The 113956-nt window shown below is 51.1% G+C and carries 119 protein-coding genes, 4 tRNA genes and 1 pseudogene (1 of these 124 only partly in view); 99 read left to right on the top strand and 25 right to left on the bottom strand.

The annotated features are described in order from the left end of the window. The 20 genes from AC0YNV_RS10830 to AC0YNV_RS10735 all read left to right on the top strand — a co-directional run. Window positions 1–439 carry the end of a dihydroorotase gene (locus AC0YNV_RS10830; RefSeq protein WP_475768114.1) on the top strand. 854 nt of this gene lie to the left of the window's left edge, so only the last 439 of its 1293 coding nucleotides appear in the window; its start codon lies beyond the left edge, outside the window; the stop codon is at window positions 437–439. A 135-nt stretch (window positions 440–574) separates the two neighbouring features. Beyond that, window positions 575–1720, top strand: coding sequence for a glutamine-hydrolyzing carbamoyl-phosphate synthase small subunit (carA, locus tag AC0YNV_RS10825; protein ID WP_475768113.1), 1146 nt, complete (start codon window positions 575–577; stop codon window positions 1718–1720). After that, window positions 1707–4922, top strand: coding sequence for a carbamoyl-phosphate synthase large subunit (gene carB / locus AC0YNV_RS10820; protein ID WP_475768112.1), 3216 nt, complete (start codon window positions 1707–1709; stop codon window positions 4920–4922). The genes carA and carB overlap by 14 nt, the downstream gene beginning before the upstream one ends. Before the next feature lie 67 nt (window positions 4923–4989). Then, complete coding sequence (gene pyrF, locus AC0YNV_RS10815; RefSeq protein ID WP_210046546.1) at window positions 4990–5724, top strand: orotidine-5'-phosphate decarboxylase; 735 nt, start codon at window positions 4990–4992, stop codon at window positions 5722–5724. A gap of 7 nt (window positions 5725–5731) precedes the next feature. After that, window positions 5732–6373 carry an orotate phosphoribosyltransferase gene (gene pyrE / locus AC0YNV_RS10810; protein WP_475768416.1) on the top strand — a complete coding sequence of 214 codons (642 nt, stop codon included), beginning with the start codon at window positions 5732–5734 and terminating at the stop codon, window positions 6371–6373. A gap of 264 nt (window positions 6374–6637) precedes the next feature. Then, window positions 6638–6883, top strand: a complete 246-nt coding sequence (locus AC0YNV_RS10805; RefSeq protein ID WP_475768111.1) for a hypothetical protein — start codon at window positions 6638–6640, stop codon at window positions 6881–6883. A gap of 238 nt (window positions 6884–7121) precedes the next feature. Next, entirely contained in the window at window positions 7122–8135 is a 1014-nt protein-coding gene (locus AC0YNV_RS10800; protein ID WP_475768110.1) for an ABC transporter ATP-binding protein, read from the top strand. Continuing rightward, window positions 8135–8953 (top strand): ABC transporter permease, encoded by an 819-nt coding sequence (locus AC0YNV_RS10795; RefSeq protein WP_475768109.1) that lies wholly within the window; start codon window positions 8135–8137, stop codon window positions 8951–8953. Before AC0YNV_RS10800 ends, AC0YNV_RS10795 begins: the two co-directional genes overlap by 1 nt. Next, window positions 8937–9767, top strand: coding sequence for an ABC transporter permease (locus AC0YNV_RS10790; RefSeq protein ID WP_475768108.1), 831 nt, complete (start codon window positions 8937–8939; stop codon window positions 9765–9767). The genes AC0YNV_RS10795 and AC0YNV_RS10790 overlap by 17 nt, the downstream gene beginning before the upstream one ends. Before the next feature lie 458 nt (window positions 9768–10225). Further along, a complete protein-coding gene (locus AC0YNV_RS10785) occupies window positions 10226–10945 on the top strand; it encodes an ABC transporter ATP-binding protein (protein ID WP_475768415.1) in 720 nt (239 codons plus the stop codon). Next, on the top strand, window positions 10911–11993 hold the full coding sequence (locus AC0YNV_RS10780) for an efflux RND transporter periplasmic adaptor subunit (RefSeq protein ID WP_475768107.1): 1083 nt from the start codon (window positions 10911–10913) through the stop codon (window positions 11991–11993). The genes AC0YNV_RS10785 and AC0YNV_RS10780 overlap by 35 nt, the downstream gene beginning before the upstream one ends. A gap of 3 nt (window positions 11994–11996) precedes the next feature. Then, window positions 11997–14915, top strand: a complete 2919-nt coding sequence (locus AC0YNV_RS10775; protein WP_475768106.1) for an ABC transporter permease — start codon at window positions 11997–11999, stop codon at window positions 14913–14915. 7 nt (window positions 14916–14922) lie between these two features. Beyond that, the gene (locus AC0YNV_RS10770) at window positions 14923–15804 is read left to right on the top strand and encodes an ABC transporter ATP-binding protein (RefSeq protein WP_210046539.1); all 882 of its coding nucleotides are present in this window, start codon (window positions 14923–14925) and stop codon (window positions 15802–15804) included. A 5-nt stretch (window positions 15805–15809) separates the two neighbouring features. Further along, window positions 15810–17348, top strand: coding sequence for an ABC transporter substrate-binding protein (locus AC0YNV_RS10765; protein ID WP_475768105.1), 1539 nt, complete (start codon window positions 15810–15812; stop codon window positions 17346–17348). A 193-nt stretch (window positions 17349–17541) separates the two neighbouring features. Next, window positions 17542–17706 (top strand): hypothetical protein, encoded by a 165-nt coding sequence (locus AC0YNV_RS10760; RefSeq protein ID WP_210046537.1) that lies wholly within the window; start codon window positions 17542–17544, stop codon window positions 17704–17706. An 86-nt stretch (window positions 17707–17792) separates the two neighbouring features. Then, window positions 17793–17869, top strand: a tRNA-Met gene (locus AC0YNV_RS10755). A gap of 21 nt (window positions 17870–17890) precedes the next feature. Continuing rightward, window positions 17891–17967 (top strand) — tRNA-Ile (locus tag AC0YNV_RS10750). Window positions 17968–17986: 19 nt separating this feature from the next. Then, window positions 17987–18075, top strand: a tRNA-Leu gene (locus AC0YNV_RS10745). Window positions 18076–18226: 151 nt separating this feature from the next. After that, window positions 18227–18934, top strand: a complete 708-nt coding sequence (locus AC0YNV_RS10740; protein ID WP_475768104.1) for a uracil-DNA glycosylase — start codon at window positions 18227–18229, stop codon at window positions 18932–18934. Between the two features lie 3 nt (window positions 18935–18937). Beyond that, window positions 18938–19756 (top strand): SPL family radical SAM protein, encoded by an 819-nt coding sequence (locus tag AC0YNV_RS10735; protein ID WP_475768103.1) that lies wholly within the window; start codon window positions 18938–18940, stop codon window positions 19754–19756. Window positions 19757–19852: 96 nt separating this feature from the next. On the opposite strand, the gene AC0YNV_RS10730 is transcribed toward AC0YNV_RS10735, so the two are convergent. After that, the gene (locus tag AC0YNV_RS10730; protein WP_475768102.1) at window positions 19853–20875 is read right to left on the bottom strand and encodes an S-layer homology domain-containing protein; all 1023 of its coding nucleotides are present in this window, start codon (window positions 20873–20875) and stop codon (window positions 19853–19855) included. 248 nt (window positions 20876–21123) lie between these two features. On the opposite strand from AC0YNV_RS10730, the gene AC0YNV_RS10725 reads away from it, so the two are divergent. The 3 genes from AC0YNV_RS10725 (at window position 21124) to AC0YNV_RS10715 (ending at window position 22317) form a co-directional block, all read left to right on the top strand. Then, entirely contained in the window at window positions 21124–21438 is a 315-nt protein-coding gene (locus tag AC0YNV_RS10725) for a hypothetical protein (protein ID WP_210042303.1), read from the top strand. Window positions 21439–21694: 256 nt separating this feature from the next. Continuing rightward, window positions 21695–21770, top strand: a tRNA-Val gene (locus tag AC0YNV_RS10720). A 370-nt stretch (window positions 21771–22140) separates the two neighbouring features. Then, window positions 22141–22317 (top strand): hypothetical protein, encoded by a 177-nt coding sequence (locus AC0YNV_RS10715; protein ID WP_210042122.1) that lies wholly within the window; start codon window positions 22141–22143, stop codon window positions 22315–22317. A 750-nt stretch (window positions 22318–23067) separates the two neighbouring features. Here the strand turns inward: AC0YNV_RS10715 and AC0YNV_RS10710 are convergent. The 3 genes from AC0YNV_RS10710 to AC0YNV_RS10700 form a co-directional block, all read right to left on the bottom strand. Next, entirely contained in the window at window positions 23068–23865 is a 798-nt protein-coding gene (locus tag AC0YNV_RS10710; protein WP_475768101.1) for a DUF2935 domain-containing protein, read from the bottom strand. A gap of 212 nt (window positions 23866–24077) precedes the next feature. Beyond that, a complete protein-coding gene (locus AC0YNV_RS10705) occupies window positions 24078–24185 on the bottom strand; it encodes a YjcZ family sporulation protein (protein WP_379114547.1) in 108 nt (35 codons plus the stop codon). 705 nt (window positions 24186–24890) lie between these two features. Beyond that, window positions 24891–26063, bottom strand: a complete 1173-nt coding sequence (locus AC0YNV_RS10700; protein ID WP_475768100.1) for an alpha/beta hydrolase family protein — start codon at window positions 26061–26063, stop codon at window positions 24891–24893. Window positions 26064–26193: 130 nt separating this feature from the next. Here AC0YNV_RS10700 and AC0YNV_RS10695 point away from each other — a divergent pair, with 130 nt between their 5' ends. The 4 genes from AC0YNV_RS10695 to AC0YNV_RS10680 all read left to right on the top strand — a co-directional run bounded on the left by AC0YNV_RS10695 (window position 26194) and on the right by AC0YNV_RS10680 (window position 27773). Then, the gene (locus AC0YNV_RS10695) at window positions 26194–26829 is read left to right on the top strand and encodes an acyltransferase (protein WP_475768099.1); all 636 of its coding nucleotides are present in this window, start codon (window positions 26194–26196) and stop codon (window positions 26827–26829) included. 105 nt (window positions 26830–26934) lie between these two features. Beyond that, a complete protein-coding gene (locus AC0YNV_RS10690) occupies window positions 26935–27102 on the top strand; it encodes a hypothetical protein (RefSeq protein ID WP_210042106.1) in 168 nt (55 codons plus the stop codon). Between the two features lie 96 nt (window positions 27103–27198). Then, window positions 27199–27450, top strand: a complete 252-nt coding sequence (locus AC0YNV_RS10685) for a hypothetical protein (protein ID WP_475768098.1) — start codon at window positions 27199–27201, stop codon at window positions 27448–27450. A gap of 65 nt (window positions 27451–27515) precedes the next feature. Next, on the top strand, window positions 27516–27773 hold the full coding sequence (locus AC0YNV_RS10680; RefSeq protein ID WP_475768097.1) for a DUF3892 domain-containing protein: 258 nt from the start codon (window positions 27516–27518) through the stop codon (window positions 27771–27773). A gap of 114 nt (window positions 27774–27887) precedes the next feature. Here AC0YNV_RS10680 and AC0YNV_RS10675 read toward each other — a convergent pair whose 3' ends face one another. Beyond that, on the bottom strand, window positions 27888–28556 hold the full coding sequence (locus tag AC0YNV_RS10675) for an MBL fold metallo-hydrolase (protein WP_475768096.1): 669 nt from the start codon (window positions 28554–28556) through the stop codon (window positions 27888–27890). 176 nt (window positions 28557–28732) lie between these two features. Here AC0YNV_RS10675 and AC0YNV_RS10670 point away from each other — a divergent pair, with 176 nt between their 5' ends. From AC0YNV_RS10670 to AC0YNV_RS10660, 3 genes are all read left to right on the top strand, one after another. Continuing rightward, window positions 28733–28933, top strand: a complete 201-nt coding sequence (locus AC0YNV_RS10670; protein ID WP_210042092.1) for a hypothetical protein — start codon at window positions 28733–28735, stop codon at window positions 28931–28933. A gap of 160 nt (window positions 28934–29093) precedes the next feature. Beyond that, window positions 29094–29666, top strand: coding sequence for a stalk domain-containing protein (locus AC0YNV_RS10665; RefSeq protein ID WP_210042090.1), 573 nt, complete (start codon window positions 29094–29096; stop codon window positions 29664–29666). A 111-nt stretch (window positions 29667–29777) separates the two neighbouring features. Further along, window positions 29778–30098 (top strand): DUF1292 domain-containing protein, encoded by a 321-nt coding sequence (locus AC0YNV_RS10660; RefSeq protein ID WP_210042088.1) that lies wholly within the window; start codon window positions 29778–29780, stop codon window positions 30096–30098. 106 nt (window positions 30099–30204) lie between these two features. Here the strand turns inward: AC0YNV_RS10660 and AC0YNV_RS10655 are convergent, their stop codons facing one another. Continuing rightward, on the bottom strand, window positions 30205–30624 hold the full coding sequence (locus AC0YNV_RS10655; protein WP_210042079.1) for a DUF1885 family protein: 420 nt from the start codon (window positions 30622–30624) through the stop codon (window positions 30205–30207). Window positions 30625–30740: 116 nt separating this feature from the next. Between AC0YNV_RS10655 and AC0YNV_RS10650 the strand changes: the two genes are divergently transcribed. Then, the gene (locus tag AC0YNV_RS10650) at window positions 30741–31574 is read left to right on the top strand and encodes a dienelactone hydrolase family protein (protein ID WP_475768095.1); all 834 of its coding nucleotides are present in this window, start codon (window positions 30741–30743) and stop codon (window positions 31572–31574) included. A gap of 60 nt (window positions 31575–31634) precedes the next feature. On the opposite strand, the gene AC0YNV_RS10645 is transcribed toward AC0YNV_RS10650, so the two are convergent. After that, window positions 31635–33104: an aminotransferase class I/II-fold pyridoxal phosphate-dependent enzyme gene (locus AC0YNV_RS10645; RefSeq protein WP_475768094.1), complete on the bottom strand. Its 1470-nt coding sequence runs from the start codon at window positions 33102–33104 to the stop codon at window positions 31635–31637. A gap of 135 nt (window positions 33105–33239) precedes the next feature. Here AC0YNV_RS10645 and AC0YNV_RS10640 point away from each other — a divergent pair, with 135 nt between their 5' ends. Both AC0YNV_RS10640 and AC0YNV_RS10635 read left to right on the top strand, forming a co-directional pair. Next, window positions 33240–34505, top strand: coding sequence for an MFS transporter (locus AC0YNV_RS10640; protein WP_475768093.1), 1266 nt, complete (start codon window positions 33240–33242; stop codon window positions 34503–34505). A gap of 21 nt (window positions 34506–34526) precedes the next feature. Further along, window positions 34527–35717 (top strand): MFS transporter, encoded by a 1191-nt coding sequence (locus AC0YNV_RS10635; RefSeq protein WP_475768092.1) that lies wholly within the window; start codon window positions 34527–34529, stop codon window positions 35715–35717. 22 nt (window positions 35718–35739) lie between these two features. Here AC0YNV_RS10635 and AC0YNV_RS10630 read toward each other — a convergent pair whose 3' ends face one another. The 3 genes from AC0YNV_RS10630 to AC0YNV_RS10620 all read right to left on the bottom strand — a co-directional run bounded on the left by AC0YNV_RS10630 (window position 35740) and on the right by AC0YNV_RS10620 (window position 38265). Next, entirely contained in the window at window positions 35740–36405 is a 666-nt protein-coding gene (locus AC0YNV_RS10630; protein ID WP_475768091.1) for a TetR/AcrR family transcriptional regulator, read from the bottom strand. A gap of 88 nt (window positions 36406–36493) precedes the next feature. Then, a complete protein-coding gene (locus AC0YNV_RS10625) occupies window positions 36494–37513 on the bottom strand; it encodes an ABC transporter permease (RefSeq protein WP_475768090.1) in 1020 nt (339 codons plus the stop codon). Next, window positions 37510–38265 (bottom strand): ABC transporter ATP-binding protein, encoded by a 756-nt coding sequence (locus tag AC0YNV_RS10620; protein WP_475768089.1) that lies wholly within the window; start codon window positions 38263–38265, stop codon window positions 37510–37512. The genes AC0YNV_RS10625 and AC0YNV_RS10620 overlap by 4 nt, the downstream gene beginning before the upstream one ends. Window positions 38266–38754: 489 nt before the next feature. Here AC0YNV_RS10620 and AC0YNV_RS10615 point away from each other — a divergent pair, with 489 nt between their 5' ends. Together AC0YNV_RS10615 and AC0YNV_RS10610 are read left to right on the top strand one after the other, a co-directional pair. Then, complete coding sequence (locus tag AC0YNV_RS10615; RefSeq protein WP_475768088.1) at window positions 38755–39120, top strand: efflux RND transporter permease subunit; 366 nt, start codon at window positions 38755–38757, stop codon at window positions 39118–39120. Beyond that, window positions 39071–40501, top strand: coding sequence for an efflux RND transporter permease subunit (locus tag AC0YNV_RS10610; protein ID WP_475768087.1), 1431 nt, complete (start codon window positions 39071–39073; stop codon window positions 40499–40501). Before AC0YNV_RS10615 ends, AC0YNV_RS10610 begins: the two co-directional genes overlap by 50 nt. Before the next feature lie 97 nt (window positions 40502–40598). Here AC0YNV_RS10610 and AC0YNV_RS10605 read toward each other — a convergent pair whose 3' ends face one another. From AC0YNV_RS10605 to AC0YNV_RS10595, 3 genes are all read right to left on the bottom strand, one after another. Further along, the gene (locus tag AC0YNV_RS10605; RefSeq protein WP_475768414.1) at window positions 40599–41222 is read right to left on the bottom strand and encodes a YktB family protein; all 624 of its coding nucleotides are present in this window, start codon (window positions 41220–41222) and stop codon (window positions 40599–40601) included. A gap of 94 nt (window positions 41223–41316) precedes the next feature. Then, window positions 41317–41982: a response regulator transcription factor gene (locus AC0YNV_RS10600; RefSeq protein WP_475768086.1), complete on the bottom strand. Its 666-nt coding sequence runs from the start codon at window positions 41980–41982 to the stop codon at window positions 41317–41319. Continuing rightward, a complete protein-coding gene (locus AC0YNV_RS10595; protein ID WP_475768085.1) occupies window positions 41979–43145 on the bottom strand; it encodes a sensor histidine kinase in 1167 nt (388 codons plus the stop codon). The genes AC0YNV_RS10600 and AC0YNV_RS10595 overlap by 4 nt, the downstream gene beginning before the upstream one ends. Window positions 43146–43325: 180 nt before the next feature. Here AC0YNV_RS10595 and AC0YNV_RS10590 point away from each other — a divergent pair, with 180 nt between their 5' ends. The 5 genes from AC0YNV_RS10590 (at window position 43326) to AC0YNV_RS10570 (ending at window position 49084) form a co-directional block, all read left to right on the top strand. After that, the gene (locus AC0YNV_RS10590; protein WP_475768084.1) at window positions 43326–44270 is read left to right on the top strand and encodes an ABC transporter ATP-binding protein; all 945 of its coding nucleotides are present in this window, start codon (window positions 43326–43328) and stop codon (window positions 44268–44270) included. A gap of 16 nt (window positions 44271–44286) precedes the next feature. Further along, window positions 44287–45456: an ABC transporter permease gene (locus tag AC0YNV_RS10585; protein WP_475768083.1), complete on the top strand. Its 1170-nt coding sequence runs from the start codon at window positions 44287–44289 to the stop codon at window positions 45454–45456. Further along, entirely contained in the window at window positions 45449–46624 is a 1176-nt protein-coding gene (locus tag AC0YNV_RS10580) for an ABC transporter permease (protein WP_475768082.1), read from the top strand. Before AC0YNV_RS10585 ends, AC0YNV_RS10580 begins: the two co-directional genes overlap by 8 nt. 111 nt (window positions 46625–46735) lie before the next feature. Next, the gene (locus tag AC0YNV_RS10575; protein ID WP_475768081.1) at window positions 46736–46954 is read left to right on the top strand and encodes a hypothetical protein; all 219 of its coding nucleotides are present in this window, start codon (window positions 46736–46738) and stop codon (window positions 46952–46954) included. 153 nt (window positions 46955–47107) lie between these two features. Next, window positions 47108–49084 carry a stalk domain-containing protein gene (locus tag AC0YNV_RS10570; protein WP_475768080.1) on the top strand — a complete coding sequence of 659 codons (1977 nt, stop codon included), beginning with the start codon at window positions 47108–47110 and terminating at the stop codon, window positions 49082–49084. A gap of 154 nt (window positions 49085–49238) precedes the next feature. On the opposite strand, the gene AC0YNV_RS10565 is transcribed toward AC0YNV_RS10570, so the two are convergent. From AC0YNV_RS10565 to AC0YNV_RS10555, 3 genes are read right to left on the bottom strand one after another with little or no spacing between them, the layout of a single operon-like run. Next, the gene (locus tag AC0YNV_RS10565; protein WP_210042043.1) at window positions 49239–50321 is read right to left on the bottom strand and encodes a Gfo/Idh/MocA family protein; all 1083 of its coding nucleotides are present in this window, start codon (window positions 50319–50321) and stop codon (window positions 49239–49241) included. Then, window positions 50318–51289 (bottom strand): AraC family transcriptional regulator, encoded by a 972-nt coding sequence (locus tag AC0YNV_RS10560; protein WP_475768079.1) that lies wholly within the window; start codon window positions 51287–51289, stop codon window positions 50318–50320. Before AC0YNV_RS10560 ends, AC0YNV_RS10565 begins: the two co-directional genes overlap by 4 nt. A gap of 41 nt (window positions 51290–51330) precedes the next feature. Then, a complete protein-coding gene (locus AC0YNV_RS10555; RefSeq protein WP_210042033.1) occupies window positions 51331–52323 on the bottom strand; it encodes a Gfo/Idh/MocA family protein in 993 nt (330 codons plus the stop codon). Between the two features lie 261 nt (window positions 52324–52584). On the opposite strand from AC0YNV_RS10555, the gene yidD reads away from it, so the two are divergent. From yidD to AC0YNV_RS10520, 7 genes are all read left to right on the top strand, one after another. Next, window positions 52585–52863 (top strand): membrane protein insertion efficiency factor YidD, encoded by a 279-nt coding sequence (yidD, locus tag AC0YNV_RS10550; RefSeq protein WP_210042031.1) that lies wholly within the window; start codon window positions 52585–52587, stop codon window positions 52861–52863. 109 nt (window positions 52864–52972) lie between these two features. After that, entirely contained in the window at window positions 52973–53227 is a 255-nt protein-coding gene (locus AC0YNV_RS10545; RefSeq protein ID WP_475768078.1) for a hypothetical protein, read from the top strand. Between the two features lie 81 nt (window positions 53228–53308). Continuing rightward, the gene (metG, locus tag AC0YNV_RS10540) at window positions 53309–55342 is read left to right on the top strand and encodes a methionine--tRNA ligase (protein ID WP_475768077.1); all 2034 of its coding nucleotides are present in this window, start codon (window positions 53309–53311) and stop codon (window positions 55340–55342) included. 121 nt (window positions 55343–55463) lie between these two features. Further along, window positions 55464–56432, top strand: coding sequence for a metal ABC transporter substrate-binding protein (locus AC0YNV_RS10535; protein ID WP_475768076.1), 969 nt, complete (start codon window positions 55464–55466; stop codon window positions 56430–56432). A gap of 84 nt (window positions 56433–56516) precedes the next feature. Further along, on the top strand, window positions 56517–57314 hold the full coding sequence (locus tag AC0YNV_RS10530; RefSeq protein WP_475768075.1) for a metal ABC transporter ATP-binding protein: 798 nt from the start codon (window positions 56517–56519) through the stop codon (window positions 57312–57314). A gap of 4 nt (window positions 57315–57318) precedes the next feature. After that, window positions 57319–58125: a metal ABC transporter permease gene (locus AC0YNV_RS10525; protein WP_475768413.1), complete on the top strand. Its 807-nt coding sequence runs from the start codon at window positions 57319–57321 to the stop codon at window positions 58123–58125. 79 nt (window positions 58126–58204) lie between these two features. Further along, on the top strand, window positions 58205–58918 hold the full coding sequence (locus AC0YNV_RS10520; RefSeq protein WP_210042015.1) for a cytochrome c biogenesis CcdA family protein: 714 nt from the start codon (window positions 58205–58207) through the stop codon (window positions 58916–58918). Here the strand turns inward: AC0YNV_RS10520 and splB are convergent. Next, window positions 58915–59976, bottom strand: coding sequence for a spore photoproduct lyase (gene splB / locus AC0YNV_RS10515; protein ID WP_475768074.1), 1062 nt, complete (start codon window positions 59974–59976; stop codon window positions 58915–58917). The two genes, AC0YNV_RS10520 and splB, sit on opposite strands and share 4 nt — an antisense overlap. Window positions 59977–60161: 185 nt before the next feature. Here splB and mntR point away from each other — a divergent pair, with 185 nt between their 5' ends. Continuing rightward, a complete protein-coding gene (gene mntR / locus AC0YNV_RS10510; RefSeq protein ID WP_210041997.1) occupies window positions 60162–60584 on the top strand; it encodes a transcriptional regulator MntR in 423 nt (140 codons plus the stop codon). A 152-nt stretch (window positions 60585–60736) separates the two neighbouring features. Beyond that, window positions 60737–61645, top strand: a complete 909-nt coding sequence (locus AC0YNV_RS10505) for a patatin-like phospholipase family protein (RefSeq protein ID WP_475768072.1) — start codon at window positions 60737–60739, stop codon at window positions 61643–61645. 10 nt (window positions 61646–61655) lie between these two features. Here the strand turns inward: AC0YNV_RS10505 and AC0YNV_RS10500 are convergent, their stop codons facing one another. Further along, window positions 61656–61946 carry a hypothetical protein gene (locus AC0YNV_RS10500; RefSeq protein ID WP_475768070.1) on the bottom strand — a complete coding sequence of 97 codons (291 nt, stop codon included), beginning with the start codon at window positions 61944–61946 and terminating at the stop codon, window positions 61656–61658. A 53-nt stretch (window positions 61947–61999) separates the two neighbouring features. After that, window positions 62000–62965, bottom strand: coding sequence for a DUF1385 domain-containing protein (locus AC0YNV_RS10495; RefSeq protein ID WP_379114559.1), 966 nt, complete (start codon window positions 62963–62965; stop codon window positions 62000–62002). 210 nt (window positions 62966–63175) lie between these two features. On the opposite strand from AC0YNV_RS10495, the gene AC0YNV_RS10490 reads away from it, so the two are divergent. From AC0YNV_RS10490 to AC0YNV_RS10465, 6 genes are all read left to right on the top strand, one after another. Beyond that, the gene (locus AC0YNV_RS10490; RefSeq protein ID WP_475768068.1) at window positions 63176–63766 is read left to right on the top strand and encodes a YqhR family membrane protein; all 591 of its coding nucleotides are present in this window, start codon (window positions 63176–63178) and stop codon (window positions 63764–63766) included. Between the two features lie 92 nt (window positions 63767–63858). Further along, window positions 63859–64302, top strand: coding sequence for a type II 3-dehydroquinate dehydratase (gene aroQ, locus AC0YNV_RS10485; RefSeq protein ID WP_475768066.1), 444 nt, complete (start codon window positions 63859–63861; stop codon window positions 64300–64302). An 81-nt stretch (window positions 64303–64383) separates the two neighbouring features. Further along, on the top strand, window positions 64384–65457 hold the full coding sequence (locus AC0YNV_RS10480; RefSeq protein ID WP_475768064.1) for a M24 family metallopeptidase: 1074 nt from the start codon (window positions 64384–64386) through the stop codon (window positions 65455–65457). Between the two features lie 115 nt (window positions 65458–65572). Further along, window positions 65573–66130 (top strand): elongation factor P, encoded by a 558-nt coding sequence (efp, locus tag AC0YNV_RS10475; protein ID WP_210041977.1) that lies wholly within the window; start codon window positions 65573–65575, stop codon window positions 66128–66130. 196 nt (window positions 66131–66326) lie between these two features. Next, window positions 66327–67580, top strand: coding sequence for an aspartate kinase (locus tag AC0YNV_RS10470; protein ID WP_210041975.1), 1254 nt, complete (start codon window positions 66327–66329; stop codon window positions 67578–67580). Window positions 67581–67993: 413 nt separating this feature from the next. Further along, window positions 67994–68488 (top strand): CcdC protein domain-containing protein, encoded by a 495-nt coding sequence (locus AC0YNV_RS10465; RefSeq protein ID WP_475768061.1) that lies wholly within the window; start codon window positions 67994–67996, stop codon window positions 68486–68488. A gap of 58 nt (window positions 68489–68546) precedes the next feature. On the opposite strand, the gene AC0YNV_RS10460 is transcribed toward AC0YNV_RS10465, so the two are convergent. From AC0YNV_RS10460 to comA, 3 genes are all read right to left on the bottom strand, one after another. Then, a complete protein-coding gene (locus AC0YNV_RS10460; protein ID WP_210041965.1) occupies window positions 68547–69008 on the bottom strand; it encodes a DUF441 domain-containing protein in 462 nt (153 codons plus the stop codon). Between the two features lie 98 nt (window positions 69009–69106). Beyond that, window positions 69107–69817: a 2-phosphosulfolactate phosphatase gene (locus tag AC0YNV_RS10455; RefSeq protein WP_210041963.1), complete on the bottom strand. Its 711-nt coding sequence runs from the start codon at window positions 69815–69817 to the stop codon at window positions 69107–69109. Window positions 69818–69846: 29 nt separating this feature from the next. Further along, complete coding sequence (gene comA / locus AC0YNV_RS10450; protein ID WP_475768058.1) at window positions 69847–70707, bottom strand: phosphosulfolactate synthase; 861 nt, start codon at window positions 70705–70707, stop codon at window positions 69847–69849. A 202-nt stretch (window positions 70708–70909) separates the two neighbouring features. Here comA and AC0YNV_RS10445 point away from each other — a divergent pair, with 202 nt between their 5' ends. From AC0YNV_RS10445 to clpP, 29 genes are all read left to right on the top strand, one after another. Then, the gene (locus AC0YNV_RS10445; protein ID WP_475768412.1) at window positions 70910–71176 is read left to right on the top strand and encodes a YqhV family protein; all 267 of its coding nucleotides are present in this window, start codon (window positions 70910–70912) and stop codon (window positions 71174–71176) included. Window positions 71177–71361: 185 nt separating this feature from the next. Beyond that, window positions 71362–72372: a stage III sporulation protein AA gene (gene spoIIIAA, locus AC0YNV_RS10440; RefSeq protein ID WP_475768056.1), complete on the top strand. Its 1011-nt coding sequence runs from the start codon at window positions 71362–71364 to the stop codon at window positions 72370–72372. Then, window positions 72365–72883, top strand: coding sequence for a stage III sporulation protein SpoIIIAB (spoIIIAB, locus tag AC0YNV_RS10435; protein ID WP_475768054.1), 519 nt, complete (start codon window positions 72365–72367; stop codon window positions 72881–72883). The genes spoIIIAA and spoIIIAB overlap by 8 nt, the downstream gene beginning before the upstream one ends. 16 nt (window positions 72884–72899) lie before the next feature. Beyond that, on the top strand, window positions 72900–73103 hold the full coding sequence (gene spoIIIAC, locus AC0YNV_RS10430; RefSeq protein WP_210041931.1) for a stage III sporulation protein AC: 204 nt from the start codon (window positions 72900–72902) through the stop codon (window positions 73101–73103). Window positions 73104–73134: 31 nt separating this feature from the next. After that, window positions 73135–73530, top strand: coding sequence for a stage III sporulation protein AD (gene spoIIIAD, locus AC0YNV_RS10425; protein ID WP_475768052.1), 396 nt, complete (start codon window positions 73135–73137; stop codon window positions 73528–73530). A 3-nt stretch (window positions 73531–73533) separates the two neighbouring features. Next, complete coding sequence (gene spoIIIAE, locus AC0YNV_RS10420) at window positions 73534–74784, top strand: stage III sporulation protein AE (RefSeq protein WP_475768050.1); 1251 nt, start codon at window positions 73534–73536, stop codon at window positions 74782–74784. 61 nt (window positions 74785–74845) lie between these two features. After that, on the top strand, window positions 74846–75667 hold the full coding sequence (gene spoIIIAF, locus AC0YNV_RS10415; RefSeq protein WP_475768048.1) for a stage III sporulation protein AF: 822 nt from the start codon (window positions 74846–74848) through the stop codon (window positions 75665–75667). Between the two features lie 58 nt (window positions 75668–75725). Further along, the gene (gene spoIIIAG, locus AC0YNV_RS10410) at window positions 75726–76364 is read left to right on the top strand and encodes a stage III sporulation protein AG (RefSeq protein WP_475768046.1); all 639 of its coding nucleotides are present in this window, start codon (window positions 75726–75728) and stop codon (window positions 76362–76364) included. A 39-nt stretch (window positions 76365–76403) separates the two neighbouring features. Then, entirely contained in the window at window positions 76404–77093 is a 690-nt protein-coding gene (locus tag AC0YNV_RS10405) for a SpoIIIAH-like family protein (protein ID WP_475768044.1), read from the top strand. Between the two features lie 340 nt (window positions 77094–77433). Then, complete coding sequence (gene accB / locus AC0YNV_RS10400) at window positions 77434–77925, top strand: acetyl-CoA carboxylase biotin carboxyl carrier protein (RefSeq protein ID WP_475768042.1); 492 nt, start codon at window positions 77434–77436, stop codon at window positions 77923–77925. Window positions 77926–78005: 80 nt separating this feature from the next. Then, window positions 78006–79364 carry an acetyl-CoA carboxylase biotin carboxylase subunit gene (gene accC / locus AC0YNV_RS10395; protein WP_475768040.1) on the top strand — a complete coding sequence of 453 codons (1359 nt, stop codon included), beginning with the start codon at window positions 78006–78008 and terminating at the stop codon, window positions 79362–79364. Between the two features lie 531 nt (window positions 79365–79895). Continuing rightward, window positions 79896–80303 carry an Asp23/Gls24 family envelope stress response protein gene (locus AC0YNV_RS10390; RefSeq protein WP_475768038.1) on the top strand — a complete coding sequence of 136 codons (408 nt, stop codon included), beginning with the start codon at window positions 79896–79898 and terminating at the stop codon, window positions 80301–80303. 105 nt (window positions 80304–80408) lie between these two features. Then, the gene (gene amaP, locus AC0YNV_RS10385; RefSeq protein WP_475768036.1) at window positions 80409–80972 is read left to right on the top strand and encodes an alkaline shock response membrane anchor protein AmaP; all 564 of its coding nucleotides are present in this window, start codon (window positions 80409–80411) and stop codon (window positions 80970–80972) included. A gap of 11 nt (window positions 80973–80983) precedes the next feature. Next, the gene (locus AC0YNV_RS10380) at window positions 80984–81217 is read left to right on the top strand and encodes a DUF2273 domain-containing protein (protein WP_210041865.1); all 234 of its coding nucleotides are present in this window, start codon (window positions 80984–80986) and stop codon (window positions 81215–81217) included. A 150-nt stretch (window positions 81218–81367) separates the two neighbouring features. After that, the gene (gene nusB / locus AC0YNV_RS10375) at window positions 81368–81868 is read left to right on the top strand and encodes a transcription antitermination factor NusB (protein WP_210041857.1); all 501 of its coding nucleotides are present in this window, start codon (window positions 81368–81370) and stop codon (window positions 81866–81868) included. A 474-nt stretch (window positions 81869–82342) separates the two neighbouring features. Then, window positions 82343–83194 (top strand): bifunctional methylenetetrahydrofolate dehydrogenase/methenyltetrahydrofolate cyclohydrolase FolD, encoded by an 852-nt coding sequence (gene folD, locus AC0YNV_RS10370; RefSeq protein WP_475768034.1) that lies wholly within the window; start codon window positions 82343–82345, stop codon window positions 83192–83194. Between the two features lie 21 nt (window positions 83195–83215). After that, on the top strand, window positions 83216–84568 hold the full coding sequence (gene xseA / locus AC0YNV_RS10365) for an exodeoxyribonuclease VII large subunit (RefSeq protein ID WP_475768032.1): 1353 nt from the start codon (window positions 83216–83218) through the stop codon (window positions 84566–84568). A 3-nt stretch (window positions 84569–84571) separates the two neighbouring features. Beyond that, on the top strand, window positions 84572–84823 hold the full coding sequence (gene xseB, locus AC0YNV_RS10360; protein WP_475768030.1) for an exodeoxyribonuclease VII small subunit: 252 nt from the start codon (window positions 84572–84574) through the stop codon (window positions 84821–84823). Window positions 84824–84825: 2 nt separating this feature from the next. Beyond that, on the top strand, window positions 84826–85737 hold the full coding sequence (locus AC0YNV_RS10355) for a polyprenyl synthetase family protein (protein ID WP_475768028.1): 912 nt from the start codon (window positions 84826–84828) through the stop codon (window positions 85735–85737). 109 nt (window positions 85738–85846) lie between these two features. Then, the gene (dxs, locus tag AC0YNV_RS10350) at window positions 85847–87748 is read left to right on the top strand and encodes a 1-deoxy-D-xylulose-5-phosphate synthase (RefSeq protein WP_475768026.1); all 1902 of its coding nucleotides are present in this window, start codon (window positions 85847–85849) and stop codon (window positions 87746–87748) included. A gap of 11 nt (window positions 87749–87759) precedes the next feature. After that, entirely contained in the window at window positions 87760–88602 is an 843-nt protein-coding gene (locus AC0YNV_RS10345; protein ID WP_475768024.1) for a TlyA family RNA methyltransferase, read from the top strand. 222 nt (window positions 88603–88824) lie between these two features. Further along, the gene (locus AC0YNV_RS10340) at window positions 88825–89283 is read left to right on the top strand and encodes a hypothetical protein (RefSeq protein WP_210041833.1); all 459 of its coding nucleotides are present in this window, start codon (window positions 88825–88827) and stop codon (window positions 89281–89283) included. A 37-nt stretch (window positions 89284–89320) separates the two neighbouring features. Continuing rightward, window positions 89321–89770, top strand: coding sequence for a transcriptional regulator AhrC/ArgR (gene ahrC / locus AC0YNV_RS10335; protein WP_210041825.1), 450 nt, complete (start codon window positions 89321–89323; stop codon window positions 89768–89770). A 79-nt stretch (window positions 89771–89849) separates the two neighbouring features. Next, window positions 89850–91550, top strand: a complete 1701-nt coding sequence (gene recN / locus AC0YNV_RS10330; protein WP_475768021.1) for a DNA repair protein RecN — start codon at window positions 89850–89852, stop codon at window positions 91548–91550. 122 nt (window positions 91551–91672) lie between these two features. Next, window positions 91673–92998, top strand: a complete 1326-nt coding sequence (gene spoIVB / locus AC0YNV_RS10325) for a SpoIVB peptidase (protein WP_475768019.1) — start codon at window positions 91673–91675, stop codon at window positions 92996–92998. Window positions 92999–93251: 253 nt separating this feature from the next. Then, window positions 93252–94064: a sporulation transcription factor Spo0A gene (spo0A, locus tag AC0YNV_RS10320; protein ID WP_475768017.1), complete on the top strand. Its 813-nt coding sequence runs from the start codon at window positions 93252–93254 to the stop codon at window positions 94062–94064. Between the two features lie 260 nt (window positions 94065–94324). Beyond that, the gene (locus AC0YNV_RS10315; RefSeq protein ID WP_475768015.1) at window positions 94325–94924 is read left to right on the top strand and encodes a hypothetical protein; all 600 of its coding nucleotides are present in this window, start codon (window positions 94325–94327) and stop codon (window positions 94922–94924) included. A gap of 293 nt (window positions 94925–95217) precedes the next feature. Next, window positions 95218–95964, top strand: a complete 747-nt coding sequence (locus AC0YNV_RS10310) for an RNA polymerase sigma factor (RefSeq protein WP_475768014.1) — start codon at window positions 95218–95220, stop codon at window positions 95962–95964. A gap of 25 nt (window positions 95965–95989) precedes the next feature. Beyond that, the gene (clpP, locus tag AC0YNV_RS10305) at window positions 95990–96586 is read left to right on the top strand and encodes an ATP-dependent Clp endopeptidase proteolytic subunit ClpP (protein ID WP_210041800.1); all 597 of its coding nucleotides are present in this window, start codon (window positions 95990–95992) and stop codon (window positions 96584–96586) included. 193 nt (window positions 96587–96779) lie between these two features. Here clpP and AC0YNV_RS10300 read toward each other — a convergent pair whose 3' ends face one another. Then, complete coding sequence (locus AC0YNV_RS10300; RefSeq protein ID WP_210041798.1) at window positions 96780–97079, bottom strand: DUF2627 domain-containing protein; 300 nt, start codon at window positions 97077–97079, stop codon at window positions 96780–96782. Window positions 97080–97312: 233 nt separating this feature from the next. On the opposite strand from AC0YNV_RS10300, the gene lpdA reads away from it, so the two are divergent. The 6 genes from lpdA to AC0YNV_RS10270 all read left to right on the top strand — a co-directional run bounded on the left by lpdA (window position 97313) and on the right by AC0YNV_RS10270 (window position 104287). Next, a complete protein-coding gene (gene lpdA, locus AC0YNV_RS10295; RefSeq protein WP_475768011.1) occupies window positions 97313–98740 on the top strand; it encodes a dihydrolipoyl dehydrogenase in 1428 nt (475 codons plus the stop codon). 123 nt (window positions 98741–98863) lie between these two features. Then, a complete protein-coding gene (locus tag AC0YNV_RS10290; RefSeq protein ID WP_475768009.1) occupies window positions 98864–99898 on the top strand; it encodes a thiamine pyrophosphate-dependent dehydrogenase E1 component subunit alpha in 1035 nt (344 codons plus the stop codon). A gap of 2 nt (window positions 99899–99900) precedes the next feature. Then, on the top strand, window positions 99901–100884 hold the full coding sequence (locus AC0YNV_RS10285) for an alpha-ketoacid dehydrogenase subunit beta (protein WP_475768007.1): 984 nt from the start codon (window positions 99901–99903) through the stop codon (window positions 100882–100884). A gap of 11 nt (window positions 100885–100895) precedes the next feature. Continuing rightward, window positions 100896–102269, top strand: a complete 1374-nt coding sequence (locus AC0YNV_RS10280) for a dihydrolipoamide acetyltransferase family protein (RefSeq protein ID WP_475768005.1) — start codon at window positions 100896–100898, stop codon at window positions 102267–102269. A gap of 15 nt (window positions 102270–102284) precedes the next feature. After that, window positions 102285–103022, top strand: coding sequence for a lipoyl(octanoyl) transferase LipB (lipB, locus tag AC0YNV_RS10275; protein ID WP_475768003.1), 738 nt, complete (start codon window positions 102285–102287; stop codon window positions 103020–103022). A 134-nt stretch (window positions 103023–103156) separates the two neighbouring features. Beyond that, window positions 103157–104287, top strand: a complete 1131-nt coding sequence (locus tag AC0YNV_RS10270) for a M20/M25/M40 family metallo-hydrolase (protein ID WP_475768001.1) — start codon at window positions 103157–103159, stop codon at window positions 104285–104287. Between the two features lie 184 nt (window positions 104288–104471). On the opposite strand, the pseudogene mciZ reads toward AC0YNV_RS10270, so the two are convergent. After that, window positions 104472–104543, bottom strand: a pseudogene (gene mciZ, locus AC0YNV_RS10265) (Z-ring formation inhibitor MciZ); the annotation flags it as partial. Window positions 104544–104729: 186 nt separating this feature from the next. Between mciZ and AC0YNV_RS10260 the strand changes: the two are divergent. The 4 genes from AC0YNV_RS10260 to fur all read left to right on the top strand — a co-directional run bounded on the left by AC0YNV_RS10260 (window position 104730) and on the right by fur (window position 107817). Continuing rightward, window positions 104730–105293 carry an NUDIX domain-containing protein gene (locus AC0YNV_RS10260; RefSeq protein WP_475767999.1) on the top strand — a complete coding sequence of 188 codons (564 nt, stop codon included), beginning with the start codon at window positions 104730–104732 and terminating at the stop codon, window positions 105291–105293. Next, on the top strand, window positions 105293–106489 hold the full coding sequence (locus tag AC0YNV_RS10255; protein WP_475767997.1) for an endonuclease Q family protein: 1197 nt from the start codon (window positions 105293–105295) through the stop codon (window positions 106487–106489). Before AC0YNV_RS10260 ends, AC0YNV_RS10255 begins: the two co-directional genes overlap by 1 nt. A 133-nt stretch (window positions 106490–106622) precedes the next feature. Beyond that, the gene (gene spoIIM, locus AC0YNV_RS10250) at window positions 106623–107267 is read left to right on the top strand and encodes a stage II sporulation protein M (protein WP_210041759.1); all 645 of its coding nucleotides are present in this window, start codon (window positions 106623–106625) and stop codon (window positions 107265–107267) included. Window positions 107268–107364: 97 nt separating this feature from the next. After that, entirely contained in the window at window positions 107365–107817 is a 453-nt protein-coding gene (fur, locus tag AC0YNV_RS10245) for a ferric iron uptake transcriptional regulator (RefSeq protein ID WP_210041748.1), read from the top strand. Window positions 107818–107877: 60 nt separating this feature from the next. On the opposite strand, the gene AC0YNV_RS10240 is transcribed toward fur, so the two are convergent. Further along, complete coding sequence (locus AC0YNV_RS10240; protein ID WP_475767994.1) at window positions 107878–109146, bottom strand: S8 family peptidase; 1269 nt, start codon at window positions 109144–109146, stop codon at window positions 107878–107880. A gap of 175 nt (window positions 109147–109321) precedes the next feature. Here AC0YNV_RS10240 and ald point away from each other — a divergent pair, with 175 nt between their 5' ends. From ald to AC0YNV_RS10215, 5 genes are all read left to right on the top strand, one after another. Next, window positions 109322–110425, top strand: coding sequence for an alanine dehydrogenase (gene ald / locus AC0YNV_RS10235; RefSeq protein WP_475767992.1), 1104 nt, complete (start codon window positions 109322–109324; stop codon window positions 110423–110425). 143 nt (window positions 110426–110568) lie between these two features. After that, window positions 110569–110799, top strand: a complete 231-nt coding sequence (locus AC0YNV_RS10230; RefSeq protein WP_475767990.1) for a DUF4227 family protein — start codon at window positions 110569–110571, stop codon at window positions 110797–110799. 131 nt (window positions 110800–110930) lie between these two features. Beyond that, window positions 110931–111830 (top strand): site-specific tyrosine recombinase XerD, encoded by a 900-nt coding sequence (xerD, locus tag AC0YNV_RS10225; protein WP_475767988.1) that lies wholly within the window; start codon window positions 110931–110933, stop codon window positions 111828–111830. 50 nt (window positions 111831–111880) lie between these two features. Further along, window positions 111881–113056 (top strand): phosphopentomutase, encoded by a 1176-nt coding sequence (locus tag AC0YNV_RS10220; protein ID WP_210041736.1) that lies wholly within the window; start codon window positions 111881–111883, stop codon window positions 113054–113056. 29 nt (window positions 113057–113085) lie between these two features. After that, window positions 113086–113910 (top strand): purine-nucleoside phosphorylase, encoded by an 825-nt coding sequence (locus AC0YNV_RS10215; protein ID WP_475767985.1) that lies wholly within the window; start codon window positions 113086–113088, stop codon window positions 113908–113910. The last annotated feature ends 46 nt before the right edge of the window (window positions 113911–113956 follow it).

Here is a 113956-nt window from a genome sequence, read left to right as displayed (position 1 = left end):
GCTGCGGACACCCCGCGATGTCGAAGCGGTTATCGAAGGACTCGAGGACGGAACGCTGGACATGATCGTGACCGACCATGCGCCGCATAGTGCAGAGGAGAAGGCGCGCGGCATGCAGCTTGCGCCGTTCGGAATTGTCGGCTTTGAAACAGCTTTTCCGCTCCTGTATACGAAATTTGTGCAGACTGGCAAATGGACGCTGGGCTTCCTGCTCAAGAGAATGACAACTGACCCTGCGCGGGTATTCAGACTCAGCAGCGGCAGGCTTGAAGTCGGAGCGCCAGCGGATGTGACGATTGTGGATTTGGAGAACGAGCGGACGGTTGATCCGGAAAGCTTCGTTTCCAAAAGCAATAATACGCCGTTTGGCGGCTGGAAATTATCCGGGTGGCCCGTGCTGACCATTGTGGACGGATCTGTGGTTTGGTCGGAACTGTAACATAACAGAGAGAGACATACTCAACTTAGATCAGTGTCTCGCGTCTGATGCGAACCTATTCTTCTGTAAAGAGGAGCAGGAAAACGCTGAGGATGCGTTACAAGCAAAACTTTCAAACCTTTAGGAGTGATACGGATGCAAGCAAGATTGTTATTGGAAGACGGCACTTTGTTTACAGGCCTTGGCTTCGGCGCGGATGGCCAGTCGGCCGGCGAAGTCGTGTTCAACACCGGCATTACCGGTTATCAGGAAGTCCTTTCCGATCCGTCCTACTGCGGACAGATTGTCACGATGACGTACCCTCTTATCGGAAACTATGGCATTACGCGCAATGATTTTGAATCCATCAGTCCGTTTATCCATGGATTTGTTGTGCGCCGTCATGAGCCGGTTCCGAGCAATTGGCGCGCTGAATATACGCTTGACCGCTTGCTGAAGGAATATGGCATTATCGGCATCAGCGAAATCGATACCCGCATGCTTACCCGTAAACTTCGTCATTTTGGAACGATGAAAGGCATTCTTACGACCGGCTCCGAGCGGGTGGAAGAGCTGCAGGAGCGTCTTGGCCTGACTCCGCTGATGACCGATCAGGTGGCCCGCACTTCGACCAAAAGCATCTTCTCAAGCCCAGGTGAAGGCGAGCGGATCGTATTGATCGATTACGGCGCAAAAAGCGGAATTCTCCGCGAGCTGACCAAGCGCGGCTGCGACGTCATCGTCGTGCCGCAGGACACGACGGCTGACCAAATCCGCCGTCTGAAGCCTGACGGCATACAGCTGTCCAATGGCCCCGGGGATCCCAAGGATGTCCCGCATGCGGCTGAAACCATCAAGGAGCTGCTGGGCGAATATCCGATGTTCGGCATCTGCCTGGGTCACCAGCTGTTCGCACTGGCCTGCGGCGCGGATACCTCGAAGCTGAAATTCGGGCACCGCGGCGGCAATCACCCGGTCAAGGAGCTGGCAACCAACCGCTGTTACATTACCTCGCAGAACCACGGTTATACCGTGCTTGAAGACTCAGTGAGCGGCACTCAGCTGGAAGTGACGCACATCAACAATAATGACCGTACGATTGAAGGATTGAAGCATACGCAGTTCCCGGCTTTCTCGGTTCAATATCACCCGGAGGCAGCGCCAGGTCCATTCGATTCCAGCTACCTGTTTGATGAATTCCTGCAAATGATCCGCACCTATAAAAAAGACAACCCACAGAGACCGCGTCAGGCACAACTTGCGGAGTCATTGAGAGGAGAGCTGCAGTATGCCCAGAAATAATGAACTCAAAAAAATTCTCGTCATCGGTTCCGGACCCATCGTCATCGGACAAGCGGCGGAGTTTGACTATGCGGGCACGCAGGCCTGCCAGGCGCTGAGAGAAGAAGGCTTCGAGGTTGTGCTGATCAACAGCAATCCGGCAACAATCATGACTGATACGAATATGGCCGACAAAGTATACATCGAGCCGATTACGCTTGAATTTGTTACCCAAATTATCCGCCAGGAGCGTCCGGATGGATTGCTGCCGACGCTTGGCGGACAGACCGGCCTCAATATGGCGGTCGAGCTTGCCCGGGCAGGTGTGCTGGAGCGGGAGAATGTCAAGCTTCTCGGCACTCAGCTGACGGCCATTGAGAAAGCCGAGGACCGCGATCTGTTCCGCAATTTGATGCGTGAGCTGGAGCAGCCGGTACCGGACAGCGTTATTGTGACAACGGTGCAGGAAGCGGTCGATTTCGCCAATGAAATCGGTTATCCGATTATCGTACGTCCGGCCTACACGCTGGGCGGAACAGGCGGCGGCATCTGTCACAGCGAAGAGGAATTGCTAGAAATCGTAGCCTCGGGTATCCGCTACAGCCCGATCAGCCAGTGTCTGGTCGAGAAATCGATCGCCGGCATGAAGGAAGTTGAATATGAGGTTATGCGCGACGCGAACGACAACTGTATCGTCGTGTGCAACATGGAGAACTTCGATCCGGTAGGCGTTCATACGGGTGATTCCATCGTTGTGGCGCCAAGCCAAACCTTGTCCGACCGTGAATATCAAATGCTGCGCTCGGCTTCGCTGAAAATCATCCGCGCCCTGAACATTGAGGGCGGCTGCAACGTACAATTCGCACTTGATCCGCACAGCTATCAATATTATGTCATCGAGGTGAATCCGCGCGTCAGCCGTTCATCGGCTCTGGCATCCAAAGCGACCGGATATCCGATCGCCAAGATGGCAGCCAAAATCGCAATCGGCTATACGCTCGATGAAATCGTCAATCCCGTCACAGGCCAGACCTACGCTTGCTTCGAGCCGACGCTGGATTATATCGTATCGAAGATTCCGCGCTGGCCGTTCGATAAATTCCTGTCCGCGAACCGCAAGCTGGGTACGCAAATGAAAGCGACCGGCGAAGTGATGGCGATCGGCCGCACATTCGAGGAATCGATTCATAAAGCGGTCCGGTCACTTGAAATCGGCGCGCACCGCATTCATCTGAAGGATGCGGCTGGACTGTCCGAGGAGACGCTCCGCACGCGGCTGGAGAAGCCCGATGACGAGCGGATGTTCCTTGTAGCAGAGGCCTTCCGCCGCGGATACGCGCTTCAGGATATTCAGGATTTGACCAAGATCGACTGGTGGTTCCTGGATAAAATCGAAGGCATCGTCCGCTTCGAGGATGAACTGCGCCGCGCTGAAGTACTGACCTATGAGCTGCTGTACCAGGCCAAGCGCAAGGGCTTCTCTGACCGCTCCATTGCGGAAATCCGCATGGAAGGCAATCACAGGGATCTGGCCAATGAGCATGATGTGCGCAAATTCCGCAAGGAACAGGGTCTGAATCCCGTTTACAAAATGGTAGATACCTGCGCGGCGGAATTTGAAGCAACCACGCCTTATTATTACTCGACCTATGAAACAGAGAATGAAGTCATCCAGACCTCCAAGGAGAAAGTGCTTGTGCTTGGTTCCGGTCCGATTCGGATCGGTCAGGGCATCGAGTTCGATTACTCCACCGTACATGCCGTGTGGGCCATTCAAAGCGCCGGCTATGAGGCGGTCATCATCAATAACAACCCGGAGACGGTTTCTACGGACTTCTCGACTTCCGACCGCTTGTACTTCGAGCCGCTGTTCTTCGAGGATGTCATGAACGTCATTGAGCAGGAGAACCCGATCGGCGTCATCGTGCAGTTCGGCGGCCAGACCGCAATCAATCTTGCGGCTCCGCTCACCAAGGCCGGCATCCGCATTCTGGGCTCGGATCTGGAAAGCATTGACGCGGCGGAAGACCGCAAGAAGTTCGAAGCGCTGCTGCGCAAGCTGAATATCGCCCAACCGGAAGGGAAGACAGTCATCTCCGTCGGCGAGGCAGTCGAGACCGCCCAAGGACTCGGTTACCCGGTTCTGGTACGCCCGTCCTACGTGCTTGGCGGACGCGCCATGGAAATCGTCTATTCCGATGAGGAACTGCTCATGTACATGGAGCAGGCAGTAAAAATCAATCCGGAGCATCCGGTCCTGATCGACCGTTATATGCTCGGCAAGGAAGCGGAAGTCGACGCGATCTGCGATGGCGATACCGTGCTGATTCCGGGTATTATGGAGCATGTCGAGCGTGCAGGCGTCCATTCCGGCGACTCCATTGCGGTATATCCTCCACAATCTCTGTCTGACAGGCTGAAGCAGCAGATGGTCGATATTACGATTAAAATCGCCAAGGAGTTCAAAGTCATCGGACTTGTGAACATCCAGTTCGTTATCTACCAGGACGAAGTATACGTTATCGAAGTCAATCCGCGTTCCTCGCGTACGGTGCCGTTCTTGAGCAAAGTGACGAACATTCCAATGGCCAACCTGGCGACCAAAGCCATTTTAGGCGAGAAGCTGATTGATCTGGGTTACAGCGAAGGCTTGTGGCCGGAAGATGACTTTGTTTCGGTAAAGGTGCCGGTGTTCTCGTTTGCGAAGCTCCGCCGCGTTGACCCGACACTGACGCCGGAGATGAAATCGACCGGAGAAGTGATGGGCCGCGATCAGCAGTATGCCAAAGCGCTGTACAAAGGTCTGATCGGCGCCGGTATGCGAATTCCGCCAACTGGCGCGATCATCGCGACGGTGGCTGACAAAGACAAGCCGGAAGCGCTTGAAATCCTGCGCGGCTTCTACGATCTTGGCTACAACATTATTGCCACGGGCGGAACGGCAGCATCGCTCAAAGCCGCAGGGCTTCGCGTGAAAACCGTCAACAAGCTCAGCGAAGGCTCGCCGAACATCCTGGATCTGATCCGCGATGGACAGGCGCATTTCGTGGTCAATACACTGACCAAAGGCAAGACACCGGAGCGTGACGGCTTCCGCATCCGCCGTGAAGCGGTGGAGAACGGCGTTGTCTGTATGACTTCGCTGGATACCGTCCGCGCGCTGCTGAATATGCTCGAGACGATTAACTTCTCATCCCGTCCGATGCCGGTTCTGCAGAAATAAAAGGCCATAAAAGCCTGCCCACAAGCAGGCTTTTGCCATGCGTTCGCAAAATTTCGGAGGTGGGTTCATGATTAAGCTGTCTCGTGAGGAAGCGGCAGGGCGCATTATGGTAGCCCTTGATTATCCCGATGCCGCCGCAGCCGAAGGGCTGCTTCGCAGTCTGGAGGGTATTCCCTGCTACATGAAAGTGGGCATGCAGCTCTTTTACGCCGCCGGCCCGGACTTTGTAGCGGGACTGAAGGAGCGGGGCTACCGGATTTTCCTGGATTTGAAAATGCATGATATCCCCAATACCGTCAAAGGCGGGGCGGGCAGCATCACGAAGCTTGGGGTTGATATTTTCAATGTACATGCAGCCGGGGGCGTCCGGATGATGGAAGCTGCCCTTGAAGGGGTGGATGCGGCATTTGACAGCGCCGGCAGCCAGAAGCGTCCTGCGGTTATTGCGGTCACTCAGCTGACCAGTACAAGCCGGCTTACGCTCAATGAGGAAATCGGCATTGGAGGAAGTGTCGAGGATGCCGTTCTGCGTTATGCCCGGATCGCCAAACAGGCGGGACTCGACGGCGTAGTTGCGTCGCCGCAGGAAGTACAGTCCATCAAAGCCGCTTGCGGCGCGGCTTTTCAAACGATCACACCGGGCATCCGTCCGGCAGGCGCGGACGTCAATGATCAATCACGGATTATGACGCCGCGCGAAGCGCTCGAAGCAGGAACTGATTATATGGTAATTGGCCGTCCCATTACGGCTGCTCCCGATCCGCGGGAAGCGCTTGAATCCATTCTGAGGGAGATGCTATAAGATGACGATACCTTTATTGGAAAAGCTGCCTGTTGAAATTGCCAAAGCTTTGCTGGAAATTAACGCGGTGATGCTGCGCCCCGCAGATCCCTTCACCTGGACGTCGGGATTGAAATCGCCGATCTACTGCGATAACCGCTTGACGATGTCCTATCCGGAAATCCGTGACAGGATTGCGGAAGGGTTCGCAGCCGTTATACGGGAGCGCTACCCGGACTGCGAGGCTGTTGCCGGGATCGCGACAGGCGGAATTCCGCATGCCGCCTGGGTGGCTCAGAAGCTGAACCTCCCGATGCTGTATGTGCGGGACAAAGCCAAGGGACACGGCAAGACGAACCAGATTGAAGGCCATTTCACGCCAGGCCAAAAGGTGGTCCTGATCGAGGATCTGATCTCCACAGGCGGCAGTTCTCTCAAAGCGGCTGTAGCGGTGCGGGCTGCGGGCTGCGAGGTACAGGGGGTTATCGCCATCTTCACCTATCAGTTCCAGCTGGCAATTGATGCTTTTGCCTCTCAACATATTACGCTGGATACGTTATCCAACTATACGGCATTGATCGAAGTGGCCGTGCAGAGCGGCGCGGTGCAGCAGAGCGAAGTGGAGCTGCTGCTCGAATGGCGGGAGAATCCGCAAGCCTTCGGGCAATAAATGACGCTTAAACATAGCAGAGAACATGGGAATCATCCATGTTCTCTTTTTTTTTGAATTATAAGAAAGTATAAAATTTGACCTTTACTTTGCTTATTATATGTTTGAGAAAGAAACTAACGTTGCCGCCAAAAAGACGGCAACGTTAGTTTCTTCTTCATTCAATTGGTTCAAATCCTATAAACCTGTGTAATAAGTAAAAACGCTTCTGCATACAATAGCTTATCCACCCAATAGAAACTGATAATGAGAGGGAAAAACGATATGAACAACACCTATTTTGAACATTTATTTGAAACTACAGGCGACTTGCTTTACCGTGTACGCATCTACGACCGGGAGCTAACGAAGGTTGACGAAATCATCGAAATGGATGAAACCTACAGCATGATCGAGAGAAAGCTGAAAAAAATGGACAATGACGCCTGGAAGGAACGGGCTGCCCATAAGCTCCAGCAAATGAAGTACAGGCTGGTTACGATGATGGAGGATTTATTATTTACCGCCTAATTTATGGATCGTAATAAAATGCTTGCCAAACCGTTTATGGGATAGTAATATGTTACATTAAACGGAAGGGTTTCTAGGGCTCCGCCACCGGGCGAACCGAGCGAAACCAGGCAAAGGACGATAGTCATGCTACACCGTAGGGATAAAAGACCTTCGGCAAGTTCCGCCTCACTTATCGTGGGCGGCGTTTGCGGAAGGTCTTTTTTGCTATTTTATAAAAAGGGGGCGGACGGACAATATGATCGCTTTGCGAACCAATGGATTATGCAAGACGTTCCGGGTGAAACGGAAATCGGCTGGTCTGAGCGGAAGTATCCGATCCTTATTCAGACCGGAGTGGGAGGAAAAGCAGGCAGTGGGCGGCATCGACCTCATCGTTCATGCCGGGGAAACGGTCGCTTTTCTCGGCCCTAACGGGGCAGGCAAATCGACAACCATCAAAATGCTGACTGGCATCCTTCATCCCACCTCGGGAAGCGCGGAAGTGCTCGGCTTCACGCCGTGGCGCGACCGCTCCCGGCTTTCGTACCGGATCGGCGCTGTTTTCGGCCAGAAATCGCAGCTGTGGTACCATCTGCCGCCGATTGATACGTTTGATCTGATCAGCCGGGTTTATGAGTTGAACAGAAGCGACTACCTCGCAAGACGCGCAGATTTGATTGAACGCTTTGAACTGGGGCCGTATCTGTATACGCCGGTCCGCAAGCTGTCGCTTGGCGAGCGAATGCGCTGCGAAATCGCGGTCACCTTCCTTCACCGACCGGAGCTGCTGTTTCTGGATGAGCCGACCATTGGGCTGGATGTTGTGGTTAAGCAGCGCATTCGCGAGCTGATCAGGCAGTGCAACCGCGAGGAAGGCACGACGGTGTTCTTGACCTCCCATGATGCGGGCGACGTTGAGGAGCTTTGCGCCCGGGCGGTAGTCATCCATCATGGCGGCATTCTGCTGGACGCGCCTGTGGAGAAATTGAAGCGCGACGTCATGAACAGCAAGACGATCGTATTAACATTGGCCGCATCCCATACGGGATCTATTCAGCCGGCGGTAGCAGGAGCAAGCCTGGTCTATGCTGAAGGAAGACGGATGAAGCTGGCTGTGGATCTGCGGAAAACCGATATTGAAACCGTGCTTGGCGCTCTGCTTACGCAGGTCAGGCTTGAAGATGTGACGATAGAAGATCCGCCGATGGAAGAGATTATTAAGCATATTTACGGGATGAGTGCGGCTGGGACGGGAGGGGAAGAGGGCTAATGAGCGGACGATTGCTGAAGTGGCAGGCCAAAAGCTTGAAGGCGGGAGCGGTTTCCCGGATAACCGTGCGCCAGCAGCTGGCGTACAAGTCTGATTTTGCGATGCGCGCCATTTTTCTGCTGATCATTCTCTATGTTTTTACCCAGCTGTGGTCGGCAGCTTACGAAGGGGATAGCGAGCGGGTTATCTCCGGCTTTACACTCAAACAGATCGTCTGGTATCTGGTGTTCACCGAGGCGTTGACCATGGCGGTTCCTTCCCTTTGCCTGCGCATCGAGGAAGAGGTGAAGAACGGCGATATTGCGATCCGGCTTATTCGGCCGCTGTCTTATGTGGGCTATCATTATATCTCCTATATAGCGGAATCCGTCTTTCGCTTTGCTGTTCATCTGGTGGTAGGCAGCATGATTGCCTGGACATTCGTCGGCGTGCCGTCATTCGGTCTTGGATGGCTCGGTTTTCTGTCTCTTAGCTTAGGTTCGCTTAGCCTTGCCTTCCTGCTTAATGCTGCGGTAGCTTTAACGGCTTTCTGGGTGGAGGAAACCCGGGGAATGGAGTTTGTCCTGCAAAAGCTGCAGTTTACGGTAGGCGGCATGCTGCTGCCCATCGATTTGATGCCGGAGTGGCTGCAGCGGGTTTGTGCATGGCTGCCCTTCCAGGCAGTCTTGTATTTTCCCGCCCGGACGGCCGTCAATTACGAGCACGCGCCCATACTGCAGCAGTTTGCCATACAAGCAGCCTGGATATCCATCTTGGCGGCTGTTGTGATCTTCATCTATCGGAGAGGGGTGGCGAAGCTTCATGTCAATGGGGGATAGGGCAGATAACCGAAGAGCAGGCGGTTCAATTCTGTCAAACATACGTTTTCTGCTGACCTGCTGGAAAGTGAATTTTGCATCGGCGATGGAATACCGGATCAGCTTTTTCCTCATGGCCGGGATGATGTTTGTGAATAACTTTATGTGGCTGTTTTTTTGGAGCCTGTTCTTTAACCGGTTTCCGGCTGTCAATGGCTGGGATCTTAATGATGTGATGATGCTGTGGGCTGTCGGTGCAGGCGGCTTTGGATGGGCCAGCATGCTGTTCGGCAACTTTCACCGGATTGCGTCAATTGTCGCCGCAGGTCAACTGGATGTCTACCTGTCGCAACCGAAGCCCGTGCTTCTCCATGTCATTGCAAGCCGGATGTCGCTTACTGCGATAGGCGATTTTGCTTTTGGCATCGTGGTGTATCTGCTGGTGGGCGACCATACAATTATCGGGGCGCTGCTGTTTACAGTCGCTATGCTTATCAGCGGTGTTTTATTCATGGCGGTCATGATTATTGCCGGCTGCTGCTCGTTCTTCATGGGAAATTCCGAGGGGATTTCGCAGCAGGTATTCAACGGGTTTCTTGCGCTCACCACCTATCCTTCGGATATTTTTCGGGGATTGGCCAAAATGCTGTTGTTCTCGCTGGTTCCTGCCGGTTTCATCAGCTATTTGCCCATAGGCATGCTGAAGCATTTCGACCCTTTGTTTGCATTCAGCGCCATAGCTATTACTGTTCTGCTGTTTGCTGCAGCGGTTGTGTTTTTTCAAATCGGTCTGCGCCGTTATACATCAGGCAATGCCATCGCCATGCGGGGCTGATCCTTCAACGGGAATGCCATTTCCTTCATCCGGATCGAACAGCGTTCGGGCCGCCGTCAACATGACGGCGGCCTTTGTTCAAATCTAAGCAACGTATAAAACGTTCCCATGATTTGCTTAGATTTCTAATGGAAGAAACTAACTGTGCTTCCAAAAGGAATGCACAGCCGTTTATTCTTGATGTCTGCTATGTTCAAATATCCGCGTATTTAAGCGATAAATCCATAATTCAAGAAATTTATGTGGTAATACTCCCACTTTATTAAAAATTTATCTAATCGTGCCACTTTATTCGTAACTTTTTGTCCTTGAGCTCCGTCTATACGGTATATTGGGATTAAAGAATTCTAATGGGAAAGGGGGTCACGGATACCAGCATGGCATTGTGGAGACGCAAACAAACCGAATCAGTTGCCGTTATCGAGCCTTCGGCAGAGCCGGCACTTGAACCAACAGGGATGGTTAAACAAGAGGTCAGGGCTGAACTGAAGCAATTGGCAGAGAGCGGCAAGCCGCTCTTGTCTGTCGAATCAGTGGAGCGGACGTTCCAGGTCGGCGGACAGCCGCTTCATGTTCTTAAGGGCATTAACATGGAGCTAAAGCCCGGGCAGCTCGTCATGCTTCGCGGGCGATCCGGATCCGGCAAGACGACACTGCTTAACATGATCGGGGGACTTGACCAACCGACGAAGGGACAGATTTTTTTTCATGAGCTGCCTTTTCACAAGATGAATGATGATCAAAGGACGTCTACAAGGCGCAAGCAGATGGGGTTTATTTTTCAGGCTTTCGCGCTTATGCCCCTGTTATCGGCCTATGAGAATGTGGAGCTGTCGCTGCGGATGGCCGGGACGCCCAAGGGCGAATGGAAATCGCGGGTGCATCATTGTCTGGAGCTGGTGGGCCTAACCAAGCGGATGAATCACCGTCCCTTTGAGCTCTCGGGAGGCGAGCAGCAGCGTGTGGCCATTGCCAAGGCGATCGCGCACCGCCCGCTGCTGCTGCTGGCGGATGAGCCGACGGCGGATCTGGATTCGCAGATGTCAGCCCAAATCATGTCGGTTTTTCAAACGATTATCCGCACGGAGCAAGTTACAATTTGTATGACAACGCACGATCCTACGATTTTGGAGGTTGCCGATCATGTTTACGAAATGGTTGACGGAAGGTTCATTTAAGCGGACAGCCGCAGTTATTCTGGGGGCTGTACTCGTGTTCACAAGCGGCTGCTCGCTGCTCCCCAATGAGGACCCGGAGGAAGTGCTGCCTGAGATCACGCCGCCGCAAATTTCGAAGAAGCCGGAATATGAGGTGACGACGACGACGCTTGAATCGAAAACAACGGGAACCGGCAAGATTATCTCGCTGCGGGAAGAGACGATGTATTTTACGCTTGAAGGCAAGCGCCTTAAGGATTTGAACGTAAAAGCAGGGCAAAAGGTAACAGCCGGTCAGGTTATCGCCTCCTTGGACGTCGATGATTTGGTGAAGACTTTGCGGTCCGACAAACTGCAGTTTAAGAAAGACGAAGTGCAAATGAAAGATACGCTGCGCAAGAAGGATGAAATGGATCCTGTCGATTTTGAAATGGCTGTCGTCGATTTTGAGGCCAAGCGCCAGCAGCTGGTGGAAGCCCAGGCTGAGATCGATAAGGCGACGATCAAGGCACCTTTTACCGGGACCGTGGTATCTTTGTCGGTGATGAAAGGCGATTCCATTACGGCCTATGATCCGGTCTGCGTGATTGCCGACACAGCTCAATTAACGGCAGGAGCCAAGATGACCCCGGAAGAACTGACGGGAATCAGCGTCGGCATGCCGGTAACTGTAGACATTAACGGAGCCGGCGAGGTCAAGGGCACGGTGAAGCAGCTGCCTGTTGTTGAACAAGAGGATGAGAATGGAGGCAACGGTGGCGGCGGCGGTAATGGCAATGCCCCGGAAAAGCCTGAGCGTCCTGAGGATTTTCTTATTGTAGAGCTCGAGAAAATGCCGGCGAAGGCCGTGCGTGGAACGCTTCTGTCCATCAGCATCACCACATCGCGCAAGGAAAATGTCATTGTTATTCCTCCTTCGGCTCTTCGCACCATCGGTTCGCGCACGTATGTCCAGGTTGTTGATGATCAGGGCAAACGCGAGGTGGATGTCGAGGTTGGCGAGCAGACAGCCACAGAAATTGAAATTATAAAAGGTTTAACGCCTGGACAGAAAGTCGTAGGTCGATAGACGATGGGGATGCCGTTATTTCGCTTTTTGTTCCGCAAAATGTGGAACACGCGATGGATGACGCTAAGCTCGCTTGCCGGTCTGATTATTGCCGTAGCATTCGCGACTAGCATTCCGATGTATGCGGACGGCGCCCTTAAACGGGTTGTCGCGCAATCGCTGAAGGAAGAAAGCAGCGGATTGCCCGCGGGATCGCTGCTTATGCGCTATCAGGCGACAGGCGGCGGCAGCACGGATGTGAATGCACTGACGGAAGTATCGCGTTATGTCAAAGAAGATGTTCCTCCCGATATCGGATTTCCTTACAATACTTATGTTCAGAATTTGGCAATCCGCAGCGCGGACATCACGCCTGAAGATCCTACCAAGGTGGATGCCAGCCGTTCCAGGCAAATGTCTTTAACCTCCATGTCGGGACTTGAGGACAAAAGCGAGCTGACCCAAGGGCGCTGGTTCGCCGATGCTGTAGGTGACGACGACGTGGTTGAAGCGGTGATCATGGAAGAAGCCATGTACAGAAGTGATATACATATCGGTGATGTGTTCGAGTATCCGATATACAGCGGATTGAATTTGACGCTGCGGGTAAAGATCGTCGGCGCCTATAAACCGCTGAGCGAGACGGACCCCTATTGGTATCAGGGGCTTGAAGGCATGATGAGCACGCTGCAAATTGGCGGGACCGCCTTCGAGAAGGGTCTCCTCCAGGACCGTAAAATCCCTCTTCATACGGCGAATTGGTATTATGCCTTTGATTTGGGAGAAATCCAGACGAGTCAATTGTCTCCTCTGGAGAAAACGCTGGATCGCCTCAATATTGAATTGTACCAGCGTCTTAAGGATACGAAGGTTGAAATTTCCTTCGCCAGTCTGCTGAGTGAATTCCGGACACAAAGTCTCCAGCTGCAGCTGCTGCTCTTTACATTGGCGGCGCCAATGCTGGCGATGGTATTCTACTTTATCGCGATGAATGCAAGGCAATCGCTCGACAAGCAGCGAAGCGACATCGCGGTGCTTCGCAGCCGGGGAGCGGGCACAAGGCAGATTATCTGGATTTATCTGCTCGAGAGCATTGTGCTGGGCATTATTGCTCTGATCATCGGTCCTTCCATCGGATGGTTTATGGCCAAGAGCATCGGTTCAGCCAATGGATTCCTGGAGTTTGTCAACCGCCAATCGATTCCGGTCGGCTTCTCTACGGAAGCGATCATCGCCGGGCTTGCGGCTGTCGTCCTTGCGATGCTGGCAACGGTTATTCCCGCTGTAATCTATGCCAGATCTTCGATCGTCAATTACAAGCAGCAGCTTGCCCGATCGGATCGAAGGCCGGTATGGCAGCGCTGGTACCTGGATGTGCTTCTGCTGGGAGCGGCCGGATACGGCTGGTATTTGTTCAATGAACGGCAGATGATTACCTTCCAAAGCGGGATGACTACGGATCAATTGAATGTCCAGCCGTTCCTGTTCTTTGTTCCGGCGCTGGCGATCTTCGCGATGGGGCTTTTCTTCCTGCGCGTGTTCCCGTGGCTGCTGAAGCTCTTTAATTGGCTTGGCCGGAAGCTGCTGCCGGTGCCGCTTTATTTGACACTTACTCAGCTCTCTCGTTCGTCGAAAGGTTATTATCCGCTTATGATTCTGCTTATATTGACGCTTGGCCTGGGCGTATACAATGCCTCGGCAGCCCGGACAATTGACCTGAACTCTACGGAGCGAACGCTCTACAAGTTTGGAACAGACGTCATTATGCAGACAGTCTGGGAAGGAAAGGCCGAAGTGATCGATACCGGAGGCCAAAATGGCGGCGGCGGCGGCCAAAACGGCGGCAGCGGTCAAGGCGGCGGCCAGGGCAGCGGTGGAGCAGGAGGCGGTGGAGGAGCTGGAGGAGGCGGCGGCCAGGGCGGTGGTTCCACGGTTCCGACGCGAATCAATTATTCGGAGCCGCCTTTCGAAATTTTCCGCAAGCTTGACGGTGTGGAAGCAGCGGCCCGCGTGCTGCAGACCAAAGGTAATGTAGTCATCTCCGGACGCTCCATCGGCCAAGGGACATTGATGGGAATCGATAATGTCGATTTCTCCAAGGTTGCCTGGTTCCGGGATGATTTGTTCCAGACGCATCCTTTCAATTATTTGAACTATCTGGGCATGTATGAGCAGGCAGCAATTATTCCCTCCGGTGTTGCGGAGAAATATCAGCTGAAGCTTGGGGATGTCGTTTCGGTCGGCTTGCAGGAAGGGATGATCGATTTTGTCGTTGTCGGCATTGTGCCTTACTGGCCTGCACAATACCCGGATCAATCGCCTTTTGTCATTGCCAATCTGGATTATATCTATGATCAGGTTCCGATTATTCCTTATGATGTATGGCTGAAGATGAAGCCTGGAGCGCTTACGGGGCCGATTATGAAGAAGCTGGAGAGTCAGGGGATTGAACTCGCGGGCGTTCAGGATGTCCGCATCGAGCTGGCGGCTCAAGCCAAGCATCCGACCAGGGGCGGCGTCTTCGGTATTCTGAGTCTGGGTTTTCTGGTCTCGATCATCGTTTCGCTTACCGGTTATGTACTCTATTGGTTCTTTAATCTATCAGGCAGAATCGTACAGTTTGGCGTTCTTCGAGCTATGGGCTTGTCGCGCAGGCAGTTGACAGGCATGCTCCTGCTGGAGCAGATTTTTACAGCCGGCTTGTCGATCGGCCTCGGCATACTGATTGGAAAGATTGCGAGTTTGCTCTTCCTGCCCTTTCTGCAGACATCGGAAAATGTCACGAATTCGGTTCCGCCGTTCCGGGTGGTTTTCGATTCGAAGGATACGACGCAATTATATATTGTCGTAGGTGCCATGATGCTTCTGGGAGCGGCGCTGCTGCTGGTGCATATCCGCAGATTGCGTGTGCATCAGGCGGTGAAGATGGGAGAGGAGCGTTAATACCAACATGATTACATGCGAAGGCCTTGTCAAAATTTATAAAACCGAAGATCTCGAAGTTGTTGCTCTTCAAGGACTGAATCTGAACGTCCGCGAGGGCGAGATGATGGCGATCATCGGCAACAGCGGCAGCGGGAAATCCACCCTGCTTAACATTCTGGGAGGGCTTGACCGGCCCTCTGCCGGTTCCGTCACAGTCGGTCCCTGGGATTTGCTCAAGATAACCGATGAGCAGCTCGTTTCTTACAAAAGGGATACCGTGGGCTTTATCTGGCAGAACAACGCGCGCAATCTGCTGCCTTATTTAACGGCCCTGGAGAATGTGGAGATGCCGATGATGCTGTCATCCAAGCTGGACCGTCCTTATGCCAAGCAGCTGCTGGAATGGGTGGGTCTGAAGGAGCGGATGCACAATAAGCTCCATCAGCTTTCAGGCGGGGAGCAGCAGCGCGTAGCCATAGCGATCTCATTGTCCAATCATCCGAAGATGCTGCTGGCCGATGAGCCGACCGGCTCGGTCGATTCACGGACCTCGGACATGATTATGGATATCTTTCGAAAATTAAATCGTGAAATCGGGATTACGATCGTGATTGTAACCCATGATCTGTCGCTGGCAGGCAAGGTGGACCGTGTCGTGGCGATTCGCGACGGGCTGACCAGTACGGAATTTATTAAACGCAATCCCAACATAGATGCAGATGGCAATATCAGCCTGTCGCAGCAGGGCATAGGCGAGGTTCATGAGGAGTATGTGGTGGTCGACCGGGTTGGCCGGCTCCAAATACCCAAAAATTATTTAACGGCTTTAAAGATTACCGATAAAGCGTCGATGGAATTCGATGGCGAGCGCATTATTATTTCGCCGCCAAAATCATTGGAGGGATAACCGTAATGGAACTCAAGGTCAAACCTAAAGGAAAATCAGTCATCCGCAGAGCCTCTGCACTTGTATTGTCGCTCGCTCTTGTATCGACCGTGCTTGCTGCCTGCTCGAAGGGAGACAGCGGCAGCGATGCCGAGCGGCATGTTCTGCGAATTGGTTTCATGTACTCCAATTCGGATAATGAGCCTTATCTGCGCCAGCAATTTACGGACTCATATGAGCTGACACATCCCAATGTGGATATCGAAATCGCGGCGGCAATCAATTATGATGATCAGCGCTTTCAGCAGCCGGATGCGAACAACAAACAACCAGATCCGTACGAGAAGCTGAAGGAAATGCTCGTTGGCAGCAATCCGGTCGATGTTGTCGTTCTGGAATCCGCTTATCTGAAGCGTCTGGTACAGGATAATATGCTGAAACAGCTGGACCCGCTTATTCAGGAAAGCAAGTTCGATATCGAGGATTTCGTGCCTGCTGTCATCAATGGAATCAAAGATGCTGGCGATAACAACATCTACGCCTTGACGCCGACATTCAGCGCGTCTGCTCTTTACTTCAACAAGAAAATATTTACCGATGCCGGCGTTACACCGCCTACTGACAATATGCAGTGGCCGGATATAATGGCACTGGCGGAGAGAGTTGCCAAAGGAGAAGGCAAGACACGCACCTTCGGCTTCTCATTCAACCGTTGGAGCGGCGATGGCTTCTCTGATGCGCAGAACTATGCGGCACCGCTGCAGCTCATGATGTTTGACAAAAAAGGCGAGAAGATGACCGTTGATACGCCGCAGTGGAATAAAGTGTGGACCGACGTCGTCAATTTGTATAAGAAGAAAATTGTCCCTTCCCAGTCGGATATGAATTTTGATAATGGGATGGCGACCAGCAGTTCCAAACCAGTCTTTAACCCGTTCCAGGGCGATTTGTTCCTGAGTGGACGCGTAGCGATGACAATCGGCGGCTATGATTATGTGAATGAACTTGCAAAAGCCAAAGACTACTCGGCTACAAACAAAGATATCAAAGCGATCGATTGGGATGTCGTAACCGTTCCTACCTTTGCCGAAGCGCCAGGCGTTGGTGGAAGTATTTATCTGAGCAATCTGATGGCCATCAATGCGAAAGCGCAAAACAGCGAGGATGCCTGGGAATTCATTCAATTCAATAACAGCAAGGAATGGGCAAAGCTGAAATCCCGCAGCACGTATGAGATGGTGGCCCGCAAATCGTTCCTCAAGCCCAAGGATGGCATGAGCTATAATATCGGCGCTTTCTACGCGCTCAAGCCAGTACCGCCGCAGGACATTGAGCTGGATAAATTATACCGGGATAAACAGGGCCTTTATCAAGTGAACCAATTGGGCCAGCCTCTCTTCCAGGAGGTTGTCGACGGCAAGAAGTCGGTGGATGCCGCGCTCAAGGAATGGCAGACTAAAGGCGATTCATTTCTGCAAAAGCTTAAAACAGATCCAAATGCCATGCTTGACCCTGCTGCTGGCGGCGGGGGCGGCGGAAAAGTCATATATAACTCCGGAGGCTAACATCCCGTCACTGCCGCACAATCGTGCGGCAGTATTTTTTTGAAGTGTAAGAACGGTTATTTTTTTCTAAGGGAGGAAACTTAGCTTAGCCTCAACCGGACGGCGACTGCCGTTTCTTTTTGTCTGCTGAGGAAGACTTATTTTTTCCTTAAATGGACAACCTATTGGAAAAATGGTAATGGAGGTTGTCTTCATGCGATGGGTGTATTGGATCCGTTTGTATGAAACGAAGTTTCAGGCAGGATGTCTGGTAAGCCGAATGGAGAGTGACTGGTGGGTTTATGGCTATGAAAGTCCCCGGGAAATCGAGGTATTCCAGTCGCGGAAAGGGCGTTTCGGAGTCCGGTATGTCCCCTGAGAAAAAAATCTTGACTTAATATTGGAATGTGTTGTATATTATATCTTGTCGCCATTCAAATGACGTTGTTGTGAAAATGGTACTTTCGCGGGGTGGAGCAGCCCGGTAGCTCGTCGGGCTCATAACCCGAAGGCCGCAGGTTCAAATCCTGCCCCCGCAACCAACCTTTCGATTATTATCTTAAGGGCCCTTAGCTCAGTTGGTTAGAGCGGTCGGCTCATAACCGATTGGTCGGGGGTTCGAGTCCCTCAGGGCCCACCATCTCATACACGTCACTCATGCCGGGGTGGCGGAACTGGCAGACGCACAGGACTTAAAATCCTGCGGTGGGTGACCACCGTACGGGTTCGATTCCCGTCCTCGGCACCAGCTTTGTACTTATAGGATCCATACATACCGATAACGTTCGAAGGACGAGCAGTCGGAAAAGAAATCAGCATCTCATAGCCGTAATATCCTCGTCAGCAGATGAGTATAGCGGAGGGGTGCTTTTTTTAATTTCATTGAGGAGGAAATGAAGTTGGCTGTCATATTCAAAAATGATTGGGCTTCGATTCTGGATCAGGAGCTGGAGCAGCCCTACTACAAGGAACTCCGCTCTCATCTTGCGGAACAATATCGAAGACAAACCATCTATCCGGGCATGCATGATATTTTTAATGCGCTGCATTACACAGCGTACGAGAAGACAAGTGTGGTCATTCTGGGACAGGACCCCTACCATGGTCCAAACCAGGCACACGGTCTGAGCTTTTCCGTACAGCCGGGCGTCAAGACCCCGCCTTCCTTGCAAAATATTTTCAAAGAGCTGAAGGATGATTTGGGCTGTCCCATTCCTGACCATGGGCATCTCGTTTCATGGGCCAAACAAGGCGTGCTGCTGCTTAATAATGTGCTGACCGTGCAGGCGGGTGCTGCCGCATCGCATCAGGGCCTGGGCTGGGAACGGTTTACCGATGCCATTGTCCAGGCCTTGAACAAGCGGGAGACGCCTGTGGTGTTTATTTTATGGGGCAAGCATGCCCAGGAGAAGGCCTCGGCGATTGATTCGGACACGCACTGCATGATTTCATCGGCACACCCCAGTCCGTTTGCCGCGCACCGGGGCTTTTTTGGCAGCCGGCCCTTCTCGCGCACGAACCATTTCCTTCGCAGCATTGGCCGTTCGGAGATCGATTGGTGCGTGCCGTCGCTCGCCAAGCTGGAATCCGCCGCGGATGAGGAGTAAAATATGGCGTTTGCAGAATCGAAGAAACGGGTGTCGAAGCTGCTTAATCCCGCATCAGGCTATCTGACGGGTTATTCGTATACACTGAACCCGTATGTTGGCTGCTCCTTCGGCTGTTCCTATTGTTATGTCAGGCGTATGCCGGTTGCCATGTTTCGCGATGAGCCATGGGGCGAGTGGGTGGATCCCAAGCCATTTGAAGACGAGGATTTCCGCAAGGAATGGAGCAGATCCTTGAAGAAAGGGCCAGTAACGGTCTTCATGTCCTCGGCAACGGACCCTTATCAACCGGCAGAATATACATCAATGCGGACGAGGCTCGTGCTGGAGGTTATGGCGGAGAAGCCGCCTGAATTTGTACTTGTGCAGACCAGGAGTCCGCTTGTAGTGCGGGATATGGACTTGCTCAAGCGTCTGGGCAGTCATGTCCGCGTCAGTATGACGGTTGAGACGGACCGGGAGGATATCCGCAAGCAGCTGACTCCCAAAGCGCCTCCACTCGCCGCCAGATGGAGCGCAATCCGCGAATTGAGGAATAATGGCATACCGGTTCAAGCCGCCGTGTCACCGCTTCTGCCGTGCTCAGAGCATTTTGCCGCAAAGCTCTCTGAAGCCGTGGAACGAGTTGTCGTCGATGATTTCTTCCGCGGCGACGGCAGCAAGGGCAAACGGTCCGCACAGCTTGGGATGCGGGAGCATTATCGCCTGCTTGGACTGGAACACCTCTATGAGGAGGAAACAGCGGACCGTTTTGTTGGAGAGCTGGGCAAACTGATGAAGCCGGGGGCGGTTTATTTTGGCTATGAAGGATTTAAGCCATAGTGAGGCGTGAGTAGCTTGCGAAAGACCAATAAAAAAAGAAGCTCCCCGATGACTTTACGAAAAGTCTTGGGAAGCTTCTTTTTCTCTGCCGGACGATTACTGCGGGCTGACACTATCGCCTGGGTCCAATTGTGACGAGTCACCGTGCATGATACCGGTCGAGGAACCAACACTGCCGTCTGATCCTCCTGCGGAACCTGGTGAGTCAGCAAGCGTGGGAGTGTAGGCTGACGAGACATAGGTCACCGATTTTACTTCTGTGATTACCTGAGGATAGACCTGATCGCCTTCTGGATAGGTTGCCTCGACTTGAACGACAGCCTTGTCGCCGTCAAAGGAGATGGAGCTGATTTTGAGTCCGTAGCCGGGGTTTGGAGCCATGGCAGAGACCGTGACTTCATTCACTTTGTCATTCACGGCGACCGTGCTGATTATCACATCGCTAAGCGGTGAAGGTGTGGGCTCCTCAACGGGCGGTACCGTGTTGTTTGCCTGTTCTTCTACGAATTGGATGGAGTTATACAGCCAGCCGGCAGCTTCGCCGCGGGTAATCGCTTTTTGCGGATAGAAATTTTGTTTGCTGTCGAGCTGGACAATTTTGGCGATCAGCAGTCTTTGAATATTGCTCATATAGTCTTTATTGATATCCGCCTCGTCATTAATCATCGCGTAAATATCAATAAACGCATAATCGCCTGTTTTCATAATTCCCTGGAACAAATGGTAAGCGAACTGTTCGCGTGTCATGACAGCATTGGGATCGACATCCTTAGGAAGATTAATGCCGTTAAATTGTGCAATGATGAATGCATCTTCATACCATGAGCCGTCTTTTGCTTTGGAATAATAATCACTGGCTTTAGGTGCTTTGACGAAGCGGATCGTGTCGATGTTCAGATCCAGGCCTTTGACAATAAGCGAAACGCCTTCCGCATAGGTCAAATTATTTCCCGGTTTGAATAAACCGTCTTTACCTCCGGAGAGAATGCCTTTGCTTTGCAAATCGGCAATCTTGGACTCATTCGGATCATTTTTCGTGTCGGAGAATGCCCATACGGATTGAGTTGCGGCAAACAGCAGCAGGACGACAACGGACAGCATAACCAGACTTCTTTTCATGGTTTATCACCTCAGGGTTTATTTGGTATTTATCTTGTCTGTATCCCAATAGACGGACTGAAACGGCCGAATGTTGCGCCTGAAATATTCACCAGTTGTTTTATTCATATATTTATCGATGAACCGGACTGTTTTGTGCTATGATTAGAGAGTTGAGTATAAGAGCTTTTCTCTTCAGGAACCCATATGATCAACCAGGATGGCCAGCGACGATAAATAATGGTTCAAAGAAAAGGGGTAAAGTGAACGTGAGAGTAAATTTAAATTTCACTGCAAAAGGTCAGGCCGCAATTGAAAATTTCGATAACGAGGAACTGATTGAGATATTTGCCCGCTACAGCAATACATTAACCAAGAAGTATACGGTTGATGTTGCGGTCCCTGCTGAAGATAATAATAATATTGCCGCAAGCGGTTCGTTGATTGTGCTGCTGAGCAATGTGAATTGTGATGTGGAGACCTTCTTCAAGGAGCTGGGCAGAGATATCAAAATTCCTCTGAAAAAACGCCTGAAGCTGAATGAGAAGCTTGATAATGTATTTAAAACGGTAAAAATTGATTAAATCGGCAATCCGGATAGTTTATAGTTTGCGCATCCTTCTATTGCCTTACCCTTTATTCCGGAGGGGTAACGCGGTGAAGGGTTCATTTTCTATGTAAATAAGACCACTCGAATCCCGGGTGGCCCTTTTGTATCGGGAAGGGTATTCAAATCAAAGCTCCGGAACTTGCTAGTGCAGGAAAATGTTGAAATTAAATGTTGACTTCGTTTTTCGATTTTGATATATTAATATTTGTCACTGAACGACATTATCTTATGATCTGATAGCTCAGCTGGGAGAGCACCATCTTGACAGGGTGGGGGTCACAGGTTCGAACCCTGTTCAGATCACCATAACTTAAACGCTGAAACCCTTGGTAATCAAGGGTTTTTTTAATTTATCGGTTTTCTGCCTACGAATAAACCATTTTCCCGAAAGCGTCCGCGGCTGCTTGTTGCATATGTCCTGTGATATGTGAGTAGCGATCAAGCATTTTTAACACTGGACCATCCCATTCTTGACGCAATCCCCAGCGAAGCAGGTAAATGCCGGATCGTCTGTATTATGCGAAAGGATATCGTGTATCATGATTAATCTGCCTGAAGATGTTCTTCGGGGTTATTTGGAATTAATAACTAGGTAGTGCGTTTTTGCATATACTATGCCATACAAAATTTAAAACCAGCCTAGACAGGCGAAACATATGGGAGATGATGATTAACGATGGGATTTACATCAACTGAAAAGCTACAAGTTAAAGTAGCCTTGGAGGGCCGCGCGAATGATTTGCTCAAATGGATAGAACATTATGAAAAAACTGGCGATGACCTGGGGATGAAACTATACGAGAAGTATCTTGCAGATACACTATCGTCAATCGAAAAAATTTGGTCCGCCTAAGAATCGGAAATGAAAATAGAGCAGGAGGGGATCGCTCCTTACCTGCTCTATTTGCTGTTTACTTCTAAAAGTAATATTAGGAACATTACCCATTTATAGAGAATCGGATAACCACGCACGTAACGCTACTCTCGTGTGTATTAAGAGCATACGAACTTATATCATGATCTGTGGTGTTGTGGAAATCGCCGAGCGCCGAACGGAGGCCTCCCAGCAGATACATTTTTAAGAGAAATAGAAAAAGACCCGCAGAGCGGGTCAATCAGGGTGCTTTGTAATGTAGTTGTTGGGATGCACTCTGAAGCTTAATAATTAATAACCGAATCTACCACAATTACAATCTGCCACAACCGCAAGCGATAATGACCAGCAAGATAAAGAGTACGAGGATAAATCCGATTCCTCTACCAGTGCCGACACCGCCAACTTCGCCTTCACAACCCATTCAAGAGCACCTCCCTTACGTTTGGAGTACTCTGTAAGTTATGCATGCTTGACTCGGCATGCTTGGATTATTGTTACGGAATGGCATTGACCCAAGGACTGTCCGAGGGAGATAAACCACATGGAGGGATAAGCTTGAAAGGACTAGTAATTTATTTGATAACACAGAATTGGCCGAATATGTCTGTCCTTTAAATAGGTGGAGTGAATATTGCTTGAATATTGACGAACATGAGCAGTGACACGGGAGGCGGAGCAGCTTGCTAAATAATGTTGCATTCCAAGGATTATTGTAAAATTGTGACGCTAAGCATGTTTGCTCTTCAGGCTGCTTTCAAACATATCAATTATGACCAGGAAGTGTTCTGCTTCACGGAAAACATGATCGGCTAAAAGTGGATGAATAATGCTCTTAATTCGACAGGCTTCGATTAAATCTCGAGCCGTTTTCTTAAAGTCACGAAGTGCTTTAACGGACACCTTATTCTGATCAAGAAATTGGTCAAGGAGCGGAACTGTTTGTGATTGGGGACGCATATATTCCAAATTCTTTGCTTGAAAAAGCAATTCATCGAATTCTTGACTGAAGTTATTCGCCTGTTCAACTAGCTTCCGTTCAGAAGGATCAAGCAGATGACTGATGAATTTGGCATGTTCAGCCATTATTCTTAGAAAGAATACATTCTCGTCAATTATGGCGTCAGGCAGTGGTTCTAATCTTCCTAAATTTAATTCCGCTAAGCGATTTCTAAAATAATTTGCTTCCCTGCTTACATGATCAACCAACAAGGGGAAATTGTTTGCACCGGGAAGCTGGCAAGTCAGTATTAAACCCAGCACCTTTCTCTTGAAGGCCCATATATAGGTTACTGCTGCATGGACTTCTTCATTAAATCTTTTTATCACACTGGGATCTGTTCCCGCTGTAAATGCATTGGATCTATTCTCGATCGCTTCAAACACGGTATAGAAATGATTGGCTTCATTAATTAACTGAGTATCTTCACATCGGAATCCCAATCTCAAAAATAAGGAGTGCTCTTTCATTATACGTGACCAAAAGCGTACTTCATCTAATGAACGTGCTACAAACTGATCTGACAAAGTAATACCTCCTCTGAAGTTTTATCTTTACTGTATGAGAGGAGGCGGAATCTTTATGTCAATGGATAGAAATGTTCAAATCCAAGCTGACGACTATGATATTCGGTTCGATTGAACAGGAAATACCCTAAAGGCTGGCGGCGCCTTTAGGGTTGAGCAGGGAGGTTTTATGCATTCCGGAATAGCCTATCGGCTACAGTGGTCATATTCGTTTAGTATCTTCCGAAGCCTCCACAGCTACAAGCGATGATCACCAATAAAATGAAAAGTACTAGGATCACTCCAGTGTTTGTGAAAGCACCACCAACAAGACCTGACATTCAAAGCACCTCCTTTTGTAGGGTACTGTAAATTATGCAAGCCAATTATAGTGTGATTGGGTATATGTAACCGAGCAATTTAATCAATTTGAATAGCCCATGAGTTCGGATATTCTTCGCCGATCTGGCAGCACAGCCTTCATACTGAACATACGTGCCTGGAACATCATGCGAACCAATAGGAGAATTCTTCGTATGAACGTCCAAGCATAACAAGTAAATCTACCCGTAAGAACAAGAAAAAGCGGAGCATCTCGCAAAGCAAGATGCTCCTGAATGGGTGAAGCATTAGCAATAATGTTTCTTGTGTTTTTTGTGTTTCTTGCAAATAATAATGGCTTTTTGTCCGGGCTTGAGCACAACTTTAATTACTTTAGGGTGCCAGGTCTTTTTACACATGGGCTACACCTCCTCTTCAGAAGAGATAATCCATTATATGTGAAATAAGAATCATTGCTTGGACAAACTGGCATATTTACGAAGACCAACTCACAGCCTGGCTGCTGCAACAAGAGGGCCGGAGAGTCATGAGCTTAAATACAAGAGGAGGCAAATGAATGGCGTTGACGAACGAGAGGACTGGTGCAAGTGCAGTATAGTGGTGGACTTACAATTTAAAACAACTACAAAGCTTTTGCTGCCCGGAGAAAAAAGGCAAGGCGGTAAAAAATCCTCCCGCCAGGGAGGATTTAGTGCAGGATCCTATCACTTCACAACCAATGTCGTCATCTTATAAATGGTTTTAGATATTGTTTTCGTCCCCTGGGTAATGCTTACCTTCATCAAGCCAGTCAGTGGTTTTACATTATAAGTGCCACTGGACGCGTCGTATGTGATATCAGCCACTTCTTCAGTACCGTCGTCTAACCAGATTGAAAACCGTTTGGTTTTAATATAACCCTGCACCAGAACCTTCCCTTTCTCGGCAATCGTCCACTGCGGGTACTTTTTGGTTAGAATGGCCTGCCCCCATATATCCCGCGATAATCTTACCTGCTGATCCTGGTCAGGACTGGCATGCAGCCAACGGATGGCATCGCCTTTTTTGCTCAGGTTGAACGAGTAATTGCTGTGTTTATGGAGATCCATCTGTTCCTTGACCATTTTGGATTGAACCGGCTGAACATTATTGTCTTCTGCATCGTGGAACATATATAAGAATCCGCCTTGCAGATTTTGCCCAACGCCGTATTGATGCGCGCGTGAATAGTATTTGGCCTTGTTGCTCTGAGGCGTATCGCCTAAATACTGCTTTATACTCGCTTGCCGCGTTTTCGAGGTTGCCCACCAGCTGTTATTCTTGTCATATCCGTAATCAGCCAAGCCAAAATGAGATACCAGCACATTAAAGGTATCGGGAAATTTGGCAGCAAGGCCAAAAGCATTGCCGCCCCCGCCTGAGTAGCCGGACATATTGATATTGGCAGGATCCACATAAGAGGAGAAGTTTTTCTTAACATATTCTACAGCATCTATAATGTCGTACAGCTCTCGTCCATTCACATCCATAGTTCCTTCCGCCTGATCCCGACCACGCATCCCTACGGCAACGGCAAAGAATCCGTAGTTTGCCATGTCCTTCATAATCCAGTCTGTCATGGAAGTTGAATCTTGTGTGTAGCCATGCATGAGGACGACGATGGGGAGATTTTTCTTCGAAGCATCATAAGCGTAATGAGCATAGAGATTGTCGATTTTATCAATTGTGCTAGGGTAACGGAATGAATGAAGTACTATTTGGTCTGAAGCAGCTTTGAACTCCATTATTTTGTTTTCAGCCTGCACGCTTTGGGTTCCCCAACTACCAGGCAGCGAGGCAAAGCAAATGGTCAGGGACGCCAACAACAGAATAATTATTTTTAGTTTATTAGCTTGCATTTATAAGTCATCCTCCACTATGTATCGTTCTCAATCAAGTACTATTCTCATGTTTCCTCTTATTATGTTACCATACGCTCTGCGAATTAAAAATGCCACTGATTTCCATATTGTGGATAATGACAGATCATTGTATAATGTTCGTATTAAAGAACAAAACATTCATTATGAAGAACCCATTCCTCTTGGAAGAGGTGAAATCTCATTGGTAAAGAAAATGATTACCTTCATGAAAGTAAGAACCCGAAAGTACTTTTTGGAGGAAGTTTGGCTGGAGGACTACATCAAATTAGGCATGAGAATTGGAAAGAACTGCAGCATACAACCTGGGGTTACCTTTGACTATTCGCATTGTTGGCTGATCCGTATTGGCAATAATGTTACAATTGCTCCCCAAGCATACATATTAGCACATGATGCAAGTACAAAGCCGCTGATTGGTTATACAAAAGTCGGCAGTGTCAGAATTGAAGACGATGTGTTTATCGGCGCGCGAGCGGTCATCATGCCAGGGATCACAGTCGGTCGGGGTTCTATTATAGCGGCAGGCAGCGTTGTGACGAAATCAATTCCCGAGAGAAGCGTGGCGGCGGGCAACCCGGCCAAGGTCATTTTGACTGTAGCAGAATTTGAAGAAAAGATGCGGCAGCTGCATAAGCAGGCCCGGGTCTATGAGGAAGACTTTACGCTAAGAGGACATATAACGGAAGACAAGAAGGACAAGATGTATCATGAACTGATTAATATGACAGGATTTGTTGACTAATTTCTGAAAAATTATCGCTGCTACCGTCTCCCGCACGACTATTCAACCCGATGAGCGCATATCGTTACTTCATAGGCGTTTGGCTTGGAGAAAGGGGCGGGTTATATGATCAAGGAAGCTGCCGAACTGGTTGTCTGGCTGATCGGTTTATTTGGGATATGCGGTATTGTAATCGTGCTCACGGCAAAAATGGTGATTCATGATACTTTCGACTATGACGAGCCTTTTGTGTGGAGGAGGAAGCTACCCAAGGACGCACGGCCTAAACGATAGATAATACTGCCGCTAAGCGGTCTGTTGTTTGTTTTTTTGGCTATTGGACATACTAGTCCCATAGAAAACAACAGATGCCAAGGGGCTGGTTTTGGTTTGAAAAAATTAATCTGCGCAGCTGCTGCAGCATGCTTATGTCTGTGCACAGGCTGTGTGAAAAGCAATGTAGAGCCGGCCATGACCTACGGGGACGGGCATCTCCAAAGCATATCCACTGATGTATACCCTCTAAGCCGCTCTATATTCGGAGATGTTTACGGCTTGAAACGTGATCCTGAGAACAAGAAGCCAGGCTTGACGGAGGAGAAGCATGTGGGCAAAGGCGGCGGTCGCTTAAGAGATGAATAATATGCTCTTAAGACGGACAAGCTAGACTTGCAGACAATGACATGCATGCATAAGGAGGCAAAACGATGAATGAGAATGAACAAGGATTCGGCCAATCAGGCCGGGAGTCACTGGTAGCGGTACAAAAGAACGGTGATGGAGATCTTCAGGCATTCAAGACTTCCTCAGGTCGTGTACTCGATTACGCACAAGCCTTGCAAGAAGCGCAAACAGGGCAGCTTGCAGGCGTCAATGTCTTTAAAGGAAGAGATGGCGGTCTGTATATTCGTGGAGATGCCGATGGCGATCCGACCAATAATCTCGATAATCTGCCAACGTTCTAAACAAAGCCACTATAAATAAACGAAAAAGCCCGCTATTGGCGGGCTTTTTTTTGCTGCGTTTAGAAGGAATAAAGGTGATGCTGCTCCACAAAGGTCATTGTGCCGGTCTGACCTTCATAGTTGACCCTTTTCGTCGTAATGCATCAGCATGACGCTCTTTTGAATGTATTCGGGCAGCGACTTGAGCTCGTCGAGCGTTGGATGGACCGCACCCGGAGAGGTGAACTGGCAGTCATGAAAAATGGTCGTGCAGCCTTGCTGGACAAGGGTATCAAGCAGCTCCGCATCAAACCTCATATCCGCCGAATAAAAAAATGTCTCATTAATAAGAAAGGAATAGCTGAGCTTGCCTGGAATATGGCTGGTACGGATCTCCTTCACGTTAAAGCCGGGGAGAAGCTGGATACTTCTATTTTCTTTTAGAAGATGCACCTCAAAGTAATCGTCCAGTGACTTGAACTCATCCTGTTTCAATCTGCCCTGAAGAGAGGTTTCCCAAAGTGTGTCTATAAGCGTCTCCATAATAAACAAAGCAGGCTTGCGCTTGAAAATATATTTCATTTGCAACGCAAACTCTTCCATCCCTCTGATATGATCCGCATGAATATGGCTGATCATCAGAGCATCGATATCATTAAAGGTTTTGCCCAGCTGATGTAAGGAGAGCGGGGCTGTAATTCCGCAGTCCAGCATGACGGTGCGGTCTTCACAGTAAATCAGCGCATTTGTGTTGTAATATTTTTTGGCAAATGCGCTGCCCGTTCCAAGCATTTGTACATTCAACCGCCGCTTCCCCCTACCATTCAATACTTACAAATTTATCATCTCTGATTGTAAATGGAAAGAGTGCCATTGTTTAATATTTCCGCCAAACAGGGATAAGAGCCGATACGCGCCTGTCTCGATCTTCATATGATAACGATGAAGGAATCGCTACTGTGAAGGCAGGTGCAGCAGTCATGTCAAAAAGCAAAGTTGCCAAAAAGAAAACACCATCGGCTTCTGACAAAAAACAAACTGCAATGAAGCTTGTTCTTTCTGATACATGCGCAGTATGCAAAACACCATGTGCACGCGGTTTGCGCTATTGGGCGGCCATGAAAACCCCTGGTGCGGTCGGTAAAGGCGTACCCTGCATTTTAACCAGAGCATATGTTTAAGGAATGATTTCCCTGGGTTTTATTTCCCGGGGAATCTTTCATTAGTGTATAACTATAATCTTACCGAAATCTTACCTGAAAAATTTTTGGAATTGGCGCAACTTTGGACGAATTGGTGAGTATAACCATACATCCAGACAAAGTGATGGAGGTTTATGTCATGAAGTTTAGAAAGCTTCTCATCTTGCTGCTGGTGATGTCATTGTGGGGCGGTACCATGCTGTTTGCCGATTCGGCAGCACAGAAGGTACGGGTAATCGTGAACGGTTCTGAGTTGGATGACGCTGGAATGTTTATGGATGGCAAATCATTCATATCCGTTCGCCAGATAGCCAACACGCTTCAAGCTCTCGTTATTTGGGACGAAGGAGCGAAGAAGGTTACCGTGTACAAGCCTAACGTCCACATGTTTCTATTTCAGCAGGATAACACCATTTTCGGCAATGTGGTAAAGGGCAATCGAATTACTTTCAAGGTATTTGCACAGATCGATAATTTGCTCACCACGGGAACCGCTGTGAAGGTATCGATATTTGATCCAGGCGGAACCGAGAAAATCATTCAATCGGAGAACAAATCTATCGACAAAGATAATTTCTGGTATCGGACAGAGGATGTTAATTATTCCTTCGATACAGCAGGCAAATATACGATCAGATTTTTCATGAAAACCGACGGTAATGACGAATGGAATCTCCTGTCAGAAAAGACAATTACTGCCAAAAACCCATAATGGAACAGCGCCTTTGCTTCTCTTGAGCAAGGGCGTTTTTGTTTGACCATAACTTGTCATCCATGTTACGATACGAAGGAAAGGTATCATGAATTGAAATGAGGGTATCCAATGAGCGAGCATGAACATAATAACGGCGAACATGTACATGGAGAAGACTGCGATCACGACCACGAAGAGCATGTCTTTCTTGTGACGGATGAAGAAGGCAAAGAACGTGAAATGGTCATGGTCTATACCTTCGAGTCTGAAGAGCAAGTATATGCTGTGCTTCTGGACCGCAACGATCCTGAAGCTGATGGCGTGATTTTCCGAATTGAAGAAGAGAATGGAGAAGCTTTTCTCGTTGGAATTGAAGATGATGCCGAATGGGATCGCGTGACGCGCATTTATGAGGAAATTGCCGAACGCGAGAATGAGCCTGAGGCTTAAGACATCATAATAGCACCATTAAAACTCCGGTAACCCACCACAGGCTGCCGGAGTTTTAGCTGTACCAGGGGGCTGCACGCCCAGTCTGGCTATGTATGTCTTGAAGCTATTTGCGCGGATTATAATAGATGGTGCGGCCGTTGAACATCATTAATTCCGCTTTCAGATGCTTGGCCAAATATTTGCATAGCTCATTGCCCTTGGCTTTGTCGCCATGTGTAGCACCTTCCGGAAGGACCACCTGGACATAGGGGATTTCGCGTTCACCTTGATTTTGCGATCCGACACCGAATAAAATATAATAATATAACGGATTTGTACCTTTCAAATAGAACCAACGCTGCTCCTCGCCGGGTTTTGTTTCAACCGTGTAAGGGAATGCTGCTTCGGAGTAGTCCCAGCCCAGCTGCTGACCTGTTAGAGCGGTTTGTTCCTGATAACGTGCGAGATGTTCTTTCACTTCATCAAGGCTCAATTGCTGTACAATGGAACCGTCTACAAATTTAATGTAAGCGCTCTGACTCATGGTTTGCCCACCCCCTTCAATATCATAGCATTAGGGTTTGAGAATGACAATATTGCATAGAGGCTGTTTGTGATCATGGGAAGTATCTCTTTCGAATGAAGAGGAGGATTTCAATTATGAGCGTGGAAACGGAATGGATCAGATACGGTGAAAACGGGGAATACAGCGGTTATGTGGCAAGGATGGCGGATGTGCGGGAACCGCTCCCGTCTGTCATTGTGCTGCAGGAGATATGGGGAGTCGACGGGCATATCCAGGATGTGACGCGGCGTATCGCCAAGGCCGGTTATGTGGCATTTGCGCCGGATTTGTTCAGCAAGGACGGGTTCAGACAGGCGGGCTTCGAGCAGGATCGAATCGATGAAGCCAAGCTGTTTCACAACACGATTAAGCCTGCCCAGTGGGCCGACCCGGAGCAGCGTCAAGCTGCGCTGGCCAGTCTGCCGGTACAAAAACGCGATCAGATAGAGAGCACGTTGGGCAAAGTTTTTAACACAGGCGGCATGCTTCCGGATTTCATCCGCCAGGTCGCGGCTACCTCCGCATGGCTGAGGGATACGTATGAGTATTCGTATGGAAGAGGGGTAGCCTCCATGGGGTTCTGCCTGGGAGGCACATTGTCAGGCCGGCTGGCAGCGCTTGATCCGGAGCTTCGGGGAGCAGTTATCTTCTATGGAAGTGCGCCTCCCCCGGAGAGTATTCCTGAAATTCAGTGTCCGGTCACCGGTTTTTACGGTGAACTGGATAATCGGATTACAAGCGCCGTACCGGAATTCGCGGAAGCTGCAGAGAAAGCCGGCGTGGCGTTCGAATATCATATCTATGACGGAGCCCAGCATGCCTTTTTCAATGATACCCGTCCTTCTTATCATGTGGATGCAGCGAGGGACGCTTACGGAAGAACGCTTCAATTTATGCAGCAGGTGCTGACGGATTCCATTCAAGCCTGAATCAATAAAGACCGCTTCCCATCGACGATGACGTCGGGGAAGCGGTCTTTTGAGTCTGGGCTACGAAATCGCGGTTTCCTCGACAATTACCTTCACGAATTCGATGCTGCGATCCTCCGGTCCCTTGACAGGCAGTCCAACCTCGACGTGATCGATAATATAGTCAATATTCGGCTGGGAGATGACCTCTCCCGGGAGCAGAATTGGGATGCCTGGCGGATAAACATAGATAAATTCGGCAATAATACGCCCTGCCGATTCCTTGAACGGGATCACTTCCGTCTGCGCATAGAACGCATCGCGCGGAGTAAGCGAGAGCTGGGGAATCTCAGGTATTTTGACTACCAGCTCCTTGGCTTCGTTCAGCTGATAATGAGATTTAGCCAGATCCCGAAGAGCAGTTATCAGGATATCGATCGATTCCTGTGTATCTCCTGGCGTTACAAGGGCAAGGATGTTATACATATCGCTTAATTCAACTTCAAGGTTATAATGCTCGCGCAGCCAGTTCTCTGTTTCATATCCGGTAATGCCCAGATGCCTGACGTGAATGGTCAGCTTGGTCGGATCGTAGTCGAAGGTCGCTTCTCCGCCAAGAATTTCACTGCCTAAGCAGTACAGCCCATCCATGCGGTTGATCTCTTCGCGCGCGAACTGAGCCAGACCGACCGCCTTCTCGGCAATCTCATGGCCATTGAGCGCCAGATGGCGTCTTGATGTGTCCAGGGAAGCGAGCAGAATATAGGAAGTTGATGTGGTTGTCAGCATACTGATTATGGTCTGAACCCGCTGCGGATTGATCCGGCCCTTGCGCACATTCAGGACGGAGCTCTGAGTCATGGAGCCGCCCAGCTTATGCACGCTTGTCGCCGCCATATCCGCGCCTGCCTGCATCGCCGACATCGGGAGCTTCTCATTAAAATGAATCAGGACGCCATGCGCTTCATCGACCAGCACAGGAATGTCATAGCGGTGGACGAGCTCGACAATTTCCTGAAGATCTGCGCATATGCCGTAATAAGTCGGGTTAATAACGAGTACCGCTTTGGAATCCGGATGGCGCTCAAGCGCCCGTTTGACCGCGCTTGTCGTAATCCCGTGGTCGATCCCGAGGTTCGCATCACGGGCAGGAGAGATAAATACGGGCCGTGCGCCGGCAAATATGATGGCCGACATAATCGACTTGTGCACATTGCGCGGCACGATGATTTTGTCGCCAGGGGCGCAAACGGATAAAATCATCGTCATAATGGCGCCGCTTGTTCCTTGTACCGAAAAAAAGGTATAATCGGCTCCGAAAGCATCGGCAGCGAGAATTTGCGCTTCTTCAATAACTCCGGTCGGCTGATGCAGATCATCGAGCGGCGCAATATTTATAAGATCGATGGATAACGCATTATCGCCAATAAATGCCCGGAATTCGGGGTCGCTTCCAAGGCCCTTTTTATGTCCGGGAATGTGGAATTGAACAGGGTTTTGAGCCGCATGGCTGCGCAGTGCGCTGAACAGCGGTGTCCGAGTATGATTCATGTACTTTCATTCCACCCTTTCGTCAGGTATCGTACAAACAAGGTTGAGTATAGCAAAAACAGAGGGGATTGCAAGCATGTTTTTCGGGAAATCCGAAAGGGTAATGGACTGCTGAAGCCGGGAAGGGGAAACACCATGGAAATCGCGAAATCATGGGCGGGCAAAAAGGTGCTCAAATCGCCGTTTGTCGTTCAGCTGCTTATTATCATGTACCTTGTCGAATTCGTGAAGGGCGCACTGCTGGTGTCGATCCTGCCCGTCTACATGGGTACGGTTCTTGGCTTGTCGGTCTATGCGGTCGGCTGGGCGCTGGCCCTGCAATACATAGGAGACAATGCATTCCGTAGTCCTCTGGGCTGGATCATCGATCGAATCGGCTATCGTTATGTAATGCTGTTTGGCGTATTGCTGACCTTTATCTCTGTCGCTATTATATCTTTGTCCAGCGGTCATGTATTCTGGATTATATTGGCCTGCCTGCTGCTCGGCATCGGAACGTCTCCGCTGTGGCCCTGTGTAATAACCGGAGCAACGGCTGTAGCCGGAAATGAAGCAAGCGGAACGATTATGAGTGTGGTGTACATGGCATGGCTGACTGGTGTTGGCTGCGGACCGATTGTCATCAATTTCTTCATCGCGCATTCGTTTCATCCCGCCTTCAGGCTGCTGATCGGGATGATGAGCGTCGTCGTCGTGGTCGCACTGTTCCTGCCGGGCAGACGCAAATCGCATGAAATTGAAGGAAGGGCCGCTCCAGAGGCAACAGCGGAATTAAAGGAGAAGCAATCGCTGGGTATGGCGGAAAGAACGAGACGTTACCTCGCCAAGGTGCGCAGTTCCCTGCATGCAAGCAAGCTGCTGTATCCCGCCATGTTTATGCAAAATTTTGCGCTGGGGCTGCTCACTCCGATCCTGACGCTGTATGCCCGGACTGTGCTGCATCTGACCCCGCAGCAGTACAGCCTGTACCTCATCGCAGGAGGGGCAGTAACCGTGCTGGGGCTGATTCCGGTCGGCAAATGGGTCGACCGCTTCGGGACCAAATGGTTTCTGCATGTCGGATTTATAACGGCGGCGATCTCGCTGCCAACTCTCGGATATACACGGATGCTCCCTCTTGTTTTGATTATCGTGGCCTTTGTGGGGGCGGGCTATGCCTTTATTATTCCAGCCTGGAATACGCTCATTGCGCAGGCCATACCAAAATCGGAGCGCGGCGCGGTTTGGGGCTTCTTCCTCACCATTGAAGGCCTGGGGATGGTGTTCGGCAGCATTATGTCCGGGAAGCTGTGGGATAAGCTGGGTCCGCATTCTCCATTTTTACTGAGCGGGATCGTGATGCTGCTGCTTTTTGTTCTTCATTTGTTCATAACAAGACGCTCAGAAGTTGTGGTACGATGATGATGTGGAGGGAATTAATGAATGAAGGACAAACGACTCTTAATCGTCATGCTTATGCTTATCACAACGTTCATCGGCTTTGGCATTATTATTCCTGTCCTGCCTGAGCTGGTTAAGGAAACCAGCCCGGATTCGGTCGAGTTCCACACGGGCATGATGCTGTCAGTCTATTCGGCCGTGTCGTTCCTTGTATCTCCTCTTTGGGGAGGCATGTCCGACCGTATCGGCAGACGCCCGGTCATTCTGATTGGCGTATTGGGCTTCGCGGCCAGCTTCCTCGTATTCGGAATCGCGGACGGCAGCCTGCCGCTTATGTATGCTTCCAGGGTGCTCGGGGGAATCTTCTCCGGAGCGGTGACATCCGTTATTGTCGCGTATGTTGCCGATATCACGCCTCCGGATCAACGGACACGCGGCATGGGGCTTGTGGGCATGTCCATCGGCCTTGGATTTACAATTGGACCTGGCGTGGGTGGGCTTCTCAGCCTGGTTTCGGATAATACGCCGTTTTTTGCAGCGGCGGGTCTTTCTCTGGTGACGTTCATGCTAGCGGTGACCAAGCTGCCGGAATCCTTGACGCCCGATCTGCGGCTGCTTGCCGGCGAACATAAGCCATCCCGCTGGAGCGCCTTCACGGGATCGGTGAAATATTTGTATCTGCTCGCCCTGCTCGTTTCTCTGTCGCTTGCGGGACTTGAGGCGACTCTGCAGCTTTTCGGCATGGAACGCTTTAATGTCACGCCGCTGCAGGTCGGCATCATGTTCCTGGTATGCGGTCTGGTCGGGGCGCTCATCCAGGGCGGTGTGGTCCGCAGACGGATCCGCAAAGGGGAAGAGCCCAAATATATCGCCGCGGGTCTGGTGATTTCCGCAGTCGGCTTTCTGCTGCTGATCACGTCGCATTCCCTGGTGTCGGCAACGGTCTATCTGGCCATCTTCGGCATCGGCAACGCGTTGATCCGCCCCTGCGTAACCTCGCTGATTACACAGAAGACAACAGTCGGACAAGGTGTCGCGTCAGGGCTTAGCACCTCCATGGACAGTCTGGGCCGGATTATCGGGCCATTATTCGGCGCTTTCCTGTTCACGGTTGATCTGAAGCTGCCTTATTTGGCAGGAGGGCTTCTGTCTCTCGCGGCACTGCTGCTTCTGCTGCGGTTCCGGATGGCCCAGCCCAAGAATGTTCCAGCAAAAGACGCTCCCCCGGTATAGGCCGGAGAAGCGTCTTTGTTTTTTATTTTATGCTCAGTCCCCGAATGATAAACGAAATGGTTTCTTCGCGCTCAAACTCGTCGTCCCAGCCCGCATCCTCACGGTTTTCATTATAAGCCCTCGTGATGACATACCCGATAATCGCGGACATCGTCAGACGAATCAACGTTAAGTTGGGGATTTCCATCAGTTGTCCCCTGGATTTGAATTTGTCCACGATCAGATTCATCCGCTCAAGCACCTTGCTCAATATATTTTTGCGGAATTGCTCCTGAAGCTCGGGGTGGAATGGGATTTCCTGAATCAATATTTTGAACACATTCATATGGTTACGCAGAAACTCGATCCGGTTGGCGATCACTGCCCGCAGGAATAGCTCATACCGGTCATAATCCACATCGAGCACCTTATTGAAGTCGCGCAGCACAAAAGGGGCGATGAGCTTCGTCATAACCGGAGCGACAATGGACAGAAGCAGATCCTTTTTGGTTTTGTAATGGCGAAAAATCGTACCCTCTGCAACACCGGCACGCTGCGCAATCTCATTCGTGGAAGCCGCCGCGAAGCCTTTCTCCGCAAAAACCTCAATGGCTGCCTGCAGGATTTTGGACTGCTTCTCGGTCATTTTTACCGCTTCAGCTTCGCTTTTCTCCAGCTCCGCAAACCATTGCTCCATCGTCTCTTTCATCGTACGGACAACTCCTCAAAAGCCAGAAATGAAGTCGGAACAGCTGTTCCATGATCAAGTCCGATCATATCACAGCAGGACGGGTTTGTTAAATGGCCCGGTGCTTGCGCAGCGCCTGAACGTTCAGCAGGACAAACAAAATGGAGAAGCCAAGCAGCACGTAGACATCAAGCTGAATATCTGACCAGCCTGCACCGCGGATCATAATTCCGCGCATCGCGTCCGCACCGTAATAGAGCGGCATGATATAACTCAGCTTTTGCAGCCAGGGAGCCATGGCATCCAGATTGAACAAGCCGGAGAAGAACACCTGCGGCACAATAACGAGCGGTATAAACTGAATAATCTGGAACTCGCTCCCGGCAAAAGAGGACAACAGGATGCCGAGTGTCAGGGCCGTCAGCGACAGCAGCAGATTCATCAGCAGCACAAGCCAGATGGAACCATCCATATACAGTCCCAGCACATCGATGGCGAACCAGGCGATCAGGGCTGCTTGGAGCAAAGTGAACAATCCGAATCCGGCCAAATAGCCAGTGACAATTTCGGAACGGCGGATCGGCGTGGCAAGCAGCCTTTCCAAGGTGCCGCTTGTTCTCTCCCGCAGGAAGGATACACCGGCCAGCAGAAAAACAAAGAAGAAGGAGAAGAAGCCGATCAGCACGGGTCCGAAAGAATCGAAGGAGGACATATCAGATCTGCCATGCAGATAGGAAACAGCCGGTTGCAGTGAAGGGTCCGCAGTCTGGACCGCCTGCTGCAGCAGGAAAAGCACCGTCCGGCTCTCGGAAGGGTCGCTTCCCTCCAGGCGCAGGGAAGGCTTGCCTTCCTGCCAATCCAGAATGGCATCGAGCTCGCCATCTTCCAGCGCTGACTCGGCGGACGCCATATCCTCATAAACGGTTATATGGGCATCCGCAGCCGCAAGCTGTGCAGCAAGCTGCTGGGGGATATGCAGCGTTCCGAGCTGGGGCTGGACAGTCTGGCCGTTAAAGACCAGCTTCATCAGCACCAGAATAAGCAGCGGCGCAACGAAAAGCAGGGCCAGCGTGCGTTTATCCCGCAGAAACTGGCGGATAATCCGGATGGCAAGCGCGCGTATCTTCATGACTTCGCACCTCCGCCAAGAGCTATGAACGCCTGCTCTATAGTTTGGCTGCCCGTTCTGCTTTTGATCGCTTCAGGCGTATCGACTGCGGTTAGCTTCCCATCACGGATAAGTGCGAGACGGTCGCATTTCTCGGCTTCATCCATGACATGGGTAGTCAGAATAATCGTGGTCCCGCGCCCCCGCATAGCGGTAAGCTCCTGCCAAATGGACTGCCGCAGCACGGGATCGATACCGACAGTCGGTTCATCGAGAACGAGCAGCTCAGGCTCGTGAAGCAGCGAAATCGCGAGCGACAAACGCCGCTTCATCCCACCGGAATAGGCGGCAACCGGTTTGTTCAAATCATCGAGAAGATTGACGATTGTCATCGCTTCCCGAATGCGGTTGTTCCTGTGAGTGCCGCGAAGGCCATACAGCGACGCGAAGAAGACGAGATTTTCCCTGGCGGTCAGCTCATTATAAAGCGCATCGGACTGCGCCATGTAGCCGAAGCGCTGCAGCATGGACAGCCTGGGCATCGGCTGCCCGAGCATCCTTACGGATCCCTCGTCTGCTTTGTCAATGCCGGTAATGAGCTTCACAAGGGTCGTCTTGCCGGAGCCTGACGGGCCGAGCAGGCCGAACAGCTCGCCGGGTTCAACGGTCATTGTAATTCCGTCAAGCACAGTTTTTTTGCCGAAGCGGCGAATTACATGGCTCAGCTCCACTGCAGGCTCGCCGCCGGAAAGGGAAGAGGATTCAACTGTCATAAGACACTCTCCTTCAATGAAATGAGTGATTACTCACATTCATCATACATCTCGTTTGGCAATTTTGTAAAGTGAGTAATCACTCTTATTGAAAGAAATAAAAAAAGCACTGTCCGTTAGACAATGGCTTCTTTGTCGTCCTTATTTTCTTTCGTTTTCTCCTCGGTCACTTGATCCGGCTCATCGAACGGTACACGATCCTCTTCATAATACATCTATTATTCACCTCCTTGCTTATGACTTTATTTATTGTAGACCGTCAACATCAGCGCTCTATTAAATCTGTGTATGAATCATGTAAATTTTTAGGGGCTATGATCCACCTTGAACCGTAACTTTGAGAGGGGTTTAGGAAAGATGCAGTGGATAACGAAATGGGCGTTTAACAACAAAGCGGCGATGAAGCTTGTCGTGCTTATGGCTCTTGCGATAGGGGTGGTGAGCTATTAACGGCTGCCGATGGAATTTCTGCTGGAGGCGGATAATCCCATGGTATCGATCGCGGCGATCGGACCGGGTTACGACGCCAAATCGATGGAAACGCAGGTTACCGGAAAACTTGAGGATGCCTTGCAGTTCATCAAGGGAAAAAGCGGTATGACCTCCTCATCCGGAAACGAGTATTCAAAAATCGATTTGTCCTTTGATTCCAAGACGGATATGAAGGAAGCCAAAACCGAGGTAGAGCAGGCGGTTGCCGCCGTTCAGCTTCCGGAGCGGGTAGGCAAGCCGTTCGTGGTGCAGTTCAACACCTCGATGATCCCCATATCCTGGGTGACAATCGGCTTCGATGGCGCCATGACTGATGCCCGGCGGGATCAGGGCCATCGATTCCTCGAATGCGGCGAATGTTAATGTAACGCTGGAATATCCAAGCGAAACGCCGCATGATCAAGTCATCACGGCAGGCCGCAAGCTGGAAGCCTATATGAATGACCGCAGAGACATTGACTGGGTGATGATGTCCAACGGGAACAGCGCGGAGAATGCCCAATACGGCGATGTTTCCTCGCCGACGCTGGTCACTTATCTGGTCGACATGAAGGAAGGCGCGGATGCCGGGAAGCTGATTGAGGATCTCAAGAGCTTGCGTCCCGAGTATGAGGGAGTGGAAATGACCGCGGGTGCTTCCGACTTTATGAGCGGCGGCAGCTCCACGCAGATTCTGGTGGACATCACCGGCGAAGATCCGGCATTGCTTGCCGAAGGGGCCGGGCAGGTTATGGCAGCGATTAAACCGGTCAAAGACGTCATTAAAGTCAAGTCCAATGAAGAAGAGAAGAAATCGGTTTATACCTTCAAGCTTGATCCGGCCAAAGCCAAAGGACAGGAGATCGCTTCGCAGCTTCAAGGGCTGCTCAACCCGATACCGCTCGGGACAGTGACGATCGAAAACCGCCAAACCAATGTGATCCTGCAGCCGGCGGTCGATCCAAAATCACAAACGGATTTGAGCAAGCTGACGATCATGACCGCTCAAGGACCTGCTGCGGTATCGTCGGTAGCGGAGCTGACGAAGAGCGAGCAGTCCAGCGTGTTCCACCATAAGGACGGCAAGCTGTACATCCGGGTGACGGCTGATGTTGAACCGGCTCAGCTGTCTGTCGTCGGTAAAACGATCACCGATAAGGTGAATGCGCTGAAAGCGCCGGATAACGTGAAGTTCACGGTCGGCGGCGCATCCGCGGATCAATCCGACGACTTCGTGGATCTGGGCATCATTATGATGACTGCCATCGGAATTGTTTATTTGATCATGGTCATAACGTTCAAAACCCTGCGTGCGCCGCTCGCCATCATGTGCTCGCTGCCTCTGGCTGCAATCGGAGCGGTCGTCGGGCTGCTGGTCGCCAAAGTGACGCCGGATTTCGCAGCCATGTTCGGAGTGCTCATGCTGATCGGCATTGTCGTTACCAATGCCATCGTACTGATTGACCGCGTGAAGCAAAGTGAAGAGCGGATGACCATTCGCGAAGCGCTTATCGAAGCGGCGGCTACGCGGATGCGCCCGATCATCATGACCGCAATCGCAACGATTTCCGCGATGCTGCCGCTCGTATTCGGCTCATCGGAGAGCGGAAGCATCGTCTCCCAGAGTCTCGCAATCGTGGTTATCGGCGGCTTGGCGGCTGCGACGCTGCTGACGCTCATCATTGTTCCGTGCATTTATGAATTGTTTTTCTTCCGCAAATCGAAGCGCCAGCGTGTTGGCGTAGAGGCCCGGCAGGCAGCATAATCAATACGTCTATAAAACGGGCACAAGCACGAACCCCCAAATCACTGCTAAAGGTGATTTGGGGGTTTTGTCATTGTTCTATGGCGACACGTTCAAGTTAAAGCGCCATTTTGTACAGCGGCAGGACGGTCTTGAAGGTCTCAATGGTTTTGTCGATGAAGGCTTCGCCATCCCTCAGCAAAGGATCTTCACGATCGATGATAATGCCGCACAACGCCTCGGATGCTTTAACCGTCCGCAGCCGCTCCAGCAGTTTGATCAGGCCGTCCCGTCCGAGCTCTCCCTGCTTGTCGCCTCCGGGAATCATATGATCGCTCGACCAGACATACTCGGCGGGAATATGCTTCATAATATCGTCGAGCTGCTTGAGCGCATGTTCCGCAAAAACCGATTTATTGTCGGATTCATAAATAATCGCAAACTGCACGAACATATGGGAGTTGAACAGGCCGATTTGAAAATGGGGATGGGCCTTGTAGCCGCGCTTGTTCGCTGCAAATGCGACCCATGTATCAATGGGTGGATTAATGGTTCGTCTGGCATGCTTGGCCACATGAGGGTAGATCGTCTCACCGCACAGCCCGCTTAATACGGGGGAGAGGCGTTCGCCGAGCTGATGGAGCTTGGGCCTGACATGCTCGATTAGCGCCTCCATGCGGGCTTCCAGTCCCGGAATTTCGAATACGTCAAAATCTTCGGCTGTAAAGCCGTCAAAGGTCATAATCTGCTGCTCTGTCACGATTCATCGTCCCTTTCTTTATGCTTCAAGTGTAACCGTAAGACGAGCCACGGTTTAACCTGCTGCCCCTACCACGTTACATCTTCAAGTAAAATATTGCAATCTGCGTGCGATCGCGCAGCTCCAGCTTGCCGAGAATAACGGAAATATAATTTTTGACGGTACCCTCGCTAAAAAACAATACGGCCGCTATTTCCTTGTTGGATTTTCCCTCCGCGACGAGCTGCACGACATGCTGCTCAGCTGGTGTCAGTCCCATGTCTGCGAGCTGCTTCTGGCGGAGAGCCTCCGCTTCTTCCGAAGCTTGCGAGGAGGGCAGCGTTCCGGTGCCGACAAGACCGGCAAGCTTGCGGGCGATGTCGGGATGCACCAGCAGGGAGCCTTCATGAACGGTCTTGATGCTCGAAACGATCCGGCTTGGCGGCACATTTTTCAGCAGATACCCATTGGCGCCGCTTCGCAGCGCCTCAATTATAAATTGATCATCGTCGAAGGTAGTCAGGATAAGCACCGCGGGAGGAAGCGGCAGCGATTTCAGCTTGCGCGTCCCCTCCACGCCGTCGCAGACGGGCATCCGGATGTCCATCAACACAACGTCAACGGGATGTTCGCCTGCATACTGGAAGGCAGTATGGCCATCCGGGCAGGTACCGGCAACAGTGAGCTCGGGATCAAGATCGAGAATGACCTGCAGGCTCTCGCGAATAAACGGATCGTCATCGACGATTAACACTTTTATCAAGGATAATCCCTCCGTGTTGTTAGGGTTTGACGAACGGCGCCTGAGAGAGGGAGTATGGTCGTTATGGCAAAAGCAGGAGCTGTCGAGATGTCGAGGCGGCCGCCAAGCATCACGATACGCTCCTTCATACCCCGAAAACCAAGCCCCTGCGTGATCGGTTCCTCAGGCAGATTGCCGTCATTTGCGACCGTCAATGCGATCTCATGCCGCCTGTAATCCAGATTGACATTCACGGTTCTCGCCGCGCCATGCCGCACAGCATTCGTTATGGCCTCCTGGGCGTTGCGGAACAGTACATATTCGATGCTGGGATACATCGGCTGCGGCTGACCCTCTACTGAAAAGGTCACGGTTATTCCCAGCTCTCTGCCGGCATCGGCGATTAGCTGATCCAGTGCGTATTGCCGTGTATCCCGGGAATCGGCGGGAGACAGGCGGCGGACGGTCCGCCGCATGCGCTCCATGCTGTCTTCCATCTGATCGCGGATTTGCCCAAACAGCGTATACGCCCGTTCCGGCTGCTGTTCATATACTTGCAAGGCCGCCTCCATCATCATTTTCTGGCGGATCAGGCGATGTCCCAGATCATCGTGGATATCCGTAGCGATCCGGCTGCGTTCCTCGGCCTGCGCATATTGTCCGATTTGGGCGCCATATTCCTCCAGGCGTCTGCGCGCCTGCTCCAGCTCTTCGTGACTGCGGTTGAGCTCGTCATACAGCGATTCCACATACTGCCGCTTATCGGCCATCCGGCTGGCGGTATGGAGAACGGCAGCTATTGCAAACCACAATATCAAGGCCGTCCAGATAAGCTCGAGCGGCCGGTGCTGCATGCATATACCGAGCAGCGCCGCGCCAAGCACAACGGCAAAGGACATTGCCTGAGGCGAGCGGAATTTGACAAAAACAGCGATTAAGCTGGAGTACAGAAGCATGAACATAAGACCCTGCGTCTCGTAGGCAAGCAAGCTGAAGCCGATGAGCTCGGCAGCCATCATCCATTTAGCGGCCTCAGGATAGAGCTCCCCGACTCTCAGAATCAAGAGGCCAAGCAGCACATATAGGGTGAACCAGCTCGGGGATTCGACCTGCACGGTCAACAAGGTTACGATTGCGGGAACAAAGAGCAACAAATATCTTAACCATTGCAGCAGCTGCGGCATTCGACAAGCGCCTCCGGCGTATTCAGTTCTTTCATTATAGCATAAGGTTTGTCACAATCAGGCAGGGTGAACGGAAGAAAATGACTTTCGTCATCTTGGTTTCATGACTTTATTGACCTGCGCCTTGAGCCAGCAGCCTTTACAATAAAGCCATGAGGAATAATGGAGAGGGGATACACGATGAGCTTAGTCCATTTTAAGGAAGTCGTAAAGAAATATGATACGACGCTTTCTGTCAACCATTTGTCGCTTGCCATTCATGAAGGTGAAATCTTCGGGCTGCTTGGCCCCAACGGCGCCGGCAAAAGCACGTCGATCCATATGCTGTCGGGACTTCTGTCCGTTGATGGCGGAGATATTACGGTTGAAGGCTACTCTGTCCGGAAGGCCCCGCTGGAAGTCAAACGGCGGATCGGTCTTGTACCGCAGGATCTGGCGATCTACGATTCTCTGACAGCTGCCGAGAATGTAACCTTTTTTGCCAGATTGTACGGTCTGGGAGGCAAGCTGCTGCGGGAGAGGGTAGCCGAAGCACTCGAATTCGTCGGGCTTCAGGATAAGGCCAAAGCCAAGCCGGGCACATTCTCGGGCGGGATGAAGCGAAGACTCAATATCGCCTGCGCCATTATGCACCGTCCGAAGCTGATTATTATGGATGAGCCGACAGTGGGGATCGATCCCCAGTCCCGCAATCATATTCTGGAGTCGGTCCGCACCCTCAATAAACTGGGTTCTACCGTTATTTATACGAGCCATTACATGGAAGAGGTCGAAGCCATCAGCACAAGAGTCGGCATTATGGACCGGGGCCGGCTTATCGTATCGGGAACAAAGGAAGAGCTGCGCAGGCAGATGGGCCAGGACGAACAGCTGATTCTGGAAGTGGACCGGATAACAGAGGAAGCCATGGCTGAAATCGCCCGGCATCCCCGCATCAAATCAGCTGAGGAAACCCAGCCGCGTACACTCCAGGTTGTGCTTGAGGAGTCCGCGACGGCGCTGCAGGATCTGCTGTTTATTTTGCATAAGCATGGAATTGGCCTGAGTAAACTGACCCGGATTGAGCCGGATCTGGAGACGCTGTTTCTGCAGCTCACAGGCCGTTCGCTTCGGGACCGCTCATAAGAAGGGAGGGAAGGAAATGAAAATTTGGTTCCATACCGCATACTACAGTTTCCTGCGTTATATCCGGAACAAATCCGTTGTCGTTATCATGCTTGTTTTGCCCTTGCTGCTTATTTTCCTGCTGGGAAGTGCTTTAAGCGGTGAAATGAAGCCTGTCAAAATTGTTATATACAATGCGGATAAAGGTGAAATGAACGCCGCGCTGCAAACCTTTACCGGGGACCCGGCGCTCTCCGGATACGCCATCTTCGACTCTGCGGATACGGAAGAAGATCTCCTCAATCGGGTCAAGGGTGGCGGGGCCGATTACGGGATCGAAATTCCGGCCAATTTCTCCGAGCTTGTGCAGTCCGGAGGGAACGCGCAGTGGAAGAGCTACCCTGGGCCCGATGATTTGGAGAATCAGGTGGCAGAGTCCATTTTGAACCGTTTTCTGGGTTCGATCCAAACCGCTCAAACCATTGGCATTGTAATGACCGGGTATGGCGGAGCTTCAGAGAATCATGCCGCCGGAGAATCTTTCCGTCACGATCAATCGGTTGTATCGGCCGAGCTGGTCGGAGGCGGGGGCTCTGAATATGGTAAAGTATCAGCGATTCAATATTATGCGGGCACCTATCTGATCATGTTTTTGCTGTACTCCGGCATGTCCGCCGCCCTTTCTCTGCTGGATGAGAAAGAAAGCGGGACGCTTGGCCGCCTGTATTCGATGCCTCAGCGCTGGGGGCTGATCCTTACGGGCAGGTTGACTTCAATTATAATATTTGCGGCCATTCAAGCGGCCATTATTATTTTGTTCTCCTCGCTGGTGTACGGTGTCGACTGGGGGGGCCGGCTCGGTCAATTGGCGGTTGTCTGTCTGCTTACCTCGGCCTGCGCAATCGGACTCAGTCTCATTATCGCTTCCATTGTAAAGACCAAGAGGGCGACCCAATCGATATTTTCAACTCTGGCGATACTGATGACCTTCCTGAGCGGAGGAATGATTGCGGACCTGGGCGAGGGGATTAAGAGAATCGGCAGCTTCACGATTAATCATTGGGCTGTTGTCACCATAGGCCGGTTAATGGACGGCGAAGCGGGGATGCTCGTCTGGAAGGGTGTCGGGATTCTTGCGGCAATTGCCGCAGTTCTGATGACGATTGCCTTATTACGAATGAAGAAAGTGGTGAGCTTGGATGCATAGTCTGATTATTGCCGGTTCAATGATTCGCAGAACGATCGGTCACCGCAAAGGCTTTATTTCTCTTGTATTGCTTCCGGCGGTAGTTCTTTCGGGAATTGTCGGTATCTTCGGGTCTTCTCATCAGGATAGCGAGCATGCAGTTGCGGTTTGGAATGCCGACACCGGTCCGCTTGGCGATGTTCTCGTTCAAGCGGACCGCAGCTCATCTGCAGAAGGTGAACAATCGCTCAACGTGATCTCCGGCGAATGGAAGAGCGAAGATGAGCTTAACAATGCTGTCAAGGAGGGGAAAGCGGACCTGGGCATATACGTTCCCGCTGATTTTTCCTCGAAGCTTCAAGAAGGCGGACGGCCTCAGGTGAGGCTGCTGCGCAAAGAGGTCCAGCCATGGAATGCCGCCATAGAGCAGAAGCTGTCCGCAGAGGCAGCACAACTAGCAGCATTCACGCAAGCGGCCGCATTGGCCGGTGAAGGATCGAAAGCGCCGGTGCTGGAGCGCCTGCTGGGCGAACGGGACAATCATCATATCGGGATAGAACCGTTGAAATCTGCCGAAGGGAAGCACAGCGTGCCCTTCAATGTGCTTATTAATGGCATTATGCTCATGTTTATGATGCTCGCGATCAACCAATCCGTACAGGTCGTCATGGAGGACCGCGAGAAAAGAACGATGGCGCGCATGTTTGCAGCTCCTCTGCGCGGCTACGAAATCGCGCTCGGCAATTTCATCGGCAGCATGCTTGTCGGTACGATTCAGCTTGTTATCGTACTGGCAGCCAGCCGGTTTATAATCGGATACGATTACGGAATCGGATTCTTCCCTCATCTCATCATCCTGGAATGTTTTCTGCTTGCCACTGTAGGACTCGCGACCGCCGTCGCCGGTCTTGTGCGGAACACAGATCAGCTCTCGCAGCTTAATAATCTTGTCGTTACGCCAACCTGCATGCTGGGAGGATGCTTCTGGCCGATCAGTATAATGCCGGACTTCATGCAGAAGCTGGCCAATTTCATACCGCAGAAATGGGCGATGGAGGCGCTTAGCCGTATGGCGTTTGGCAGTACACTTACAGATACGCTGCTTCCGCTTGGCATTATGCTGCTGTTCGCTGCTGTGCTGCTCGCTTTCGGCGCCTATATTCTGCAGCCCAGCCGGAGTGCTGCCTGAAAAGATCCCGAATTCCCGGAATAGCCATTATTTCACGACTCCTCCCGGTTGCTTTCCCGCTGTGAATACGTTACATTCGAAACGTATTGTTGAAAAGGGAGAGATATGCAGATGTGGCAGCAGATTTGGTTTGTGGTCAATATGTTATTTGTGGCTTTTTTGATCCTGCTTTTATTCAGTCACCGTTCCGTTACCCTGGCGCGCCAGGAGAAGGCCGAGCAGCGCATTCGCGGAGCTTTGCGCAATCGTTCCATTTGGGCTGTATTAACGGTGCTGGCGTTTATCGGGATGGCCTTCAGCTTTGTAATGAACATGAAAGTGAATGGCTAGTTTGTGTCCAATTCTTGTCTGTTTACAATTCTCACGCAACTTTTACCTGACACGTAGCGTTAAACATGTCATGAAAGCTTGCTGGTGGCCTTTTGCTTGGGGTGAATCTGGCGAAGGGGCTGACATAATTCAGAGAATTGAAGGAGATAGAGAATGAAATCGTTTAAATCATTAAAATGGCTGCTTATTTTATCTTTCCTGATCATGCCGTTTGCGAACGTTTCCAATTCAACCGTGTCGGCTGCAGGAGAAATGTCTGATCAGCTCATTCTGCAAATGAACAGCAAGGTAATGGTCCATAATGGCGTCACCATGAATTCGGTGCAGCCGGTTACTTTGCAAAATGGTACAACATTCATCGCGCTGAGCTCCATCTCCGCGCTTTATGGTTACAAGGTCTCTTATAACGCCGCTACCAAAGAAGTTACGGCCGCAAACGATTACCATGATCTTATCTTTAAAATCGGCAGCACCATTGTCTATGGTGACGGCCTTCCTGTCAAGATTGCGATTGCTCCCTATATCCTGAACGGTTCCCTGATGGTTCCGGTCCGGACATGGTCGAATCTGGCTGAGAGCACACTAGTCTTAAGCGGCAAGCAAATTACGCTTTCCTGGAATGTGCTCAAGCAGCCTACGGCGGATTTTGCCGTCGAGCCGGGCGAAATCATCGCCGGGGAGACGACAGTGAACTATATCGACAAATCTACCAACCCGAGCGGCCAGCCCTACGTGCAGGACTATTACACCGGAAGAATGGATGTTTTCCCAACTGCCGGTTCCTACACCATTACAAGGCAGGTTCAGGATGTGAACGGCTTGTGGAGTGATCCGTACTCGGTCACGATTGAGGTTAAACCGCAGAATATGCCTCCGGTTGCAAACTTCACAACGGAGAAGCCGGAGTACCGGATCGGCGAGAAGGTTAATTATACGGACCTGAGCACAGATGATAACAATGATATCGTCCGTAGAACCTGGACCGGTAACAGTGAAGTGTTTTTCGAGGCGGGACCAAAGACCGTCACACTGGAAGTGGAAGACTCCAAAGGACTGACCAATTCCATCACGCAAACGATCAACGTCACGAGCGAAGTGCTTTATACGCAGGATGAATATAACAAGCTGTTCAAAAAAGTTGGCGATATGATTCCGATTGACGGCAGCTCGGTGCTGAATTTTCCTGCACTGCCTTACAAAATTCAGGATGAGGGATCCCAGTTTGTAAGAAGCAACAGTCCCGAAATTCTTCTGAATGAAGGTATTGCCTATGTATCGCAATTGACGGGGCAGGTTCGCTTCATGTTCCATAATGTGAACAGTATCGGACATCCAGTTAAGATTTATCTTGTGGCGACCAATAATAACAACTCATCGGTTATTGTAAATACAGGGTCGGTTGGTATTGGCGGGCCGGATCCGCATGTGGATCGGTCCGGGAAGATGGCGGTTCTGCGTTATATGAATTCATTGGTCGCCAACCCGGCGCCGACGACTACCACAATCAAGCCGGGTCAATCCGTTACTCTGCTTCCGGAAATATCCAAGGTTGCCTTGAAGCAAAGCGATGTCTTTACTGCTTACGCGGATTTGTATGCGGACAAAGAGCTGACCTACCGCGTAGTGGTCGTAGCTTCCGGCAAAGACCCGATTCAAGAGATGCCAAACCTGAGTATTATGGCGCGCAACGATGTTCATGTCCGCGGTACCTTCAACAAAGCAAACCGGGCTATTGAAATGTCCGATACATTGGGCGAGGTGCCGGAGCGCATTATGCTCGGCGACCGTACAATGGACTCCTATACGGATGGAATTGACGAGGTTACGGGACAGCTCGAGCTCAATACCGGGAACTTCGGCGTTCTGTACAAAATGAGGCTGCAGCATGTGGCTCCTCATACCCTGATCGCGCTTAACCCCCGGGGCGGCATGTATACCGGCGCCTTCATTGTCAATGGTCAAGTCGTTCAGGCAACGAACACCGGCGCTCTAAGGGGCAGCGGAGACGCAGCTGTGTTGTACCGAACAGGCGATTCCGCCGAATCGGTTGAAATTGTATTTACAATTGCGGCAGGAAGCAATCTGCCTATCGCCATGCTGTTTCTGCCACTGCCTGCCAAGCGCTTTTAGATAATTCGTATTAAATAGCTGTAAAAGAAGGAGGCGCCCCGAGATGGGCGCCTCCTTCTTTATAGTTAACAAGGTCTGCTCCCGCAAGCAGAATGAATCTGCAAGGGGAGCAGGCCTTGTTATTTCATGTATTCACATGTGTCAAGCTCACTGATCAGTAAGGAAGCTCAATGGACACTTCGCGTTTCAACTCGGCAGAGCGGAGCACGCCGTCAATAATAGCCTGTTGAATCAGGATCTGTTCGCCGGGAATCGGGGCGGGCAGACCTTCGCGGACCGCATCGACGAAATCGCGTACTTTCTCGAAGAACAGCTCTTTGGAATGCTCGATCACCGGTACGGGAGTGGATGTCTGCTGACCCATGAAATCATGGAACATCGTCATGCTGCCAACCTTGCCGTCCCATACACCCGACCAGTTGCCGGTTCCGAAGGGCTCGACCTTCAGGCCGGCGTCCGTCCCCAGAAACAGGGTCGAACCCAACGAGTCCATATGCATCGCCCAGGAAATCTTGAACTGCAGCACCAGATCGTTCTCAAAGCGGACCATGGCAACGCCAAAATCCTCAACCTGGAAGCGGTCGGCCTCCTTATGGTACAGAGGATTGGTGCCGAAATGGTTGGATGTATATGCGGATACCGTCAATGGACGCGGATAGCCCATCGCATTCAGAGCCATATCCAGCGAATAACACCCGATATCGGCCATCGCCCCGGCTCCTGCAAGATCCTTGCGGATGAACGTTCCGCCTGGCATTCCTCTGCGGCGTCCGCCGCCGGTTTCCACATAATAGACTTTTCCAAGCTTTCCGGATTGCACAATATCCTGTACCAGCTTCATATTGGGGTCATAGCGCGGCTGGAAGCCGATGGTCAGCATGCTGCCGGATTCCCGCGCAGCCTGGACCATATCCACAGCTTCACTCAAGGTAACCGACATTGGTTTCTCCAGCAGCACCTGCTTGCCGGCGCGCAGGGCGTCCACAGTTGTCAGATGATGCGAGACGTTAGGTGTACAGATGCTGACGCCGTCCAGGTCCAATTCAAGCAGCTTGCGGTGGTCTTCAAAAGGCTGCGCATTCTCGAGGGAAAGCGAATCGATGAATTGCTGCGCTTTGCCTGGCACAACATCTGCAACCGCGACAATTTCCACATCGGGCAGCTTCTTGTATTGACTGACGTGGGCGTGAGCGATGCCGCCGCTGCCGATAATGCCGATTCGAACGGTTTTAATCATAAGTGGTTCCGATCTCCTTTGTTTTCCGGCCTCGACGCATCGACAGCCGCTTGATGGGTCCTGAACTGCTTGGGTGTCATTCCGAATCTTTTCTTGAACACATAGTAGAGATAATTGCCGCTGGCAAAGCCATGCTCCAAGGCAATTTGGTCAATAGGGCTTGCACCCTCCATAATTGCCGAACAGATCTGGTTCAGCCTGTAGTTTTCCAGATAAGCGCTGAACGATTCCGCGCCTTGCTCCCGAAAAATCCGCTGCAGCTGGCGGCCGCTGATGGGGATGCGTTCCGCGACCTCCTGCAGCGTAAGGGGGGAGGCGTAATTGTCATGAATAAACTGTGTGGCGATCTTGAACCGGTGCTCATTCATATTGCGGCTAGGCGGCTCGAAGGTCACCGTAGGTTCTGATGACAGGCGGGAAGCGCGCAGCAGGATCTGGATAACCGCCTGCTTGATGGTGGAGTATGCGCCGGGCTGCCCTTCATGCCAGGCTCTGTAGGCGGTCAGGAACCATGCCATGGCATTGTATTGATCGGTCAGGGGAGCCAGAGGCAGGGCGTCCAGAGCGTGAATGCACATCCGGGCCTCATGCCGCTCCCACCGTTCGCCCCACTGCGCATCTTCTCCGTCTTCAAGAGGCATGATGTCGATATGCAGGCACAGCTCATCCATCGCTTCTCTTTGGTCGGCCTCCTGCTGATGCATCACATTCGGACCTGTGAGATAGAATTGGCCTTCATGTACGGGAAAGGAGCCGTCTTCCAGAACAACCGTCCCTTTTCCGCGGGGGATGAAGTGAAATTCATATTCCGAATGCTTGTGGAACCGGATGATTTTGCCTGCCGGAAAGGAGGTCAAATGACAGCGATGGACGCGAAAGCCGTATCCGCCCCAGCGGAACTGAATATCCAGCCGGTCGATCGCATCCATTTTCTCGGCCATCAGCGCGTAAGCAAACGGCTTTGCCATTCCATCACCAGTCCTTTCCCTGAACTTCAAACGCGGATCAATCAGTTAGCCAGTTCGGAGAGCTTTACTTGGCGCTTCTGGGCTTCCGAGAGGTTGGCAGCTTCCATCAATTTGGTAAGATCGATGGCCAGACCGATGTTTTCCTCGGCGATCGTATCATTCTGAATATGCTCCACCCATTGGTCAAATGCAGCCGTATGTCTTGCTGGCATTTCGATGGTCACCCATTCATCCTTATTAAGCTTGTTGCTGCGGACACGGACAACCTCATCCGGCAATCCATAAAGCAGGGTACCCTCAGTACCGTGAATTTCTACTGAGAAAGGTGAATGGCTGTTGACGAAGCCGGCTTCCACGATGCCGACTGCCCCGTTCTCGTAACGCAGCGTTGCCACTGCATTGTCTTCTACTTCTTTGCCGGAAACATAACCGAACGTTGCGTTTACGCTCTGTGGCAGGCCAAGGAACAGGCGGACAAGGTACATCGGGTGGCAGCCAAGGTCGATCAGAGCGCCGCCGCCGCATTGCTCAAGGTTGTAGAAGTGCTGAGGAAGCCAGTCGGCGATTGCGCCGCTATGGGACAAGCGGACACGGGCCTGGGTCAGTTCGCCGAGCAGCCCTTTGGCAAGAACCTCTTGTGCGGCCAATGTGTATCCGTCATTCAGACGCGGCAGGGAAACGGTCAATTTCACGCCGGCTTCTTTAACCGCTGCGATGATTTCGTTGACTTCCTTCAATGTAGGGGCAATGACCTTCTCGGTGAAAATATGTTTGCCGGCACGGGCCGCTTTCACCATAACGTCACGATGGATGTTCGTCGGTGTATCGACAACAACCGCATCAACATCGGCTCTTGCCAATATTTCATCCAAATCAGCGACAAATGGAACACCGAGCTTGTCGGCGGTTTCCTGGCCGCGGCTTGGAATTTCGTCCCAGACTGCAACGATTTCGGTACCCGGATTTTCTTGCACTTGTTTGGTGTAATCCCAGGCATGTACATGCCAATAGCTGAGCATAGCAACGCGGATCATCGTCTAATTCCTCCTCATATATGCATCTGATTCCAGATGCTGTGTCGTCTATTCTTAGTTTTTCATCCTCTAATTATGCGACACAACGCTACACTAACACAAATGAAAACGGTCTAAAATGTGTTTAGGTGACAATTGAACTGCAAAATTACGACATTTGGTCATAATCATCAGCGGAGGCCTCCGTCTGAATTGACGCAAAGCCCTTTTTCCGTCATTATGGAAGAATAACGTTGGGATAAAATAAGGAGGAGCACGCCTATGCGCAGAGTCATAAAAGCACCGATCGTAGCCTACCGCAAGTTTATTTCTCCGCTAAAGCCGCCCACCTGCCGATTTTACCCGACCTGCTCGGAATATGCTCTTCAGGCGATCGAGAAGCACGGTCCCTTGCGCGGCAGCTGGCTTGCGGCCAAGCGCATTTGCCGCTGTCATCCGTTTCATCCCGGCGGCATTGACCATGTTCCGCCAACGAGAGAAGAGCTTGAAGCCCGGCGAGTACCCGGCGCTATTGACATCCGCAAGCCGGATTCGGTATAGTTTGATTCAAGAGAAACTCCTGTAATAGGAATGAATTCATGGGTCAAAAAATCAACTTGTTCAACAGCCATCAAATCAGATATTCAATGAACGGATAAGTACACAGTGCATGCCCTTTACAGAGAGCCGGAACAGGTGGAAGCCGGCAAGGCGCATCCTGCAGAAAATGGTCCGGGAGAATCTGCTTTCGAACCGTCAGCTTAAAGTCAGCTGCGGCAAGGGGGCGGCGCATCGGCAGCGTTATCGGCCCCATGACGCCTGTCCGCGAATGGACGGCGCTAATGAAGCTTTTCCCGGTCTGCTTCGGGGAAAGGAATTTGGGTGGTACCGCGTGAGCGACAAGCTTTCGTCCCATAGAGGATGAGGCTTTTTTTGTGTTTTTCAGGCTACAGATTCATCGGTAGTGCGGTTAGAGATGAAGCAGATTTACAAGGAGGTCATTCAGATGAGCGAAGCAAACAAAACGTTTTATATCACAACGCCGATTTATTACCCGAGCGACAAGCTCCATATCGGCCATGCCTACACCACAGTAGCAGGCGATGCAATTGCCCGCTACAAAAGGCTGCGCGGGTATGATGTATGGTACTTGACCGGAACGGATGAGCACGGACAGAAGATTGAGCGCAAAGCACAGGAAAAGGGCAAGAGCCCGCAGCAGTTTGTTGACGACATTGTGGTGACGATCAAGGATTTATGGAAGAAGCTCGACATCTCCAATGACGATTTCATCCGGACCACGGATGAGCGGCATAAAGTGGTTGTTGAAGAAGTCTTCGACAAGCTGCTGAAGCAGGGGGATATCTACAAGGGCATGTATGAAGGCTGGTACTGTACCCCATGCGAATCCTTCTTTCTGGAGCGCCAGCTGGTTGACGGCAAATGTCCGGACTGCGGCAGGCCGGTGGAACTGGTCAAGGAAGAGAGCTATTTCTTCAAAATGAGCAATTATGTGGACAGACTGCTTGCGTATTATGAAGCAAATCCGGATTTCATTCAGCCGGAATCGCGCAAGAATGAGATGATCAATAACTTTATCAAGCCGGGTCTTGAGGATCTGGCCGTATCTCGTACAACCTATGATTGGGGCATCAAGGTCAAAGGAAATCCCAAGCATGTCATTTATGTCTGGATTGACGCTTTGCTCAATTATGTTACCGCTCTGGGCTACCTGACACCGGATTCCAGCAAATTCGAGAAGTATTGGCCGGCCGATGTGCATCTGATGAGCAAGGAGATCGTACGCTTCCATACGATCTATTGGCCGATTATTCTGATGGCGCTGGATCTCCCGCTGCCGAAGAAGGTATTTGCCCACGGCTGGCTGCTCATGAAGGATGGAAAAATGTCCAAATCCAAAGGCAACGTCGTGGATCCCGTCACGCTGATCGACCGTTACGGTCTTGATGCGCTTCGTTATTACCTGCTTCGCGAAGTGCCGTTTGGCGCTGATGGGACCTTTACGCCGGAAGGATTTGTGGAGCGGATCAATTTTGATCTGGCCAACGACCTTGGGAATTTGCTGAACCGGACTGTAGCGATGATCGAGAAATATTTTGATGGTGAAATCCCCGGCTATGAAGGGAATGTTACCGCTTTTGACGCTTCATTATCGGACCTGGCGGCTGCGACCGTCGATCAGGTGGAAGCAACCATTGAGCGGATGGAGTTCTCCGTGGCGCTCTCGTCTATCTGGCAGTTTGTCAGCCGGACGAACAAATATATTGATGAAACCCAGCCGTGGGCGCTGGCCAAGAACCCGGATAAACGCAGCGAGCTCGCTTCGGTTATGCATCATCTTGCGGAATCGCTGCGCATCATCTCCATCCTGCTGCAGCCGTTCCTGACGAATGCGCCGATCGAGATTCGCCGCCAACTGGGCATAGAGGACGGAACGCTCACAGAATGGGACAGCACGAGACAGTTTGGACTGCTGCCAGGGGGGACGAGAGTCCGGAAGGCGGGACCGATCTTCCCGCGCCTGGATGCGGCAGAAGAAACAGCGTTCATCGCTGCGGCGATGAACGGCGGGACAGCCCCGGCTGCAGTTGAAGCAGCGCCGCAGGGGCCGGATGCGCCGGCGCCGGCGGGCATTGGCGGTAGCCAATCGTCAGGGGCAGGTGTGCCAGACAAGCCGGAGGCACCTGAGCCCAAGGACGAAATTGCCATTGATGAGTTCGCCAGGGTGGAGCTGCGTGTGGCGGAGGTCATTGCGGCAGAGCCGGTGAAGAATGCCGATAAGCTGCTGAAGCTGCAGCTGGATCTCGGTTATGAGCAGCGGCAGGTCGTTTCGGGCATTGCGAAATTTTATACGCCCGAGCAGATGGTTGGCCGCAAAGTGATTTGCGTCACCAATTTGAAGCCGGTCAAGCTGCGCGGCGAAATGTCGCAGGGCATGATCCTGGCCGCTTCGCACGGCGACGAGCTGACGCTTGCGACTGTGCCGGACAATATGAAGAATGGCTCAATTGTGAAATAACGATGAACAGCAAACCGCCTGGTGCAGCCCGCGCCAGGCGGTTTGTCATTGACAGCCCTGTATCTTCGTCTATATAATCTATCAGTAATGTTTACGAATATTAGGCTTGGGGTGTCTGGAAATGATACGGATAGGATCATACTATAATAGAAGCCATATTTTGCTGTTGACCGCGGCAATCGTCTTCTTATTGACGGGCTGCACCGGATCGGGAAGCAAGCTGGTGGCGGATAAGGTCAATATTGTCACCAGCTTTTATCCGCTTTATTTTCTGGCCAAGGAGATCGGCGGCGAAGAAGCCAATGTCATCAATATGATTCCTGCCGGTGTCGAACCGCATGAGTGGAGCCCGAAGAGCCGGGATCTGGATACGGTATCCAAAGCGCAGCTGTTCTTCTATAACGGAGCGGGACTTGAAGGCTGGGTGGATGATTTTCTCAAAGGGCTGTCCAAGGACAGCAAGCTGGTTACGGTGGCTGCAAGCCGGGACATTAAGCTGATACCGGCTGGGGCAGCGGCGGATGGTCAGCATGCGGGAGAAGAAGAAGCCCATGATGACCATGAAGGCGGATTCGATCCCCATACATGGGTTAGTCCCAAATCGATGATCCTGATGGCGGGAACCGTTCGCGATCAGCTCGTGGAAGCGGACCCGAGCCATGCTCAGAAGTACGAGGGGAATTATGCGTTCCTTACGAATAAGCTTTCTGCGCTTGATCACGAGTATGAAGAGAAGCTGGCTGCCGCGGCAAGCAAGGATATCGTGGTTTCTCATCAGGCATTCGGGTATCTGGCGCGCGATTATGGTCTTAATCAGGTGGCCGTTATGGGCCTGTCGCCGGATGCGGAGCCCAAAGCGCAGGATTTGCTGAGAATTTCGAAATTTGTCAAGGAGCACGGGATCAAATATATCTTCTTTGAAGAGCTTGTTTCCGATGAGCTTGCCCGGACGCTGGCGAGAGAAGCGGACGCCGAAACGATGGTGCTGAACCCGTTGGAGGGCCTTACGCCGGAGCAAGAGAAGAAGGGCGATGACTATTTCTCGCTGATGGAGCTTAATTTGCAAAATCTTCTGCAAGCATTACAATAGTAGAAGGAGCTTACCCCGCAGCGGGATGACTGGATATTTTCCGGATCTGAAGGCGGCATTAGGCGGTATTGGGGAGTGATTAAAATGCAATTGGAACAGGGCAAACCAAGCTTTTGCCATCAGAATGTGATTGAACTGTCGAATATCTCGTTTTCCTATGAGAACAAGCCCGTGCTGGAGGATGTAAGCTTTGGCGTCCAGGAGCGGGATTTTGTAGGCCTGATCGGCTCCAATGGGGCGGGCAAGACAACGCTGCTGCGGATGATCGTCGGCCTGCTGAAGCCGGGCAGCGGCTCTATCAAGCTGTTTGGCCAACCGGTCAAGGAGTTCAAGGACTGGAGCCGTGTAGGCTATGTGCCGCAGAAAAATTCCTTTAACCCGCTTTTTCCGGCGACGGTTCGCGAAGTGGTGTTATCGGGCCTGTACAGCGGCAGCAGATTGTTCCGCAAGGTAAGCAAAGCCGATCAAATCAAATGCGATGAAGCGCTGCACGCCATGAATATAGATGATTTAGCGGCCAAACGGATCGGTCAGCTGTCAGGCGGCCAGCAGCAACGCGCATTTCTGGCAAGAGCGCTGATCAATAATCCGGCGCTGCTCATTCTGGACGAGCCTACGGTGGGCATCGACTCCGAGACGCAGCAGGATTTTTTTCATCTGATCAAGCATATGCATCAGCATCATAACATTACTTTCCTGATGGTTTCACATGATATGGAGATGATACGGTCTTATCTGGGTCAGGAGCCCAAGGGCGAGTGCGGAAAGTTGAAATTCTATGTGAAGCATTCCCATGAGCTGGAAAATTGCGGGGAAACGAATTTGACCCACAGCTTAAAGGGCCTGCGTGATTCGATGGAGAGAGGGAAAGTGGGCGTTTAGGTTGTTGGATATTGTAACAAGCGAGTTTTTTATGCGGGCTTTGGTCGGAGGCGTACTGATTGGAGTCACGGCGCCTCTGATGGGACTGTTCCTTGTGCTTCGCCGGCTGGCCATGATTGGCGATACATTGGCCCATGTATCGATTGCCGGTGTGGCGCTTGGATTTTTGATCGGCGTTTATCCGATTGGCGTTGGCCTTGTCTTCGCGCTGGCTGCAACCTTCGCCATCGAGAAGCTGCGCAAGGCGTATAAAACCTATGCGGAGCTGTCCATAGCGATTATAATGTCGGGCGGCGTGGCGTTGGCATCCTTGCTGTTTACGCTGGGCAAAGGCTTCAATGTCAGTGTCAGCGGATACTTGTTCGGAAGCATTTACACCCTCGATACGATTGATCTGGTGTTAATTGGAGTCGTTACAGTTATCGTACTTGTGGCTGTCCGCATTCATTTCAAGGAGCTGTTTCTGCTAACCTTCGATGAGGATGCCGCAGCGGTCAGCGGTCTGCCAACCCGATATTTTAACTTTATGATCAGCATTCTGACGGCGCTGGTGATCAGCGTTTCGATTAAAATTGTCGGCGCGCTGCTGGTGTCGGCGCTGCTTACCATTCCTGCGGCCTGCAGTCTTGTTATAGCCCGCAGCTTCAGGCAGTCGGTCATCGCTGTTGTGGTAATTGCGGAGCTAGCTGTCATTGGCGGGCTGCTGATCGCGGGAGTCTGGAATTTGGCTCCTGGAGGCACTATCGTGCTGCTGCTGATTGCGGTGCTGCTGCTGCTTTTAACGTTCAAAGGCAGATCTACTGCAGCATAACGACACAATTTAAATAAGAAACTGACACTGCAAAAGCCTTGGGAATACACACATTTTTATTTAAGAGAGGGCTAATTTCATGTCTGAGGTTACCATGTGGGCCGCATTCGGCGCAGGTATTGCATCGTTCATCTCCCCCTGCTGCCTGCCGCTCTATCCTTCCTACTTGTCTTACATAACGGGTGTATCGGTAAGCGATTTGCGCAGCGAGCGTCCCGGCAGGGAAGTGCGCATCCGGACGATGACCCACACGTTGTTTTTTATACTGGGTTTTTCGGTCGTTTACTACACGCTTGGATATGGCACGAATGCGTTTGCCGATTTGTTCTCCGAATACCAGACGCTGATCCGTCAATTATCGGCAGTGCTTATTATACTTATGGGCTTGTTCCTGATTGGCATTATTCAGCCGAAAGTGCTCCTGAAGGAACGGAAGATGAATATGAAGCTGGGCAAATCCAATTATTTGGCCTCTTTTATATTCGGAATCGGTTTTTCGGCAGGCTGGTCGCCCTGCACAGGCCCGATTCTGGCAAGCATTTTGCTGCTTGCCGCGTCCGAGCCCGGCACCTGGTTTGAATTAACGACCGCTTACGCCCTGGGTTTTGCGATTCCCTTCTTCGTTCTGGCTTTTTTCATCGGCTCTACACGCATCATTGTCCGTTATTCCGGTATTATGATGAAGATTGGCGGTTCGGTCATGCTGTTGATGGGACTGCTGCTGTTTACCGACCAGATGACCAAAATTACCATCTATCTGAATGGCATAACGCCGGATTGGCTCAAGTTCTAGGTGAAATAATCAATAGTGGCATCGGGAAAATGTTCAAAAATGCGCTCCGAGATAAACATGCGGAGCGCATTTGCCTGTTCATCGGGGTAAACATATTTGCCTTGACCCCAGCGGCCCCATTTATATTTGCGCTTGTCGATATCCATTTCCAGCTTGGTTTTGGGATAACGCCGCTCAATCACATTTTTGGCTGTCTTGGTGAAACGGTGCTGAATCATCTCAAAGGTCAGTCCCGCGGAAGCATCCTTGGGCAGGGCTGCGGCAAGCGAGCTCAGCAGTTCCGCATATCCTTCCTGCCAGCCTTCATACCAGATAATGGGAGCGATTATGAAGCCCAGCGGATATCCCGCCCGTGCTATCTTGCCTGCGGCCTCTATACGCTGTTCAAAACGCGATGTCGCGGGTTCAAAATGCTTGATGACATATTTGCTGTTCACGCTGAACCGGATCCGTGTATGGCCGTTGTGACGGGCGTCAAGCAGAGAGTCGACATAGTGAAACTTTGTTACGAAGCGCAGCCGGCCGTATTCTTCATCAGCCATGAACTCGATCAGCTCCCGAAGGCTTCCGGTGATCGGTTCAAGCCCTACAGGATCGGATGTGCAGGCAGCCTCGAAGCGGGTGTTCTCCGGGGCGCGCTCATCAATATATCCTTTTGCCGCCTGCATAATTTCATCCATATTCACGTAAACGCGAATATAGGGCTTGGACCCGAGCGTTGTCTGCAAATAACAGTAGTGGCAGTGTCCCATGCAGCCGGTGGCAATCGGTATGGCATACTCGGCCGAAGGCTTGGATTGGTCGAATTTAAGCGTTTTTCGGATGCCGACGACCAAGGTTCTTTTAGCAATTTTATACTGCTCCAGCTCGCTGTCGCCGGGCAGATTGGTTATCCGGTTATGCGAGGGCGTCATGCGGTAGGGAATTCCGGCTGCCGCTACCCACTCCATAATGCGTTTGCCTTTGGGGTAGTCCAGCGCGGAGGGCTCAAAATAAACCAGCTCGGGCACAAATGAAGAATGAAGGCTGTCCGTACGATCAGTCGTTGATATAGGCACAGGATTTATAAACCTCCTTTGGACGGGAATGAACAAGCCTAGTTTGCACATGCTTGACAGACAACAAACATGGAAAGTTCACCGTTACAGGTTGCGGCAGGCAGGCTGAGCAGTGTATGATACTAAGAGTAACGGACAGGCAGCCGTTGTCTGTACGGGACGATGGTGAATGGAGGTTCTTTTTGATGCCGACTCCCAGTATGGAGGATTATTTGGAGCGTATTTACAAGCTTATCGATGAAAAAGGGTATGCCCGTGTCTCGGACATAGCGGAAGGACTGGAAGTGCATCCTTCCTCGGTTACAAAAATGATTCAAAAGCTCGATAAAGATAATTATCTCATATATGAGAAATATCGCGGACTTGTTCTGACCAACAAAGGGAAGAAAATGGGCAAGCGGCTGATGGACCGCCATCAGCTGCTGGAATCTTTTTTGACGATTATCGGAGTACAGGAAGAGAATATTTACAAGGATGTGGAAGGGATCGAGCATCATCTCAGCTGGGATTCCATTACCTGCATTGAAACCCTCGTTGAATATTTCAAGCGCGATGCCAACCGGCTGGAAGAACTTAACGGAATACGCAATGATCTGGACAACGAGTAACCAAGAAACATAAAGCCGCTTCCTGCACAGGGAGCGGCTTTTTGCATGCCGCGCCTTAAGACTTGCCGTTCCCGCATATATATGTTCCAAAAGCCGACAGTTTCGAAAGACTCGTGGGCAAACAGGCATATATAGGAAGGGGCATGCAAGCTATGAAACTCATTAATGCCGTTTTTGAAGGCGGAGGGGTAAAAGGCATTTCGCTGGCCGGCGCGATTTGTGCTGCGGTCGATCAGGGAATCAGCTTCAACCGGCTGGCCGGAACGTCATCGGGTGCGATTATTGCGTCGCTGCTTGCCGCCGGCTATACATGCAGAGAGATTAAGGATTTGCTTGAAGAGACGCCTTTCCGGTCTTTTCTGAAGCGGGGGTTTTTCTATAATATTGGCGTTATCGGCCCAACGCTGCGGCTGCTGATTTATCGCGGATTTTACAGCGGGGCGGGTTTGACCCGATGGATGGAGGAGCTGCTGGCGGATAAGGGAATCCGTACATTCGGAGATTTGCCGCACTGCAAGCTGCGTATTGTCGCTTCAGATATTTCCAATGGCCGCTTGCTGGTACTGCCTGAGGATATTGTATTTTATGGACAGGAGCCGATGAAGCTGAGCATTGCGGATGCAGTACGGATGAGCGCCGGCATCCCTTATTTCTTCGATCCGATCCGGATCAGAACGAGGGAGCGTGAAAACTCTCTGTCGTCATGGGCTTATATCGTCGATGGCGGGCTTCTCAGTAATTTTCCGTTATGGATTTTTGATACGGAGCAGAGGGGGGAGGAGAAGCCGGTTCCGACCGTAGGATTTCAGATGGTAGGTAAAAATGAAACCGAACCCCATAGCATTCGGGGTCCGGTCTCCATGTTTCAAGCCATATTCGAGACGATGCTGCAGGCGCATGACGAGCGTTATATCAAGAAAAGCAATATTGAGCGTACCGTCAAAATTCCGACACTTGGCATTCGGACAACGCAATTTCATTTGTCGAAGCAGCAAAGCGACACCTTGTTTAACTCAGGCTATGATGCGGCTTCTGAATTTTTCAAGCAGGCTGCCTTGTAGGGCAGTCCGCTTAATGATACTTCGGTAAATTATCATCGTCTTTGCCGCCTTCAATAACGCGGAACGGCATGGCTTTTTTCGTTCTGGGCTTGCCTTGCTGCTGATCCCGCCGCGGGATGGTTCTGGACCGCGGCTTCGCTGCTCTTGCTCCGCCCGGGGGGAATTTATAAAGCAGGAAAATTACGCCGAACACAGCTATCGGAATAATCAGCTGGATGGGACTTGTGAATGACTGGGAGACCAATCCGATAACGACTAATGCCAGGATGATGATAAGCATTGGACTCATTTTTCGGGACATGACCTTCACCCTTTCTTTCCTAGAGACTTTTTTACAACCTCTTTAGCGTCCTCTTATAAAGGCTGAGGCTGACTGCCTTGGCGGTCCAGTTCAAGCATCCGGTTGAAGGATGCGATGGAAACCGCTACCTGATCATCGTTGGGTTCTTTGGTCGTCAGCTTTTGCAGCCATAATCCCGGATAACCCAAGTACCGGAGCACCGGAAGCTCACGCATGGAATTGGTGACGCGAAGCGCCTCATAAGAGAAGCCGAGCACAACCGGCAGAAGCAGGACCCTGATATAAATCCGCTCCCACATGGAATCCCAATGAAAGAAGGAATACACGATGACGCCGACCAGGACGGAGAACACCATGAAGCTGCTTCCGCAGCGATAATGAAGACGGGTGAACTTTTGCACATTGGCGACAGTCAATTCGACACCGGCTTCGTAAGCGCTTATCACTTTATGCTCGGCGCCGTGATATTGGAACAAACGCTTGATAAGGGGAGTCAGTGAGATAATATACAGATAACAGAGCAGGAACAGGATCTTGATTCCGCCTTCAATCAGGTTGTGTACTATTATATTCGAGAACGCACGTCCAAAGATCAACTCTTCAACGGCGGCAGGAACGACTGTGAATACAAGTTTTCCCACGATGAAGGAAATAATACCGGCGACGGCTACGCCGACGATCATGCTCAGGCTCCAGCCGCTTTTTTCCTCGGATTTGGCTTCCTTCTGCGCCTTGTCCTCCTCTTTCTCTGCAGGAAGTTCATCCTCGGCATAGGATTCCATGGAGAAATTCAAATGCTGTGAGCCTTTCGCGCTTGATTCCAAAATAGCGACGACGCCTCGCAGCAGGGGGATTTTCTTCAGCTTCTGAATCCATGTTTTTGTGGTCCGCGGCACTTCATAAAAGATAATTTCATTGTTCTTACGGCGCACTGCCGTAACGTTCGCATGTCTGCCGGCAAACATGACCCCTTCAATAACGGCTTGTCCGCCATATATATTGCGCGAATTTTGCGACAAGGGCGAATCACCATCCTTTTTTGTTTCGGCGTTTTAGCCGTTTCTCATGAAGAGCTTTATAGCTCTTATTGTACTTGATTCCGGCTGTGATTGCGAGTGGCACACATCAGCCATAAATCCCATTAATGCCAATCGTTTACCAGAGGTGGAACCGGCGCATACTACCATTTGGAAGCCGCATCGATCAACGAGAGACTGGAGTGATGTACTATGCCGGACCAAAGCTCAAGCAGCGGGGAAAACGAAGTGAAAACAGAGGGTGAACAGAAGAGGAACAAAGACGGCAATCGAACCGGAGACTACAACGGAGAACACCGGACCAATGCCTTTTTGTATTGCATGATGCTTGGTTTTTTCGCCGGACTTTTTTGGGGTCTGACCAGATGGATGTTACACTTGTTTCATTTTACCAAAGTCAATCCTGCTTTTATGGCGGATCCCTTTTTCCTGCAGACTTTTCTCAAAACAGGCTGGGGTCAGCTCGTAGGATTAGGCTGCTTTATCATTTTCTCGATGGCGGCGGCGATGATTTACAAGCTCATTCTTGGCCGTATAAGAGGACCATGGGCCGGATTATGCTACGGCTTGCTGTGGTGGGGCATCTTGTTTGCCTGGGCTGGCCCGTGGCTGCTTGTGACGCCTCCCTTCATGAAGCTGGGCGTTGACAGCATGGTCAGCGAACTGTCGGTTTTCCTGCTCTGGGGCTTGTTCATAGGCTATACAATTGCATTTGAATTCACCGACGAAGCCTCGCGGGAGCCAAGCAACGCAACCGGCAAATTGTCGAAAATGGGTTCCTGACAAGACAATCGTAAAGCAGAGGGGCAGTCTCTTCTCAAAGCAAGGGTCTTTGTGGTAAAATGGCAATTGATCTATGCGCCGGGAGGAACATCATGGCAACTATTCTAGTACTTAACGGACCCAACTTGAATATGCTCGGCATTCGCGAGCCAGCTGTATACGGTACGACGACATTGGCAGAAATCGAATCGATGGTTGCAGGATTGGCTGCGTCGATTGGTGTTGGTGTCTCGTTCTTCCAGTCGAATCATGAGGGTGCGTTGATTGATCGTATTCACGAAGCATACGGCCAAGAGGACGGTATCATTATTAATCCTGGAGCGCTGACACATTACAGCTATGCGCTCAGGGATGCCTTGAGCACCGTTGGACTTCCTGTTGTTGAGGTTCATCTGTCGAATATTCACAAACGCGAGCCGTTCCGCCACGTTTCTGTCACTGCGCCTGTCGCGCTGGGCCAAATTGCCGGATTCGGCTCACAGAGCTATGTTCTGGGCTTTAATGCACTCGTGCATCATTTGACCAAGCAGGCTTAACTGGTTCAGGCACGGTAAGCACCGCGCTAGAAGAAGGCCTGGTTTATATTTTTACATGCGGTATCTGAAAGGGTGGTATGGATGACGAACAATCGATTGGCAGGCATCAGAGGCAAGCTCTCCGCGCTTAAGGCAGACGGTATTCTCATTACCAGCGCAGCTAACCGGCGCTATCTGAGCGGGTTTACCGGCTCTGCGGGCGTTCTCCTGATAACAGAGGCGCACAGCTGGCTGATTACTGATTTTCGTTATATGACGCAGGCACCGCTTCAGGCAGCCGCATTCACAGTTGTTGAGCATGGGCTCAATATGCTGGATACCGTCAAGGAACTTGCCGCATCGGCTGCAATCCGCAAGCTTGCCTTTGAGGAAGATCATGTCGTTTACAAAGAATATGCCTCCTGGAAGCAGCAGCTTGGCAGCATTGAGCTCGTTCCGGCCGAAGGTGCAGTGGAAGCCTTGCGGCTCATCAAGGATGAGGCTGAGCTCACTGTTATGATTGAGGCGGCTGCTTTGGCTGATGATACGTACAAGCATATCCTGAGTTTTATCAAAACCGGTGTAAGCGAGCGCTCCATCGCCCTTGAGATGGAAATGTTCATGAGAAGCAAAGGGGCGACTTCTTCTTCCTTTGACACCATCGTTGCTTCAGGCGAGCGTTCGGCACTTCCGCACGGCGTCGCAAGCGAGCGGATCATTGGACGAGATGAATTTGTCAAGCTTGATTTTGGAGCGTATTATAATGGTTATTGCTCTGATTTGACCAGAACTGTGGTCATCGGTACTCCGACGGATAAGCATAAGGAGATTTATGCGATTGTTCTGGAAGCCCAGTTGACTGCGCTTGCCGGCATCAAACCGGGCATGACCGGCCGGGAAGCCGACTTGCTGGCGCGCGAGGTCATAACCAGATATGGTTATGGGGACTTCTTCGGACATGGAACGGGTCACGGGCTAGGAATGGAAATTCATGAAGCGCCAAGGCTGTCGAAGACGGGAAATGTCGTGCTGCAGCCGGGTATGACGGTTACGGTTGAGCCGGGGATTTATCTTCCGGGATTTGGCGGAGTTCGGATTGAAGATGACATTGTTATCACCGAAACCGGGAATTCGTTATTGACCTCATCTCCGAAGGAGCTTACGATTTTGGAATGAGTGCTTTACATATACGCTATAAACTCAAAAAGTGTATGCTTCCGAAGTGAGTTTTCAGCTCTTTATGAGCGATGATTCCAGAAGTAACGCTAAAAACTCGTAGGAGGAAACAAAAGTGATTTCTGTTAATGATTTTAAGACGGGTCTTACCGTTGAAGTGGAAGGCGATATTTTTACGGTTATTGATTTTCAACACGTTAAGCCAGGCAAAGGCGCTGCCTTTGTCCGCTCCAAATTGAAAAATCTCCGCAACGGCAATACCGTGGAGAGAACCTTCCGTGCAGGCGAAACGATCGGCCGCGCTATAATCGAGAATCGTGCCGTACAATATTTGTATAATTCCGGTAATGAATACTCCTTTATGGATAACGAAACTTACGATCAATTTGAGCTTGAGAAGAAGCAGCTTGAATGGGAAATCAATTTCCTCAAGGAAAACATGACCGTTAACATCACCAGTTATCAAGGTGAGATCCTTGGCATTCAACTGCCGAACAGCGTGGATCTGAAGGTCGTGGAAACCGAGCCAGGCATCAAGGGCAATACGGCACAAGGCGCTACGAAGAACGCTACTGTCGAGACCGGCCTTACGCTTCAGGTTCCCTTGTTCATTAACGAAGGCGATGTGCTGCTGATTGATACGCGCGAAGGAAAGTATGTTTCCCGCGCTTAAGCCTCTTATCACCTGATGTGATGCAAAAAAAAGGCCGTCCCGCTTCGGTTGGGGCGGTTTTTCTGTACCCAAGAAGGCTTCGTTATGATATAATTTTAATTTGTATAATTCTTAGTGCCTGGCGGGATGCGAAACGTTTTTCAAGCCCAGGCATCGCTATTATGCTGATAAGAAAAACGTTGGGAGTGAATAAGCGTTGTCGTTGATAGTTATGAAGTTCGGCGGCAGCTCCGTCGGTTCCACAGAACGGATGCAGCGTGTTGCACGGCGAATTGCCGATTACAAGGAAGCAGGCCATAAGGTGGTCGTCGTGGTCTCCGCCATGGGGGATACGACGGATGATTTGATAGATCAGGCAACAAAACTTAATGAGAGCCCCCCTGCGCGGGAGATGGATATGCTGCTTTCCACCGGAGAGCAGATTTCCGTCGCGCTTTTGTCGATGGCGATTCATAAGCTCGGACATAGCGCAAAGTCTTTTACAGGCTGGCAAGCCGGCTTCCGTACAGAGTCCGTTCATGGCAAAGCCCGTATTACGGATATACAGCCTGACCGGCTGTTCAGGGCATTGGATCAGGGCCATGCGGTTATTGTAGCCGGTTTTCAGGGAATGACCGATGACGGTGAAATTACAACCCTCGGACGCGGCGGCTCTGATACAACAGCTGTAGCATTGGCAGCTGCGATCAATGCCGATGTTTGTGAAATCTTTACCGATGTGGACGGCATTTACTCAACGGACCCGCGGATTGTAAAATGTGCCCGCAAACTGAATGAAATTTCGTATGATGAAATGCTTGAGCTCGCGAATCTGGGCGCAGCTGTCCTGCATCCGCGTGCTGTGGAATATGCCAAAAATTATAATGTGCGCTTGGTTGTTCGTTCAAGCTTTACCCAAAACGAAGGAACGAGTGTGAAAGGGGAAGCGGTCATGGAGCAAGGGATTGTCGTTCGCGGCATCGCATATGACAAAAACGTAGCCAGAATCAGTATTTTAGGCGTTGAGGACACGCCAGGCGTGCTCGCCAAAGTATTCGGCGCGCTCGCTTCAAGCGGCATCGATGTCGATATTATTGTGCAAAGCGGCGTCCAGGATGGAAAAGCCGACTTTTCCTTTACAGTCGGATTGGGCGATAAGGACCGGGCAACCGCTGTAGTAGAGGGCATCCGCGGTGAAGTGCCTTTCCGCGAGCTCGAAACGGAGGAGAATCTGGTTAAAGTCTCGATCGTCGGCGCAGGCATGGTCAGTAATCCCGGCGTTGCAGCCAAAATGTTCGAGGCGATCTACAAACTTGGCGTCAGCATCAAATTGGTCAGCACCTCGGAAATTCGCTTGTCCTGTATCATTGCAGCCGAGCCGGTACACGATGTTGTGCGGGCGCTGCACACCGCTTATGGACTGGACACAGCGGAACAGGCTTTTGTCGGGGGACCGCAAGACAGGCGCTAATGCTCCCTATATCCCTCCCTAAATCCCTCCTGAGGAGGGACCCCAAGGGCCGCCGGCCCTCTGGACACCCAGATGGGATAACGTTGGCGTTACAGAGAACCGCGTGTTAGTGTCTTTTGTGCGAGGAGCGTTTACGTCCCTTTCGGGACACACTTCCATCCTGCACTCCCGGGGTGCCTGGTGGACTTCGTCCCTGAATAACGTGGCGCTGCAGAACGCGCGGGATGCGGGTATTCATTGGGGAGTTTACTTTAGTTGAACCATCAGGATGTTATCCCTGACGGTTTGTTTGAAACATGAAGAAGGCCGCCTCGGAACGATTGGCGGCCTTCTTCATGTTATGGGGTTAGTTTTTTGTGATGGAATAAGGATGCTTGGCATTTCACACAATAACCACTATCAGGGGGTTGCTCATGAATACGCAAGAATTAACGGGATATGCATTCGCTGCTGTTATCATTTTGCTGGTGATCTGGCTGCGAAGCCGGGGGACGGGCCGCCCAATCCGCAACAGAGGAATCGGCATGCTGTTTCCGGTTCTTCTGCTGCTCATTGTATTCGGCTTCACGATCCAATCCTTGACTCATATACCTGATCATCCCTTCCGGATGCCGGCGCTGTGGGAGCTGCTGCTTGCTGGACTTCTGGGAGTGGGGCTTGGCAGCATTATGCTGTACCACACAGGTTATGAGAAACGCGAGGATGGACTCGTTTATTCCAGGCGCAACAAAAACTTTAAGTATGTGATTATCGCGGTCATAGTCATACGTATCGCTTTGTCTCAATATTTCAAGAGTCTTGATTACACGGAATTTACGATTCTGACGATGGTATTGGCTTATGTGTATGTCTGCGTTTGGCGCATCGGAAGCTTTATCAAATTCCGCCGCATATACTCCGGCAATTGAAGCATGACAGCTTTCATTCATGGATTGCTGTGAAATCAAAGGAATCAGAACGTTTTGTTTAAAAGCGGTTTGCGATCAGTTGGAAGATTTTGAACAAAATTGCTGTTATGCCAGCCGCCATAAGAGGGCCCACAGGTATGCCGCGCATGAAAATAATGCCGATAATGGATCCTACAACAAGACCAACGATAAGCTGGGGATCGAATTTAAGCATCTCCAGCCCTTTTCCATTGACATAAGTAGCGGCGGCGCCGCCAATCAGCGCAAGTATGCCCGGCCAGGATAATAATGCACCCATAATATCTTTCGATTGAATCCGCTCGGAAGCGAAGGGAACCAGGACACTGAAGGTCAGAAACAGCAGCCCCAGCTCCATTCCCCTCCGCTCGATGGTAGGCAGGTAGCGCTCGAAATGTGTGAGCTTTACAATCAGCAGTATGCACGCTGCCGTCGAAATAATTGGAGATCGGCCAATCAATCCGATAATGATCAGGACAACCAGTATAATTTCCCCGCCCATGCCTGCATGCTCTCCTTTAACGTGATAGCATCGCCGCAAGCTTCGGCCGCGGCGTCCATACTCCCATTGTATGGAACAAGCCCCTCCATTATGTTATTTCAACCTCTTACAATCATGTCACCTTGCATCCGGGGGATAATTTCACTGCTGTCCAACTGGGCACAATGCCTTACATCGCGCGACATGCCCAATTTGATCAACCGCTTTCCGGTGGCGCTTGCAGCAAGGGTCTCATAAATTCTTCCGGAAGCATTGTTATAGAGACTCAGCATTGCGGCTGCGAAATCGTCCATTTCCAAACCGGATGGACTTCCTGCCTGTAGATTCGCTACGATAGCTCCGGCGCATAACCCGTCCTCAAGCGCGAATTCATCATGGCTCCCGGAGCATAACAGCACAATATCGCGCCGAAGCTCCAGTGCGGCCCGCGAACAGGCTGCTGCATTAAGGAGAGACCCGGCCAATAGATGGTCGGCTCTTGCCGCTTTATGCAGCGCTCTCGTCCCGTTGGTCGTAGTCAGAATAATCCGGCGGCCCATAACCGCTTCAGATGTGAACTCATCCGGTGAATTGCCCAGATCAAATCCGGGTATTTTGCGGCAAAAGCGTTCTCCTGCCAGCAGGTCGGAAGGGCGCTGCAGCGCCCTTGCTTCCAGCACGGTTTCCACGGAATAAATGCCTGAGGCGCCTGCCTGAAGAGCGGCAACAATGGTGCTGGCCGCTCTCAATACGTCGATTACAATGGCCGTTCGATGCGTGAAGCGGTCCGCCTGCGCCTCATTAACGCTTGAAATCACCTGGACATGCATTCTGATACCGGCCTCCTTGCCTTGTCAGGCTAGATCATATAATGAATCGGTAATTCATTTTTCAAGCCGAAGCTGAAAGTGTCCGAGCGAAGTCCCCGGCGCATGGTCTCCAGAGACAATGCATCCTGCGGAGGAATATTGCCCAAATGCGCCTCGGGACCGAAGGTGCGAAGCAGCAGCGCTTGCTGCTGTTTAAGCGGCGTTTCCCACATGATCCGGCTGATGCCTCCGAATGACCGTTCCACAGCCAGCAGCACCTCTTCCTTGCAATCGCCATTCTCGTCAAATAAGCCTACTCCCACACCGGACTCCCGCGCTTCAATCGTTATGAGCTCAGCGCCTGCGTACCAGTCCGCATCGGCTGTTGCCTGCAGCTCCGCTATATCGACCGTAGAGCCATTCAGCTTTTTGCCGTATTCGGTTACAACCTGCAGGCCGTGGTTCAGACCCTCGCGTATCAATTCCGAACGTCTGCTTCGGGAGAGCTCTATCGTTCCATCCGATACTTCCACTCCATTAAAGCCGAGGCGGCATATGGTTTCGAAGAACGCCGGTACCAGCTCCTGGCTGACGGCTGCTTCCAGCAGCGTACCGCCTGGCATAATAAGGATTCCATGCCGTTTGGCCAGCTCGATTTTGCCAAGGAGCAGTTCGGTGGGATAGAGGGGGGCTGTTCCAAAACCGATCTTCACACAGGTAATATAGGCTCCGGCTGTCTCCAATAGATCCGAGAAACCGTTTAGGCCCAGACCTTTATCAATGACCATGGTTTGCCCGCGTCCGACGGTTCGGTCCGCGTCGTGCTTATTTTCCGGCTCAAGGGGTGTGATGCGCTGGCCGCCGGGATTCTGCAGCCTTGCAGGCCATGCTGGACGGGAATTTGATCTCATACCTGAAATCTCCTCACTTATAAATAGGTAATAAAAATAGTCTTAACGCCCATTACCAAAGCAATATATGCAATACGGGAAGGGCGTGTGCCCGCTGAAAGTATCATCCAAAGGAGTTTACATTATCGGTATGAACGGCAGACAAGCCTGCATAAGCTTTACTAGTACAAGCAATAGTCTTCAGGCGGGAGGTGAAGATCCCATTTTCAATAAAATCGTTTTTACTATGGCATCGCTGAGGGTATTGTCCGGAACGCTGGAAATATGCGCAGCCATATGGATGCTTCGTTTGAACCAGATCGACAAGGCATTGGCTGTCAATGCTTCGCTGGCGCTGGTAGGGCCGATTATATTAATTACAACCACGACGGTTGGCCTGGTTGGTATGTCGGATAAGCTCTCGTTTGGCAAAATCGTCTGGATCGTTGCAGGCGTTGCCTGTCTACTGACCGGGATTCTCAAAAAATAGCTGAATTCCCGGCATCAATCGGACAAGCGGGCAGTCATAATACTCGGCTTGTCCGAATAGATTGAAACTAGTACCTTACGCTGATCACGTCAGTTGAACTGACCTCGGTCACTTACGCTGACTACGGCTCTATGAAACTACCGCCGCGGCTAAACGATAATCATTACCAGAGGAGGAATGCCTGCATGCTGGATCGTGTAACACATTTGCTGCCCTTGGAACTGATTGCCGTGCTTGAGCGGATTCCGATTCATGTGAGAACCGTCATAGAAGAATTGCGGATACGGGAAGGCCGACCGCTTGAAATTGGCACAGGGGAAGGGTTTTGGTTTGTCGGCGAAGACGGCCAGCTGCTTGCCAAGCCTGAGATGGCGTACAAGCCATCTCCGGAGCTGTGCCGCAAGCTGCTGGAGCGTGTGACGAATCATTCGCTGTATGCGATGGAGGAGGAGCTCCGCCGGGGCTATATTACAGTCGCCGGCGGCCACCGGATCGGTATTGCCGGCCGGACGATTCTGGAGGGCGGCGCGGTGCGGGGCATCCGGGATGTATCGGCGTTCAATTTCAGAATCGCACGCGAAGTCATTGGGGCAGCCGCGTCGCTGCTGCCCAAGATGCTGGATATAAATCGGCGCACCGTTCACCCGGCGCTTATTATTGCCCCGCCGCAGCAGGGGAAAACAACGGTTGTGCGGGATCTGGCAAGAGCCATAAGCAGCGGTGGCTGGGGACATCCCCTGGCTTCCGGCTGGCCGGCCCGCAAGGTTGGCATTATCGACGAGCGGTCGGAGATTGCCGCTTGCGTCCGGGGAGTACCGACCTTTAACGTCGGTCCCAGAACCGATGTAATGGATGCTTGTCCAAAAGCGGAAGGAATGATGATGATGCTCAGATCCATGTCGCCGGAGGTGATGATCGTGGATGAAATCGGCCGTGAGGAGGATGCGGATGCGATTCTCGATGCCAGCCATGCCGGTGTGATCGTGATTGCTACCGCTCATGCAAAGGATATGGAGGAAGCCCGGGGGCGGCCGGTACTCCGCAGGCTGCTGGAGCAGGGAGCATTTGCGATCGGAGTGGAGCTTCGCCGAGGCGTCAATGCCCCTGTGAGCAGGATTGTACCGGTCAGGGCCGGCGGGAGGGCGCCGGCTGCCCGCGAACCGACCCTCACTCCGGGAGGTGATGCCTTTGGTTAAGCTAATTGGCGCAGCGTTGATCCTGTTCGCAGGAACGATGATCGGGTTCATGCAGGCATCCCGCTATGCAGCCCGCCCGCGCCAAATCCGCCAGCTTATACAGGCGGTACAGCGGCTGGAAACGGAGATTGGATACGGTTATACGCCGCTGCCGGATGCCTTCGACCGCTGTGCGGCCCATTTGCCGGAGCCGGGGGCCTCGATTTTTCGGGGAGTCAAGGAGCGGATCAATCAGCCTGAGGGGCTGACCTTCCGGGAATGCTGGGAGCTCTCGCTCGCCGATCACTGGCCGGGCACAGCAATGAGGATTCCCGAGAAGACGGCATTGATCCGCCTGGGTTCGGCGCTTGGCATCAGCGACCGTGAAGACCAGATCAAGCATATGCGTCTTGCCGTTCAGCAGCTGAAGGCAGAAGAAGATACGGCACGGGATGACCAGGCGCGTTACGAGAAGATGTGGAAGAGCCTTGGCGTCCTCATCGCAGCGCTTGTCGTCATTTTGATCGTTTAGTGGGGTGCCAATAACAATGAACATGGATGTTAGCGCCATATTTCAAATTGCGGGGATCGGCATTATTATCGCCATGATCCATACCGTGCTGAAACAGATGGGGAAGGAAGACATGGCGCATTGGGTGACGCTCATCGGATTTGTGGTTGTGCTTTTTATGGTAGTCCGGATGCTCGACGAGTTGTTTCAGGAAATCAAAACGATCTTTCTTTTTCAATGACGAAGGGGATTTTAGGGCAGGTGAACCGGAAATGGAAATCATCCAGATCGTCGGCCTTGGGCTGATTTCAACCGTGCTGATCTTAGTTGTTCGGGAGCAGAAACCGATGTTTGCTTTTCTGCTTGCCGCCTTCACCGGCTTGTTTATCTTCCTGTATGTCATCGGCAAAATAGAAGCGGTCATCGGAATTCTTGAGCAGCTGGCAGACCGGTCAGGCATCCCTACCATTTACCTGAAAACCATTTTGAAAATTATCGGTATCGCGTATATTGCGGAGTTCGGCGCACAAATCGTGCGGGATGCCGGCCAGGAAAGCGTCGCATCAAAAATCGAATTTGCCGGCAAAATTCTGATACTGGTCATGGCCGTACCCATTATTAGCGTCATCGTTGAGACGGTGCTCGGCTTGCTGCCGGCAGGGAGTTGAAGCATGATGAAGCAGCATTTGATCCGCTGGGCAGCCGCAGCCCTGCTTGTCCTTCTCGTTGTGCTTTTCTTGATCCCGGCAGCAGCTCTCGCCGCAACCGTCCCCGATAATCAGGGTGCGCCCGATCCGGCTATCCAGTCAAATGACGATGCCGCGGGCATCAACGAGAGTCTGGCGGACGAGCAGCTCCAGGGAATCGATGCGTCGGCAGTCGAGAATTACTGGAACCAGCTGATGACCGATTATGGAGGTTTTTTTCCAGACCGCAAAGTCCCAAGCTTCATGGAAATGATCACACCGGGCGGGGAAGGCCTTAAGCTGTCCACCGTGCTTTCGGGGCTGCTGCGTTATATGTTTCATGAAGTTCTTTATAACGGCAAGCTGCTTGTAACCATCGTGATCCTTACCGTATTCAGCATGCTGCTGCAGACGATGCAAACCGCCTTTGAACGCAACACAGTCAGCAAAGTGGCATACAGCATTACTTACATGGTTATGATCGTGCTGGCGGTTAACAGCTTTACGGTGGCGATCGGGTATGCCAAAGACGCAATCGGCGGAATGATTCAGTTCATGATGGCGATGGTGCCCTTGCTGCTAACTCTGCTGGCTACCATGGGAAGTATAGTGACCGTTTCTGTGCTGCATCCGCTCATTATTTTCATGATTCACGCTGTCGGATCTGTCATCTATACCATCGTCTTTCCACTGCTCTTCTTCTCGGCGGTGCTGCAGATCGCAAGTGCCATGACGGAGAAATTCAAGGTCAACCACCTGGCTAATGTACTGCGCAATTTCAGTGTAGGGCTTATGGGCGTCATGCTGACCGTCTTCCTGGGGGTGATCTCCGTACAGGGGGCAACCAGCTCGGTAACGGACGGCGTTACGATGCGTACGGCAAAATTTATTACCGGGAATTTTGTTCCCGTCATTGGCCGGACATTCTCCGATGCGGCGGATACCGTGATGTCGGCTTCGCTTTTGGTCAAAAATGCAATCGGTCTTGCCGGGGTTATCATTCTCATTTTCCTATGTGCTTTCCCGGCAATCAAAATACTGACGCTCGCTCTCATCTATAATGTGTCTGCTGCAGTTATGCAGCCCCTGGGCGACAGTCCGATCGTCGAATGTCTGCAAACCATCGGCAAGACACTGATTTATGTATTCGCGGCGCTTGCCGCCGTGAGTCTGATGTTTTTTCTCGCCGTGACGATCATCCTGACCGCGGGCAATGCGGCCGTAATGATCAGGTAGAGCCTTATTCGGGCACAAGGCGGACAAACACTTCTTTCGCCCGGCAAAGGAGGGCAACACGATGCTGACCTGGCTGGCTTCCTGGCTGCAGCAAATTATAGCGGTCGTGCTGTTGGCGGGGTTCATCGACCTGCTTCTCCCCAACCAGACCATGCAGCGTTATGTCAGGCTTGTTGCCGGATTAATCATACTGCTTACAATTCTGACGCCGATTCTGAACCTGCTTCAGGGCGATTTCAGCACAAGGCTGGATCAGAATATGCAGAACTGGTTCAAAAGTGAGCCGGCCAAAGAGAATCTGCGGATGCCGACGCTTCAGGATATCGAGCGTGACGCAGATGCGCTCAGGATCAAGCAGCAGGCTTCCGTCGCCACATTGACGGAGAAGCAGCTGGCTGAAGCGATGCGCGCCCAAATTACCCGGAGCACGGGCATAACGCCGTCTCAAGTGATGGTGAAGCTGGAAGCCGGCACTGGCAAAAGCAATCAGGATGCCCGGGTTGTATCCGTTGTCGTCACTCTCCCGGATCAAACCAGATCAACCTCGGAGATTCCCGACAGCTCGACGGCTGTGGAGAAGACAGGGGATATCAATGTTGGCGGACCAGACGGCTCTATCGAGCAGAAACCGGACAATCCGGCAGAAACGGGAAAAGGCATGAGACCGGTGGAAGAAATCCCTTCCGTTGATGTGATCGTTCAGCTTGATTCGGACAAGGCAGATTCGCAGGCAGCTCCGGGGCAGCCGGGCGAAGCCGGGTATCAGGCGTTAAGCGGGGGCATTGCCGATGCGATCAAGCAGCTGCTTCAGAATGGATGGGCTGTGGATTCGCAATCCATTCTGGTTCGCCAGAAGCAGGAGCTGCCAAGGGGGAACGAGTAGAGACAGGAACAACGCGGTCAGAAGTGTTCTGGAAGCAGTTTGAAAGGAGAGAGCCGAAGTGGCCAAATGGCTGGAGGGAATCGAGAGTATGGTTGGCGGTGGGCCGGGGGGACCGAAGCGGGTACGGACATTGCGCTGGCTGCTCATTATTGGAGGGATCGGAGCCGCGCTGATGCTGGTAAATTCCTTTCTGTCCTTCCAGCCTAGCGAGCCCTCCACGCAGGTGCCCGATGAGACGGCATCATCCGATCAGGCAGCATTTTCAGGTAAAGGCTCCGGCGATCCGGCAAGCTTCGCATCGATCGAGGAACCGCTGGAGAACCGCCTTAAAGATATATTGGAGAAAATCGTAGGGGTCGGATCGATTAATGTTCTGATTACGATCGATTCGACGGAAGAGATTGTAGTCAAGCAAAATGAGAAGGAAACTCAGCAAATTACCGACGAGAGCGATAAGAATGGAGGCAAGCGGCATATGACCTCCATCACCAAAGACGGACAAGTCGTGCTTTATGAGGCTGAAGGCGGCCAAACGCCATTCGTAGTCAAACGCATCAAGCCGCAAATACGGGGTGTTCTCATTGTCGCCAAAGGAGCGGAGAACGCAACGGTTCGCCGGCTTATCCTGGATGCCGTTGAGAAAGGGTTCAACGTCCCGGTCAGCCGCATTTCGGTTGTGCCGAGTAAATATCAATAATGGAATTCCAACCAATCGATTAAGGGAGGCTGTTCGTAAATGAACACGAAAAGACAAACGGTATGGCTTGTGTCAATGCTGAGCTTGATGGTGATTTTATCCGCTTATTACTTGTTTACCGAGGACGTAGACACTTCATCAGACATGCTTACAGACGGCACACAGCAGGAACAGCAGGTTCAGTCGGACGCAACGGAAGCCTCAACAGCGGATACGACACTGGATAATGGCATTACTGTGACAGAGGTTACGGGCGCTGCCAACAGTGATAATGCGGCTTCTGCGGCAGACGATCAAGCTGCCGGAGAGACAGCCGATGCCGTGAAAACGGATGAAGAGGTCATCAATGAAATAGAAGCGTCCGGAGGAGCAGTCAGCACGGTCTTCAATGATATGCAGGAGAAGCGCGATGAGAAATTCTACAGCGAAATCAATCAGCTTTACGGACAAATCTCGGACACGAAACAAAAACCGGAAGAAGCGAGCGCGGCAGTGGAGCAGATCAATCTGCTGGAGGATAAGAATACCCGCATTACCGGTATCGAAGAAGAGCTGACCAAGGAATTCAGCAATGCCTTCGTATCAGAGGAAAATAACAAGTACAAGGTTGTCGTACAGAGCGACAAACTGGAGAAAAGCCAAGCCGACAGCATCATGATGCTGGTTATGAATGAACTGGAAGTCGGCGGCGACCAGGTGTCCGTTCAATACATTCCGAGCAATAAATAACGCTGTAGGCCCCGCTGCCGGGAAAGCAGTGGGGCTTTTTTCCATTAAGGCTATGTAAAAAATGGGTTCGTCTTCACGGGCATTTGTGCTATAATAGGTCTGTTATGAGCAAGTATTTGGTATTTCCTGCTGCGGCACATATGTATTTTCACGCGAAAAGGCAGAAGAGCAATTGCAGTAAGCAGAAAACTAAGCGTATGCTTTCGAAGCAAGTTTTCAGCTGCAGGGAAGCATATTCGAGAAGTATTCAGAAAACTAAGCGTATGCTTTCGAAGCAAGTTTTCAGCTGGCAGGGAAGCATATTCGAGAAGTAAGCAGAAAACTTTTAGGAGTGAAACTATTGTTCAAGCTGAGCGAGATTAAGGAACTGATCAAGCTGGTTGATCAAACTTCCGTACATGAATTAGAAATTGAAAACGAAGGCGCACGTCTGCTTATCCGCAAACCGGGTAAGACGGAAGTCGTGAACGTCCAAGCCGCGTCGCTCGTTCCTACATATACGCAGGCCGTACAAGCCCCGACGAGCCAATCTGTGGCTATGGCATCCACCCAGGTGGATTCTGTTCAGCCTTCCGCGCAAGCCGCGGACAACCTCTACACAATTGTTTCTCCGATGGTCGGCACCTTTTATCGTGCTGCTTCGCCTGAGAACGGACCTTTTGTCAATGTTGGCGACCGTGTGAACGAGAAATCGGTTGTATGTATTCTTGAAGCCATGAAGCTGATGAATGAACTGGAAGCGGAAGTAAAAGGTGAAATCGTCGAAGTTCTTGTTGAGAACGGACAGCTCGTTGAGTTCGGACAGCCTTTGTTCCTGGTCAAGCCGGAGTGAATCTGTCAGGTGTTCATGGATCTGCCTGAAGAGGGATTACTCCCACCTAGAACATTTGTGAACGAGAGGAGCTTATGAGCGTGAAATTCAATAAAATATTGATTGCTAACCGGGGTGAAATTGCTGTCCGGATCATTCGTGCGTGCCGTGAACTCGGTATCCAGACCGTGGCCGTATACTCCGAAGCAGACCGGGAGTCCCTACATGTCCGGCTGGCTGATGAAGCCTACTGCATCGGCCCCGTAGCTTCAAAAGACAGCTATTTGAATTTAACGAATATCATGAGCCTGGCGACGCTCACTGAATGTGACGCGATCCACCCCGGCTATGGATTTTTGGCGGAAAACGCGGATTTTGCCGAGATTTGTGAATCCTGCAATGTGGTGTTTATCGGTCCTTCCCCTGAGGCCATCAGCAAGATGGGCGATAAAGCGGTTGCCAAGCAGACAATGAAAGATGCCGATGTTCCTGTTATTCCAGGCTCGGACGGACTTGTCGAGGATGCGGAAGAGGCGCTGAGAATCGCCCGTGAGATCGGTTATCCACTCATTATCAAGGCAACAGCAGGCGGAGGCGGTAAAGGCATCCGTATTGCTGAAGATGAGGAAGCGCTGATTTCACAAATCACCGCTGCCCAGCAGGAAGCCCAGAAGGCGTTTGGCAATGCCGGCGTTTATCTGGAGAAATATCTGACGGGCATGAAGCATGTTGAAATTCAAATCATGGCTGATAAGCATGGCAATGCCGTCCACTTATTTGAACGCGACTGTTCTGTTCAGCGCCGCCGCCAGAAGCTGGTTGAAGAAGCTCCTTGTCCTGTGCTGAGTGAACCGCTCCGTCAGCGAATGGGCAAAGCCGCTGTTCGGGCTGCGCTCGCCGTAAACTATTCAGGGGCGGGAACGCTTGAATTCCTTTTAGGTCCGGACGACAATTTTTATTTTATGGAGATGAACACGCGTATTCAAGTCGAACATCCCGTTACAGAAATGATTACCGGCGTCGATCTGATCAAAGAGATGATCTCCGTAGCCGAGGGTAATCCGCTATCGATCTCTCAGGATAACCTGAAGATTAACGGATGGTCGATGGAATGCCGCATCAACGCGGAAGATCCGGAGCGTAATTTCATGCCTTCGCCGGGTCAGATCCAGTTTTATTTACCGCCCGGCGGTCTTGGCGTTCGCGTTGACAGCGCCGCTTATCCGGGGTACACAATATCCCCGCACTATGATTCCATGATTGCCAAGCTGATTGTATGGGGAGAGACCCGTGAGGATGCGATCGCCAGAATGAAGCGGGCGCTGGCCGAGTTTGCAATTGACGGCATCCGTACAACGATCCCTTTTCATATGAAGCTGCTCAATCATCCCAAGTTTATTAAAGGCGATTTCGATATCAAGTTTCTTGAAGAATATGATGTAAACGATATTGAGATTTAACTCGTTTATACAACGGGGCTGTATTGAAAACGGGTCAGTTGATGGATATACGAGATGTCCGATATCGTCTTGGTCAATCAAACATTACCGGTTGCTCTGGACAGATAACCAGGCCGAGAAAAATATGCGTCTATCGGTTGCTGTGTGACTATAACCGAGCTGCCGCACAAACAAGCGTCTACCGGTTACTGTGAGACAGCTAACCGAGCCGCAAAAACAAGCGTCTATCAGTTTACTGTGAGACAGCTAACCGAGCCGCAAAAATAAGCGTCTATCGGTTACTGTGAGACAGCTAACCGAGCCGCAAAAATAAGCGTCTATCGGTTACTGTGAGACAGCTAACCGAGCCGCAAAAATAAGCGTCTATCGGTTACTGTGTGACAGCTAACCGAGCCGCAAAAATAAGCGTCTATCGGTTACTGTGTGTTTGTCATATTTCCCTTCGAATGCTATAGTATAGAAAGTAAGAAGCGGATGAGCTATCGGCGAGAGGCTGATGCTACAACATATTGCGGGAGGTGTATGAAAACCATGAGCACGCTGGCAGCGGACTATGAAAAAACCGACATGGGCACTATTCAGATCGCACCCGAGGTTATTGAAGTAATCGCGGGACTTGCAACAGTTGAGATTGAAGGTGTCGCAGGAATGAGCGGCGGATTTGCCGGTGGAATCGCAGAACTGTTGGGCCGCAAGAACTTGTCTAAAGGGGTTAAAGTGGATGTCGGGCAGCGCGAAGCTGCTGTGGATGTTTCCATTATTGTTGAATATGGCAACAGAATTCCGGAAATCGCTTCCGAAATTCAACGTAATGTGAAGCGTTCCATCGAGACCATGACGGGCTTGAATGTCGTTGAAGTCAATGTCCATATTCATGATGTACACTTCAAGACCACAGAGCGGGTTGAAGAAGAAGAGACACCATTTCGCGTAAAGTAATGCGGTTCAAGCTGATAATGAAATGATAGCGTACCCCCTTGTGTATGGGCTTGTCGCTCGGCGCTTGGGGGTTTTATCTAGTGCGCCCCGAGGAGGAGTTTCTCGTTGATTAGAGTGTTGGACAAGCTTCTGCTGTTCCTGTATAGTCTGGCAATTGGTGCACTGTCGGTTTTTGCTTTCTGTACCGGTTTCAATTGGGTACCTGAAAAAGGGTTCAGAGATTTCATAAGCACCTTGTATAATGGCGAAATGGAATGGCTGCAAGTGACCGTTATCATCGTCTCTGTGGTCATTTTCCTGATTAGTCTGAGATTCTTCTATGTATCCTTGCGCCGCAGCAATGCATCGATGCCGTCTATCGATCAACGAACAGAGTATGGCGATATTCGTATCTCGCTCGAGACCGTTGAGAATCTTGCGTTGAAGGCTGCAGGACGGCAGCGGGGAGTAAAGGATCTTCGGGCGCGTATTCGGATTAGTGAAGCTGGCATCGAGATTACGCTGCGTGCAATTGCCGATGGCGAAAGTCCGATTCCCACGTTGACAGAGGATATCCAGCGTACCGTCAAGTCTCATGTGGAAGAGATTACAGGGATACCGGTTGCGACGGTTTCGGTCTATGTGGCGAACATCATCCAGACGGCCAACTATAAAAGTCGCGTGGAATAGGGGGGCTGCCGATGTTATGGAGGGAAATTTGGATAAGCTACGGAGGCCGCATTGCGGGTCTGACCGTGGCCATCGTGCTGGGTCTCCTGTATTTTATTGTGGGGTTTTGGGATATGCTGTTTTTTGGCTTGCTGCTATGGATAGGCTATACCGTAGGCAAAATGAAAGACGAGCAGAGCGGACCCATCATTCCATGGAGCCGTCTGACCGAGTGGCTCATGCAGCGATGGCGTCCATTCAAATAGTACTGTGATCTCCTCCGTACTCCGGACACGGCATTTGGCTGTTCGGAGCAGGGAGGAGATCATATTTTTTCCGGACATGAGAAAAGCGAAGGATCAGCCAAAGAAGTACAGGATAGGAAAAACAGTTTATATTGATTTTCGGGAGGCCCTATGAAACGAAGGCTTGCAAGGGAGATAGCGGTACAAAGTTTGTACCAGATGGAAATGAACGAAGTATCGGCGGAAGAAGCGGTCGATATGCTGATGAATGAAGTGAAGGAAGAGAATGAAATAGAGGCGGATGTATCGGACGTCTCGCGAATAGACGAGCATGTCAGGGATTTGGTCAATGGGGTAAGTGGGAGCAAAGCGGCTATTGACGATATGCTCCAGCACTATCTGACGGGCTGGCAGGTGGACCGGTTATCGCGTGTCGACCGTCAAGTTCTTCGACTGGCCTGCTTCGAGATGATCTTCCGGGACGATGTTCCGCCAAAAGCGGCGATTAATGAAGCAATTGAGCTTGCCAAGCATTTCGGGACCGAAGAATCCGGGAAATTCGTCAACGGCGTTCTGGGCCGGCTACTCCAGGCACTGGACGAGCTCAAGCCCAATCAGCTTAAAGGCAAACCAAACGAATCCCTAATTGAAAATGAAGTCCAGGAAAAATAGCCAAACCAAGCACCCCATGTGCGCCACATGTAAAGTGTGTCCCGCAAGGGACGTAAACCGTGTGTGCTACAAGGGACGTAAACGGGACAAGCGTAACAAGACCCAAATAGCGTCTCTTACACTCAAACGTTATTGATAACGAAGTTCAAGCACAGCAGGCGCACAGCAAGTAAAGTGTGTCCCGCAAGGGACGTAAACGGGGACAAGCGTGACAAGACCCAAATAGCGTCTCTTACACTCAAATGTTATTCATAACGAAGTTCAAGCACACTAGGTGCACAGCTAGTAAAGTGTGTCCCGCAGGGACGTAAACGGGGACAAGCGCCAAAATGAATGGGGAGCGTCATGGTGGCGCAATCGACAACCATTCGGGTGTCCAGAGGGCGGAGCCCTTGGAATCCCCCTTTCCAAGGGGGACTTAGGGGGATGCCCTAATCTGGATGCCCTTCTATAACGAAAGGAGAAAACAACCAAATGACTGCACAACTCATACAAGGCAAACCAATATCAGACGCCATTCGCGAGCAAATCGCCGAAAAGGCGTCAAGTCTAATTGCCAGAGGGATTACTCCAGGACTGGCCGTCGTACTCGTAGGGGACGATCCGGCATCCCGCGTATATGTAGGAAGCAAGGAGAAAGCCTGCATCCAGCTAGGGTTTTATTCCGAGGTTCATCGCCTGCCGGCTGAGACAAGCCAGAAGGAGCTGCTGCAACTGATCGATAAGCTTAACAAGCAATCGACCATTCACGGTATTCTGGTTCAGCTCCCGCTGCCCAAGCATATCGACGAGAAAGCGGTCATTGATGCGATCAGTGTGGAAAAGGATGTGGACGGCTTTCATCCGGTCAGCGTCGGCAATCTGGTGATCGGCGACGACAGCCTCCTTCCGTGTACGCCTTCCGGCGTTATTGAGCTTATCAAGTCCAGCGGGATGGATATTGCCGGCAAACATGCCGTTGTCATTGGACGCAGCAATATTGTAGGCAAGCCGGTGGCGATGCTGCTGCTGCGGGAGCATGCGACAGTGACGATTTGCCATTCCCGGACCGTAGACATGGAAGCAATCGGCAGGACGGCAGATATACTGGTTGTGGCGATTGGCCGAGCCAAAGCAATTGGCCGTGCTTTCGTCAAACCGGGAGCAGTTGTCATCGACGTCGGCATTAACCGGCTGCCTGATGGCAAGCTGGCAGGAGATGTTGATTTTGACGATGTTCTTGATGTGGCGGGTTATGTAACGCCAGTGCCGGGCGGAGTAGGCCCGATGACGATAACCATGCTGATGCAAAACACGCTTAAAGCCGCAGAACAGGCAAATAAATAGTCGGGAGTGACGAAACCGCATATGGCAGACGGTTCGCGCATTTTTTCGATCAAGGATATTAATAAGTATATCCGGATGAAGCTGGAGTCCGATGTGCTCCTTGGCGATGTATGGCTGCGGGGTGAAATTTCAAATTTCACCCATCATTCAAGCGGCCATATGTATTTTACGCTTAAAGATAAGGATAGTCGGTTAAAATGTATTATGTTCGCCTCGCATAATCAGAAGCTGCCCTTTATGCCTAAGGAAGGGGCAAAGGTTCTGGCGCGGGGGAATGTCTCGGTGTTTGAGCGGGACGGGAACTACCAGTTTTATGTGACGCAAATGCAGCCGGACGGTATCGGCAGCTTGTATTTGGCGTTTGAGCAGTTAAAGCGCAAGCTTGAGGGAGAAGGATTGTTCGAAACGTCCCGCAAACGCGCAATTCCGCGTCATCCAAGAGCGATTGGTGTAATAACCTCACCAACCGGCGCAGCAGTGCGCGATATTATGATTACGCTGCAGCGCCGCCACCCTTCCGTGCCGGTGCTGCTTTTTCCCGTACTCGTACAGGGCAAGGGTTCGGCACCCGCGATAGTCAGAGCGATTGAAATAATGAACCAAATGGCTGAAGTCGACGTATTAATTGTAGGGCGGGGCGGCGGATCGCTGGAAGAACTCTGGGCTTTCAATGAGGAGGCGGTTGCCCGGGCGATGGCCGTTTCGGATATTCCGATTATTTCGGCCGTCGGCCATGAGACTGACTTTACGATTTCTGATTTTGTTGCTGATCTGCGGGCGGCGACACCGACAGCTGCCGCGGAGCTTGCCGTTGCCAATGTCATGGAGCTGCAGGGGCAGCTTAACCAGCTTCGCGGTCGGCTGGATCATGCGCTTCGCAGCACGATGACAAGCCGAAAAGAGCGGCTATCGCGTATCCGGAGATCGCCTCTGTTTGTTAATCCGCGAAAATATTTGCTGCAGCAGGCAGAACGTCTGGACCGTCTGAAAGATAAGCTGGAGCATCGTACCTTGAGGCAGACTCAGCGAAGAAGAGAGAAGCTCATGAGGCTTGGCTCCGCATTGGCCAGCGCACATCCCGGAGAAAAGGCTGCTTACGCGAGGGCAAGGCTGCGGGGAACCTCACAGAGGCTGGAATCCACGATGATTTCTACGATAAAAACACATAGAATGCATCTGACGGCTGCAATCAGGCAATTGGATGCCTTAAGTCCGCTTAAGGTCATGTCTCGAGGGTACAGTCTGGTATATGACGAGCAGGAGAAAACCTTGATCAAATCTATCACCAATGTTCAGCTGGGAGATATGGTGAAGGTGAAGCTGTCTGATGGCCAATTGCAATGTCAGGTGTGGGGCATGAAGGGAGAGGCTTAACCGATGAGCAAGAAGGAGCAGGAAATAACCTTCGAGGAAGCGATCGAGCGTTTGGAAGTCATCGTCAGCCAACTGGAGAACGGTGATGTTCCACTTGAGAAGGCTATTGATCTTTTTCAGGAAGGCATGAAAATGTCCCAACTCTGCGGAGCCAAGCTCGAGCAGGTGGAAAAAAAGATTGAAGTGCTGATCGAATCCGAAAGCGGCTTTACCAAAAAACCGTTTGCCCCGGCAAACGAAGACAGAGGAGAATAAACTTGAACGCTTCGGTTGCTACAGCAGACTATCTATCGCGAACAGCATATGGAATCGAACAGGCGCTAAAAACATCCATTCCGCAGGAGTGGCACATTCCGGCCATATTGCGTGAGGCTATGATGTATTCACTGGAGGCAGGGGGCAAACGCTTGCGTCCCATACTTGTTCTTGCAGCCGCGGAAGCGGTAAAGAACGAATCAGACTCCTATAAGCTGGCGATGCCTGTAGCCTGTGCGATTGAAATGATTCATACCTATTCGCTCATCCATGATGATTTGCCTGCAATGGATAATGATGATTTACGCCGCGGAAAACCAACGAGCCACAAGGTTTTTGGAGAAGCGATGGCTATTTTGGCCGGAGACGGCCTGTTGACTCATGCCTTTTATGCGGTATCACAGGCTGCGGCGCTGGGTGTTCCAACAGATGTTGCCATGGCAATCGTATCCGATTTGGCGAGGCTCTCCGGAGTTTCCGGCATGGTTGGCGGCCAGGCGGCAGACATTCTGGGAGAACAAGGTGTGACCTCGATAACGGAGCTTGAATACATTCATTTGCATAAAACAAGCGATTTGATTGTATTCGCGGTTACGGCAGGAGCCCGCATTGGAGGCGCTAACAGGGATCAGCTCGCAGCCCTCGAACAGTTTGCCCGCAAGCTGGGGCTAGCTTTTCAGGTACAGGACGATATTCTTGATTTAATTGGCGATGAATCCAAGCTTGGCAAGCCGGTGCAAAGCGATGTGCAGCAGCGGAAAGTAACGTATCCCTACATAATCGGAATGGAGCAGAGTCTGGAGCTCGTAGGGAGATTAACGATGGAATCCAAAGCAGCGCTGAAGCAGGCCAATCTGGTGATGCCCGAGAAGCTGCTGTCGATCGCGGATTATTTAATGAATCGGGACCACTGATTTGCCGGCAGTCTTGGGCATAGCGACAATCTATGGTATAATTTACGCTAGAAACGTCGAAAGTTCTCGGACAATGGAGGCTGCCAGCTTAGGAAAGCGAGGAAATAACGTGTTGCTCGAACATATTAATGAGCCGAAGGATCTCAAAAGTCTGTCGGTTGCACAACTGGAGCAGCTTGCCGGAGAAATCCGCGAGTTTTTAATTGCAAAGCTTTCCGCGACTGGCGGGCATCTTGCGTCGAATCTAGGCGTAGTGGAGCTGACGCTTGCTTTGCATTATTTGTATGACAGCCCGAAAGATAAATTTATCTTTGATGTGGGGCATCAGTCTTATGTTCATAAAATGCTGACGGGACGCATGGATCAGTTTGATTCGCTTCGCCAGTACAAAGGATTGTGCGGATTCATCAAACGCGCGGAGAGCGATCACGATGTATGGGAAGCCGGACACAGCAGCACTTCGCTGTCCGCAGCCATGGGTATGGCGCTTGCCCGTGATTTGAAGGGCGAGAATAACAAGGTGGTGGCTGTCATCGGTGATGGCGCACTAACCGGCGGTATGGCACTGGAAGCACTCAACCATATCGGGCATGAGAAGAAGAACATGCTGGTCATTCTGAATGACAATGAAATGTCGATCGCGCCGAATGTCGGTGCCCTGCATCATTATCTGGGGAAAATTCGTACGGACCGCCATTATCAAAAGGCCAAGGAAGAGTTGAATCAACTGCTCAATAAAATTCCGGCGATTGGCGGGAAATTGGCCAAGACAGCGGAAAGATTGAAGGATAGTGTCAAATATTTACTCGTAAGCGGTATTTTATTTGAGCAGTTCGGACTCACGTATTTCGGTCCTGTCGACGGACACGATATCAACCAGCTGCTGGATGTCATGGAACAAGCGAACAATGCTACAGGCCCTGTCTTGGTCCATGTCATTACCGTCAAAGGAAAAGGCTACTCACCCGCTGAAGCGGATTCTTATAAATGGCATGGCATCAACCCCTACAAAATCGAATCGGGCCAGGTTTTAAAAGCGGTGGGCCCGCCAATGTATACAGAGGTTTTCAGCGATGCATTGATTGAGCTCGCCAGGAATGACAAACGTATTATTGCGGTTACGCCGGCTATGCCGGGTGGCTCGGGCCTCACCAAATTTGCCGAAATTTTCCCCAACCGGATGATCGATGTCGGCATCGCGGAGCAGCATGCCGCCACCATGTGCGCGGCGCTGGCAATGGAAGGAATGAAGCCTGTATTTGCGGTTTATTCCACATTCCTGCAGCGTGCTTATGATCAGGTGGTCCATGATATTTGCAGACAAAACGCCAATGTCATATTCGCCATCGACCGGGCGGGCTTTGTTGGTCCGGATGGGGAGACGCATCAGGGAGTGTATGATATCGCCTTCCTGCGTCACATTCCCAATATGGTGCTAATGATGCCCAAAGACGAGAATGAGCTTCACCGTATGATGAAAACAGCGGTTGAATATAATGATGGACCTATTGCAATCCGGTATCCGCGTGTCAATGCGCTTGGGGTCCCGATAGATAAGAACATTACTTCCCTGCAGATCGGTAAATGGGAGACGGTGCGTGAAGGTGATTCAGCCGTTATCCTGGCGATTGGCCCTATGCTGCAGGTGGCTGAGGAATCGGCTGAGCAATTGAAAAGGGAAGGTCTCAATGTGCGTATCGTGAATGCCCGCTTCATCAAACCGCTTGATGAGTCCATGCTGCTTCAACTGGCCAAGGAAGGGCTGCATATGATTGTTCTGGAGGAAGGTTCAACACAAGGCGGCTTAGGCAGCGCCGTGCTGGAATTTTATTCACTTCATAACAAATCCTATAACGGATTGGTCCGTATTATCGGGGTACCTGATGAGTACATCGAGCATGGCTCCATTCCGGAGCAGAGGAAGGAAGCTGGCCTGACTGGGGAACGGGTTGCAACCGAACTCAAAGCAATGCTCCCTCTTATGCGAAAACGCGCACAAGGACCAGCATAAGAACGGAGACAATGATGAATACAGCAAAGGAAAGAATTGATATTCTCCTGGTAGAACAAGGATATTACGAAAGCCGGGAAAAAGCGAAAGCGGCATTAATGGCGGGACTTGTACTTGTTGAAGGCGAACGGATTGAGAAAAGCGGAATGAAGATATTGCGAACATCCGCAATCACCGTCAAAGGCGCGCCGCATCCCTACGTCAGCCGCGGCGGATTAAAGCTTGCGAAGGCGATAAACAAGTTCGGATTATCTCTGGAAGGGGCCATTATGCTCGATATTGGCGCTTCTACAGGGGGATTTACGGATTGTGCCCTGCAGAATGGCGCATCCTACGTCTATGCTGTGGATGTTGGATACAATCAACTGGATTGGTCCCTGCGTCAGGACAGCAGAGTTGATGTGATGGAGCGGACGAATTTCCGCTATACACAGCCTGCGGATCTAAAGGGTCCACAGCCTGATTTTGCGACCATTGATGTTTCTTTCATATCTCTCAAGCACATTTTACCTGCACTGGGAACCCTGCTCAAGGAGGGTGCCGGCGTTGTTGCGCTTATTAAGCCTCAATTCGAAGCAGGCCGGGAGAAGGTGGGCAAATCGGGCGTTGTACGTGATTCCAAGGTTCATGAGGAAGTGTTGAATAAAGTATTAGGCTTTGCAGCCGAGCTGGGGTTTTCCCTGCAGGATGTCACTTTCTCGCCTATTACGGGAGGGGAAGGCAACATCGAATTTTTAGGCTATTGGATATGGAAGCCGGGTACGACAGAAATACCTCTGTCTGAAGGGGCTGTTGCAGCGCTTGTCCAGGAAGCCGCGCAAACTTTTGCCCAAGGCAGTCCAAAAAAAGCGTAACAGTTTCAACTTAGCCATTAATATTATGATTCGGAGCTGTTCCTGCAGTGCAGGAAGGCTCTTTTTTTATTTTTCCGAATGATACCCCTTTGCAGAATCCGATTTTTTTGTTAAACTAGAAAAAAACCAAACAAGCGTTCGGTATTTGAGCAAAGAGGAAATACCCCCTCCAGCGCGAAATGATGTATGAAGCATTAATTGGGAGTGAATGGAGGGGGTTTCTTGGGAAAGTACGGAGACTGGCTAGTGATGCTGATCGCTGGTTGTATCATTATCTTTTGGCTTTACCGTGTTTTCTACCGGTGGCTGCATGAACCGCCGGGCATGAATACCAAGCTTCTTCTCAGTGAAGCTGAAGATGTGGATGACAGTGACGAGAATGTTCGATTTCTGGAGCAGGCAGGCTACGAGGTGACCCATGGGAAGTACAGGCTGCCCATTCATATCGATTTGGACGGTCAGCAGCTTCAGAGCCGGCTGTTCATTGATTTAATTGCCGAGAAAGATGGCAAATATTATATTGTCAAGACCTCCCGTGACCGCATGCCTATGGATTGGACGGGCAGTGGAGTCCGGGACAGGCTGCTGGTGTACTCGCTGCTCCTGCCGGAAAGCGACGGCGTCTTGTTCATCGACCAGAAGGAAAGGACCATCCGCACAATTACGTTCCGATTTGGATGACCGTTATATATAAGCAGACAAAGCAAAGGGGGATCCCATGAAAAGTGTCAGACATATGAAAATTCGTGAAATAATAAACAGCCAAGTCATTGAAACTCAGGACGAGCTTGTTGATTCGCTCAGGGCTGCCGGGCTGCAGGTGACACAAGCTACCGTATCACGGGATATTAAAGAACTGCAATTAATTAAGGTGTCCGCTGATGGCGGGCGTTATAAGTACTCACTGCCACAGGAGCAGCGGATGAATCCCATCCATAAACTGAAACGGACACTTTCGGATCATTTTCTGCATATAGATCATACCGACAATCTGGTTGTCATGAAATGCCTTCCCGGTACAGCGAATGCCATCGGAGCCATGATTGATAATATGGAATGGCCTGAGGTTATGGGGACTATCTGCGGCGATGATACGATCCTGATGATTTGCCGGACCAAAACGCAAAGCGGAGAAGTCATTGACAGATTGCTTGGCTTAATGAATTAAATGAATTAGATGCTTTAGATATTTCCAGGAAATTCTTGCGGTATATGCCGCTCGGGATGAACTTAAGGAGGGGACATTCATGCTTCGCGAGCTATCAATACGCAATTTGGCTGTTATTGAATCGGTAACTGCTCATTTTCATGATGGATTCCATGTTTTAACCGGTGAAACAGGGGCAGGCAAATCCATTTTAATCGATGCGCTTAGTCTTGTTGCCGGAGGGAGAGGATCTTCGGATATGGTGCGCTATGGCTGCAGCAAAGCGGAAATAGAAGCCATGTTCGATTTGCCAAGCAATCATCCGGTATGGAAAACATTAGAGTCGTTCGGAGTTCAAGCTTCACCTGATGAGGATCTCGTCATTCGCAGAGAGCTATTCTCCCAGGGCAAAAGCGTCAGCCGGATCAATGGGCATATTGTGACGATGTCGATGCTGCGCGAAGCGGGTGAATGTCTGGTAAATATCCATGGTCAGCATGAGCATCAATCGCTGCTGCGAACAGAGAAGCATCTGGATTGGCTGGATTTGTATGCCGGCGTCAAAGTGATGGACAAGCTGGACAAGTACCGTACTGTATACAAGCAGTATGAGAAGGTCCGCACACAGCTCCGCGAGCTGGAGGACTCCTCCAGGCAGAACATGCAGATGCTGGATCTTTACCGCTTTCAGATTGAAGAAATAACCGCTGCTGATTTAAAAGTGGGCGAGGATGAATCACTTGCCGAAGAAATGCAGAAGCTAATGCATGCCGTTAAAAGAAGAGATGCCGCATCCGAGGCATATGAGCTTGTTTATGGAAACAAGGGACTGGATGCAATCAATCGGGCGATAAGCAAGGTTGAAGATATCCGGGGATACGATGAATCTGTGCTTGCGCCGCTCCTGGAGCAGCTGCAATCAGCATTTTATCAGCTTGAGGATTCCGCTTTTCAATTAAGGGATTACCGGGATGGCGTTGATTCTGATCCGGAGCGTCTGGCGATTATAGATGAACGGTTGAATACCATGAACAGCCTTAAACGCAAATATGGCGAACATATCCCCGATATTCTGGCTTATTTGAAGAAAATCAAATCAGAAGCTGATAAAATCGAGAACCGTGATGAACATGTAGCGCGGCTTCGCGATGAACAGGTTAAATTATTTGAAGAAGCTTACCGTCTGGGCAAAGTACTTTCCACATTGAGACGCAATGCGGCTGACCGTCTTGCTGTTGCCATCGAGAATGAGCTCAGACAGCTTCAAATGGAAAGAACAACTTTTCGTGTAGAGCTTCAGCAGCATGTTGTAGGCAATCATCACCGACTGCTTCCAAACGGTATTGATGAAGCCGCATTTCTTATCGCGCCGAATCCTGGTGAGCCGCTTAAACCCCTTAGCAAAATTGCTTCAGGCGGTGAAATGTCACGAATTATGCTCGCTCTCAAATCCATTTTTGCTTCCATTGATCAAGTTCCCGTTCTTATATTCGATGAGGTGGACACCGGGGTAAGCGGACGCGCCGCTCAAGCGATTGCTGATAAGCTGTCCCGTTTATCCGAAATGTGTCAGGTTTTCTCCATTACCCATTTGCCTCAGGTGGCCTGTATGGCCGATCATCATTATGAAATTCTTAAGACCATTGTAGCGGAACGGACTTCAACAAGGGTTAAGGAGCTTGAGCCCAATTTACGCATTGAAGAGCTGGCCCGGATGCTGGGCGGCGTTGAAATAACGGAAAAAACAAGACATCATGCTCAAGAAATGCTTGACTTGGCATTTAGGCAAAAGGGAGCGTGATGGAAGCCAATCAGGGAATGATTTTGACGACATAAAAGATCAAAGCCAAGGATACCTTAAGTGTACGCAAATGGCGAACACCATTCTCGTCAAGCGATTTAGCAGCAGGGAGTGTGAAGTCATTGAATGGCAATCAGCGAAAGCGATGGCTTGGTCTTGGTCTTGTATTAATGGTCTGTCTGCTTGGTATTTCTGCACCGTTTCAACATTTCGCAGCATTTCCAAATGAATTACGATTGTTCTCTGGTCAATTAAAACAGTTGGATTATGTAATGCCGGTACATGCACAAGTTACGGTTGATCCACACATTTTGCAGGTCAACGGATCGACCAACCATTCAATCTCGGTTGATCTGAACAAGCCATTATCGCTTCAATCCAATTTTAGTGGCGAAACAACCATGAAGTTGAAATTGTTCGGCAGGATTCCATTCAAGACTGTCAAAGTCAATGTTGTTCCGGATTTACGCGTTATTCCAGGCGGCCAAACGATTGGAGTTAAGGTGAAATCAGCCGGTATAATGGTGGTTGGCCATCATCAAGTCATTCATGCGAACGGCAAGAAAATCTCCCCGGGGGAGCTTGCAAAGCTGCAGCTGGGTGATCTGATCGTTAAAATTAATGGCCAATATATCAATGAAGTCCATAAGGTGGCCCGAATTGCTGAAGAAGCGGGAGCAGCCAAGGAGCCGATTAAATTGACGGTGAAACGAGGCAGTGAGTTTTTTGAAACCAAGCTTTCTCCTGTGTTTGATTCTGAAGATAAAGCGTGGAGGCTTGGATTGTATATACGGGACTCGGCGGCTGGTGTGGGAACACTAACATTCTTTGCTCCGGATCAAGGCGTGTACGGTGCATTGGGACATGTTATAACCGATATGGATACCCAAACCGCAATTGAAGTCGGCGAAGGACAGATTTTACAATCCAATGTGACCTCCATCAATAAAAGCCAAAGTGGCGAACCAGGAGAGAAAAGAGCTCATTTCATCAAAGAAAGCAAAGTTCTGGGCAATATTGAACGAAACACGCCATTTGGCATTTTTGGAAAAATGAATGAGCTTCCGGCTCATAGCTATAAAGATCAATCAATTCCAGTTGCCTTTGCTGAAGAAGTGAAGGAAGGCCCTGCCCAGCTATTGACTGTTGTGAATGGTCAAAAAGTGGAACGATTCGATGTTCAGATTGTTCATGTGACCCATCAATCTTCACCGGCAACCAAAGGAATGGTCATCAAAATCACAGATCCCCGTCTTCTGCAACAAACCGGGGGAATCGTGCAAGGGATGTCCGGAAGTCCAATTATCCAGGATGGCAAACTAGTTGGAGCTGTTACTCATGTTTTCGTGAATGATCCAAGCTCCGGTTATGGCTGCTTTATCGAGTGGATGCTGCAGGATGCAGGAATTTTACTGAAGCAGGATAAAGAAAATCTTAAGGCGGCTTAATTGCCCCTTAAGGTTTTTTGTTTTCTTTACCTCGATATTCACAACCATTTTTGTCGAATAATTTCGAAATATAAGGGTTGTTGTAGTAAATTTTTAATTATAAAACAATTCTAATAATAAATAAAGAAAAAGATTATTCGACAGAAGGAATTTGATTTTGGGTGTCGAAAATGTTTAGTAGACAGGAAGAGAAAAGGACAATCAGGGTTAAAAATCAGATTGATGGCAGATCGAGTCTAAGGAGGACTATACCTTGCAAAAAATCGAAGTATTGTTGGCGGATGACAACCGGGAATTCACAAATTTGTTATCGGAGTACATTTCGGAACAAAACGATATGGTTGTGACCGGAGTTGCTTACAATGGTGAGGAAGTGCTTCGCCTGCTTGAAGAAACACACGATACGCCGGATGTACTTATTTTAGACATTATTATGCCTCATTTGGATGGATTGGGTGTGCTGGAGCGCTTGCGTGAGATGAATTTATCACCTATGCCCAAAATAATTATGTTAACTGCTTTCGGTCAGGAGAATATTACTCAAAAAGCGGTACAACTGGGTGCTTCCTACTACATATTGAAACCGTTTGATATGGAAATTCTGGCCAACCGTATCCGCCAGCTTGTTGGGAATTCGACTGTCATTTCATCATCTTCATCCTCCTACTCCTCATCCGTTATGAAATCAAATGTAGTGCCTATTGCGAAGGGCAAAAACCTGGATGCGAATATTACAAGCATTATCCATGAGATTGGTGTTCCTGCGCATATTAAAGGGTACCAGTATTTACGGGAAGCGATTACAATGGTATACAATAACATTGAAATTTTAGGTGCTATCACCAAAACACTTTATCCGGCTATTGCCGAAAAATTCAAAACCACCCCTTCCCGCGTCGAGCGTGCAATCCGTCATGCGATTGAAGTGGCCTGGACACGCGGCAATATCGACAGTATCAGTCACCTGTTTGGCTATACCATTAACATCAGCAAATCCAAACCAACCAACTCGGAATTCATTGCGATGGTGGCGGACAAGCTGAGGATCGAGCACAAGGTGTCATGAGAGCGTAAGGAATAAGGGGGCATATAGTGAAAAATAAAGCGGCGAATACATGTGCTGCTTTATAGAGATGCTGCGGTTTTCAAAAACCCCATCAGACGATTTCAGGCTAATATTCCATTCATAAAACCGCCATTTATTGGATTGCATGTAAATCCATTAAAAAAAGGCGGTTTTTTGTATGATCTTTTTTCTTGAATTATGGTACTATTTAGACGATCTTAAGTAAGATGCGATTCTGAATAAAAGGGGCTTTTGAGATAATGAGCGAGTTTACTTCCGGATTTCTAACTTTAAATACGAAAAAGTCCTTGGACAGTCTTGCTGAACAAAATTCAGTCATAAGGGCTGCTGAACTTAACGCTGAATGGCTGATTTTCTTGAATGGTGATGCCATCCTGGGCAATGAGTTGCCGGATAGTGTCAAACAAATATCAATGGAGCTGCCTGTATTATACTTTTATCACGATGAAGATCATTGTTGGGGATATAAGTTATTCGAATCAGGTGAAATGGCAGCTGATTTTGAATTGGATTATGAAGCCAAAAATAGTATGGTCATTGAATTGGCGGAGAAGCTGTATCCGGATAAAGACATTATTGCGTTCCTCTATTTGGACGAGGAAGGAAGCGAAATACGTGAATGGCTTGATGAAATAGTTGAGGATAACTACCTGGAGATGGTTCGAAAGAATTTTGAAAAAGCAAATCTGGATTCATTTAACCTGTTTCATAAAAGTGAAGACACCATTAATAAACTTGAAAATATAATGAGGGTTGAATATTTTCAAACGCTGATTAGCCCCCATGAATTGGTTGAGGAATTTAAAGAATTAATCGGTATTTCTGAAATGAGCCGTTAGGATGGATCGTGTTTGGAATCATTTGAAGATCATTTTCCCAGTATGAGTTAATAGAAGTTTAATTAAAATCAATCCTCTTGTTCATTGGGTTAATAAAAATACCAATGGATGAGAGGATTTTTTTTCCGCAATAATCTCCATCAACAAAGCAAAATAGAATCAACAGGAGAACTCAATGTGATTTTGTTATAAACTATACAAATAAGTAAGGCTTAATTTTTTACCCTGCGTATCCTTTGAAGCCAATCATTCGTTTACCAATTGAAGCGACAAATATAAGGAGGTGCCGCGTCGTGAGAAATTTCCCGAGCGCATCCGCGGAAAAAAGAATCGGGGTACTGCCGGATATGGAGCGGCTGCTGTCCACTCTGAAGCGATACTGTCTTTCAATTACCAACAGCTCCTGGGATGCCGAGGATCTGATGCAGGAAACCTGTGTAAGGGCGCTCCCTGTCGTGAATGGAACCCGGCTTCACCCGAATCCGACAGCCTATGTGCTGCGAATTGCCAAGAACCTCTCCATTGATCACGCACGCCGCAAGCATTCGACTGAGCTTGTAACGGATCAACATATGCAGAATATTTTCGATGATATGGAGAACGATTACGAAATCGAAGATGCCCTGCGTCTGCTGGTGCTTCATCTTTCGCCTTTGCAGCGAAATGTGTTTCTGCTGAGGGAAGTTTTCAGATATACAGGGGCAGAAGTCGCAGGCTTTCTGAATACATCGGAAGGCGCCGTCAAGGCGGCTCTTCATCGTGCCCGCACCACGATAGAGCGACTCACATTCGATGCGTCTGACAAGGAATCAGTTAATTCTGGCGATTCGAATTTCAATGAAATACTGCTCGCATATATGACGGCTGTCCGCGAAGCGAATCCGCAAGCAATCGTGCTGCTGGCTCTGGTGAATAATGGACAGATGGACACTATTCAGGCCGTCAGCCATGCAAAGCGTCTGTCCGTATCTGCACCTTCGGCGTCAGCAGGCACATCAAATACGGCAAGTTCCCGGTGGAATTTGTTTGCAGCGGCATAAACCGCAATTGAAAGGGGATCATTCCATGAATTTAACACCTTATGTTATTGAGCAGAACAAGAGCGGAGAACGCAGCTATGATATATATTCGAGGCTGCTGAAGGACCGGATCATCATGGTCAGCGGCGAGGTGGAGGACAGCATGGCGGGCTCCATTGTCGCTCAACTGCTATTCCTTGCTGCGGACGATCCGGAGAAGGATATCACCTTGTATGTGAACAGTCCCGGAGGATCGGTAACTGCCGGTTTTTCCATCTACGATACGATGCAGCTGATCAAGCCGGATGTGTCTACGGTCTGTACCGGGTTTGCCGGCAGCTGGGGGGCCGTTCTGCTGACTGGGGGAGCCAAAGGTAAACGTTATGCTCTTCCCCACAGTGAAGTCATGATTCATCAGCCTCTTGGCGGCGCACGCGGCCAGGCGACGGATATTCAAATCCACGCCAGCTGGATCATGAAGACACGTGAGAAAATCAACAAGGTGCTCGCTCATCACACAGGCCAGACGATTGAGCGGATTGAACTGGACTGCGACCGCGATAATTTCATGTCTGCCGAGGAAGCAAAAGCCTATGGACTGATCGATGGGATCATAACCGACATGTCCGGCGGAGCAGCCTAAAGGTGAAAATCAAATAGATCAAGACAAAAGGAGCTGATCCGGCTGATTTATGGCCGGTAAGCTCCTTTTTTGACCTTATAGCTTGTAAAAAGTATCACGCCTATAACTAACGTTTAGATTTAAATGAAGAATTGGCTGCGCTGCCACAGGACAGCGAAATCGTTTCTTCATACTGCAGCGGATTTTCCTTAAGTCACGTATTCTCTCCTGGACGCGGGGGACGCGGGCGCTTCTCGCGGAAACGCGACTGGAGATAATTCCGTTTTTTGTCGCGGAAGAAGGTCCAGCCTCCGATAAATCCGGCTCCTGCCAGAAACAGCAGCAGCCCGCCGATAAAGAGCAGCCATTCGAAGTTCGGATTTATCTGGTCATCGCCAAAGGATGAAAAATAATGGAATACGGCATCCTTCATCAGCAGAAAACCGTAGGTCGCCCCAAGTCCGGGGATAACTAACAATAAGATAGCAATAAAGCGGACCACAATCTGTTTCATAATACCAATTCCTCCTGAATATAAGCAGAAGCCGTACACCGATACTGGCGGAGAAGTCTCCACATTCACCTGTTAATCATACCTTTTTACGCCCTTACTGTCCATTTGCAAAAGAGGTGCTGTTTTCCCGGACATGAAAAACAGGTACAATAGAACAGGGGAGAGAAAAAACGGCCCGCAAGCATCAGTTTTTCTTATTGGCCACCCGGCCTACCAGTGAAAGGGGAACGAAAATGAGCATTCCATGCGATATAGCCATCATTGGCGGAGGCATTGCGGGATATACAGCTGCCATCGGAGCGGCCCAGGCAGGCAAGAAGGTTGTCATCATAGAGAAGGAAAAGCTTGGCGGCACATGCCTGCATAAAGGCTGCATCCCGAGCAAAGCGCTTTTGCGCAGCGCCGAGATTTACTCCACGCTGCTAAAGGCGGATACATACGGAATTAAAGTAGCGGAGGGTGCCGTCACCGTTGATTTTCCAGGTGTCCAGCAGCGCAAAGAACAGACCGTAGAACAGCTGTACAAAGGTCTTCAATATTTGATGCGCAAGCACAATATCACGATTATTTCGGGAGCCGGACGGGTCATTGGCCCATCGATTTTTTCTCCGCGCAGCGGCAGCGTTGCGGTAGAGCTTGCGGATGGCGAGATGGAAACGGTTGTACCGGTTCATTTGATGATTGCCACTGGTTCCAGACCGCGCACCTTGCCAGGATTGCCGGCAGATCCGGCGCAGGTGATGACAAGCGACGAAGCGCTGGTCATGGAGCAGCTGCCAGCATCGATTCTCATCATCGGCGGAGGGGTTATCGGTGTGGAATGGGCTTCAATGCTGATCGATTTCGGCGTGGAGGTAACGCTAGTGGAAACAGCGGCCCGTCTTCTGCCCGGAGAAGATGCGGAAGTTTCGGCTGAGCTTACCAAACAGCTTGGGAAACGAGGTGTCCGTATATTGACGGGCATTCAATTGAAGCTCGATACGTATACCTATAAAGACGGACAAGCTTCGCTGGAGGCAGATACGGGCGAGGGTAAAGTCATTCTGGCGGCTGAGAAGCTGCTGGTTTCCGTGGGACGGCAGGCCAATATCGAGGGAATCGGGCTGGAGAACACAGATATTCAGTTGAATAAGGATGTTATACGGGTTAACGGTAACTTCCAGACAACCGAGCCTCATATTTATGCTATCGGCGATGTGAACGGGGGACTGCAGCTGGCGCATGCTGCAGCGCATGAAGCGATGATTGCCGTTGAACATTTGCTTGGAAACAAACCGTCCGGTACCGCCCATGTCCAAATACCCCGCGCTATTTACAGCCATCCGGAGATCGCTTCAATCGGCTTGACGGAGGAAGAGGCGCGCAGGCAGGGCCATGACATCAAGATTGGCAAAATCCCTTTTCAGGCCATTGGAAAGGCTCTTATCCTGGGCGAGCCGGGAGGCTTTGCAAAAGTGATCGCAGATAAAAAAACGAATGATATTATAGGTGTCCATCTTATCGGTCCGCATGCTACAGATCTGCTCTCCGAGGCGTCTCTGGCACTGCTGATGGACGCAGCTCCTTGGGAGGTCGGACAGGTTATCCACCCGCACCCGACGCTTTCTGAGGCGCTTGGCGAAGCAATGTTGGCCGTCGATGGCAATGCAACCGTCATATAAGATCAAGCTCGGCAGATATACCGATTTCTGAATAGATTTCCTTTTAAATGAAAGTCGGTTATAATAGGTATAGTCAAGTCTTAGTACCAGGTTATAATAGCAGCTAAAAGGAGGGCATCCCTCATGACGCAACCCGAATCCACTCTGCAACAATCCAGACATGCCAAGCTCGGTTTGACGGACGAGCAGGCCATCGACATGTACGTCACGATGATGACAGCACGTTTGTACGACGAAAGAGGACTTTTGCTTCAGCGCGCAGGCAAAATTAATTTTCACGTATCCGGTATCGGACAGGAAGCGGCACAGGTGGGCGCGGCTTTTGCGCTTGACCGCGATGTCGATTACTTCCTCCCGTACTACCGTGATTACGCGCTTGTGCTCGCTGTCGGGATGACGCTTCGCGAGCTGATGCTTTCGGTATTCGCCAAAGCGGAAGACCCCAACAGCGCGGGCAGGCAGATGCCGGGCCATTTTGGCTCCAAGCGGCTGCGTATCGTTACCGGCTCCAGCCCTGTTACAACCCAGGTTCCTCATGCGGTCGGCATTGCTTTGTCGGCGAAGATGAGGAAGCAGAAGCTGGTGAGCTTCGTCACCTTCGGCGAAGGCTCCAGCAACCAGGGCGATTTTCACGAAGGCTGTAATTTCGCAGGCGTTCATAAGCTGCCCGTCATTCTTTTTTGCGAAAATAATCAATACGCAATTTCGGTTCCGCTGCATAAGCAGGTAAGCGGACGGATTGCCGACAGGGCGATCGGTTATGGTTTCCCGGGCTACCAGGTGGACGGCAACGATCCGCTGGAGGTATACCGCGTCGTGAAGGAAGCCCGCGCCCGCGCAGTTGCCGGTGAAGGGCCAACACTGATTGAAGCGATGATGTACCGCTTGTCTCCCCACTCCACCTCGGATAATGATCTGGCCTACCGGACGAAGGAAGAGGTTGACGAGAATCGGGCGAAGGACGGAATACCCAAATACAAACAATATCTGATGGAATGCGGCTTATGGAGCGACCGGCAGGATGAGGAGCTTCACAAGAAGCTCAAGGCGCTTCTGGATGATGCAACATCTTATGGAGACAAGGCGCCGTTCCAGGCTCCCGAGGATATTTTGCTCCATGTGTACGATGAAGGTCAAGGCGAAGGGGGAGGACGCTAACCATGCCGATGATGGAATATATTGATGCGATCCGCCTCGCTATGAAGGAAGAAATGGAACGTGACGAGAATGTTTTCGTACTGGGCGAGGATGTCGGATATAAGGGCGGGGTGTTCACCACCACGAAAGGGCTGCTGGAACAGTTCGGCGAAGCCCGGGTGATGGATACGCCGCTTGCCGAATCGGCAATTGCCGGGGTCGCCATTGGCGCTGCGATGGTCGGCATGAAGCCGATCGCCGAGATGCAGTACTCTGATTTTATGTTTCCCGCAACGAATCAAATTATTAGCGAGGCGGCCAAAATCCGCTACCGCTCCAATAACGACTGGTCCTGTCCGGTTGTCATCCGCGCTCCAATCGGAGGCGGGATATTCGGCGGGTTGTACCACTCGCAATGTCCGGAATCCGTTTTTTTCGGCACACCTGGCCTTAAGATTGTAACGCCTTACTCGGCCTATGACGCCAAAGGGCTGCTGAAAGCCGCGGTGCGTGATCCCGATCCGGTGCTTTTCTTTGAAAACAAGAAATGCTACAAGCTTGTCGTTGGCGATGTTCCGGCTGACGATTACACCGTGCCTATCGGTAAAGCCAATGTTCTGCGTGAAGGTGACGATATTACCGTCATCAGCTACAGCATGCCGCTTCACTTTGCCATGCAGGCGGCTGAAGAACTGGCGGAGCAAGGCATTACCGCCCACATTCTTGACCTTCGGACGCTTCAGCCGCTGGACAAGGAAGCGGTGCTGGAAGCCGCCCGCCGCACGGGCAAAGTGCTTATTGTGCATGAGGACAATAAATTCGGCGGTGTAGGGGCAGAGGTGTCAGCCATTATCGCGGAGGAAATGCTGTATGAGCTTGATGCTCCAATCATGAGGTTATGCGGACCGGATGTACCGGCAATGCCGATCAACCCGCCGGGAGAAAAGCATTTCATGTTGAATAAAGAAAAAGTGAAAGAAGCGATGAGGCATCTGGCACTTTATTAGGAGTGGTGTAAATGAAAATCGTGACGGAGATCGTCATGCCGCAGCTTGCGGAATCTCTTGTATCGGCGACGATCGACAAATGGCTGAAACAGCCTGGCGACACCATCGAAATGTACGAACCGATATGTGAAATTATTACAGACAAAGTCAATGCCGAGCTGCCTTCCACACTAGAGGGCACCATTGTCAAAATATTGGTAGGCGCCGGCGAGAATGTGCCTGTAGGCACGCCGGTCTGTCTGGTTGAAGTGGAAGAGGAAGGCAGCGCGGCGCTACCGCCTGCAGGCACGTCCTCTGGCGCGGGTAATGGCTCCAGGAGTGCCCAAGGCAATGCTGCTCTCTCAAGCGCGGGAGCCGCTTATAACACAGGCGGCGGTCAATCTGTGGCGGTTCAGGAAGAGGGCGATATCAGCATGCGCCACCGCTTCTCGCCCGCAGTGCAGCAGCTGGCGGCCGAAAATGGCGTTAACCTTGCCCATGTGCCGGGAACGGGTCTTGGCGGGCGGATAACCCGCAAGGATATCCTTGCTTTTATCGAATCCGCAGGAAACAATAACAGGACAACGGCGAGTCCGGCAGGAAACTCTGCAGCGTCGCCGCAGCTTCAGGCGGTCCGCTCAACAGGACTGCATTTGACGGATACGCCGCCGATCCCGACGATTGAAGTCGAGGGCCGTTCGACGTCAGGCCGGGAATATTTTATCGATGTGACGCCTGTCCGCAATGCCATTGCGCGCAATATGCGTCAAAGCGCATCGGAAATTCCCCATGCCTGGACGATGATCGAAGTGGACGTGACGAATCTGGTCGTGCTCCGCAACAAGCTCAAGGATGAATTCATCAAACGCGAAGGCATCAATTTGACCTATCTGGCTTTCATGCTCAAGGCCGTTGTGAATGCGATTAAAGATGTGCCGATCATGAATTCCGTATGGGCGGTTGACAAAATCGTCGTGAAGCGGGATATTAATCTCGGGCTTGCAGTTGGCACGGAGGATGCGGTCAAGGTGCCGGTCATCAAAAATGCCGATCAGAAAAATATCGCCGGACTCGCCCGCGAGATTGACGACCTGGCGCGCAAAACACGTGAAGGCAAGCTTACGCTCTCTGATATGGAAGGCGGCACGTTCACGGTAAACAATACGGGATCGTTTGGTTCGATCGCTTCGTATCCGATTATTAATTACCCCCAAGCAGCGATCATTACATTTGAATCCATTGTCAAGCGGCCTGTCGTGATCGACGACATGATTGCCGTCCGTTCCATGGCCAATTTATGCCTGTCACTGGATCACCGTATTTTGGACGGCGTTATTTGCGGCCGTTTCCTGCAGCGTGTGAAGGAGAATCTGGAAGGCTTCAATATGGACACGAAATTGTACTGAGACGAGGTACGGATTATGATGAATGCAGCAGCGGCGCAACCGCTGGATATTACGTATACGCCTATGCTCGGATACGCAGAAGCATGGGATTTGCAGAAAACCTATGTGAAAGAAATCGATAAGGAGGAGCGAGTCGAATCGCTTCTTCTTCTTCAGCATCCGCCGACTTATACGGTTGGCTCTCAGAATCACCCGGAGCATCTGCTGTACTCGGAAGAGGAGCTTGCGCAGCGGGGCATCGGCCTGTTCAAGATCGACCGCGGCGGAGATATTACCTATCACGGTCCGGGACAGCTTGTGGGCTATCCGCTGCTCTATCTTGATGCGGTGGGACTTGATCTGCATGGCTATTTGCGGCGTTTGGAGCAGGTGTTCATCGACTGGCTGGGCGAATACGGAATAAAAGGCGGCCGGAAGCCGGATTATACGGGTGTGTGGGTGGACGACAAGAAGATTACCGCGATCGGCGTCAAATTCAATAAAGCCCGGACCCGCCGCGGTTTTGTGACGAGTCATGGCTTCGCCTTGAATGTGAAGGCGGGCATCGCAGAGGATGGCTTCCAAGGGATAATTCCGTGTGGGATTCAGGATTTTGCGGTCACCTCATTTGCCGATTTGACAGGTATTCATTTGACTGTCGAGCAGGCGGCTGCCGGCATTATTCCCCATTTTTGCCGTCAGTTTGGCTATAAGGAACCGGCTGCATCCGGATTATTCGAAAATCCAGCCAATGCCAACAATCAAGGTAGATAACAGCATTGCCGAAATAATCATCCAGATAAACACTTTCATGATCCGGTTGACACGCATGAAGGCATGCTCCTTTCGTGTAGAATAAGGTCCATACTTTACTATTGTAAACGATAGAGAAGGACGGTGGAAAGTGTATGATCAAAGAGAAGCGTTTGGTAGACGAATTTATGGAGCTTGTACGCATCGATAGCGAGACGGGCAATGAACGTCAAATCTGTGATGTGCTGACCGCCAAATTCAAGGCGCTGGGCCTTTCTGTAGTGGAGGATGACACCGCGCAGAAGACGGGTCATGGCGCCGGGAATTTGATCGCCAGGCTGGAAGGCCGCGGCGCGGACGGAGCTCAGACGATCTTCTTCACCTCGCATATGGATACGGTCACGCCGGGCATTGGAATCAAGCCGCAGATTGATGCCGACGGTTATATCCGCAGCGACGGCACGACAATTCTTGGCAGTGACGACAAGGCCGGCCTCGCTGCGATGATGGAAGCGATCCGTGTGCTGCAGGAGAACAATCTGCCTCATGGACCTGTGCAGTTCATCATTACGGCCGGTGAGGAATCCGGCCTGGTTGGCGCAAGGGCGCTGGATCGCTCCAAACTGGAGGCCAAGTTTGGCTATGCCCTGGATTCGAACGGCAGAATAGGCGATATCGCCGTAGCCGCTCCGTCCCAGGCGAAGATTACAATCAAAATCTTCGGTAAGTCCGCTCATGCCGGCGTTAATCCGGAGGACGGCATCAGTGCCATTCAAGTGGCTGGCAAGGCTATTGCCCGTATGTCGCTGGGACGCATCGATCACGAAACGACTGCTAATATTGGAAGATTCGAAGGCGGCGGGGCGACGAATATCGTTTGCGATTACGCCAAGCTTGACGCTGAAGCGCGCAGTATCGTGCAGGAGAAGCTGGATAAGCAGATTACAGCCATGCGCGAAGCGGTGGAGAGCACGGTGGCTGATTATGGTGCGAGAGCGGATTTTCAAAGTCAGATCATTTATCCCGCTTATGCTTATGATGATGGCGATCCGGTGGTTGAGCTGGCCAAGGAAGCGATCAGAGGGATTGGGGGAGAACCGCGGACCTTTCATTCCGGGGGAGGCAGCGATGCCAATATTTTCAACGGACTGGGTGTTCCGACTGTGAATCTGGCCATCGGTTATGAGCATATTCATACGACCAAGGAACAGATTAAAGTGGAAGATCTGGTTAAAACAGCTTCTCTCGTCGTTGAGATTATTGCTCAGGCGAATAAACAAGGATAACTTCAGTCATCTGAATAACCGACAAGAAGACCGGACAATAATTTGTCCGGTCTTTATCCAAGTTATGGAATGATGGCAGTATTCAGCGGCTGGCAGGGCGGCGATGCTCCAGATAATCTCCTAACGTGCCGGCGGATTTGATTTTGCTGCCGCGAATGTGAGCAGGGCTTTGCTGCACCATTAATTTCAACTGATGGCGGATTTCCCATGCTTTGCCGACAAGCATTAACTGGCTGGAGAAGGAATATTGTTTCATCACCGTAAACCCCCTTTAATTATTTATAATCATTTGGCGGAAATTTTAACCATTCAGCAGCTATGCTCGATTTGTGCGGCTTCAACTGAAAAGAAAGTTATATGCTTAATCTTATGCGGGAAACAGGATGGATATGACAAGGTTGTCTTACTCGCCTGTTGAATAAACAACAAGGAGTGAAGGAACATGCTGGAACATACGGATGAGTATCGTGAGCCAACGGTATCGACAGAGCCTGTATTTCAAGGGAAAGTGATTTCGCTGCAGGTGGATACCGTGACGCTCCCGGGGGGCGGTACGGCAACAAGGGAAATTATCCGGCATCCGGGAGCTGCCGCCGTACTGGCGCTCATTGACGGCAAAATGCTTGTCGTGGAGCAGTACCGGAAAGCGATGGAAAAATTTCAGATCGAAATCCCTGCCGGCAAGCTGGATGCCGACGAGGATCCCATGGCGGCGGCCGCTCGCGAGCTGGAGGAAGAGACCGGATACAGGGCAGGCAAGCTTCGTCCGCTCAGCGCGTTCTATACTTCCCCGGGTTTTGCCAATGAGAAGCTCTACATGTATGTGGCGGAAGATCTTGTGAAGGGCGACAGCCGCCCGGATGAGGATGAATTTCTGGCTGTGGAGGCAATCACCTTCGAGCAGGCGCAGCAGTATATCCGCGAGGAGCGCATCAGCGATGCGAAGACTATTCTGGCTGTATACGCCTGGCATATATACCGGCTTACGGGGGAGATCCGGCTGTAATGGGGGCAGTGAAGCTTGGGCGGGTATTCGCTGATCTCCATCTGCATATCGGGCGGACGGAAAGCGGCGAGCCGGTCAAAATAAGCGGCAGCCGCGATTTGACCTTCCGCAATATAGCCCATGAAGCTGCCATCCGCAAAGGAATCGGCCTGCTTGGCGTTATCGACTGTCATTCTCCCGGCGTGCAGAAGGATATTATCCGTCTGCTGGACAGCGGGGAGATGGAGGAGGTCCCGGGCGGGGGGATCCGCTACCGGGATACAACGATTTTGCTGGGAGCGGAAATCGAAGTCAGGGATGAGGGATGCGGTCCTGCCCATCATCTTGCCTACCTTCCCACACTTGCGGACATGACACAGTTCACAACATGGATGGCACGCCACATGAAAAATGTAAATCTCAGCTCGCAGCGCCTTTATGTGCCTGCCAGATTACTGCAGGAGGAAGTGAAGAGCAGGGGCGGCTTGTTCATCCCGGCTCATATCTTCACTCCGCATAAGAGCCTGTTCGGCAGCTGCTCCGACCGGCTGGATCAAACGCTGGACCCGGCGCTGATTGATGCCGTGGAGCTGGGGCTAAGCTCAGACAGCCGCATGGCCGGCCTGATTCCCGATCTTGATAAGCTTCCATTCGTAACAAATTCCGATGCTCATTCATTGGGCAAGATCGGACGCGAATATAATGAGCTCCTGCTCGCCGAGCCTTCCTTTGCCGAACTTGCGCTTGCGCTTCGCGGCGATTCGGGCAGAGCCATTACGGCAAATTATGGCCTCAACCCGGTACTGGGCAAATACCACCGGACCTACTGCGTGAACTGCGGCGAGCTGGCGGAAGAGACGAATGCGGCGGGGCGTTGTGTACACTGCGGAAGTCCAAAGCAGGTGCGCGGGGTAATGGACCGCATCGAACAGCTTGCCGCGCAAGCCGGAAGAGAGAAGCCTTTTGTACCGGAGAACAGGCCGCCTTATGTGTATCAGGTTCCATTGGAATTTATCCCCGGGGTTGGGAAGCAGTCGATGAACAAGCTGCTTGCCAGGTTTGGCACGGAGATGCAGATTCTTCATGACGCGCCGATTACAGAAGTCGCGGAGACGGCGGGAGAGGCTGCGGCAGAGGTGATCGCAGCTTCCCGTTCCGGCACGCTTGTTCTTCAGGCCGGAGGCGGAGGGCGATATGGCAGGGTCGCGAAGTCATGAGAGTCCCCCCCCAACTAAATGAACCGCTTCCGGCGCAATCATGGTCATTGAACGCACTCAAGGAAATCAGACGGTATAGCGGAGACGGCTTGGACATACAATGAACCATCCGGCTCTTTTGGAGGGATATGTCATGCGTTCTTCTTCGCTGCAACCGATGATTAAGGACCAGCTGGTCCTCTATGTATTTGTATCTGTTCTGTTTGTTGTGGGCCTTGTATTCGGTGCGCTGCTGGTCAATGCGCTGACGCTTGACCAGCAGCAGGATCTGGCCGGTGATGTGCAGCAATTTGCCCAGCGCATCCAATCGGGGATGCTGGAAGGCAGCACGGAGTCATTCTGGGAACGCGCCATATTCCACGCCAAATGGATTATTCTAATATGGGTGCTTGGACTTACTGTTGTGGGGATGCCCCTTGTTCTGGCACTGGATTTCCTGAAGGGGGTTCTGGTCGGTTTTGCCGTCGGCACACTGGTCAGCCAGCATGAATGGAAGGGGCTGCTCTTCTCTTTGGTTTCGGTCGCTCCCGCCAACCTGATTGTGGTGCCCGCGCTTCTTATCGCAAGTGTTTCTGCCGTATCATTCTCCATTTATATTATCAAGAACAGACTGCTTGGCAGCTACGGCTCCATGAGCCAATCGTTTATTTCACACACCTCGACGGGGGTGCTCATGATCTTCATTGCACTGGGGGCGGCGCTGGTGGAATCATTCATCTCGCCGGTTCTTCTGAAGTGGGCGGTGCCGCTCATATCGGGCCTTGGCAGCGGATTGTAATCATTCTAAAAAAGTTTGACTTTCCTCGCGATGTGCCCCTATAATTATATCAAGTGTTTCCGGTGATAGGCACGAAGCAGTTGCGAGGGGGGAAGCCATGGAATCCCGGATTGATAAGATTAAGCAGCAGCTTCAGTCGCAAGGGTACAAGCTGACCCCGCAGCGCGAAGCGACAGTACGCGTATTATTGGAGAATGAAGAGGATCATCTGAGCGCGGAAGATGTCTTTATGCTTGTTAAGGATAAAGCGCCGGAGATTGGACTCGCTACCGTATACCGGACGCTTGAGCTGTTAAGCGAGCTGCATGTAGTCGAGAAGCTGAATTTTGGAGACGGCGTGGCCAGATATGACCTGCGCACGGATAATAACAAGCATCATCATCACCATCTGATTTGCGTGCAGTGCGGATCGATGGACGAAATATTGGAAGATTGGCTCGGTCCGCTCGAAGAACGGCTGGAGCTGGAATATGGATTTGCGGTCATCGATCATCGTCTTGATTTTCAAGGCATTTGCAGCCGCTGCCGCAGCAAGAACGAACAACAATAAATCCTCATGGTGCGCCGCTCCTTCAGCATTGAAGGCTGCGACGCACATATGGGGGTTTTTTTAATGTTTATGGACTTTTTTGATGCGGGCTGCCGTACTGCCAGCCTTGCGATGCGAATTATTAAAGCCGACGCTGTCTGTCAACCGGCGCCGGGAGAAGCGCAAGTATGGTTGTCTGATTGATTCGGGAACATTCAGCAGCCCGTAACCCTGTGACAGTCTGCTGTACCCCGGCAGATGGCAGGCTGCAGCTTCAAGGCGGCGCTTGACGGCTGATGGAGTCAGACGGGGTTCAAGCGACAGCAGCAGCGCGGCTGTACCGGCTGCGTGGGGACTGGACATGCTGGTGCCGGATAGAATCTTGTAGCCGCCGTCTAGCCAGGTAGATTTGATATCGCTGCCTGGCGCGGTGACAGCAATGCCTTTGCCTCTGCTGCTGTAAGGATCAATCCTGTTGCTTCTTGTTGATGCGGCTACCGCAATGGATTCGCGATATTTGGCGGGCTCATCAATACCTCCGCTCAGCCGGCCGTTATTACCGGCGGAGGCGGCTATTACAATTCCTTTCCTGCTCGCGCGGCGGACCGCCTCCCGCAGAGCCAGGCTCGTTCCACCCTCCAGACCAAGGCTCATATTAATGACAGGGATATTTTTTTCGATGCACCAGTTAATGCCTTCTATAATGTCGGATAAGTAGCCTTCACCGTTGGCATCAAGCGCTTTGACCGCATAAAGGCTGGCTCTTGGCGAGACTCCCGGAATTTGGTCTTTTGTCCCGAGAGCGGCTGCAATACCCGCAACATGGGTCCCGTGACCGTTATCGTCGCGATAGGACCTGCCATTTATCGTGTTTACGCCCCCGGCGATATGCAAATCAGGATGCTTGGCGATGCCTGTATCAATGATGCCAATGCCCACCGTTTTACCCAAGGTCAGCGGCCATACGCGGGGCGCTTTGACACGGCGAATGTTCCAGGTGATCCTTTGGGGGGAGAACCAGACTTCCGTTTGTTTTTTTGCATGCCTCTTCCTGTGGGAACTGGAGGCTGCGGGCAGGCTGTGCGCCTTTATTTTAAAATCCTCCTCCACATACTGGATGTGCGGATGATTGTTCAGCGCCTTCAGCCTATTCTTTTGCTTTGCATTGAGATGGCAGCAGATCGCCTTGCTTTCCTGTATGCTTTTGATGGGATGGATGCCCGCGCTGGAAAGCTCCTTCACCGCTTTTATATACTGCGAGCGTTGTTTAAAACCGATTACAGTGCGTCTGGTTGACGCATCCGCCCGGTCTTTTATAAAGCTTTTAAGCAATCGTTCAAGCTTTTGCAAGGTATGCCCTCCTTTAATAACCCATTGTATGGGGGCAAATGCTTCCGGGCATGGGCAGCTGCCGCCCTGGCTGCACATAATTTGCAGCACGGCAGGAAAACGTATCGTCGAGGACTGTCAACAACGTCCATTCCCTGCATATGAAGAATAATAGCTATGCTTAGGAGGAGTTCGTATGAGAATCGGAGTGCCGAAGGAAATCAAATCAAGCGAGTATCGCGTGGCCCTTACGCCGGCCGGCGCTGCTGTATTGGCTGCTGCCGGACATCAGGTGATGATTGAGCCGGGAGCAGGAGAGGGAAGCGGCTTTCCGGATGAATTATTCGCTGCCGAAGGCGCCCATATCGGCACGGATGCGGCGGATGTGTGGAGCAGCTCCGATATGATCATGAAGGTCAAGGAGCCGCTGACGGAAGAATACCGTTTTTTTCGCCCCGGACTTGTATTATTTACGTATTTGCATCTGGCTGCAGCCGGGCCGCTTGCACAAGCGCTGGTTGATGCCAAGGTTTCGGCCATTGCTTACGAAACCATTCAGCTGCAGAACGGGAGTCTGCCGCTGCTGACGCCTATGAGCGAGGTGGCAGGACGGATGGCCGTACAGGTCGGCTCGCAGTTTCTGGAGGCTTTCTACGGCGGCAGAGGCGTACTCCTGGGGGGCGTGCCGGGTGTCCCTCCGGCGGAGGTCATTATTCTGGGCGGCGGAATCGTCGGCACCAATGCGGCCAGAATTGCGCTGGGGATGGGAGCAAGCGTGTTGATTCTGGAAAAGAGCGCCGAGCGCATGCGTTACCTTGATGAAGTGTTCGGCGGCCGGATTCAGACGCTGATGTCGCATTCCTATAACATTGCCGCTGCGGTCCGAAGGGCGGATCTGCTTATCGGGGCGGTCCTGATCCCGGGTGCGAAGGCTCCGCATCTGGTCTCGGAGGAAATGGTCAAAACGATGAAAAAAGGGTCTGTTATCGTCGATGTTGCGGTTGACCAGGGAGGTACAATTGCCACGATTGACCGGGTTACAACGCATTCCGACCCGATTTATGAGAAGCATGGCGTGCTTCATTATGCCGTAGCCAATATGCCGGGGGCGGTTCCGCGCACCTCAACCTACGCGCTGACGAATGTCACGATTCCTTACGCGCTGGAGCTTGCCAATCAGGGGCTGGAGCAGGCTGCCGTGCTCAATCCATCGCTGGGCAAGGGCGTGAACACGTATAAAGGGCATGTTACCCACCCGCAGGTCGCGGAAGCGGTCGGCATGCCTTATGTTCCATTATAAGCCGACATCATCTTAACTGGCTTGACTGCGCCGGTTGATCTGACATGAAAGGCGTCTCTCTCACATAAGGTGATGAAAGAGGACAACCGCCGGGGCAATTCCGGGGTGCGCTTCTCCACCAAAAAAATGAGGAGACGATAACTATGGTCGTGTCGTTGCGAAGGTGGGTCAGGCGGATTTCTTTTGCTTTGCTGCTCACTATTCTCACCATACTGATGTACGGCGGCTGCCGGTTTGCCGCCGCCTGGATTGTTCCTTCCGATCCTTACCGCATACCGCAGGGTCATGCGCTCAAAGTGTTTCAACCTTATGCTGTGGCTGAAGATACAAGCCTGTCCGAGAGGCTGAGAGTCTTTTACTGGTATGGTGAATAACGCCGCATGAGTGCCTGATTGCGCGTTTTCGACATGAAGTGGGCCCGTTTGGCAGGAAAACAGCGATGCCTGTGGAATATATCAGTTGTAGAGATTGTGAAGTTGAACGATTTACGGGAAAGGAACAACCCATGAAAGCTCATCTGCAGACGTTCATCCGTTTTTTGGAAGCCCAGAGAAGGCTTTCCTCAAATACGCTCACTTCCTATGAACGGGATCTGGTCTGTTTTCTCGATTTTTCGGCACAGCAGGGCCTAACGCAAATCGCTGATATCCAAATGCATCATATTTCCCGTTATTTGCTCCAGCTTCGGCAGCAGGGGAGAGCTACGGCGACCGTGTCACGGCATACGGTTTCCATTCGCTCATTCTTTCATTACCTGACCAGCCAGCGGATGATCAATCATGATCCATCGCTGAATATGGAAACGCCCAAGCAGGAGAAGCGGATTCCGAAGGTGCTGACTGTCGAGGAAGTGGAGTGCCTGCTCGCTGCCCCCGATACCTCGACTCTCGCGGGAGTAAGGGATAAAGCGATGCTGGAGCTGCTGTATGCGACGGGTATCCGGGTATCCGAGCTGATCTCGCTTGATGTCAATCATATCAATTTATCGCTTGGCTTTATTCGCTGCGTGGGAGCGGGTGCCAAGGAGAGGATCATTCCGCTTGGGGGTATCGCGTGCGAGGCGCTCTCCGCTTATCTGGTATCCATTCGGCATACGCTGCTGAAGGAAGGGAGCGCCGAGAACGCTCTTTATCTGAATCAGCTGGGGACGCGCATGACCAGGCAGGGCTTTTGGAAGATGATCAAGAAATACACCATTGAAGCCGGGATCAAAAGCGAAATTACGCCGCATACGCTCCGTCATTCCTTTGCGGCGCATTTGCTGGAGAACGGGGCGGATTTGCGCAGCGTGCAGGAAATGCTGGGACATGCCGATATTTCCACCACACAGGTCTACATGCAGGTAACGAAGGCGCGCATCAAGGACGTTTATAATCAGGCCCATCCCAGGGCAAAAGTAAAGTAAGACGGCTTAAGGGCCATCACATCATGGATTGGAATAGGAGTGGTAGAACGATGAGATTTGATCGAATTGCGCTGATTGTACTTGACAGCGTCGGAATAGGTGAGCTTCCCGATGCCGCTTCGTTCGGAGATGAAGGCGCACACACGATCGGTCATATCCTGGAGCGAGTGCCCAACCTTGAGTTACCCCATTTACGCCGTTTTGGACTGGACCGGATCACTCCGCTTGGCAGTTGGACCCCCGAAGGCGAAGTAGTCGCTTCATATGGTAAAATGGCTGAGGTATCGGTCGGCAAGGATACGATGACAGGTCACTGGGAGCTGGCAGGCCTCAAGCTGACGACGCCATTCCGCACGTTTCCGGGCGGTTTTCCGCCTGATCTGCTTATGGCTTTCGAGGCCCGGACAGGCCGCGGCGTGCTCGGCAACAAGCCGGCCAGCGGCACGGACATTATTGAGGAGCTGGGCGAGGAACAGATCCGGACAGGCAAATGGATCGTGTATACGTCAGCAGACAGCGTCTTCCAGATCGCAGCCCATGAATCAGTTATTCCACTGGACGAGCTGTACGAGGGATGCCGGATTGCCAGGGAGCTGACGCTGGACGACCGTTATTCCATTGGCCGCGTCATTGCAAGACCATACATAGGGGAGCCGGGAGCCTTCAAGCGTACGCCGAATCGCCATGATTACGCCGTGAAGCCTCCTGAGCCGACACTTTTGAATGCTCTTCAGGACAAGAATTATGATGTTATCGCAGTCGGAAAAATCAATGATATTTTCGACGGGGAGGGCGTTACCGAATCCCTCCCGACTAAGAGCAATGCGGACGGGATTCAAAAAACCCGCGAAATGCTGGAGCGGCCGTTTAAAGGGCTGCTTTTCACCAATCTGGTGGATTTTGATTCCTTGTACGGCCATAGACGCGATCCCAAGGGCTATGCCGAGGCGCTTGAAGAATTTGACCGTGCGCTGCCGTCTCTAATGGAACCGCTGGGCGATCGGGATTTGTTGATCATTACGGCTGATCACGGCAATGATCCGACGCATGCGGGGACCGACCATACGAGGGAATATGTCCCGCTGCTGGTGTACAGTCCTGCGCTTCAGTCTCCAGGGCCGCTCGGAGTCCGGTCGACGCTTGCGGATGTAGCCGCGACCATCGCGGATAATTTCGGAGTCAAGCCGCCGCAAAGCGGAGCATCCTTTATAAAAGGATTACGTTAAACCATATTATGTGGCAGGGGTGAACAGGAATGACAATATTAAATGCGGTTCATATTGCCGAAGCGGCAGACTATATTACAAGCAGGACACAGCTTAAACCGCAAGTGGGACTTATTCTTGGATCGGGTTTAGGCATCCTTGGCGATAATCTGGAAAATGAGGTTACGATCCCCTATGAGGACATTCCCCACTTTCCAATATCCACGGTTGAAGGCCATGCCGGAGAGCTCCTGATCGGAACGATATCCGGACGGGCTGTTGTACTTATGCGCGGCCGGTTCCACATGTACGAGGGCTATGGACCGGAGCTTACTTCCTTCCCGGTGCGTGTGATGAAGTCCATCGGAGTAAGCATTCTGGTGGTCACGAATGCGGCGGGAGGCATCAATACAGGCTATGAGCCGGGCGATTTGATGCTGATCAGCGATCATATTAATTTGACAGGCCGCAATCCGCTCATTGGTCCGAATGAGGATGAGCTAGGCGTGCGCTTCCCCGATATGTCGGAGGCGTACAGCCGCCGGCTGCGCGCGCTTGCCGTCCAGACGGCCCGGCAGCAGGGCTTCTCCCTGCGCGAGGGCGTGTATATTGGCGTATTGGGCCCATCCTATGAAACACCTGCTGAAATTCGCATGATGCGGATTATGGGGGCGGATGCTGTCGGAATGTCGACGGTGGCTGAAGTTGTCGCAGCCCGTCATTCCGGCATCGAAGTGCTGGGAATATCCTGCATAAGCAATATGGCATCGGGTATTTTGGATCAACCTTTGTCCCATCAAGAGGTGATGGAAACAACCGAAAAAGTAAAAACACGGTTCCTAGGTCTTGTAGAGGGGCTAATTCCGCTCATTTAGTTGCGTTTTTTGTAACAAAATTGTAATAATGACCTCGACTGATTGT

This window comes from Paenibacillus sp. JT31N11 (assembly GCF_056269285.1).
The sequence above is the reverse complement of the archived record's forward strand: the minus strand, read 5'-3'. Positions and strand labels throughout refer to the sequence as shown.

Bases quoted from the DNA above. Each gene is read 5' to 3' on its own strand.
- mntR (WP_210041997.1), top strand. From the start codon at position 60,162: ATGCCGACTCCCAGTATGGAGGATTATTTGGAGCGTATTTACAAGCTT.
- spoIIM (WP_210041759.1), top strand. From the start codon at position 106,623: ATGCGTTCTTCTTCGCTGCAACCGATGATTAAGGACCAGCTGGTCCTC.
- lpdA (WP_475768011.1), top strand. From the start codon at position 97,313: ATGAGCATTCCATGCGATATAGCCATCATTGGCGGAGGCATTGCGGGA.
- AC0YNV_RS10300 (WP_210041798.1), bottom strand. From the start codon at position 97,079: ATGAAACAGATTGTGGTCCGCTTTATTGCTATCTTATTGTTAGTTATC.
- AC0YNV_RS10345 (WP_475768024.1), top strand. From the start codon at position 87,760: ATGATGAATACAGCAAAGGAAAGAATTGATATTCTCCTGGTAGAACAA.
- AC0YNV_RS10760 (WP_210046537.1), top strand. From the start codon at position 17,542: ATGCGATGGGTGTATTGGATCCGTTTGTATGAAACGAAGTTTCAGGCA.
- AC0YNV_RS10620 (WP_475768089.1), bottom strand. From the start codon at position 38,265: ATGACAGTTGAATCCTCTTCCCTTTCCGGCGGCGAGCCTGCAGTGGAG.
- AC0YNV_RS10605 (WP_475768414.1), bottom strand. From the start codon at position 41,222: ATGACCTTTGACGGCTTTACAGCCGAAGATTTTGACGTATTCGAAATT.
- AC0YNV_RS10770 (WP_210046539.1), top strand. From the start codon at position 14,923: ATGATTACATGCGAAGGCCTTGTCAAAATTTATAAAACCGAAGATCTC.
- AC0YNV_RS10665 (WP_210042090.1), top strand. From the start codon at position 29,094: ATGAAGTTTAGAAAGCTTCTCATCTTGCTGCTGGTGATGTCATTGTGG.
- AC0YNV_RS10580 (WP_475768082.1), top strand. From the start codon at position 45,449: ATGCATAGTCTGATTATTGCCGGTTCAATGATTCGCAGAACGATCGGT.
- ald (WP_475767992.1), top strand. From the start codon at position 109,322: ATGAGAATCGGAGTGCCGAAGGAAATCAAATCAAGCGAGTATCGCGTG.
- AC0YNV_RS10460 (WP_210041965.1), bottom strand. From the start codon at position 69,008: ATGGGCGGGGAAATTATACTGGTTGTCCTGATCATTATCGGATTGATT.
- AC0YNV_RS10765 (WP_475768105.1), top strand. From the start codon at position 15,810: ATGGAACTCAAGGTCAAACCTAAAGGAAAATCAGTCATCCGCAGAGCC.
- AC0YNV_RS10635 (WP_475768092.1), top strand. From the start codon at position 34,527: ATGAAGGACAAACGACTCTTAATCGTCATGCTTATGCTTATCACAACG.
- AC0YNV_RS10535 (WP_475768076.1), top strand. From the start codon at position 55,464: ATGATACGGATAGGATCATACTATAATAGAAGCCATATTTTGCTGTTG.
- AC0YNV_RS10805 (WP_475768111.1), top strand. From the start codon at position 6,638: ATGAACAACACCTATTTTGAACATTTATTTGAAACTACAGGCGACTTG.
- AC0YNV_RS10280 (WP_475768005.1), top strand. From the start codon at position 100,896: ATGAAAATCGTGACGGAGATCGTCATGCCGCAGCTTGCGGAATCTCTT.
- AC0YNV_RS10595 (WP_475768085.1), bottom strand. From the start codon at position 43,145: ATGCCGCAGCTGCTGCAATGGTTAAGATATTTGTTGCTCTTTGTTCCC.
- AC0YNV_RS10585 (WP_475768083.1), top strand. From the start codon at position 44,287: ATGAAAATTTGGTTCCATACCGCATACTACAGTTTCCTGCGTTATATC.
- AC0YNV_RS10230 (WP_475767990.1), top strand. From the start codon at position 110,569: ATGGTCGTGTCGTTGCGAAGGTGGGTCAGGCGGATTTCTTTTGCTTTG.
- clpP (WP_210041800.1), top strand. From the start codon at position 95,990: ATGAATTTAACACCTTATGTTATTGAGCAGAACAAGAGCGGAGAACGC.
- AC0YNV_RS10560 (WP_475768079.1), bottom strand. From the start codon at position 51,289: ATGGCAAAGCCGTTTGCTTACGCGCTGATGGCCGAGAAAATGGATGCG.
- AC0YNV_RS10255 (WP_475767997.1), top strand. From the start codon at position 105,293: ATGGGGGCAGTGAAGCTTGGGCGGGTATTCGCTGATCTCCATCTGCAT.
- xerD (WP_475767988.1), top strand. From the start codon at position 110,931: ATGAAAGCTCATCTGCAGACGTTCATCCGTTTTTTGGAAGCCCAGAGA.
- AC0YNV_RS10615 (WP_475768088.1), top strand. From the start codon at position 38,755: ATGGTATCGATCGCGGCGATCGGACCGGGTTACGACGCCAAATCGATG.
- AC0YNV_RS10655 (WP_210042079.1), bottom strand. From the start codon at position 30,624: ATGAGTCAGAGCGCTTACATTAAATTTGTAGACGGTTCCATTGTACAG.
- AC0YNV_RS10670 (WP_210042092.1), top strand. From the start codon at position 28,733: ATGTCAAAAAGCAAAGTTGCCAAAAAGAAAACACCATCGGCTTCTGAC.
- AC0YNV_RS10575 (WP_475768081.1), top strand. From the start codon at position 46,736: ATGTGGCAGCAGATTTGGTTTGTGGTCAATATGTTATTTGTGGCTTTT.
- AC0YNV_RS10490 (WP_475768068.1), top strand. From the start codon at position 63,176: ATGCCGGACCAAAGCTCAAGCAGCGGGGAAAACGAAGTGAAAACAGAG.
- recN (WP_475768021.1), top strand. From the start codon at position 89,850: ATGCTTCGCGAGCTATCAATACGCAATTTGGCTGTTATTGAATCGGTA.
- AC0YNV_RS10285 (WP_475768007.1), top strand. From the start codon at position 99,901: ATGCCGATGATGGAATATATTGATGCGATCCGCCTCGCTATGAAGGAA.
- lipB (WP_475768003.1), top strand. From the start codon at position 102,285: ATGATGAATGCAGCAGCGGCGCAACCGCTGGATATTACGTATACGCCT.
- fur (WP_210041748.1), top strand. From the start codon at position 107,365: ATGGAATCCCGGATTGATAAGATTAAGCAGCAGCTTCAGTCGCAAGGG.
- ahrC (WP_210041825.1), top strand. From the start codon at position 89,321: ATGAAAAGTGTCAGACATATGAAAATTCGTGAAATAATAAACAGCCAA.
- AC0YNV_RS10790 (WP_475768108.1), top strand. From the start codon at position 8,937: ATGTCAATGGGGGATAGGGCAGATAACCGAAGAGCAGGCGGTTCAATT.
- AC0YNV_RS10390 (WP_475768038.1), top strand. From the start codon at position 79,896: ATGAGCACGCTGGCAGCGGACTATGAAAAAACCGACATGGGCACTATT.
- AC0YNV_RS10660 (WP_210042088.1), top strand. From the start codon at position 29,778: ATGAGCGAGCATGAACATAATAACGGCGAACATGTACATGGAGAAGAC.
- AC0YNV_RS10715 (WP_210042122.1), top strand. From the start codon at position 22,141: ATGGGATTTACATCAACTGAAAAGCTACAAGTTAAAGTAGCCTTGGAG.
- nusB (WP_210041857.1), top strand. From the start codon at position 81,368: ATGAAACGAAGGCTTGCAAGGGAGATAGCGGTACAAAGTTTGTACCAG.
- AC0YNV_RS10700 (WP_475768100.1), bottom strand. From the start codon at position 26,063: ATGCAAGCTAATAAACTAAAAATAATTATTCTGTTGTTGGCGTCCCTG.
- folD (WP_475768034.1), top strand. From the start codon at position 82,343: ATGACTGCACAACTCATACAAGGCAAACCAATATCAGACGCCATTCGC.
- AC0YNV_RS10290 (WP_475768009.1), top strand. From the start codon at position 98,864: ATGACGCAACCCGAATCCACTCTGCAACAATCCAGACATGCCAAGCTC.
- AC0YNV_RS10590 (WP_475768084.1), top strand. From the start codon at position 43,326: ATGAGCTTAGTCCATTTTAAGGAAGTCGTAAAGAAATATGATACGACG.
- AC0YNV_RS10465 (WP_475768061.1), top strand. From the start codon at position 67,994: ATGAATACGCAAGAATTAACGGGATATGCATTCGCTGCTGTTATCATT.
- carB (WP_475768112.1), top strand. From the start codon at position 1,707: ATGCCCAGAAATAATGAACTCAAAAAAATTCTCGTCATCGGTTCCGGA.
- xseA (WP_475768032.1), top strand. From the start codon at position 83,216: ATGGCAGACGGTTCGCGCATTTTTTCGATCAAGGATATTAATAAGTAT.
- AC0YNV_RS10645 (WP_475768094.1), bottom strand. From the start codon at position 33,104: ATGAATCATACTCGGACACCGCTGTTCAGCGCACTGCGCAGCCATGCG.
- AC0YNV_RS10735 (WP_475768103.1), top strand. From the start codon at position 18,938: ATGGCGTTTGCAGAATCGAAGAAACGGGTGTCGAAGCTGCTTAATCCC.
- metG (WP_475768077.1), top strand. From the start codon at position 53,309: ATGAGCGAAGCAAACAAAACGTTTTATATCACAACGCCGATTTATTAC.
- spoIIIAF (WP_475768048.1), top strand. From the start codon at position 74,846: ATGCTGACCTGGCTGGCTTCCTGGCTGCAGCAAATTATAGCGGTCGTG.
- AC0YNV_RS10455 (WP_210041963.1), bottom strand. From the start codon at position 69,817: ATGCATGTCCAGGTGATTTCAAGCGTTAATGAGGCGCAGGCGGACCGC.
- spoIIIAD (WP_475768052.1), top strand. From the start codon at position 73,135: ATGGAAATCATCCAGATCGTCGGCCTTGGGCTGATTTCAACCGTGCTG.
- AC0YNV_RS10480 (WP_475768064.1), top strand. From the start codon at position 64,384: ATGACGAACAATCGATTGGCAGGCATCAGAGGCAAGCTCTCCGCGCTT.
- comA (WP_475768058.1), bottom strand. From the start codon at position 70,707: ATGAGATCAAATTCCCGTCCAGCATGGCCTGCAAGGCTGCAGAATCCC.
- AC0YNV_RS10570 (WP_475768080.1), top strand. From the start codon at position 47,108: ATGAAATCGTTTAAATCATTAAAATGGCTGCTTATTTTATCTTTCCTG.
- AC0YNV_RS10405 (WP_475768044.1), top strand. From the start codon at position 76,404: ATGAACACGAAAAGACAAACGGTATGGCTTGTGTCAATGCTGAGCTTG.
- AC0YNV_RS10630 (WP_475768091.1), bottom strand. From the start codon at position 36,405: ATGAAAGAGACGATGGAGCAATGGTTTGCGGAGCTGGAGAAAAGCGAA.
- spoIIIAA (WP_475768056.1), top strand. From the start codon at position 71,362: ATGCTGGATCGTGTAACACATTTGCTGCCCTTGGAACTGATTGCCGTG.
- AC0YNV_RS10795 (WP_475768109.1), top strand. From the start codon at position 8,135: ATGAGCGGACGATTGCTGAAGTGGCAGGCCAAAAGCTTGAAGGCGGGA.
- AC0YNV_RS10565 (WP_210042043.1), bottom strand. From the start codon at position 50,321: ATGATTAAAACCGTTCGAATCGGCATTATCGGCAGCGGCGGCATCGCT.
- pyrF (WP_210046546.1), top strand. From the start codon at position 4,990: ATGATTAAGCTGTCTCGTGAGGAAGCGGCAGGGCGCATTATGGTAGCC.
- AC0YNV_RS10800 (WP_475768110.1), top strand. From the start codon at position 7,122: ATGATCGCTTTGCGAACCAATGGATTATGCAAGACGTTCCGGGTGAAA.
- xseB (WP_475768030.1), top strand. From the start codon at position 84,572: ATGAGCAAGAAGGAGCAGGAAATAACCTTCGAGGAAGCGATCGAGCGT.
- spoIIIAC (WP_210041931.1), top strand. From the start codon at position 72,900: ATGAACATGGATGTTAGCGCCATATTTCAAATTGCGGGGATCGGCATT.
- AC0YNV_RS10220 (WP_210041736.1), top strand. From the start codon at position 111,881: ATGAGATTTGATCGAATTGCGCTGATTGTACTTGACAGCGTCGGAATA.
- AC0YNV_RS10555 (WP_210042033.1), bottom strand. From the start codon at position 52,323: ATGATCCGCGTTGCTATGCTCAGCTATTGGCATGTACATGCCTGGGAT.
- spoIIIAE (WP_475768050.1), top strand. From the start codon at position 73,534: ATGATGAAGCAGCATTTGATCCGCTGGGCAGCCGCAGCCCTGCTTGTC.
- AC0YNV_RS10650 (WP_475768095.1), top strand. From the start codon at position 30,741: ATGAGCGTGGAAACGGAATGGATCAGATACGGTGAAAACGGGGAATAC.
- AC0YNV_RS10530 (WP_475768075.1), top strand. From the start codon at position 56,517: ATGCAATTGGAACAGGGCAAACCAAGCTTTTGCCATCAGAATGTGATT.
- AC0YNV_RS10780 (WP_475768107.1), top strand. From the start codon at position 10,911: ATGTTTACGAAATGGTTGACGGAAGGTTCATTTAAGCGGACAGCCGCA.
- AC0YNV_RS10315 (WP_475768015.1), top strand. From the start codon at position 94,325: ATGAGCGAGTTTACTTCCGGATTTCTAACTTTAAATACGAAAAAGTCC.
- AC0YNV_RS10730 (WP_475768102.1), bottom strand. From the start codon at position 20,875: ATGAAAAGAAGTCTGGTTATGCTGTCCGTTGTCGTCCTGCTGCTGTTT.
- AC0YNV_RS10505 (WP_475768072.1), top strand. From the start codon at position 60,737: ATGAAACTCATTAATGCCGTTTTTGAAGGCGGAGGGGTAAAAGGCATT.
- AC0YNV_RS10625 (WP_475768090.1), bottom strand. From the start codon at position 37,513: ATGAAGATACGCGCGCTTGCCATCCGGATTATCCGCCAGTTTCTGCGG.
- AC0YNV_RS10640 (WP_475768093.1), top strand. From the start codon at position 33,240: ATGGAAATCGCGAAATCATGGGCGGGCAAAAAGGTGCTCAAATCGCCG.
- AC0YNV_RS10260 (WP_475767999.1), top strand. From the start codon at position 104,730: ATGCTGGAACATACGGATGAGTATCGTGAGCCAACGGTATCGACAGAG.
- AC0YNV_RS10610 (WP_475768087.1), top strand. From the start codon at position 39,071: ATGCCCGGCGGGATCAGGGCCATCGATTCCTCGAATGCGGCGAATGTT.
- AC0YNV_RS10520 (WP_210042015.1), top strand. From the start codon at position 58,205: ATGTCTGAGGTTACCATGTGGGCCGCATTCGGCGCAGGTATTGCATCG.
- AC0YNV_RS10500 (WP_475768070.1), bottom strand. From the start codon at position 61,946: ATGTCCCGAAAAATGAGTCCAATGCTTATCATCATCCTGGCATTAGTC.
- AC0YNV_RS10690 (WP_210042106.1), top strand. From the start codon at position 26,935: ATGATCAAGGAAGCTGCCGAACTGGTTGTCTGGCTGATCGGTTTATTT.
- AC0YNV_RS10775 (WP_475768106.1), top strand. From the start codon at position 11,997: ATGGGGATGCCGTTATTTCGCTTTTTGTTCCGCAAAATGTGGAACACG.
- AC0YNV_RS10545 (WP_475768078.1), top strand. From the start codon at position 52,973: ATGCCCTTTACAGAGAGCCGGAACAGGTGGAAGCCGGCAAGGCGCATC.
- AC0YNV_RS10270 (WP_475768001.1), top strand. From the start codon at position 103,157: ATGATCAAAGAGAAGCGTTTGGTAGACGAATTTATGGAGCTTGTACGC.
- yidD (WP_210042031.1), top strand. From the start codon at position 52,585: ATGCGCAGAGTCATAAAAGCACCGATCGTAGCCTACCGCAAGTTTATT.
- AC0YNV_RS10785 (WP_475768415.1), top strand. From the start codon at position 10,226: ATGGTTAAACAAGAGGTCAGGGCTGAACTGAAGCAATTGGCAGAGAGC.
- AC0YNV_RS10380 (WP_210041865.1), top strand. From the start codon at position 80,984: ATGTTATGGAGGGAAATTTGGATAAGCTACGGAGGCCGCATTGCGGGT.
- aroQ (WP_475768066.1), top strand. From the start codon at position 63,859: ATGGCAACTATTCTAGTACTTAACGGACCCAACTTGAATATGCTCGGC.
- AC0YNV_RS10215 (WP_475767985.1), top strand. From the start codon at position 113,086: ATGACAATATTAAATGCGGTTCATATTGCCGAAGCGGCAGACTATATT.
- AC0YNV_RS10680 (WP_475768097.1), top strand. From the start codon at position 27,516: ATGAATGAGAATGAACAAGGATTCGGCCAATCAGGCCGGGAGTCACTG.
- AC0YNV_RS10705 (WP_379114547.1), bottom strand. From the start codon at position 24,185: ATGTCAGGTCTTGTTGGTGGTGCTTTCACAAACACTGGAGTGATCCTA.
- carA (WP_475768113.1), top strand. From the start codon at position 575: ATGCAAGCAAGATTGTTATTGGAAGACGGCACTTTGTTTACAGGCCTT.